The organism is Brachybacterium sp. AOP3-A1-3 (genome assembly GCF_052378285.1).
In the GTDB taxonomy this organism is placed as follows: domain Bacteria; phylum Actinomycetota; class Actinomycetes; order Actinomycetales; family Dermabacteraceae; genus Brachybacterium.
On sequence record NZ_JBQSXM010000002.1, the window covers coordinates 452,138 to 555,695 of the forward strand.

Annotated in this window: 99 protein-coding genes, 1 tRNA gene, 1 pseudogene and 1 riboswitch (1 of these 102 only partly in view); of the genes and pseudogenes, 58 read left to right on the forward strand and 43 right to left on the reverse strand. The window is 69.9% G+C overall.

The annotated features are described in order from the left end of the window. From ACT3T5_RS04825 to ACT3T5_RS04840, 4 genes are all read left to right on the forward strand, one after another. Positions 1 to 586, forward strand: partial view of an FKBP-type peptidyl-prolyl cis-trans isomerase gene (locus tag ACT3T5_RS04825; RefSeq protein ID WP_444576875.1) — the 3' portion only. 365 nt of this gene lie to the left of the window's left edge; the window shows 586 of its 951 coding nt (coding positions 366-951); its start codon lies beyond the left edge, outside the window; its stop codon occupies positions 584 to 586. A gap of 47 nt (positions 587 to 633) precedes the next feature. Beyond that, positions 634 to 1,014 carry an FKBP-type peptidyl-prolyl cis-trans isomerase gene (locus ACT3T5_RS04830; protein WP_343922779.1) on the forward strand — a complete coding sequence of 127 codons (381 nt, stop codon included), beginning with the start codon at positions 634 to 636 and terminating at the stop codon, positions 1,012 to 1,014. Positions 1,015 to 1,148: 134 nt separating this feature from the next. Beyond that, positions 1,149 to 3,206: a primosomal protein N' gene (locus ACT3T5_RS04835; RefSeq protein ID WP_444593788.1), complete on the forward strand. Its 2,058-nt coding sequence runs from the start codon at positions 1,149 to 1,151 to the stop codon at positions 3,204 to 3,206. Between the two features lie 115 nt (positions 3,207 to 3,321). Beyond that, positions 3,322 to 4,953, forward strand: a complete 1,632-nt coding sequence (locus tag ACT3T5_RS04840; RefSeq protein WP_444593731.1) for an SLC13 family permease — start codon at positions 3,322 to 3,324, stop codon at positions 4,951 to 4,953. Here the strand turns inward: ACT3T5_RS04840 and ACT3T5_RS04845 are convergent. Further along, positions 4,947 to 6,173 carry an MFS transporter gene (locus tag ACT3T5_RS04845; protein WP_444576873.1) on the reverse strand — a complete coding sequence of 409 codons (1,227 nt, stop codon included), beginning with the start codon at positions 6,171 to 6,173 and terminating at the stop codon, positions 4,947 to 4,949. The genes ACT3T5_RS04840 and ACT3T5_RS04845 overlap by 7 nt on opposite strands. Before the next feature lie 74 nt (positions 6,174 to 6,247). Here ACT3T5_RS04845 and fmt point away from each other — a divergent pair, with 74 nt between their 5' ends. The 7 genes from fmt (at position 6,248) to ACT3T5_RS04880 (ending at position 12,355) form a co-directional block, all read left to right on the forward strand. Next, positions 6,248 to 7,219 carry a methionyl-tRNA formyltransferase gene (fmt, locus tag ACT3T5_RS04850; RefSeq protein ID WP_444576872.1) on the forward strand — a complete coding sequence of 324 codons (972 nt, stop codon included), beginning with the start codon at positions 6,248 to 6,250 and terminating at the stop codon, positions 7,217 to 7,219. Beyond that, complete coding sequence (locus tag ACT3T5_RS04855) at positions 7,216 to 8,874, forward strand: RsmB/NOP family class I SAM-dependent RNA methyltransferase (protein WP_444593732.1); 1,659 nt, start codon at positions 7,216 to 7,218, stop codon at positions 8,872 to 8,874. Before fmt ends, ACT3T5_RS04855 begins: the two co-directional genes overlap by 4 nt. Then, entirely contained in the window at positions 8,871 to 9,557 is a 687-nt protein-coding gene (rpe, locus tag ACT3T5_RS04860) for a ribulose-phosphate 3-epimerase (protein ID WP_444593733.1), read from the forward strand. Before ACT3T5_RS04855 ends, rpe begins: the two co-directional genes overlap by 4 nt. Before the next feature lie 46 nt (positions 9,558 to 9,603). Next, a riboswitch (FMN riboswitch) is annotated at positions 9,604 to 9,721 on the forward strand. A 92-nt stretch (positions 9,722 to 9,813) separates the two neighbouring features. Beyond that, positions 9,814 to 10,518: a nicotinamide riboside transporter PnuC gene (gene pnuC / locus ACT3T5_RS04865; RefSeq protein WP_444576869.1), complete on the forward strand. Its 705-nt coding sequence runs from the start codon at positions 9,814 to 9,816 to the stop codon at positions 10,516 to 10,518. A gap of 128 nt (positions 10,519 to 10,646) precedes the next feature. Further along, positions 10,647 to 10,910, forward strand: coding sequence for a phosphoribosyl-ATP diphosphatase (locus tag ACT3T5_RS04870; protein ID WP_441448836.1), 264 nt, complete (start codon positions 10,647 to 10,649; stop codon positions 10,908 to 10,910). A gap of 117 nt (positions 10,911 to 11,027) precedes the next feature. After that, a complete protein-coding gene (gene hisG / locus ACT3T5_RS04875; protein WP_444593734.1) occupies positions 11,028 to 11,885 on the forward strand; it encodes an ATP phosphoribosyltransferase in 858 nt (285 codons plus the stop codon). Positions 11,886 to 11,893: 8 nt separating this feature from the next. Next, positions 11,894 to 12,355: a PH domain-containing protein gene (locus ACT3T5_RS04880; protein WP_444576867.1), complete on the forward strand. Its 462-nt coding sequence runs from the start codon at positions 11,894 to 11,896 to the stop codon at positions 12,353 to 12,355. A gap of 19 nt (positions 12,356 to 12,374) precedes the next feature. Here ACT3T5_RS04880 and ACT3T5_RS04885 read toward each other — a convergent pair whose 3' ends face one another. Then, the gene (locus tag ACT3T5_RS04885; RefSeq protein ID WP_444576866.1) at positions 12,375 to 13,508 is read right to left on the reverse strand and encodes a DUF3866 family protein; all 1,134 of its coding nucleotides are present in this window, start codon (positions 13,506 to 13,508) and stop codon (positions 12,375 to 12,377) included. A gap of 48 nt (positions 13,509 to 13,556) precedes the next feature. Between ACT3T5_RS04885 and ACT3T5_RS04890 the strand changes: the two genes are divergently transcribed. The 9 genes from ACT3T5_RS04890 (at position 13,557) to ACT3T5_RS04930 (ending at position 24,651) form a co-directional block, all read left to right on the forward strand. Next, positions 13,557 to 15,620 carry a WYL domain-containing protein gene (locus tag ACT3T5_RS04890; RefSeq protein WP_444593735.1) on the forward strand — a complete coding sequence of 688 codons (2,064 nt, stop codon included), beginning with the start codon at positions 13,557 to 13,559 and terminating at the stop codon, positions 15,618 to 15,620. 95 nt (positions 15,621 to 15,715) lie between these two features. Then, entirely contained in the window at positions 15,716 to 16,096 is a 381-nt protein-coding gene (gene tatA / locus ACT3T5_RS04895; protein ID WP_444576864.1) for a Sec-independent protein translocase subunit TatA, read from the forward strand. Between the two features lie 78 nt (positions 16,097 to 16,174). After that, complete coding sequence (gene tatC, locus ACT3T5_RS04900) at positions 16,175 to 17,047, forward strand: twin-arginine translocase subunit TatC (RefSeq protein ID WP_444576863.1); 873 nt, start codon at positions 16,175 to 16,177, stop codon at positions 17,045 to 17,047. Beyond that, positions 17,044 to 17,985, forward strand: coding sequence for a diacylglycerol/lipid kinase family protein (locus tag ACT3T5_RS04905; protein ID WP_444576862.1), 942 nt, complete (start codon positions 17,044 to 17,046; stop codon positions 17,983 to 17,985). Before tatC ends, ACT3T5_RS04905 begins: the two co-directional genes overlap by 4 nt. Beyond that, positions 17,982 to 20,882, forward strand: a complete 2,901-nt coding sequence (locus tag ACT3T5_RS04910; protein WP_444576861.1) for a DEAD/DEAH box helicase — start codon at positions 17,982 to 17,984, stop codon at positions 20,880 to 20,882. The genes ACT3T5_RS04905 and ACT3T5_RS04910 overlap by 4 nt, the downstream gene beginning before the upstream one ends. Further along, complete coding sequence (locus ACT3T5_RS04915; protein ID WP_444576860.1) at positions 20,879 to 21,688, forward strand: hypothetical protein; 810 nt, start codon at positions 20,879 to 20,881, stop codon at positions 21,686 to 21,688. The genes ACT3T5_RS04910 and ACT3T5_RS04915 overlap by 4 nt, the downstream gene beginning before the upstream one ends. Continuing rightward, entirely contained in the window at positions 21,685 to 23,292 is a 1,608-nt protein-coding gene (lnt, locus tag ACT3T5_RS04920) for an apolipoprotein N-acyltransferase (RefSeq protein ID WP_444593736.1), read from the forward strand. The genes ACT3T5_RS04915 and lnt overlap by 4 nt, the downstream gene beginning before the upstream one ends. A gap of 2 nt (positions 23,293 to 23,294) precedes the next feature. Then, on the forward strand, positions 23,295 to 24,050 hold the full coding sequence (locus ACT3T5_RS04925; RefSeq protein WP_444576858.1) for a polyprenol monophosphomannose synthase: 756 nt from the start codon (positions 23,295 to 23,297) through the stop codon (positions 24,048 to 24,050). A 37-nt stretch (positions 24,051 to 24,087) separates the two neighbouring features. Beyond that, complete coding sequence (locus ACT3T5_RS04930; protein ID WP_444576857.1) at positions 24,088 to 24,651, forward strand: FxsA family protein; 564 nt, start codon at positions 24,088 to 24,090, stop codon at positions 24,649 to 24,651. Between the two features lie 113 nt (positions 24,652 to 24,764). Here ACT3T5_RS04930 and ACT3T5_RS04935 read toward each other — a convergent pair whose 3' ends face one another. From ACT3T5_RS04935 to ACT3T5_RS04955, 5 genes are all read right to left on the reverse strand, one after another. Further along, the gene (locus ACT3T5_RS04935) at positions 24,765 to 25,115 is read right to left on the reverse strand and encodes an RNA polymerase-binding protein RbpA (RefSeq protein ID WP_444576856.1); all 351 of its coding nucleotides are present in this window, start codon (positions 25,113 to 25,115) and stop codon (positions 24,765 to 24,767) included. A 112-nt stretch (positions 25,116 to 25,227) separates the two neighbouring features. After that, positions 25,228 to 26,040, reverse strand: coding sequence for a glycerophosphodiester phosphodiesterase family protein (locus tag ACT3T5_RS04940; protein ID WP_444576855.1), 813 nt, complete (start codon positions 26,038 to 26,040; stop codon positions 25,228 to 25,230). Further along, positions 26,012 to 26,950, reverse strand: a complete 939-nt coding sequence (locus ACT3T5_RS04945; protein WP_444576854.1) for an SURF1 family cytochrome oxidase biogenesis protein — start codon at positions 26,948 to 26,950, stop codon at positions 26,012 to 26,014. The genes ACT3T5_RS04940 and ACT3T5_RS04945 overlap by 29 nt, the downstream gene beginning before the upstream one ends. Next, positions 26,947 to 27,474, reverse strand: coding sequence for a hypothetical protein (locus ACT3T5_RS04950; RefSeq protein WP_444576853.1), 528 nt, complete (start codon positions 27,472 to 27,474; stop codon positions 26,947 to 26,949). The genes ACT3T5_RS04945 and ACT3T5_RS04950 overlap by 4 nt, the downstream gene beginning before the upstream one ends. Further along, complete coding sequence (locus tag ACT3T5_RS04955) at positions 27,471 to 28,772, reverse strand: hypothetical protein (protein ID WP_444593737.1); 1,302 nt, start codon at positions 28,770 to 28,772, stop codon at positions 27,471 to 27,473. The genes ACT3T5_RS04950 and ACT3T5_RS04955 overlap by 4 nt, the downstream gene beginning before the upstream one ends. 167 nt (positions 28,773 to 28,939) lie before the next feature. On the opposite strand from ACT3T5_RS04955, the gene fabG reads away from it, so the two are divergent. Continuing rightward, complete coding sequence (fabG, locus tag ACT3T5_RS04960) at positions 28,940 to 29,665, forward strand: 3-oxoacyl-ACP reductase FabG (protein WP_444576851.1); 726 nt, start codon at positions 28,940 to 28,942, stop codon at positions 29,663 to 29,665. A gap of 66 nt (positions 29,666 to 29,731) precedes the next feature. Next, entirely contained in the window at positions 29,732 to 30,259 is a 528-nt protein-coding gene (gene sixA / locus ACT3T5_RS04965; protein ID WP_444576850.1) for a phosphohistidine phosphatase SixA, read from the forward strand. Between the two features lie 12 nt (positions 30,260 to 30,271). Here the strand turns inward: sixA and serB are convergent, their stop codons facing one another. Beyond that, positions 30,272 to 30,940 carry a phosphoserine phosphatase SerB gene (gene serB / locus ACT3T5_RS04970; protein ID WP_444593738.1) on the reverse strand — a complete coding sequence of 223 codons (669 nt, stop codon included), beginning with the start codon at positions 30,938 to 30,940 and terminating at the stop codon, positions 30,272 to 30,274. Next, a complete protein-coding gene (gene glgC / locus ACT3T5_RS04975; protein WP_444576848.1) occupies positions 30,937 to 32,178 on the reverse strand; it encodes a glucose-1-phosphate adenylyltransferase in 1,242 nt (413 codons plus the stop codon). Before glgC ends, serB begins: the two co-directional genes overlap by 4 nt. 91 nt (positions 32,179 to 32,269) lie before the next feature. Between glgC and glgA the strand changes: the two genes are divergently transcribed. Next, positions 32,270 to 33,463 (forward strand): glycogen synthase, encoded by a 1,194-nt coding sequence (glgA, locus tag ACT3T5_RS04980; RefSeq protein WP_444593739.1) that lies wholly within the window; start codon positions 32,270 to 32,272, stop codon positions 33,461 to 33,463. Here the strand turns inward: glgA and ACT3T5_RS04985 are convergent, their stop codons facing one another. Continuing rightward, entirely contained in the window at positions 33,464 to 34,237 is a 774-nt protein-coding gene (locus tag ACT3T5_RS04985; RefSeq protein WP_444593740.1) for a hypothetical protein, read from the reverse strand. Beyond that, positions 34,234 to 35,733, reverse strand: a complete 1,500-nt coding sequence (locus ACT3T5_RS04990) for an RNB domain-containing ribonuclease (protein ID WP_444593741.1) — start codon at positions 35,731 to 35,733, stop codon at positions 34,234 to 34,236. Before ACT3T5_RS04990 ends, ACT3T5_RS04985 begins: the two co-directional genes overlap by 4 nt. Positions 35,734 to 35,944: 211 nt before the next feature. On the opposite strand from ACT3T5_RS04990, the gene ACT3T5_RS04995 reads away from it, so the two are divergent. The 3 genes from ACT3T5_RS04995 to ACT3T5_RS05005 are packed head-to-tail and all read left to right on the forward strand — an operon-like array spanning position 35,945 to position 39,791. After that, positions 35,945 to 38,128 (forward strand): DUF6351 family protein, encoded by a 2,184-nt coding sequence (locus ACT3T5_RS04995; protein ID WP_444593742.1) that lies wholly within the window; start codon positions 35,945 to 35,947, stop codon positions 38,126 to 38,128. 15 nt (positions 38,129 to 38,143) lie between these two features. Beyond that, the gene (locus tag ACT3T5_RS05000; protein ID WP_444576843.1) at positions 38,144 to 38,938 is read left to right on the forward strand and encodes an ABC transporter ATP-binding protein; all 795 of its coding nucleotides are present in this window, start codon (positions 38,144 to 38,146) and stop codon (positions 38,936 to 38,938) included. Positions 38,939 to 38,945: 7 nt separating this feature from the next. Then, positions 38,946 to 39,791 (forward strand): TrmH family RNA methyltransferase, encoded by an 846-nt coding sequence (locus tag ACT3T5_RS05005; protein WP_444593743.1) that lies wholly within the window; start codon positions 38,946 to 38,948, stop codon positions 39,789 to 39,791. Here ACT3T5_RS05005 and ACT3T5_RS05010 read toward each other — a convergent pair. The 5 genes from ACT3T5_RS05010 to ACT3T5_RS05030 form a co-directional block, all read right to left on the reverse strand. Continuing rightward, positions 39,763 to 40,509, reverse strand: coding sequence for a class I SAM-dependent methyltransferase (locus tag ACT3T5_RS05010; protein WP_444593744.1), 747 nt, complete (start codon positions 40,507 to 40,509; stop codon positions 39,763 to 39,765). The two genes, ACT3T5_RS05005 and ACT3T5_RS05010, sit on opposite strands and share 29 nt — an antisense overlap. 75 nt (positions 40,510 to 40,584) lie before the next feature. After that, the gene (locus ACT3T5_RS05015; protein WP_444593745.1) at positions 40,585 to 40,929 is read right to left on the reverse strand and encodes a hypothetical protein; all 345 of its coding nucleotides are present in this window, start codon (positions 40,927 to 40,929) and stop codon (positions 40,585 to 40,587) included. 10 nt (positions 40,930 to 40,939) lie between these two features. Beyond that, positions 40,940 to 41,488, reverse strand: a complete 549-nt coding sequence (locus tag ACT3T5_RS05020; protein WP_444576839.1) for a histidine phosphatase family protein — start codon at positions 41,486 to 41,488, stop codon at positions 40,940 to 40,942. 2 nt (positions 41,489 to 41,490) lie between these two features. Next, positions 41,491 to 42,522: an NAD(P)-dependent alcohol dehydrogenase gene (locus tag ACT3T5_RS05025; protein WP_444576838.1), complete on the reverse strand. Its 1,032-nt coding sequence runs from the start codon at positions 42,520 to 42,522 to the stop codon at positions 41,491 to 41,493. A gap of 170 nt (positions 42,523 to 42,692) precedes the next feature. Continuing rightward, on the reverse strand, positions 42,693 to 44,597 hold the full coding sequence (locus ACT3T5_RS05030) for an HNH endonuclease (protein ID WP_444593746.1): 1,905 nt from the start codon (positions 44,595 to 44,597) through the stop codon (positions 42,693 to 42,695). A gap of 710 nt (positions 44,598 to 45,307) precedes the next feature. Between ACT3T5_RS05030 and ACT3T5_RS05035 the strand changes: the two genes are divergently transcribed. From ACT3T5_RS05035 to ACT3T5_RS05045, 3 genes are read left to right on the forward strand one after another with little or no spacing between them, the layout of a single operon-like run. After that, positions 45,308 to 46,171 (forward strand): hypothetical protein, encoded by an 864-nt coding sequence (locus ACT3T5_RS05035; RefSeq protein ID WP_444576980.1) that lies wholly within the window; start codon positions 45,308 to 45,310, stop codon positions 46,169 to 46,171. Further along, the gene (locus ACT3T5_RS05040; protein ID WP_444576836.1) at positions 46,171 to 47,922 is read left to right on the forward strand and encodes a DNA polymerase Y family protein; all 1,752 of its coding nucleotides are present in this window, start codon (positions 46,171 to 46,173) and stop codon (positions 47,920 to 47,922) included. Before ACT3T5_RS05035 ends, ACT3T5_RS05040 begins: the two co-directional genes overlap by 1 nt. Positions 47,923 to 47,949: 27 nt before the next feature. Further along, positions 47,950 to 51,375 (forward strand): error-prone DNA polymerase, encoded by a 3,426-nt coding sequence (locus ACT3T5_RS05045; RefSeq protein ID WP_444576835.1) that lies wholly within the window; start codon positions 47,950 to 47,952, stop codon positions 51,373 to 51,375. A 35-nt stretch (positions 51,376 to 51,410) separates the two neighbouring features. Here the strand turns inward: ACT3T5_RS05045 and ACT3T5_RS05050 are convergent, their stop codons facing one another. Beyond that, positions 51,411 to 54,209 (reverse strand): YhgE/Pip family protein, encoded by a 2,799-nt coding sequence (locus ACT3T5_RS05050; protein WP_444593747.1) that lies wholly within the window; start codon positions 54,207 to 54,209, stop codon positions 51,411 to 51,413. Further along, a complete protein-coding gene (locus ACT3T5_RS05055; RefSeq protein ID WP_444593748.1) occupies positions 54,206 to 56,980 on the reverse strand; it encodes an MMPL family transporter in 2,775 nt (924 codons plus the stop codon). Before ACT3T5_RS05055 ends, ACT3T5_RS05050 begins: the two co-directional genes overlap by 4 nt. Before the next feature lie 220 nt (positions 56,981 to 57,200). On the opposite strand from ACT3T5_RS05055, the gene ACT3T5_RS05060 reads away from it, so the two are divergent. The 5 genes from ACT3T5_RS05060 to ACT3T5_RS05080 all read left to right on the forward strand — a co-directional run bounded on the left by ACT3T5_RS05060 (position 57,201) and on the right by ACT3T5_RS05080 (position 62,191). Further along, a complete protein-coding gene (locus ACT3T5_RS05060) occupies positions 57,201 to 57,872 on the forward strand; it encodes a TetR/AcrR family transcriptional regulator (RefSeq protein WP_444593749.1) in 672 nt (223 codons plus the stop codon). Positions 57,873 to 58,016: 144 nt separating this feature from the next. After that, on the forward strand, positions 58,017 to 58,829 hold the full coding sequence (locus tag ACT3T5_RS05065; protein WP_444593750.1) for a GH25 family lysozyme: 813 nt from the start codon (positions 58,017 to 58,019) through the stop codon (positions 58,827 to 58,829). 99 nt (positions 58,830 to 58,928) lie between these two features. After that, complete coding sequence (locus ACT3T5_RS05070; protein WP_444593751.1) at positions 58,929 to 59,693, forward strand: queuosine precursor transporter; 765 nt, start codon at positions 58,929 to 58,931, stop codon at positions 59,691 to 59,693. A gap of 135 nt (positions 59,694 to 59,828) precedes the next feature. Further along, positions 59,829 to 61,262: a multidrug effflux MFS transporter gene (locus tag ACT3T5_RS05075; RefSeq protein ID WP_444593752.1), complete on the forward strand. Its 1,434-nt coding sequence runs from the start codon at positions 59,829 to 59,831 to the stop codon at positions 61,260 to 61,262. A 200-nt stretch (positions 61,263 to 61,462) separates the two neighbouring features. Then, on the forward strand, positions 61,463 to 62,191 hold the full coding sequence (locus tag ACT3T5_RS05080; RefSeq protein WP_444576828.1) for a GNAT family N-acetyltransferase: 729 nt from the start codon (positions 61,463 to 61,465) through the stop codon (positions 62,189 to 62,191). A 138-nt stretch (positions 62,192 to 62,329) separates the two neighbouring features. Here ACT3T5_RS05080 and ACT3T5_RS05085 read toward each other — a convergent pair whose 3' ends face one another. The 3 genes from ACT3T5_RS05085 to ACT3T5_RS05095 are packed head-to-tail and all read right to left on the reverse strand — an operon-like array spanning position 62,330 to position 64,510. After that, entirely contained in the window at positions 62,330 to 62,899 is a 570-nt protein-coding gene (locus ACT3T5_RS05085) for a maltokinase N-terminal cap-like domain-containing protein (protein WP_444576827.1), read from the reverse strand. A 44-nt stretch (positions 62,900 to 62,943) separates the two neighbouring features. Continuing rightward, the gene (locus ACT3T5_RS05090) at positions 62,944 to 63,858 is read right to left on the reverse strand and encodes a hypothetical protein (RefSeq protein WP_444593753.1); all 915 of its coding nucleotides are present in this window, start codon (positions 63,856 to 63,858) and stop codon (positions 62,944 to 62,946) included. Between the two features lie 31 nt (positions 63,859 to 63,889). Then, a complete protein-coding gene (locus ACT3T5_RS05095; RefSeq protein WP_444576825.1) occupies positions 63,890 to 64,510 on the reverse strand; it encodes an HAD-IA family hydrolase in 621 nt (206 codons plus the stop codon). A 66-nt stretch (positions 64,511 to 64,576) separates the two neighbouring features. On the opposite strand from ACT3T5_RS05095, the gene ACT3T5_RS05100 reads away from it, so the two are divergent. Beyond that, entirely contained in the window at positions 64,577 to 65,380 is an 804-nt protein-coding gene (locus ACT3T5_RS05100) for a TSUP family transporter (protein WP_444593754.1), read from the forward strand. Between the two features lie 100 nt (positions 65,381 to 65,480). Next, positions 65,481 to 66,443: a PAC2 family protein gene (locus tag ACT3T5_RS05105; protein ID WP_444576823.1), complete on the forward strand. Its 963-nt coding sequence runs from the start codon at positions 65,481 to 65,483 to the stop codon at positions 66,441 to 66,443. Positions 66,444 to 66,475: 32 nt separating this feature from the next. Here the strand turns inward: ACT3T5_RS05105 and ACT3T5_RS05110 are convergent, their stop codons facing one another. Next, complete coding sequence (locus tag ACT3T5_RS05110; protein WP_444576822.1) at positions 66,476 to 67,273, reverse strand: transglutaminase-like domain-containing protein; 798 nt, start codon at positions 67,271 to 67,273, stop codon at positions 66,476 to 66,478. 233 nt (positions 67,274 to 67,506) lie between these two features. Here ACT3T5_RS05110 and ACT3T5_RS05115 point away from each other — a divergent pair, with 233 nt between their 5' ends. From ACT3T5_RS05115 to ACT3T5_RS05130, 4 genes are all read left to right on the forward strand, one after another. After that, positions 67,507 to 68,616, forward strand: a complete 1,110-nt coding sequence (locus ACT3T5_RS05115; protein WP_444576821.1) for a Gfo/Idh/MocA family protein — start codon at positions 67,507 to 67,509, stop codon at positions 68,614 to 68,616. Positions 68,617 to 68,712: 96 nt separating this feature from the next. Further along, on the forward strand, positions 68,713 to 69,858 hold the full coding sequence (locus ACT3T5_RS05120) for a Gfo/Idh/MocA family protein (RefSeq protein ID WP_444576979.1): 1,146 nt from the start codon (positions 68,713 to 68,715) through the stop codon (positions 69,856 to 69,858). Between the two features lie 87 nt (positions 69,859 to 69,945). After that, positions 69,946 to 70,947, forward strand: coding sequence for a sugar phosphate isomerase/epimerase family protein (locus ACT3T5_RS05125; RefSeq protein WP_444576820.1), 1,002 nt, complete (start codon positions 69,946 to 69,948; stop codon positions 70,945 to 70,947). 4 nt (positions 70,948 to 70,951) lie between these two features. Next, on the forward strand, positions 70,952 to 71,581 hold the full coding sequence (locus tag ACT3T5_RS05130; protein WP_444576819.1) for a TIGR03085 family metal-binding protein: 630 nt from the start codon (positions 70,952 to 70,954) through the stop codon (positions 71,579 to 71,581). A gap of 54 nt (positions 71,582 to 71,635) precedes the next feature. Here ACT3T5_RS05130 and ACT3T5_RS05135 read toward each other — a convergent pair whose 3' ends face one another. Further along, positions 71,636 to 72,655, reverse strand: coding sequence for a methyltransferase (locus tag ACT3T5_RS05135; RefSeq protein ID WP_444593755.1), 1,020 nt, complete (start codon positions 72,653 to 72,655; stop codon positions 71,636 to 71,638). A gap of 95 nt (positions 72,656 to 72,750) precedes the next feature. Here ACT3T5_RS05135 and ACT3T5_RS05140 point away from each other — a divergent pair, with 95 nt between their 5' ends. Further along, entirely contained in the window at positions 72,751 to 73,542 is a 792-nt protein-coding gene (locus tag ACT3T5_RS05140) for a ParA family protein (protein ID WP_444576817.1), read from the forward strand. A gap of 148 nt (positions 73,543 to 73,690) precedes the next feature. On the opposite strand, the gene ACT3T5_RS05145 is transcribed toward ACT3T5_RS05140, so the two are convergent. The 7 genes from ACT3T5_RS05145 to ACT3T5_RS05175 form a co-directional block, all read right to left on the reverse strand. Continuing rightward, positions 73,691 to 74,275, reverse strand: coding sequence for a MerR family transcriptional regulator (locus ACT3T5_RS05145; protein ID WP_444576816.1), 585 nt, complete (start codon positions 74,273 to 74,275; stop codon positions 73,691 to 73,693). Positions 74,276 to 74,423: 148 nt separating this feature from the next. After that, the gene (gene ftsR / locus ACT3T5_RS05150) at positions 74,424 to 75,116 is read right to left on the reverse strand and encodes a transcriptional regulator FtsR (RefSeq protein ID WP_444576815.1); all 693 of its coding nucleotides are present in this window, start codon (positions 75,114 to 75,116) and stop codon (positions 74,424 to 74,426) included. Positions 75,117 to 75,120: 4 nt separating this feature from the next. Beyond that, positions 75,121 to 75,564 carry an FHA domain-containing protein gene (locus tag ACT3T5_RS05155; protein WP_444576814.1) on the reverse strand — a complete coding sequence of 148 codons (444 nt, stop codon included), beginning with the start codon at positions 75,562 to 75,564 and terminating at the stop codon, positions 75,121 to 75,123. Positions 75,565 to 75,688: 124 nt separating this feature from the next. Further along, positions 75,689 to 76,441 carry a DUF881 domain-containing protein gene (locus ACT3T5_RS05160; protein WP_444576813.1) on the reverse strand — a complete coding sequence of 251 codons (753 nt, stop codon included), beginning with the start codon at positions 76,439 to 76,441 and terminating at the stop codon, positions 75,689 to 75,691. Next, positions 76,438 to 76,770, reverse strand: coding sequence for a small basic family protein (locus tag ACT3T5_RS05165; protein WP_444576812.1), 333 nt, complete (start codon positions 76,768 to 76,770; stop codon positions 76,438 to 76,440). Before ACT3T5_RS05165 ends, ACT3T5_RS05160 begins: the two co-directional genes overlap by 4 nt. 10 nt (positions 76,771 to 76,780) lie before the next feature. Beyond that, a complete protein-coding gene (locus ACT3T5_RS05170) occupies positions 76,781 to 77,692 on the reverse strand; it encodes a DUF881 domain-containing protein (RefSeq protein ID WP_444593756.1) in 912 nt (303 codons plus the stop codon). A 35-nt stretch (positions 77,693 to 77,727) separates the two neighbouring features. Beyond that, positions 77,728 to 78,528, reverse strand: a complete 801-nt coding sequence (locus ACT3T5_RS05175) for a class I SAM-dependent methyltransferase (protein WP_444593757.1) — start codon at positions 78,526 to 78,528, stop codon at positions 77,728 to 77,730. A 224-nt stretch (positions 78,529 to 78,752) separates the two neighbouring features. Between ACT3T5_RS05175 and ACT3T5_RS05180 the strand changes: the two genes are divergently transcribed. The 3 genes from ACT3T5_RS05180 to ACT3T5_RS05190 all read left to right on the forward strand — a co-directional run bounded on the left by ACT3T5_RS05180 (position 78,753) and on the right by ACT3T5_RS05190 (position 80,704). After that, positions 78,753 to 78,826: transfer RNA gene (locus ACT3T5_RS05180), tRNA-Pro, on the forward strand. Positions 78,827 to 79,624: 798 nt separating this feature from the next. Beyond that, positions 79,625 to 80,188, forward strand: a complete 564-nt coding sequence (locus tag ACT3T5_RS05185) for a hypothetical protein (protein ID WP_444593758.1) — start codon at positions 79,625 to 79,627, stop codon at positions 80,186 to 80,188. An 81-nt stretch (positions 80,189 to 80,269) separates the two neighbouring features. Next, positions 80,270 to 80,704, forward strand: a complete 435-nt coding sequence (locus tag ACT3T5_RS05190; protein WP_444593759.1) for a hypothetical protein — start codon at positions 80,270 to 80,272, stop codon at positions 80,702 to 80,704. A gap of 72 nt (positions 80,705 to 80,776) precedes the next feature. On the opposite strand, the gene ACT3T5_RS05195 is transcribed toward ACT3T5_RS05190, so the two are convergent. The 3 genes from ACT3T5_RS05195 to ACT3T5_RS05205 are packed head-to-tail and all read right to left on the reverse strand — an operon-like array spanning position 80,777 to position 81,819. Beyond that, positions 80,777 to 81,118, reverse strand: a complete 342-nt coding sequence (locus tag ACT3T5_RS05195; RefSeq protein WP_444593760.1) for a DUF6036 family nucleotidyltransferase — start codon at positions 81,116 to 81,118, stop codon at positions 80,777 to 80,779. Positions 81,119 to 81,136: 18 nt separating this feature from the next. Next, positions 81,137 to 81,319 (reverse strand): hypothetical protein, encoded by a 183-nt coding sequence (locus tag ACT3T5_RS05200; RefSeq protein WP_444593761.1) that lies wholly within the window; start codon positions 81,317 to 81,319, stop codon positions 81,137 to 81,139. Next, positions 81,316 to 81,819, reverse strand: a complete 504-nt coding sequence (locus ACT3T5_RS05205; RefSeq protein WP_444593762.1) for a helix-turn-helix domain-containing protein — start codon at positions 81,817 to 81,819, stop codon at positions 81,316 to 81,318. The genes ACT3T5_RS05200 and ACT3T5_RS05205 overlap by 4 nt, the downstream gene beginning before the upstream one ends. Before the next feature lie 174 nt (positions 81,820 to 81,993). Here ACT3T5_RS05205 and ACT3T5_RS05210 point away from each other — a divergent pair, with 174 nt between their 5' ends. Together ACT3T5_RS05210 and ACT3T5_RS05215 are read left to right on the forward strand one after the other, a co-directional pair. Continuing rightward, the gene (locus ACT3T5_RS05210; protein ID WP_444593763.1) at positions 81,994 to 83,274 is read left to right on the forward strand and encodes a J domain-containing protein; all 1,281 of its coding nucleotides are present in this window, start codon (positions 81,994 to 81,996) and stop codon (positions 83,272 to 83,274) included. Positions 83,275 to 83,366: 92 nt separating this feature from the next. After that, on the forward strand, positions 83,367 to 83,924 hold the full coding sequence (locus ACT3T5_RS05215; RefSeq protein ID WP_444593764.1) for an AAA family ATPase: 558 nt from the start codon (positions 83,367 to 83,369) through the stop codon (positions 83,922 to 83,924). Between the two features lie 65 nt (positions 83,925 to 83,989). Here the strand turns inward: ACT3T5_RS05215 and ACT3T5_RS05220 are convergent, their stop codons facing one another. Beyond that, the gene (locus tag ACT3T5_RS05220) at positions 83,990 to 84,973 is read right to left on the reverse strand and encodes a hypothetical protein (RefSeq protein ID WP_444593765.1); all 984 of its coding nucleotides are present in this window, start codon (positions 84,971 to 84,973) and stop codon (positions 83,990 to 83,992) included. Positions 84,974 to 85,419: 446 nt separating this feature from the next. Here ACT3T5_RS05220 and ACT3T5_RS05225 point away from each other — a divergent pair, with 446 nt between their 5' ends. The 3 genes from ACT3T5_RS05225 to ACT3T5_RS05235 are packed head-to-tail and all read left to right on the forward strand — an operon-like array spanning position 85,420 to position 87,292. Then, positions 85,420 to 85,890, forward strand: a complete 471-nt coding sequence (locus ACT3T5_RS05225) for a hypothetical protein (RefSeq protein WP_444593766.1) — start codon at positions 85,420 to 85,422, stop codon at positions 85,888 to 85,890. Further along, positions 85,883 to 86,794 (forward strand): alpha/beta hydrolase fold domain-containing protein, encoded by a 912-nt coding sequence (locus ACT3T5_RS05230; protein WP_444593767.1) that lies wholly within the window; start codon positions 85,883 to 85,885, stop codon positions 86,792 to 86,794. The genes ACT3T5_RS05225 and ACT3T5_RS05230 overlap by 8 nt, the downstream gene beginning before the upstream one ends. 12 nt (positions 86,795 to 86,806) lie before the next feature. After that, complete coding sequence (locus ACT3T5_RS05235) at positions 86,807 to 87,292, forward strand: hypothetical protein (protein ID WP_444593768.1); 486 nt, start codon at positions 86,807 to 86,809, stop codon at positions 87,290 to 87,292. A gap of 1,080 nt (positions 87,293 to 88,372) precedes the next feature. Here the strand turns inward: ACT3T5_RS05235 and ACT3T5_RS05240 are convergent. From ACT3T5_RS05240 to ACT3T5_RS05265, 6 genes are all read right to left on the reverse strand, one after another. Beyond that, a complete protein-coding gene (locus tag ACT3T5_RS05240; RefSeq protein ID WP_443344107.1) occupies positions 88,373 to 88,564 on the reverse strand; it encodes a hypothetical protein in 192 nt (63 codons plus the stop codon). 28 nt (positions 88,565 to 88,592) lie between these two features. Then, positions 88,593 to 88,880, reverse strand: coding sequence for a DUF7455 domain-containing protein (locus ACT3T5_RS05245; RefSeq protein WP_444593769.1), 288 nt, complete (start codon positions 88,878 to 88,880; stop codon positions 88,593 to 88,595). Between the two features lie 38 nt (positions 88,881 to 88,918). Continuing rightward, entirely contained in the window at positions 88,919 to 90,313 is a 1,395-nt protein-coding gene (locus ACT3T5_RS05250) for a DapH/DapD/GlmU-related protein (protein ID WP_444593770.1), read from the reverse strand. A gap of 55 nt (positions 90,314 to 90,368) precedes the next feature. Beyond that, complete coding sequence (locus ACT3T5_RS05255) at positions 90,369 to 90,575, reverse strand: hypothetical protein (RefSeq protein WP_443344102.1); 207 nt, start codon at positions 90,573 to 90,575, stop codon at positions 90,369 to 90,371. Positions 90,576 to 90,618: 43 nt separating this feature from the next. Beyond that, positions 90,619 to 91,815: a hypothetical protein gene (locus tag ACT3T5_RS05260; protein ID WP_444593771.1), complete on the reverse strand. Its 1,197-nt coding sequence runs from the start codon at positions 91,813 to 91,815 to the stop codon at positions 90,619 to 90,621. Positions 91,816 to 91,886: 71 nt separating this feature from the next. Next, positions 91,887 to 92,462: a hypothetical protein gene (locus ACT3T5_RS05265; RefSeq protein ID WP_444593772.1), complete on the reverse strand. Its 576-nt coding sequence runs from the start codon at positions 92,460 to 92,462 to the stop codon at positions 91,887 to 91,889. Between the two features lie 179 nt (positions 92,463 to 92,641). Between ACT3T5_RS05265 and ACT3T5_RS05270 the strand changes: the two genes are divergently transcribed. The 8 genes and pseudogenes from ACT3T5_RS05270 (at position 92,642) to ACT3T5_RS05305 (ending at position 99,768) form a co-directional block, all read left to right on the forward strand. After that, positions 92,642 to 93,262 (forward strand): hypothetical protein, encoded by a 621-nt coding sequence (locus ACT3T5_RS05270; RefSeq protein ID WP_444593773.1) that lies wholly within the window; start codon positions 92,642 to 92,644, stop codon positions 93,260 to 93,262. A 162-nt stretch (positions 93,263 to 93,424) separates the two neighbouring features. Further along, positions 93,425 to 93,805, forward strand: coding sequence for a Cd(II)/Pb(II)-sensing metalloregulatory transcriptional regulator CmtR (gene cmtR, locus ACT3T5_RS05275; RefSeq protein ID WP_444593774.1), 381 nt, complete (start codon positions 93,425 to 93,427; stop codon positions 93,803 to 93,805). 323 nt (positions 93,806 to 94,128) lie between these two features. Beyond that, entirely contained in the window at positions 94,129 to 95,835 is a 1,707-nt protein-coding gene (locus ACT3T5_RS05280) for a heavy metal translocating P-type ATPase (RefSeq protein ID WP_444593775.1), read from the forward strand. Further along, entirely contained in the window at positions 95,832 to 96,479 is a 648-nt protein-coding gene (locus tag ACT3T5_RS05285; protein WP_444593776.1) for a DsbA family protein, read from the forward strand. Before ACT3T5_RS05280 ends, ACT3T5_RS05285 begins: the two co-directional genes overlap by 4 nt. After that, positions 96,460 to 97,095, forward strand: coding sequence for a vitamin K epoxide reductase family protein (locus ACT3T5_RS05290; RefSeq protein WP_444593777.1), 636 nt, complete (start codon positions 96,460 to 96,462; stop codon positions 97,093 to 97,095). Before ACT3T5_RS05285 ends, ACT3T5_RS05290 begins: the two co-directional genes overlap by 20 nt. A gap of 65 nt (positions 97,096 to 97,160) precedes the next feature. Then, on the forward strand, positions 97,161 to 97,760 hold the full coding sequence (locus tag ACT3T5_RS05295) for a TlpA family protein disulfide reductase (RefSeq protein ID WP_444593778.1): 600 nt from the start codon (positions 97,161 to 97,163) through the stop codon (positions 97,758 to 97,760). Then, positions 97,757 to 98,598, forward strand: a pseudogene (locus tag ACT3T5_RS05300) (cytochrome c biogenesis CcdA family protein). Before ACT3T5_RS05295 ends, ACT3T5_RS05300 begins: the two are co-directional and overlap by 4 nt. Before the next feature lie 342 nt (positions 98,599 to 98,940). Further along, complete coding sequence (locus ACT3T5_RS05305) at positions 98,941 to 99,768, forward strand: C40 family peptidase (protein WP_444593779.1); 828 nt, start codon at positions 98,941 to 98,943, stop codon at positions 99,766 to 99,768. A 94-nt stretch (positions 99,769 to 99,862) separates the two neighbouring features. On the opposite strand, the gene ACT3T5_RS05310 is transcribed toward ACT3T5_RS05305, so the two are convergent. Then, the gene (locus ACT3T5_RS05310) at positions 99,863 to 100,795 is read right to left on the reverse strand and encodes a cation diffusion facilitator family transporter (protein ID WP_444593780.1); all 933 of its coding nucleotides are present in this window, start codon (positions 100,793 to 100,795) and stop codon (positions 99,863 to 99,865) included. Then, positions 100,795 to 101,169 (reverse strand): ArsR/SmtB family transcription factor, encoded by a 375-nt coding sequence (locus tag ACT3T5_RS05315; protein WP_443401178.1) that lies wholly within the window; start codon positions 101,167 to 101,169, stop codon positions 100,795 to 100,797. Before ACT3T5_RS05315 ends, ACT3T5_RS05310 begins: the two co-directional genes overlap by 1 nt. A gap of 166 nt (positions 101,170 to 101,335) precedes the next feature. On the opposite strand from ACT3T5_RS05315, the gene ACT3T5_RS05320 reads away from it, so the two are divergent. Next, positions 101,336 to 102,007: a copper resistance CopC family protein gene (locus tag ACT3T5_RS05320; protein ID WP_444593781.1), complete on the forward strand. Its 672-nt coding sequence runs from the start codon at positions 101,336 to 101,338 to the stop codon at positions 102,005 to 102,007. 60 nt (positions 102,008 to 102,067) lie between these two features. Here ACT3T5_RS05320 and ACT3T5_RS05325 read toward each other — a convergent pair. Next, the coding region (locus ACT3T5_RS05325) for a cytochrome c oxidase assembly protein (RefSeq protein WP_444593782.1) at positions 102,068 to 103,558 on the reverse strand (1,491 nt) is incomplete at its 5' end.

The window sequence follows — 103,558 nt, forward strand, 5'->3', positions numbered from 1 at the left end:
CACCGAGGAGATCGCGGGCAAGGCGGCCTTCGAGGTCTTCACCTCGATGACCGTCGGCTCCCGCTTCGCGATGGCCGGCTGGCAGCAGGACCAGTCCGGACAGGCGCGCTCCCTGATCCAGGTGGCGGACGTCGACCGGGTCGTGGCCCCGCTGCGCGCCGAGGGCACGGCGGGCAAGCCCTCGGGGACGTTCCCGAAGGTCACCCTGGGCGACGACGGCGCTCCGGCGCTCGACGGTGCACCGTCCGGCGATGCCCCCACGAAGACCACCCGCGAGGAGCTGATCGTCGGCACCGGCGACACGACCGCCGCCGGCGACTACCTGACGATGCACTACACGGGCTGGAAGTGGTCCGACGGCTCGCAGTTCGACTCCTCGTGGGACCGCAGCGCGCCGTTCTCCTTCGTCCAGGGGCAGGGCCAGGTCATCCCCGGCTGGGACGAGAACCTGCTGGACCTCGCCGTGGGCAGCCAGGTCATGCTGGTCGTCCCAACCGACGACGCGTACAAGGACCAGGGCGAGCTCGCCGGGGAGACCCTCGTCTTCGTCATCGACGTGCTGGACGCCGCCCACCTGACAGACTGATTTGGCACACTGGCCCCTGACCCTCTTCACCTCCCGAAGGAGCACCCATGGATCGCAGCAAGCCCGAGATCGAGCACCCCGAGGGCCCCGCGCCCACCGAGCTGGTCAGCACCGACGAGATCGTCGGTGACGGCGACGAGGCGGGCCGCGGCGATGTCGTCGACGTGCACTACCTCGGCGTCTCGCACTCCACCGGGGAGCAGTTCGATGCCTCGTGGGACCGTGGCGAGCCGCTGCGCTTCCAGCTCGGCGTCGGCCAGGTCATCTCCGGCTGGGACCAGGGCGTGCAGGGGATGAAGGTCGGCGGCCGCCGCCGGCTCGAGATCCCCGCCTCCCTCGCCTACGGCGACATGGGCGCCCCGCCGGTCATCGCGCCCGGTGAGTCCCTGATCTTCGTGTGCGACCTGGTGGCGGTGCACAAGCGCTGACCACGTCCCGCACAGCAGCGGCGGCGGGGGAGCCGGAGGAGGAGCAGGCGAGCCTCTTCGCGGCCCCCGCCGTTCCTGTTCCCGAACCTGCCCCGAGCGGCCCGGGCCGCGACACCGCGGCCCGGGCCTCCGGTCTGCGCACGACCGCCGGGTTCGCGGTCGTCGACGAGCTGCCGGTGGCGAGCGTGCGCCTGGTGGGCGTGCTCCCGCACCTCGATCGCCCCTTCGAGTACGCGGTCACCCCCGACACCGCCGCCGCGGCGGCCGGCATGCGGGTGCGCGTGCGCTTCTCCGGCCGGGACACCGAGGGCATCGTGCTGGGCCGCCACGAGCGCGCCTCCACCGACAGGGCGCTCGCTCCGCTGCATCGGCTCGTCTCCGAGGACGTCGTGGTGCCGCCGCCCATGATGCGCGTGGTCGAGGAGGTCGCGGCGCGGTGCGCCGGCACCGTCGGCGACGTGCTGCGCCTCGCCCTCCCTCCCCGCCACGCCCGCGCCGAGAAGTCCGACCGCGCCGCGGCCGAGAAGGACGCCGCGCAGGAGGTCGAGGGGCAGGGGATCGAGGAGCAGGAGGTCGAGGAGCAGGACGGCGCCCCCGAGGACACGGTCGACGAGGCCGCAGAACCCGGGCCCTCGCCGCGCCCGGGTGACCGCTATCCGGGCCTGGGCGCGCTGCTCGCCCGGGCCGGGAGCCCCACCGGGCCGGTGCCACGGGCCACCATCACCCTGGACTCCGCGGACCCCTGGACCACGGTCACCGCCGACGCCCTCGGCGATCTCGACCCCGGGCAGGGCGCCCTGGTCATCGCGCCGGACCGCCGCGATGTCGATCGCCTCAGCCGGATCCTCACCGAACGCGGCATCGGGCACGAGATCCTCGCCGGCGCCGAGGGTCCGGAGAAGCGCTATCGGACCTTCCGTCGGATCCTCCGCGGCGCCACCCGGATCGTGCTGGGCAACCGCTCCGCCGCCTTCGCCCCCGTGCAGGGACTGGCCCTCGTGATCTGCTGGGACGAGGGCGACGATCTGCTCGAAGAGCCGCGGGCCCCGTACCCGCACGTACGCACCGTGCTCCAGTGCCGGTCCCACGAGGAGCGCTGCGCGCTGCTGTTCCTCTCCGCGAGCGACTCAGTGCCGCTGCGGGCCCTCACCGACGCCGGCTATCTCGCCCGCCTCGATCCGATCCCGGCCCCGGTGCGCTCGGTACGACCCCACATCGTCGCCATGGACCAGTACCTGCGCGACCGGGAGGGCGCGTCCGGTCGCTCGCGCCTACCGCAGGAGGCGATGCGCGTGATCCGCCGCGGCCTGGAGCGTGGGCCGGTGCTCGTCCAGGTGCCGCGCTCGGGCTACGTCCCGGCGATCGCCTGCACGTTCTGCGGCACCCGCGCCCAGTGCCCGCATTGCGCCGCCCAGCTCTCGATCACGGGTCGTGGCGGGCACCTGCACTGCCGGGTCTGCGGCCGGCGCGAGGACGGCTACCGCTGCCCGGAATGCGATCGCACGCAGGTGCGAGCCATGGTCATCGGCTCCACCCGCACCGCGGAGGAGCTCCACCGCGCCTTCCCGGATTCGCCTCTGCGGGTCGCGGGCGGCGCCCATGACACCCTCGCCGACACCGAGGTGCCCTCCGACGCGATCGTGGTCGCCACACCCGGCGCGGAGCCCGCGCCGCCGGTGCGCTTCGCCGCGGCGCTGCTGCTGGATGCCGACGCCATGCTGGGCCGGGCGGCCTTCGACGCGGACGTCGAGGCGATCCGCCGCTGGCGCAATGCGATCGCCCTGGTGCGCACCGCCGAGGACGGCGGGGAGGTGCTGATCGTGGGCACCGCGACCCTGCCCGCGATCCGGGACCTGGTCGCCCACCGCTCGAGTGCCTTCTTCGACCGCGTGCTCGCGGACCGCCAGGATCTCGATCTGCCGCCCTTCAGCCGGGTCGCGGAGATCGTGGGCGACAAGGACGCCTGCCGGCTCTTCCTGGAGACCACCGAGCTGCCCGACGGGACCGACGTGTTCGGCCCGGTCGACCTCGAAGGCCCGGAAGCGGACGGTCGCGCGAGAGCCGTCGTACGGCTGGACCCCCGGCGGTCCCGCGAGCTCGCCGACGCCCTCCGCGCCGGGGTCTCTGCGCGGTCCGCGCGCAAGGCCCGGGGATCGCTGCGTGTACGCCTCGACCCGCCCGACGTCTTCTGATCCGGCCGACGTCTTCTGGTCCGGACCGGAAGTCCACGGATCGTGCCCGATCCTCCCGTAGTGTGAGCTCTCGCACCTGCACTCCACCGCGATGACGCGATGAAGGGACCACGCGATGCCTGCCGACTCCTCGACGACCTCGACTCCACGGGATCCATCGGAGACCTCGATCGATGACCGCCCTGATCTCTCCGAGGGCGAGCGTGCTCCCGCCGAGGGAGGCCGCACGATCCTCGTACGACGGCTCGGCCTGGCAGGCGGACTGGCTGCCGCCCTGCTCCTCTACGCGATCATGCCGGCCGACGTCCCGCACGGGGCGAAGCTCACGGCGGCGACCGCAGTGCTGATGGCCGTGTGGTGGATGACCGAGGCGCTGCCGATCCCGGCCACCGCCCTGGTCCCGCTGGTGGTGTTCCCGGTGCTGAACGCCGACGTCGGCTTCGACGACGTCGGCGCGTCCTACGGCAACAACATCATCTTCCTGTTCATGGGCGGCTTCATGCTGGCCCTCGCGATGCAGCGCTGGAACCTCCACAAGCGCATCGCCCTGGCGATCGTCGGCATGATCGGCACGAGCCCGTCCCTGCTGGTCCTCGGCTTCATGGTTGCCACCGGGTTCGTCTCCATGTGGGTCTCGAACACGGCGACCGCCGTGATGATGCTGCCGATCGGGGTGTCGGTGCTGCTGCTCGTGAACAAGCTGCGCCTCGAGGACGCCGCGGCGAAGGGCGAGGAGCCGGGGGAGGGCGTCGACCCGGATCCGACCTCCGACGGGCCCTCGAAGGCGGTGCGCTCGAACTTCGGGGTCTCGCTCATGCTCGGCATCGCCTATGCCGCCTCGATCGGCTCGCTCGCGACGATCATCGGCACCCCGCCCAACGCCCTGCTCGCCGCCCATATGAGCCAGGACTTCGGGATCACCCTGGGATTCGGCCGCTGGATGATGGTGGGCGCCCCGCTCGCCATCGTGTTCATGGTCATCGCCTGGCTCCTGCTCACCAAGGTGCTGTTCAAGCCCGAGATCACAGAGATCCCCGGGGGCGCGGAGCTCATCCGCTCCGAGCGCAGGGCCCTGGGGAGGATCGGCTCCGGCGAGGTCCGTGTGCTCGTGATCTTCGTGCTCGCCGCGCTCAGCTGGGTGTTCGTCCCGCTGCTGTGGGACCTGGTGCTCGGCGCGGAGCCGCCGATCAGCGATGCCGGCATCGCCATGGTCGTCGCCCTGCTGCTGTTCCTGCTGCCGGCCGGCGCCGCCCGCGGGGTGCGCCTGCTGGACTGGGACGCCGCGGTCAAGCTCCCCTGGGGCGTGCTGCTGCTGTTCGGCGGCGGTCTCGCGCTGAGCGCACAGTTCAGCTCCTCAGGTCTGACGGAATGGATCGGCCAGGTCACCGAGCTGATCGGTGGCCTGCCGGTGGTGCTCGTGGTGATGATCGCCGCGGCCGGGGTGCTGTTCCTCACCGAGCTGACCTCGAACACCGCGACGGCGGCGACCTTCCTGCCGGTGGCGACCGCCGTGGCGGTCGGGATCGGGATCGACCCGATGCTGCTGGCGATCCCGGTGGCGATCGCGGCGACCTGTGCGTTCATGCTCCCGGTCGCGACCCCGCCGAACGCGATCGCCTACGGCTCGGGGTATGTGCAGATCCCGCAGATGGCGAAGGCCGGCCTGTGGCTGAACCTGATCGGCATCGTGCTGATCACGGCGACCACGATGACCCTCGCGGTGTGGGTGTTCGGCCTCGTCTATTGACCCTGCTGGTGTCTCTGCGGGGGCGCGCCGCGGAGCGTGGTGACCGCCGCCCCCGCCGCGAGCACCACGGCGATCGCGACCACGGCCACCGTTCCCGGCCAGCCGGCGCTCTCGTAGACGTGCCCGATGGCCCAGCCCAGCACGCTGGAGCCCGCGTAGTAGGCGAGGTTGTACAGCCCGGTGGCCTGGGACCGCGCCCCGTCGGCGCGGGCCCCGGCCCAGCCGCTGGCGATCGAATGCGCGGCGAAGAACCCCGCGGTCATCAGGACCAGGCCGAGCAGCACGAGCGGCAGCGGTCCGGCCAGCGTGATCCCGAGGCCCAACAGCATCGTCGCCATCGCGCCGAGCAGCACCGGCAGCCGCCCCCGACGGAAGGCCGCCCTGCCCGCGAGCGGGGAGGACACGGTGCCGCCCAGGTAGGCCAGGAACACCAGTCCGATCAGTCCGGCCGGCACCAGGTAGGGCGGGGCGCTGAGGTGGAAGGCCAGGTAGTTGTACACCGCGACGAACCCGCCCATCAGCAGGAAGGCACAGGCGAACAGGCCCAGCTGTCCGGGATCACGGAGGGTGCGCCACAGGCGAGAGGGACGGGGTCCGGCCCCGGCGCGGCCGACGGTGGGCAGGAAGCGCCGCTCCCGGGGAGCGATGAGCACGAACGTCGTGGCGGCGAGTGCGGCCAACAGGGCGACCGCGGTCATCCCCGCCCGCCAGGAGAGCGCATCCGCGATCGGCGTGGCCACGACTCGGCCCAGCAGACCGCCCACGGTGGTCCCGGCGACGAACCAGCCTGCGGCGATGGCTCGGGCGTGCTCATCGACCTCCTCGGAGAGGTACGCCATCGCGAGGGCGGGCACACCACCCAGGGCGACACCTTCGAGGACGCGCAGCGCGAGCACGAGCTCGAAGGTCGGCGCCCAGGCCGCGACGAGCGCGAGCACCGTCGCCGCGGACACCGCGAACACCATCGCCCGCAGCCTGCCGAGCCGATCACCGACGAACGACCAGGGGACCACCGAGAGCGCGAGGCCTCCGGTCGCGGCCGAGACCGTCAGCGCGGCCTGCTCCGCCCCGATCGAGAGGTCGGCGGAGATCAGCTGCAGGATGCCCTGGGGCGAATACAGCTGGGCGAAGGTCGCCACCCCGGCGCACAGCAGCGCGACGAGCATGCGTCGGTACCCGGGCGAGCCGAGAGCATGGCCGGGTGTGACCTGTGCCCCCATCAGGAGAGGGAGGTGGGTCGGCAGCGCATGCCACCACTGTAGGCACCCAGATGGCCCCGTAGACTCAGGCCATCATGCGTCTGCTCTTCGCCGGTACCCCTGAGGCCGCCCTCCCGTCCCTGCGCACCCTGCTCGACTCGCACCACGAGGTCGTCGGGGTGCTCACCCGCGCCGATGCCCCCTCGGGCCGCGGTCGAAAGCTCACCCCGAGCCCGGTGACATCGCTCGCGCTCGAGGCCGGGATCCCGGTGCTGACCCCGACGACTCTGCGGGACGACGCCGTGCGCCAGCAGATCCGGGACCTCGCCCCCGATGCGGCCCCGGTGGTGGCCTACGGCAACCTGGTGCCCCAGGCCGCCCTGGACATCCCCGTCCACGGCTGGGTGAACCTGCATTTCTCGCTGCTCCCGCAGTGGCGCGGCGCCGCCCCGGCCCAGCGCGCCGTGCTCGCCGGACAGCGCGAGACCGGGCTGAGCGTGTTCCGCCTCGAGAAGGGTCTGGACACTGGGGACCTGATCACGACGGCTCCGACCACGATCGGCGAGTTCGAGACCTCCGGCGAACTGCTGGAGCGGATGGCCGAGGACGGTGCCCCCGTTCTGCTCCAGGCGCTGGATGCCCTCGAAGCCGGCACCGCGACCTTCACCCCGCAGGACGACACGCAGGCCACGCACGCTGCGAAGCTCTCCACCGCCGAGGCGCGCATCGACTGGACCCGACCTGCCGAGGAGGTCAGTGCCCATGTCCGGGGCATGAGCCCCCATCCCGGCGCGTGGACGACGCTGAGCGGCTCGCGCACCAAGGTCCTCGGTGTCGAGGCGGCACCGGAGCACGACCCGCTCGCCCCCGGGACCATCGCCGCCACCAAGCGCCAGATGCTCGTGGGCACCGGCACGCACCCCATCGCCCTGTCCCAGCTCGCCCCGGCCGGCAGGAGACCGATGCGGGCCGCCGACTGGGCTCGCGGTGCCGCGCTCCCCGCCGACGCCGCGTTCGCACGAGGGGACCAGGACGAGGATCAGCAGCAGGACGGAGCACAGGCATGAGCGACGCACGACAGGGACGTGGCCGGGACGACCGGTCCGACGATCGACGGGATGACCGGCGCGGGGGTCGACAGGACGATCGGCACGGCGGCCGCCCCCACGCAGGTCGTGACGACAAGGGTCGGGAACGGTCCGGATCGCGCGGGCAGGGCGGCCCGCGCCGCAGCTGGTCCGACTCCCGGCCCTCCGAGCGCAGCCGTCAGTCGACGCCATCGCGCCAGGTGGCCCTCGAAGGACTGCGCCTGGTGCGCGAGGACGACTCGTACGCGAACCTCGTGCTGCCGCGACTGCTGCGCTCCGCCCGGGTCTCCGGCCGCGACGCCGCCTTCACGACCGAGCTGTTCTACGGCTCGTTGCGCGCGCAGGGGCGCCTCGACGCGATCCTCGCGGCCTGCGTCGACCGGCCCCTGGTCGACGTCGACCCGGCGCTCGTGGACGTGCTGCGGCTGGGCGCCTACCAGCTCCTGGACATGACCGTCGCGCCCCACGCCGCGACCTCCGAGACGGTGGCGCTGGCCCGCGCGCAGGTGGGCGCCGGCGCTGCGAGCTTCGCCAATGCGGTGCTGCGCCGGGTCGGGGCGAAGAGCCTTCAGGAGTGGATCGACGAGGTCGCTCCGAACCGCGAGAAGGACCCCACCGGGCACCGCGCCGTCGTCCATTCCCACCCGCGCTGGGTGGTGCGCGCCCTGACCGATGCCCTCGCCGGGCACGGCCGTTCACGCGACGAGATCGACGAGCTGCTGGCCGCCCAGAACGCGGCGCCCGCGGTCTCGCTCGTGATGCGGCCCGGCCTCACCGACCTCGATGAGCTCATCGACAACGGAGCGAGCGCCGGCCGCCTCAGCGTCTTCGCCGCGTCCTGGCCGTCGGGGGATCCCGGCGGCATGGATCCGGTCAAGGAGGGACGGGTCGCCGTGCAGGACGAGGGCAGCCAGCTCGCAGCCCTCGCCCTCGCCCTCGGGGCCGATGACCTGGTCCGTGGTGACGACGCCCACTGGCTCGATCTGTGCGCGGGCCCCGGCGGCAAGGCGGCCCTGCTGGGCGGGCTCACCGTGGGGCACGACGCCGATCTGCTGGCCGTCGAGCTCCAGCCCCACCGCACCGAGCTCGTCGACCGGTCCGTGGCCACTCTGCGTGAGGCCGGCTGCGAGATCACGACGCTCACCGCCGACGGCACCACGATCGGCGCCGAGATGCCCGGCCGGTTCTCCCGGGTCCTGGCCGACGTCCCGTGCTCCGGGCTCGGCGCCCTGCGTCGTCGCCCCGAGTCGCGCTGGCGTCGCACCCCCGCCGACATCGGCCAGCTCAGCACTCTGCAGCGCAAGCTGCTGGGATCCGCCCTGGACGCCGCGGCCGACGGGGGAGTGGTCGCCTACGTGACGTGCTCCCCGCACCTCGCCGAGACCCGCCTGGTGGTCGCCGACGTCCTCAAGGGCCGCGACGACGTCGAGGAGCTCGACGCCCGTGATGCCGTGCGCGCCGGGGTGCTCCCCGCCGCGCAGCCCACGCTCGACCTCGGCGAGGGACCTGCCGTGCAGCTGTGGCCGCACGTGCACGGCACCGACGCCATGTACATCTGCCTGCTGCGCAAGAACTCCGCCGACAGCTCCTCCGACAGCTCCGCCCCCGATGTGGAAGGGACTCCGTCCTCATGAATGCCGCGTACTCGACCGATGGCCAGTACATCCATCCCAGCATCCTCAACGCCGACTTCATGGACATCGGCACCGAGCTGGACAAGATCTCCACCGCCGACAGCGTCCACGTCGACATCATGGACAACCACTTCGTCCCGAACCTCACCTTCGGCACGAGCATGGTCGAGCAGATCGTGCGTCGCAGCGCGATCCCCGTGGACGCGCACCTGATGATCGAGGACGCGGACCGCGAGGCCCCGGCCTACGCCGAGGCCGGTGCCTCCTCGGTGACCTTCCACCTCGAGGCCGCGACCGCCCCGATCAAGCTCGCCCGGGATCTGCGCCGCAAGAACGTCGAGGTCGGAGTCGCCCTGCGCCCCGCGACGCCGATCGAACCCCTGCTGGACGTCATCGGCGAGTTCGACGTGCTGCTGCTCATGACCGTCGAGCCCGGATTCGGGGGGCAGAGCTTCCTGGAGACCATGCTCCCCAAGATCCGTCGGGCGCGACGCGCGATCAGCGACGCCAACCTCGAGGTGTCGATCCAGGTCGATGGCGGGGTCAGCCGGGAGACCATCGAGCGCTGCGCGGAAGCCGGCGCCAACGTGTTCGTGGCCGGTTCGGCGATCTACCGCGCCCAGGATGCGGCCGACGAGATCTCCGCCCTGCGTGAACTCGCGAGAACTCACACGGCGCACTGAGTCCGGACGCCTCGAGCGGGGCTATCCTGGTCCCGTCACGACCAGTGACGTGCTCCGGGGTCGGTGAAATTCCGAGCCGGCGGTGATAGTCCGCGACCCGCTTCGGCGGTGGAGCCGGTGGAACTCCGGCACCGACAGTACAGCCTGGATGAGAGGCGCACGTCCTGCATGCCCCAGGGCGCTCTTCGCGCGCTCCGGAGCCATGCCGGAACCCTTTTCCCCCGGAGCCACTGCATCCGACGGCGAAAGGACCGACATGGATCTTCTGCAGTGGCTCTTCAACGCGCGAATCGATTTCGCGGGCGGCCAGTTCATACTTCTCCGCGAGGTGCTCGGCAACGTCTTCGGACTGCTCAGCGCGCTCGGCGGCATGCGACGCAAGGTCTGGGCCTGGCCCATCGGCATCGCCGGCAACCTGCTGCTGTTCACCGTGTTCATGGGGACGCTCTTCGGCAACCCCGAGGCGGTGGACCTGCTCGGCCAGGCCGGACGCCAGATCATGTTCATCCTCACCAGCATCTACGGCTGGGTTCGGTGGCGGCAGGCGCAGCACGACGGCGGAACCGCCGTCGAGCCCCGGTGGGCGTCGTGGCGCACCCGACTCCTGCTCGTGGTCGCCCTCGTCGGCGGCACGGCCGCGCTCACCCCGATCTTCCGGGCGCTGGGCTCCTACGAGCCCGTGTGGGCCGACGCCTGGATCTTCATGGGCAGCCTGCTCGCCACCTTCGGCATGGCCAAGGGCTGGGTCGAGTTCTGGCTGATCTGGGTGGCCGTCGACCTCGTGGGCGTCCCGCTGCTCCTGAGCGCGGGCTACTACGCGAGCGCCTTCATGTACGTCTTCTACGGGGCCTTCACCCTGATCGGCTTCTTCGTCTGGTGGCGCGTGCGCAACCGGCAGGACCATCGGGAGCGCGTGTCCGTGGAGACGGCGCACCTGGACCCGACCGTGCGCCGGAACTGACCCTGCTCCCGGTCTGACCCTTCTCGCGGACTGACCCTTCTCCCGAACTGCTCGTGCCCCCGCACTGCCCGAGGACCGGTGGGTGGTCGCCTTCGTCGACCGCCCGCCGGGGCGAGTACCCTGGTGGTGTGAAGGATTTCGAAGCATTGTTCGCCGAGCTGACCGAGAAGGCACGCACCCGCCCCGAGGGCTCCGGCACCGTCCGCGAGCTCGATGCCGGTGTGCATCAGATCGGCAAGAAGATCGTGGAGGAAGCCGCCGAGGTGTGGATGGCCTGCGAGCACGAGACGCAGGAGGATGCCGCGATGGAGATCAGCCAGCTCCTCTACCACCTGCAGGTCATGATGGTCGCCAAGGGCATCAGCCTCGAGGACGTCTACCGGCAGCTCTGAGCCGCCGCACGGCGCTCTGCGCACCCGCCACCCGGCACCGATCACCCGCTCGCCCCGCCCGGCGTCCGCCGACGCCTCACCATCATCACGGGCCGCCGCCGCGGCCGAGGAGGAACCGTGCTGCGCATCGCAGTCCCCAACAAGGGCGCCCTGTCCGAACCTGCCGCCGATCTGCTCGCGGAGGCCGGCTACCGCCGTCGCGGCACGGCCAAGGAGCTCGTGGTCGTCGACCAGGAGAACGACGTCGAGTTCTTTTACCTGCGTCCGCGTGACATCGCGGTCTACGTCGGCTCCGGCACCGTGGACGTCGGGATCACCGGTCAGGACATGCTCCTGGACTCGCGCACGCCCGCCCAGGAGATCCTCCCGCTCGGCTTCGCGCGCTCCACGTTCCGCTTCGCCGCAGCCGCCGGGCTCCACGAGGACGTCACCAGCCTCGCGGGCGCCCGGATCGCCACCAGCTACGAGAACCTCGTCGAGGACTATCTCGCCGAGCGCGGCCTCAGCGCCTCCGTGGTCCACCTCGACGGAGCGGTCGAGTCCTCGATCCGCCTCGGCGTGGCCGACGTGATCGCCGATGTGGTCGAGACCGGCACCACGCTGCGCCAGGCGGGCCTGGAGCCCTTCGGCGAGGCGATCATGACCAGCCAGGCCGTGCTGTTCTCCCGCCCCGGGATGGAGCTGGACGAGGCCGGTGCTCACTCCCTGGAGGTCCTCGAGCGTCGCGTCCGCGGCGTGCTGGTGGCCCGCGAGTACGTGATGCTCGACTACGACATCCCCACCTCCCTGCTGGAGACGGCGGTCGAGATCACGCCGGGCCTGCAGTCGCCGACGGTCTCCCCGTTGCACGGCGGCGAGTGGTCCGCCGTGCGCGCCATGGTGGACCGCCGCTCGGCCCACCGCATGATGGACGACCTCTACGACGCCGGCGCCCGCGCGATCCTGGTCACCGCCATCCAGGCCTGCCGCATCTGAGTCCCGAGATGTCCACCACCGAGCCGGCGCCGAGCGCGGGGGAGGTGCGGCCCACCCTCGTGATGCGGCCGCGGATGGTGCGCGTCTTCGCGTACCTCACCGGGGTGATCGTGCTGGGCGGCCTGATCGTCGGGGCCGTGATCATGCCCGGCTTCCTGATCGGCGGCCGGCTGGGCCTGGTGGCCGTGGGCGTGATGATCTTCTTCTTCTGCCATCTCGAGGCCTCCGTGCGCCTGGTCGCGCGGCCCCACGTGCTCGAGGTGCGCAATGTGTTCCGTGCCCGCACGCTCGACTGGGCGGAGATCGTGGACATCAGCTTCCCGATGGGGGACCCCTGGGCGCACCTGGACCTGGCGGACGGGACGACCCTCGCGCTCAACGCCATCCAGCGCTACGACGGGAAGCGCGCCATCCGTACGGCGCATCGACTGCGCGGCCTCGTCCAGGAGCGCGGAGAGGCCCATCTCTAGTTCGTAGCCCGTCCCTCGGTCAGCGAGGGGGGATCAGTCCCGCCGCGCAGCGCCCGGCGAGGGCCGCGTAGCGGAAGGCCTCCGGGTCCTCGCCGAGGCTGCGGCCCATGGTCGACAGCCGCACCGGCATCTCCTCGAGGGCATCGCGCAACCCCTTCGCATCGATCTCGGAAAGTACGTGCTCGGTGCCGCGAGCCCGCGCAGGTTTGACGATCGAGGTTTTCACCTGTTCGCGCACTGACGCATGAAAAGAGTTGTAGCGGTGGTCCGAGCGGGCGAGGATCGGCAGGTGCACCGGGGTGAGCGTCGCCCGGCCGTAGGTCGTCGCCGAATGATGGGACAGGCCCCGGTGGCGGTCCCGAGGATCGGCGTTGGAGACCCTCAGCGTCGCCACCGGCGCGCCGCCCAGCACGGCTGCGGCATGGAGATGCTCGGCGGCCTGCATGCCCGAGAAGCCCCAGCCGGTGCCCGTGCCGAGGTTCCCCGGGCCCTGGATGACCACGGCGACATCGGCACCCACCACGTGCTTGGCCCCCAGGAGCGCCGACTGCACCGTGACCGCCTCGAGGTCGCCGCCGAAGGACTGGCCGGCGCTGATCACGGAGGTGAGCAGGCCCGCCTCCCGCAGGCGAGCGGTGCTGCGCGAGTACGCGGCCGGCAGCGAGGCGCCGTCGGTGTGCACATAGACGATCTTCGCGCTGTGGCGCTCGGCGCGGATCCCGGCCACGAGAGCGGGCAGCGAGGAGTGGAGGTCGGCGACGAGCACCGGCATCCCTTCGAGGTCCTCCGCGTCCTGCATCGTCGCGTAGTGCTCGCCCTCCGGGTCGTCGATCGCCTCGACCATGGTCTGCATCGGCGTGTAGCGGGCCTTGACCATGTGTCCGGAGATCTGCTCCGGCGCGGGGAGCACATCGAGCCGGGCCACCACCATGGCGTCCCCGCCGGTGCCGAGCCCGCGGCGCAGGGCGTTGGTGTTCAGCAGCACTCTCTCGCCCAGGGCCGGGGTGCCGGTCAGCTCCGGATAGGCGATCGCCGACACCGTCTCCGCCTCCGCGTCCGTCTTCGCGTCTGTCTCGATCTCGACCTGCAGGCGATCCACCCCGTGCCACGATGCCCTCGTGCCGGTGACCGTTCCGCGTTCCCAGTGCAGCATGGGTCCAGCCTAGAGCCCTCAGCGCGCTCCGGCCGCTACGCTGGGCCGGTGGCCTCCAAGAGTGTGGAAAGACTTCTCAACGTCATCATGACGATCGGCTCGCGCCGCCGGATCGACCGCGCGAAGCTCTTCGCCGTGATCCCCGACTATGCACGGGCGACCTCCGAGCAGGCCGCCGAGCGGATGTTCGAGCGCGACAAGGCGGCGATCCTCGAGCTCGGGCTCCCGCTGGTGACCGACCGGGACGTGCTCGACGAGAACACCGTGTACTACCGCATCGATGCGGCGGAGTCCGGCGCCGTCCTCGACCTCAGCACGCAGGAGTACACCGTGCTGCTGGCCGCGAGCCGCGCCTGGGACGATGCCGCCGCCGGGGGAGCGGCGCGCCGGGTGCGCTCGAAGCTGCTCAGCCTCGGGCACGACGCCGATCCAGATCTGCTGCGGCGTACCCCTCGTGGCGCGGTCGAGTCGCTGCCCGTGCTCTCGCCGCTGCTGGAGGCCGTCACCTCCGCCCGCTCCGTGCGCTTCCTGTACCGCGGGACCCAGGGCGCCCCGGCCGAGCGGTTCGTCGAACCCTGGGTGGTCGGAGTCCACGATGGGCACTGGTACGTCCACGGCTGGGATCGCGACCGCTCCGCGCCGCGTCTGTTCCGCGCCTCCCGTATCGAGTCGTTCCCGGTCGAGGGCCCGCCGGCCGTCGAACCGCGCCCCGAGCAGACGGACCTCAGCGCCGTGCTCGATGCCCTGCAGGACAGCGACGACCGGGCCCGCGCCGTGGTCGAGGCGGCCCCGTTCAAGGCTCTGGCCCTGCGCGACCGGGCCGGTGCCCCGCTCGAGGCGCCACGGTTCACGCTCCCCGACCTGCCCCGGCCCGCAGCCCGCCGGCTGCTGCTCGCCAACATCCGCTGGCTCGAGCTCGTGGAACCGGCCGCCTGGCGCGTCGAGGTCGCCGAGGTGCTCGCGAACATCGCCGCGGCCCACGAGGGTGACGGTGACACCTCCGGGGTCGAGGGCGGCGCCGTGCGCACCGCCCCGCGGATCCGCACCACCCCGACCGGCAACGACACCCTGTCGCGGTTGATCTCCGAGGCGTCCTACGTGATGAGCCGAGGAGAGGTCGACCTCGCCGAGCTGTCCTCCGCGCTCGGCATCTCCGAGAAGCAGCTGATCACGGATCTCCAGGTGCTCTTCGTCTGCGGGGACATGGGCACCGGCTGGGAGGACTTCATCGAGGCGGAGTGGGAGCACGGGATGGTGCGCGTGCGCAACGCCGAACCCCTGCGCCGCGCGCTCCGGCTGAGCGCCGTCGAGATCACCGCGCTGCTGGCCGGCCTCGCCGCCCTCGAGCCCTCGGCCGGGGACACCGAGGGCATTGTGGCCAGCGCCCGGCAGAAGCTGCTCGCGGGTATGACCGAGCAGGCGGGATCCGACGACCCCGTCGAGCCGCCCACCCGCGCCGAGCTCGCGGAAGCAGCCTCGGTCGACGAGATGGCGTCGCGCACCGCAGATCGCGCCGAGGCGATCCTGACCGCGGTCCAGCAGGCGATGCAGGCCGACGACGACTCCGATGCCTCCGAAACGTCCGAGACATCCGAGACGTCCGAGACGTCCGCGGCCTCCGCGGACCCTGAGGGTTCCCGGCTCACGATCCGCTATTCCTCCGTCGATCGACCGGGCACCAGCGTGCGCCGGATCCGGCCGTTGCGGATCGAGACCGACGGGGCTCGTTCCTACCTGCTCGCCGACTGCGAGCTCGCCGAGGCGCAGCGGAAGTTCCGCCTGGACCGGATCGTCGAGATCCTGCCCGCCGCCACCCCGCAGTCCCGGCCGGATGCCGGTGACGGGCCCGACCTCGGCGGCCGCCTGGACGGCGATGTCTGGCTGCGCCTGGACCCGCCGGGACAGTGGGTCGCCGAGTCCTTCGGCGCTGCCGAGATGCGCGATGGGGACGGCGGCATCCTCTATGCGCGGCTGGACCGTCCGGTCCGCGTGGCGCTCGTGGACGCGGTGCTGGAATCCTCCGGTGCGGTCGAGGTGCTGTCCCCGCAGGAACTGAGAAACACGATCGTGACCGTGACGCAGGCCGCGGGCGCACGTCACACCCAGCAATAGCCGTTACTCTGGGACGACCCGCCGAGCGGCGGGCCGGATCGCTCACCGAGCGGTCCGTCACGCGCCCCATCCACTGTGGGATGATGTGTGCGCCCGTGCAGATCGCGGCGCAGTTGAAAGGGAATTTCATGGGTATGTTCAGAAGCCCCTGGGCGATCGTCGTCGTCGTTCTGGTCGTCGTGCTGCTTTTCGGCGCCAACAAGCTTCCCGGTCTCGCGCGCAACATGGGCAAGTCCATGCGCATCTTCAAGACCGAGGTCGAGGAGATGCGCGGGGACGACAAGAAGGACGAGGTCGACGACATCGACGAGCCTCGTCGCTCTTCCCGCGAGGATCGCCCGCGTGATGACCGTCCCCGCGACGATCGTCCGCGTGACGACCGTCCGCGTGATGATCGTCAGTACGATCCCCGCGACGAGGCCGAGCGCGAGCCCGTGCGCCCGCGCGAGGACGGCGACTCCTACCGTCGCGACTGAGCATCTCGTCGCGCAATGACGTCATCGGGTCCGGGCGAGGAATCGCCCGGACCCTGAATGCTGGGAGGAATCAGACCCGTGGCGAGTGATACGCAGGGACGTGAGCAGGGCGCCAAGCGCCGTTCACGCCGGGACCCCGAAGGCCGCATGGCCCTCGGGGAGCATCTCGTCGAACTCCGCAACCGCCTGGTGATCTGCGCGATCACCGTGCTGCTGCTGTCGATCGTCGGCTGGCTCGTCTACGCACAGGTCTTCGAAGCCCTCAAGCGACCCTTCACGATCGCCGCCGATCAGGGCTTGCCCGCATCCCTCAATTTTCGAGGTGTCGGCACTGGTCTCAATGTCCGCCTGCAGATGTCCGCCTATGTCGGGCTGATCCTGTCCTCCCCGATGATCATGCTCCAGATCTGGCTGTTCGTGATGCCGGGTCTGCACAAGAGCGAACGCAAGTACGCGATCGGCTTCTTCGGTGCGGCGATCCCGCTGTTCTTCATCGGGTGCGCAGCCGGCTACTGGGCTGTCAACCAGCTGGTCCCGGTCCTTCTGAGCTTCACTCCTCAGACTGACCAGGTCGATCAGCTGATCGGCTATGACGAATACCTGAACCTTCTGGTGAAGACCATGCTCGCGTTCGGAATCGCGTTCGTCATCCCGGTCGTCATGGTCCTGCTGAACTTCCTCGGCATCGTCCGCGGCAAGACGATGCTCAAGGGCTGGCGCTGGATCATCTTCCTCAGCGTCCTGTTCACCGCGATCATGGTCCCGACTCCCGAGCCGATCACCCTGCTGGTGATGTCCGGAGCGATGGCGAGCCTCTTTTTCGGCGCCATCGTCATCGCGCTCATCCACGACCGCCGCAAGGGCGTGGACGAGGAGGACGAGCTCGACGACGACCAGGCGAGCAGCCTCGACGACGGCCCCTCCTCCCTCGACGAGGACGACGGCCGGTGAGCAGGCTCCGGGTCGGGCTGCTCTCCAACCCGACTGCGGCTCAGGGGACAGCACGACGGGTCGGTCGACAGGTCGGTGACCTGCTCCGACTCGCAGGGATCTCGGTGGTCGACCTCTCCGGCCCCTCCGCGCACGTGGCACGGGCCCGGGCGGAGGAGGTGCGGGACACCCTCACCGCCCTCGTGGTGGTCGGCGGCGACGGCACCGTCGCCCTCGGGGCGGATATCGTCGCCGGCAGTCCCGTCCGCCTGGGGATCGTCCCGGCCGGCAGCGGCAACGACCTCGCCCGGGCGCTCGGCCTGCCCCTGAACGACCCCGAGGCATCCACCCGGATCCTCCTGCATGCCCTCTCGCGCCCCGTGGTCACAGTCGACGCCATCGAGGTGGTCTCCACCGGGGAGCACGCCCTGCCTCACCGCTCCATCGCGCTGGGCAATGTGAACCTCGGCTTCGACGCGCTGGTCAACGCCCGTGCCAACAGCTCCCAGCACTCCCATACCGTGCGCTACAAGACCGCCGTCCTGCGGGAGCTGCCCGCCTTCAAGCCCTTCCCCTACTGGATCGAGGTCGACGGCGGCCCGCGCCAGGACCTCGACGCGTCGATCGTCACCATCAGCAACTCCGGGATCTTCGGCGGCGGGATGCGCATCGCGCCACAGGCCCGCCTCGACGACAGCTCGCTCGAGCTGATCACGCTCGAGAGGATCGGCCGCGCCGAGCTGCTGAGGTTCTTCCCGCGCGTCTTCCGCGGCACCCACACCTCCGTCCCCGGCTTCTCGATCAAACCGGTCCGCGAGGTGACGATCGGGCTGCGTCATGGACGCGCGCTGCGGGCCTATTCCGATGGGGAGGCCCGCACCCTGCTTCCGCTCACGGCCCGGATCCTGCCCGGCGCCGTGCGACTCCTCGCCGATCTCGCCCCGGAGGACGCTCCGTGACTTCACCCTCTGAGATGTACGCCCGCTGGGCCGCCGAGAAGGAGCTCGCCGCCTCCGAGCTCGGCGCCTTCACCGACCGCTACGAGTTCGCGCTCGACGACTTCCAGCTCTCCGGGTGCCGGGTGCTGGAGGGCGGCAGCTCCGTGCTCGTCGCCGCCCCGACCGGTGCCGGCAAGACCGTGGTCGGGGAGTTCGCCGTGCACCTGGCGATCGCCCGCGGGCGCAAGGTCTTCTACACCGCTCCCATCAAGGCGCTGTCGAACCAGAAGTTCGGCGAATTGGTGGACTGGCTCGGCCACGACCGGGTCGGCCTGCTGACCGGTGACACCTCGATCCGGCCCGATGCCGACGTCGTGGTCATGACCACCGAGGTCCTGCGCAACATGCTGTATGCCGGATCGTCCCTGCTCGAGGGTCTCGGGTTCGTGGTGATGGACGAGGTGCACTACCTGGCCGATCGCCTGCGCGGGCCTGTGTGGGAGGAGGTCATCATCCACCTCGACCGCTCCGTGCAGCTGGTGGCGCTCTCCGCGACGGTCTCCAACGCCGAGGAGTTCGGTGCCTGGCTGCAGGAGGTGCGCGGCGCCACCGAGATCGTCGTCTCCGAGACGAGGCCGGTGCCGCTGTGGCAGCACGTCGTCATCGGTGATGAGCTGATGGACCTCTTCGTCGACGCCGACGGGGAGGCCGTGGTCTCCCACGGTCCCGGCGTGCGCGGCGAGCGGCTGGTCAACCCGGAGATCGAGCGGATCACCACGTTCTCGCTCCCCGTCGACGAACGCTCCGGCGGCCCCCGGGGCCGGGCCCCCAGCGGCCGCAAGGGCACCCGGGGTCGGCACCGCCCGCGCGGCTCCGGCCAGCACAAGCCGCCGCACCTGCGCAAGGGCGGCGGGCGCGACGGGCACATGGGCGGCGGGCCGGGAACCGCTCGCGGGAGCGATCGCCAGAGCACGGTCCCGCGGCCGGCCCGTCGGCCCGAGGTGATCGAGATGCTCGACGACGCCGACCTGCTGCCGGCGATCATGTTCATCTTCTCCCGCGCCGGGTGCGAGGGAGCGGTGCAGCAGTGCACCCGCGCCCGGCTGCGGCTGACCGACGAGGCCGAGCGCCGCGAGATCCGCCGCGTGCTCGACGAGCGGCTGGAGAGCATCGATGTCGAGGACGAGGACGTCCTGGGGATCCCCGCCTTCCGCAGGGCCGTGCTCGACGGCTACGCCGCCCACCACGCCGGGATCCTGCCGCTGCTCAAGACGGTGGTCGAGGAGCTGTTCGCCCGCGGCCTGCTCAAGGCCGTCTTCGCGACGGAGACCCTCGCCCTGGGGATCAACATGCCGGCGCGCTCCGTGGTGCTCGAGAAGCTCGTGAAGTTCAACGGGGTCGACCACGCGGACCTCACACCGGGGGAGTTCACTCAGCTCACCGGGCGTGCGGGTCGCCGCGGCATCGATACCGAAGGACACGCGATCGTGGTCGCGGGCGGCCGCTTCGACGCCCACGCCGTCGGCGCCCTCGCATCCCGCCGCACCTACCCGCTGCGCTCCGCCTTCCGGCCCACGCCGAACATGGCGGTCAACCTCCTGGACCGCTTCGACCTGTCGCGGGCCCGCGAGACCCTCGAGACCAGCTTCGCCCAGTTCCAGACGGACCGCTCCGTCGTGGGCCTGGCCCGTCGAGCCCGGGAGCTCGAGGACACGGCAGAGTCCTATCGCGAGGCCGTCACCTGCGACCGCGGCGACCTGACCGAGTACGCGGAGCTCCAGGAGCGGATCACCGCGAGGGAGAAGACGCTCTCGCGGGCCCGTGCCGCCGCGGACGGCGACCGCACCCGTTCCGTGCTCGGATCACTGCGCCGCGGCGACGTGATCGCGCTGCCCGGGGGCAAGCGCCGCGGCTACGCCGCCGTGCTGGGTGTGGACCGCCACGTGCTCGGCGGGCCCCAGGTCGATCTGCTCGACACCGAGGGCCGGCGGCGCAGCTTGCGGCCCGGCGATGTCCCGTCCCCGCCCGCGGTCATCGACTCCCTCCGCCTGCCCAGCCAGGACTCGCTCGGCAGCGGCAAGGTGCGCAAGGACACCGCCGCCGCCCTGCGACGGGCCCTGTCCGGGCGCGACGATCCTCGGCGCGAGGTCCGCGCCCGCGTCGAGCGCACCCCGTCCACCGCTGCGGGCGACGACGAGCTGCAGCGGCTCCGGGCCGAGCTCGCAGCGCACCCGTGCGCGGACTGCCCGGAGCTCTCCTCCCACCTGCGCTGGGTGGGGCGCTGGCGCAAGGCCCGCCTCGATCTCGACGGCGTGCAGCGCCGCATCGAGGGCCGCACCAGCTCGCTGGCCCGTCAGTTCGACCGGCTCACCGACCTGCTGCGGGAGCTCGGCTACCTGGAGCGCGAGGGCGAGGAGCTCGTCCCCACCGCGAGCGGTCTGCGGCTGCGGCACCTGTTCAGCGATCGTGATCTGCTGATCGCGGAGTGCATCGAGCACGGGGCCTGGCAGGGGCTGGACCCCGCCGGCCTGGCCGCGATGGTCTCCGCCGCGGTCCATGAGGCCCGTCGCGACGATCGCGCCCCGGAGGTCATCCCGGACCCGGCGGTCGACGCCGCTCTGGCCGCGTCCGCCCGGATCGCCGCGGAGCTGCAGGTCGCCCAGACCCGCCATGGGATCGACGCCACCCCGCCCCCGGATCCGACGATCGCGGCGATCGTGCACCGTTGGGCCCGTGGGGACCACTTCGCCGCCGCCCTGAACGGGAGCGACCTGCCTCCCGGTGACTTCGTGCGCCATTGCCGGCAGGTCATCGATCTGCTCTCCCAGCTCACCGGTGACGAGCAGCTCGGTGCCGCGGCCCGGGCGGCGATCGCTGCCGTGCGCCGCGGACTGGTCGCCCAGGAGATCGATCGATGAGCTTTCTCCCAGGCAGGCACGACATCCTGGGGGACGTGACCGAGATCGACAGCGCCGCTCCGCCCCTCCAGCCAGCCCAGTCCGTGCTCTACACCGGCATCGTCCTCTACAGCAACCAGGACCCCGAGGCCTCGGCGATGCTCGTCTCCGGCGGCCTGATCGCCTGGACGGGCCCGGAGGACACCGCCCGGGTGATCCATGACGACGCGCAGATCGTCGATGCCACCGGCTGCCTGATCACCCCCGGATTCGTCGATGCGGCCGCCACCGCCGACGGCTCCGCGCCGGAACCCGGGACGGAGGCGGACGCCGCCGTCCACGGGATCGTGCTGCGCCTGCCCGGTCCGACGGGGGAGCGGGAGGGTGTGCGGATCATCGCCCCCGTGACCGAGGAGGCCGACTACCTCGACCTGGCCTCGGCAGGGATCCCGGTCGCGTTCGGCTCGGCCGGCGATCCCGACGCGGCCGATCCCTGGGACTGGGTGCGCGGCGCCACCCGACGGCCGCCCGTGGAGCACCGGATCAGCGATCGTGCCGCCTTCCTCGCGGCCTCCCGCGGAGGGCAGCGGGTCGCCGGTGCCCGCCATCCGGGCAGCCTGCAGACGGGCATCGAGGCGACCTTCGTGGTCTGGGAGCCCTGGGACCTCACCGTCCAGTCCCGCGCCGAACGCGTCGACTCCTGGTCCACGGACCCCCGCTCCCGCACCCCGCTGCTGCCGGATCTGGATCAGGGCACTCCGCGAGCACTGCGCACCGTGGTCGGGGGGCGGATCGTCCACGACCGGCTCGGGCAGGGGAGCGCATGACGCCACCGCCCCGGGACGAGTTCGATCCGACGCCCTGGCCCGTGGCGCTGATCGGCGGGGCCGCGGGCGGTCTCGCCGCGCTGGCCGCCTTCCCGCCGTACGGGATGTGGATGCTCCTGCCCGTGTCGCTCGCGCTCCTCTCGGCCTCCGTGCTCACGCGATCCGTGTGGGTCGCGGCGCTGGCCTCGCTCGCCTGGGGCGCCGCCTTCTTCATCCCGCTGACGGCCTGGGCGAACACCTATGCCGGCACGGCGCCCTGGATCGCCCTGGGCGTCTTCGAGGCGCTGTTCATCGTCCTCTTCGGCCTGCTGGCCCGCGTCGTGCTGATCCGTCGGGGGCTGTGCCCCACCTCGGCGCTCGTGGTCTCCGCGCTCTGGGTCGGGGTCGAGACGCTGCGCAGCCACGCCCCGTGGGGCGGGCTGCCCTGGGGCGCCTCCGCCTTCGCGCTCGGGGACTCCCCGCTGCTGAACCTCGGACCGTGGATCGGGATGGCCGGTCTCTCGTTCCTCGTCGCCTTCCTGGGACAGATGATCCTCCACGGCGCGCTGTCGCTGCTGGGACGACGCCACCGCGGCCTGACCGGGTTCGCCGGGGTCTGGCCCTTCGCCCTGACCGTCGGCGCGATCCTGGCCACGGTCGTGGTCCCGCACCCTGTCAACCGCGCCCCGCTCGACCGGCCCACGATGACCGTCGCCGGTATCCAGGGCTCGATGGAGAGGATCGACCCGGCCACCATGGTCATGCCGGACGACGTGTTCGAGAACCATCTCGCCGTCACCCGCTCCACGATCGACTCGGCCTCCCTCGAGGGCCGGCAGCTGGACCTCATCGTCTGGCCCGAGGATTCCACCGGGTATGACCCCCGGCAGGACCCGTGGATGGCGGACCAGCTGACCGCCGCCTCGGCCGACGCCGGGGCACCCGTCCTCATCGGCACGCAGGCTGCGGTCGGGGAGTCGGAACGGCTGAACCAGTCGGTGCTCTACACCCCCGACGGCTCCACGCCGTATGCCTACTCCAAGCGCCATCCGGTGCCCTTCGGCGAGTACATCCCGTACCGCGACTTCTTCCGGACGCTGTCCGACAAGGTCGATCTCGTCTCCCGGGACATGATCCCCGGCCAGGAGGTCGGAGTGATGGACATGGGTGAGCTCGGAGTGGGCGAGGACTCCGTCGGCGTGCTGATCTGCTTCGAGATCGCCTACGACAACCTGGTCACCGATGCCGTCGACTCCGGCGCCGAGGTGATCGTGGTCCAGTCCAACAACGCCCTGTTCGGCGATTCCCACGAGGCGATCCAGCAGCTCGCCGAGGCGAAGGTGATGGCGGTGGTCTCCGGCCGCAGCGTCGTCCACGTCTCCACCGTCGGCCAGTCCGCGATCTTCACCCCCGAGGGCCGGCAGCTGGACTTCGTGGATCACTGGGAGCAGGGTGCGGTCCTCGCCGACGTCCCGCTGCGCACGGGCATCACCCCGGCCGTCGCCGGTGGACCCTGGATCGCCGTGGGGATCTCGGCCCTCGGGCTCGTCGGCCTGCTGGCAGCCCTCTCCGGCCGACGGCGCGCCCTCGCCCCGACCCCCACCCGACGCCGCCCGAGGAGCTGACCGTGCGACCATCCACCGCCCCGCTGCCACCGACCCTCGTCGTGATCCCGACCTATGACGAGCGCGAGGCGCTGCCCGGCACGCTCGCCCGGCTCCGCACCGCCGTGCCGGCCGCCCATGTGCTCGTCGTCGACGACTCCTCACCCGACGGCACGGGGGACTGGGCCGACGACGTCGCCGCCCGGGACGAGAACGTCCACGTCCTGCACCGCGCGGGCAAGGAGGGCCTCGGGCCCGCCTACCTGGCCGGATTCGCCTGGGGTCTCGAGCGGGGCTACGAACAGCTCGTCGAGATGGACGCGGACGCCTCCCATCGTCCGGAGCAGCTGCCCTCCCTGCTCGAGGCCGTGCGGCGCGGGGCGGATCTGGCGATCGGGTCGCGCTGGATGCCCGGCGGCCACGTGCACGACTGGCCGCTGAGCCGACTGCTGCTCTCGCGCGGAGCGAACGTCTACGTGCGCGCAGCGCTCGGGCTCGGGGTCCGCGACGCGACCGCGGGCTTCCGGGTGTTCCGCGCCGAGCTGCTGCAGGGGCTCGTGCAGGGCGATGTCGCGTCCCAGGGGTACTGCTTCCAGGTCGACATGACGCGCCGGGCCCGGGCCGCGGGCGCCGTGATCAGCGAGGTGCCCATCGACTTCGACGAGCGCACCGAGGGCGCCAGCAAGATGTCCCCGCGCATCGTGCGCGAGGCGCTCGTGCTGGTCACGCTCTGGGGACTCTCACACCGTGTCCAGCAGGCTCTGACGCTCCTGCGTTAGTCTGGCTGGCCCCGAGAGCCACAGGAAGGGATCTCGTATGAGCACCGCACCGGGCACCGCCCCGCGCCCCACCGCAGGGACCTCCGGGTCCCCCCGCAGCAGCTCGCGCTGGGGCAGGCTCCTCCCTGTCGCGATCGTCGTGCTGGGCCTGCTCGAGCTCACGATCCTCGTGCTGATCGGCATCAACACCAGTCTGTGGTGGTCCGTGCTGATCATCGTCGTCGGGTGGGTGATCGGCGTGGCCCTGGTGGTCGCCGCCGGGCAGCAGTCCTTCGTGCGGCTCCGTTCCCTGGTCCGGGCCGTGCGTGGCCGCGGTGACATCCAGGACCACCTCTCGCGCCCCGCCTTCACGATGCTGTCGGCGCTGTGCTTCTTCTTCCCCGGGATCCTCACCGACCTCATCGGACTGATCCTGCTGGTGACTCCGGTGCAGCGGAAGTCGGTCGCGGCGATGGGTCTGGGCGGCGGTTCCGCTGGTGCGCGCAAGGTGCTCTACCGTCGCTCCGGGGAGGGCGTCATCGACGGGGAGATCATCCTGAACGCGCAGAAGCCGCCGCGCAGCGGGGATGACAGCACCCCGCCGACCATCTCGCAGGGCTGAGGGCCGCTCCCACCCGGCCTCGACGCACAGCCGGCGCAGACAGCACAGCGCCCCCGCTCCGCCATCACGGCAGGAACGGGGGCGCTGTGCTCTCGCCAGGGGCGAGGACCGTCTCAGAGGTTGCGGCGCTGGTGCAGCTTGCCGGCCCGCAGGAGCGCGAGACGCTGGTCGAGGAGCACCTGCAGGTCCTCCTCGCTGCGACGCTCGAGCAGCATGTCCCAGTGGGTGCGGACGGGCTTGCCGGGCTTCAGCTCGGGCCGCTCATGGTCACGCAGCAGCGCGGAGGCGCCGCAGCGGCACTCCCAGACGGCCGGGACATCCGCCTCGACCGAGAAGGGGAGGACGATGGTGTGGCCGTTGGGGCAGTCGTAGACCGACTCCTGACGGGGTGCGGCGAGGACGCCTTCGTCGGTCTCCATGGAGAGGGAGCCCAGTCGGGTGCCTCGGAGGCTGCGGCTGTTCATGCGGTTCTCGCTTCCTGCCGGGGGATGGTGGGCGGGCGGGATCCCGCCCGATGAGGTCTATGGGGTGACAACGCCCGAGGGCCCGGAAATGTTCCGCGGCGTCGAGAAGCGCTCACTGGCCGTCGATCAGCTCGGAGAGCAGATCGACACGATTGGTGATAATACCATCCACCCCGTTGACCAGGAGATTCCGCATGGTCACGGGGTCGTCGACGGTCCACACATGCACCTCGCAGCCCGCCCGATGAGCGGCGGCGACGTTGGCCGCGGTGACGATGGGGAGTCCCTGGTAGCTCTCGGGCACCTGGAGCGCCGCATAGGGGGCCAGGATCCGTCGGATGAGCGCATCCGGGGCCTCGGCGGCCCGCGCGGCCAGGAAGGACGCGATGACGGGGCGCGCCGGACTGCGCACCGGCAGGATCCCGGTGGCCGCCTGCACGGTCCGCACGGTGCGGCGCACGACGGCGTGGTCGAAGCCGGCGATGCAGACGCGGTCGGCGCTGCGCGTGCGGGCGATCGCCGCGACGGCCGGTCCGATCGCCGAGGCCGCCTTGACATCGATGTTGACCGGCACGTCCGGGAAGGTGCCGAGCACGTCCTCGAGCATCGCGAGTGGTTCGTCCCCGGTCAGCCGGATCGCCCCCGCCTGGGCCGCGGTGAGCTCGTCGATCCGTCGCGGGTCCCCGGCGAGACGTACCAGGTCCTCGTCGTGCACGGCCAGGGCCAGTCCGTCGGAGGTGGCGTGGGTATCGGTCTCGAGCATGTCCGCGCCCGCGCCCAGGGCGGCCTCGAAGGCGCGCAGGGTGTTCTCGGCGACGTCGAGCGCGAGACCGCGATGGGCGATGCGACGCGGGCGGGGGCCGGGCAGGAACCGGGACCCGGGGACCGACCCGTGCTCACGGCTCCCAGTGGTCGATGAGCGCATCTTCTTCCTCCTCGTCCTGACCGCGCTGTCGGGCACGCACGGCCCGGCGCGGTCGATGATCAGTGGTCGTGCTGGGTGTCGTGGTGGGATCCTCGGCGCGTCCGTCGGCAGGTCCATCGGCGGGTCCGTCGTCGGCCGGTTCCTCGTCCATCTCCTCGAGGTCCAGGATCGTGCGACGGGTGCGATAGATTAGCGCCGCCGGGAAGAACAGGGCGAAGATCCACCACTGGAACGCATAGGAGAGGTGCGGGCCGAGCCCGGTCTCGGGATCCGGCAGCGCCGCAGGCCGCGGGCCGGCGGGGGCTTCCGCGTCGAGGTCCCCGTACGCCCCGTGGAACATGGTCCCGTCATGCTCCGGCAGCAGCGAGTCGATCTGCGGCGGGTTCACGGAGTGGACCTGGCCCGGAGGGATCCTGCGGTCCAGCGTCGGCTCCGCAGGCCTCAGGCGCACGACGATGTCCAGGTCGCCCTCGGGGACCGGCGGCGCGGCGACCGGCTCGGAGACATCGCCCTGGGAGCTCACCCAGCCGCGTACGACGAGCAGGGTCGAGCCGTCGTCGGTCCGGAAGGGCACCAGCTGCCAGAAGCCGACCTGGCCGTCGAGCTGGCGGTTGCGCACGTACAGCACGCACTGCGCATCGGTGCAGTAGCTGCCGTGGAGGGACACCGGGGTCCAGTCGTCCTCGGGGGCGAGCGTCGACCCGGGGGTGGGGAGGACGCTCTGCAGGGTCACCGGCTCCGCGTCGAAGTTCGCGTGGATGACGGCGGCGACATCGCGTTTGTGCTCGAAGCGTCCGAACTGCCAGAGCCCGAGGCCGACGCAGAGCGCGGAGGCGAGCAGGACGCCGAGCAGCGCGAGCAGGGTCTCACGGCTGAGGAGAACGCGCCGGAGGGTGGAGCTGCGGGTCATCGACGGACCGGCTCGCCCGTCGCGCTCCCGGCGGCAGAGATCGACACGTCGTGGGATCCGGGGTCCATGAACCCGGCGGATCCGGCGATCCTGCCCGGGAGGTCCTCGATCGCGAAGTCGACCAGCAGCACGAACATCACCGCGGTCAGGGCGGCCAGCACGAAGCCGAGGGCGGTCACGGCGATCGTGACGCCCAGGCGGAGCTGCGGGCGGTCCTTGATCGGCTTCGCCGGTGGGAACCCGTAGTCCTCGTCCTGGAGATGGTTATCGGACCACATGCCGGGGTTGATCACGGAGACGGGGTAGGTCTCCACCCGTTCCCGGGGTCGGGCGCCGCTGGCCGGGACATCCTCGGAGTCCAGCAGCGGCGACGCGTCCGTCCCGTCGGCGGCCTCCGGCACCCAGAGACGCCACCCGGCCGGGATCGGACCCCAGGTGTACTGGGGTCGGAAGTCCGCCGGCGGGTTCCATCCGTCGTGCGGCGGTTCCGGCCAGTTCGGCGGCGGGTTGAAACGCTGGGTCACGCAGGGACGTCCCAGGTGTACACATCGACGTAGTTGTCGTACTGGAGCGTGTTGCCGCCGGCACGCACGAAGTCGTAGAGGAGCACGATGGTGTAGCTCTCGCCCTCCGTGAACTCGTAGTTCGTGTCGTAGTCGCGCCCCGAAGCCTCGAGCCCGTAGCCCTCCGAGGAATCATCCACGGCGCCGCCGTACGGGGTCATCACCTGGAAGAAGTAGGACGGGAACGCCATCTGGCCCTCGGTGACGGTCATCTCGGCGGTCACGACGAGGTACTCGCCGTTCTTCGCCGGCTCGACGGTGCCGCCGTAGCTGCTGGGGAGGTCCTCGGCCTTCTTCCACTCCATCTGGACGGCGAGGCTCCCGGAGCCGTTCTCGCCGACGATGTCCTTCGCCTCGGCGTCATCACCGATCACGGGCAGGTCGGTCGTCGGATCCGGGGAGGCCGGCTCCTCGGAGTCGGACGTGGCCTCCTCCTCGGGAGTCGTCTCCTCCTGGGTGGTGGTCTTCCCGCCACCGCCGGCGGTCTCGGGGCCGTCACGGAACAGGTAGATGCCGCCGGCGATCGCGACGATCAGGGCGACGACCAGGAACAGCACGATGCAGCCGACCCACCAGAACCGGGCGATCGCCCCCTTCTTGGGCGCCTCCCCGGTGGCGGTGGCGGCGGTCCACTCCGAGCCGGAGCTCGGGCTTCCCGCCATCGAGTTCGCGGACTCCTGGCCGAAGGCGGGGGACGCCGGGTAGTCGGATCCCGCGGGGGTGCCGTAGCCCTGATGCTGCTGGTCGTAGCCCGCAGCAGGTGCCGCCGGCGCGGAGGTCGGAGACCCCTGCTGCGGGGCAGCCGCCTCGTACGGTTCGGCAGTCCCGTACGGCTCTGCTCCCTCCGCCGGCTCCGCCGTCTCGTACGGGGCCTGCTGGGCCAGATCGGCCTCGAGGTCCGGTCCCGGGTACTCATCGGTCGCCGGAGCCGCGGCGTCCTGCGGGGAGGGGTCCGGCCCCGGTGCGTCCGCCGAAGCTTCTGCCTCCTCGGACGGCGACGTCACAGCCTGCTCGTCCGCCGGAGCGGAGGACACCACGGTCCCGGCCTCGGAGTCATCGGCGTTCGCAGAATTCTCGGGGTTCTCGGGGTTCGCGGCGTCCTGGGACGGGAGGTCGGCGTCGGCCACCTCGTCCTGGATCCAGAAGTTCCAGCCCTCCGGTGCGGGACCCCACGACGGGTCCGGCTGCCAGCCCGGGGGCGGGCTCCACGCAGCGTCGTCGATCGGCCAGTTCGGCGGAGGATTGAAGCGGTAAGCCATCTGGATAGCACCTTCCGAGGCTGAAGTTCGTGACCGGGCTTCCCCCCAAGGATCCCGACGTGGTCTCGCCCCGTATCGTAGAGCACTCAGGCCTTCCGAGACTGCATGACGCACCTCGTGGGCCGACCCCAGCCGAACAGTTCTCAGCAATCCCGCAAGGAGCCCAGATGTCCGACGCCATCACCGAGCCGCGCAGTGTCCTGATCACGGGAGGCAGCCGGGGAATCGGCTACGCCATCGCCGAGGAGTTCCTGCGCCGGGGCGACAAGGTCGCCGTGACCAGCCGCTCCGGGCAGGGCGGGCCCGAGGGAGCGCTCACCGTCGCGGCGGAGGTCACCTCCGGCGAGAGCCTCGACGCCGCCGTCAAGGCCGCCGAGGAGGCTCACGGGCCGATCGAGGTGCTCGTCGCCAATGCCGGGGTCACCGACGACCAGCTGCTGCTGCGGATGAGCGACGAGTCCTTCGAGACCGTCCTGGACACGAACCTCACGGGGTCCTTCCGCACGGTCAAGCGGGTCATCAAGTCCATGATGCGCCGGAAGAAGGGGCGCATCGTGCTGATCGGTTCGGTCGTCGGCCTCTACGGGTCGCCCGGTCAGGTCAACTACGCGGCCTCGAAGGCCGGACTGCTCGGCATCGCGCGGGCGATCACTCGGGAGCTGGGGTCGCGCGGTATCACCGCGAACGTCGTCGCGCCCGGCTACATCGACACGGAGATGACGGCAGCGCTGGCAGAGGACGTGCAGGCCTCCTACAAGAAGTCGATCCCGGCCGGCCGCTTCGCCGACCCCTCGGAGGTGGCCCGGGTGGTGGCCTTCATCGCGAGCGACGACGCGTCCTACATCTCCGGCGCCGTGATCCCCGTCGACGGCGGCCTCGGCATGGGACACTGATCCGGATCCTCGGTCCGAGGACCGCACCCCACCGACATCCCACACCGAAGGCGTGAACGTACCCCCATGTCATCTTCCGACCCCGCCAGTCGTCTCCTGCTGCTGATGCGTCACGGCAAGGCGGACGCCGGCTCCGGTCAGCCGGACCACGAGCGTCCCCTCGCCGAGCGCGGGCTCACCCAGGCACGGCTGGTGGGGGAGTACCTCGCCTCCCAGAACGTGCACCTGGCACGGGTCCTCGTCTCCGACGCGGTGCGGACCACGCAGACCTGGCAGGCCGTCCTCTCGCAGATGCCGGGCTTCGACGGCACCGTGTCCTTCGAGGACGAGATCTACCTCGGCGGGGTCGGCGAGGTCGTGAACCTCCTGCACGAGGTCGACGACGAGCACGGCGCCGTGATGGTCATCGGCCACGAGCCGACGATGGCTTCGCTCATGGCGCTGCTCGGGGACGACGACTCCGACCCCGGATCCGTCGCCCAGGCGCGGCTGGGCATGCCCACCGGCGGCATGGGAGTGCTCTCGGGACGCCTCGAGCACTGGTCGGACCTCACAGAGGACTCCCTCACGCTGCACACCATCGTGCGCCCCTGAACTGAACTGAGCTCAGCGGGCCGTCGCGAGCAGGTGCGGCCAGGCGTCCAGCAGGGACTCCCCGTCGAGGACCACGTCGGCCACCTCGCGCAGGGCCGGCTTCGCCCGGAAGGCGATCCCGGTCCCCGCGGCCCGCAGCATCTCGCGATCGTTGGCCCCGTCGCCCATGGCGACGATCCGCGTGGCGGGGACGTCATAGACGGTCGCCAGGTGCTCGAGCATGCGCCGCTTGGCGACGCCGTCGATGATCGGACCCGACACCTTCCCGGTGAACCGTCCGTCCACGATCTCGAAGCGGTTCGCGAGCACATGATCGATGCCGCTGCTCGCGGCCAGCTCGTCGATCACCTCGTGGAACCCTCCGGAGACGAGGGCCGTCATCCAGCCGTCGGCCTTCGCACGGCGCACCAGCTCGAACACGCCCGGCGTCGGCACGAGCACCTGGCGCACCTGCTCCAGCACCGACTCGTCGAGCCCTTCGAGCAGCGCGACCCGGGCGCGCAGCGACTGCGCGAAATCGAGCTCCCCGCGCATCGCGGCCGTGGTGATCGCCTCGACCTGATCACGCACCCCGGCATGCTCGGCGACGAGCTCGATGACCTCCTGGGTCAGGAAGGTCGAATCGACGTCGGAGATCAGCAGCCCGGTGACGGCCGGGCTGTCGGATGCTACGGCGGTCACGGCTCGAGGACCGTGCCCTTGCCGATCACGGTGATCCCGGAGTCCGTGACCACGAAGCCCCGGGCCCGGTCCTTCGCGGCGTCCAGGCCGATCTGGGTGCGCGGCGGCACCACGACGCCCTTGTCGATGATCGCGCGGTGGATCTGGCAGTGACGGCCGATGGACACGCCGTCCATGATCACCGAGTCCGAGATGCTGGACCAGGAGTTCATCCGCACCCCGGGGGAGACCACCGAGTTCGACACCTGGGCCCCGGAGATGACCACTCCGGGCGAGATCAGGGAATCCACTGCTGTGCCCACACGGCCCGGGCCGGCGTGCACGAACTTCGCGGGCGGCTCGTTGCGGTGGCCGGTGTAGGTGGGCCAGTCGTAGTTGTAGAGGTTGAACACGGGGTGGATCGAGATCAGATCCATGTGCGCCTCGTAGAACGCGTCCAGCGTGCCGACGTCGCGCCAGTAGTCGCGGTCGCGGTCGGTGGAGCCGGGCACGACGTTGTGGATGAAGTCGTAGACGCCGGCGGAGTCCTGCTCGACGAAGTAGGGGACGATGTCGCCGCCCATGTCGTGCTTGCTCTCGTCGTCCTCGGCGTCACGCGTGACGGCCTCCATGAGGGCGTCGGCGGTGAAGACGTAGTTGCCCATCGACGCGAGGATGGAGCCGGGATCGTCCGCGAGCCCCTCGGTCGTCGTCGGCTTCTCGACGAAGGCCTTGATCGTGGTGGGGTCCGACGGATCCGTCTCGATCACGCCGAACTGGTCGGACTGCTCGATCGGCTGGCGGATCGCGGCGACCGTGCAGGCCTTGCCGGATTCGATGTGCGCATCGACCATCTGGGAGAAGTCCATGCGGTAGACATTGTCGGCGCCGACGACGACCACGTACTCCGGCTTCTCGTCATGGATGAGGTTCATCGACTGGTAGATCGCGTCCGCAGAGCCGCGGAACCAGTGCTTGCCCATGCGCTGCTGGGCGGGCACCGGGGCGACGTAGTTGCCCAGGAGCGAGCTCATGCGCCAGGTCTGCGCGATGTGCTTGTCCAGCGAGTGCGACTTGTACTGGGTCAGGACGACCATCCGGAGATAGCCGGAGTTCGCGATGTTCGACAGCGCGAAGTCGATGAGGCGGTAGATCCCCCCGAACGGCACAGCGGGCTTGGCCCGGTCGAGGGTCAGCGGCATCAGCCGCTTCCCCTCACCGCCGGCGAGGACGATGGCGAGGACCTTTTTGGACGACATAATGCGAGGATAGACCAGACGTGGCACTGGTCACGCCCCCTCGGGGATTTTCGGACGCTCGCTGGAAGCCTGAAGCACGAAGGAGTCGGACATGCGCGTGGATCTGCTGACGAAGGAGTACCCGCCCGAGGTCTACGGAGGGGCCGGGGTGCACGTCGCCGAGCTGACCCGGGTGCTGCGTCCGTCCATCGACGTGCGGGTCCGTGCGTTCGGTGCGGAGCGCGACGAGGAGGGCACCTCCTCCTACAGCCCGCCGGCCGAGCTCGAGGGCACCAACGCCGCCCTCTCGACGCTGGGCACCGACCTGCTCATGGCGGCCGACTGCGCCGGGGCGGACCTCGTCCACTCCCACACCTGGTACGCGAACTTCGCCGGGCACATGGCCTCGCTGCTGCACGGAATGCCTCACGTGCTCTCCGCGCATTCGCTCGAGCCGCTGCGCCCCTGGAAGGCCGAGCAGCTCGGCGGCGGCTACCGCGTGAGCTCCTTCGCCGAGCGCACCGCCTATGAAGGGGCGGCCGGCGTCATCGCCGTCTCCGGCGGCATGCGCGAGGACATCCTGCGCGCCTATCCCTCGGTCGACCCCGACAAGGTCCACGTGGTCCACAACGGGATCGACATCGAGGAGTGGTCCCCGAACCCCGAGACCTCCGCCCTGACCTCGCGAGGCATCGACCCGGACGCCCCCACGATCGTCTTCGTCGGCCGCATCACCCGCCAGAAGGGCCTGCCGTACTTCCTGCGCGCCGTGCGCGACCTGCCCGCCGACTACCAGGTGGTGCTGTGCGCCGGCGCCCCGGACACCCCGGAGATCGCCGCGGAGGTCGACGGCCTGGTCCGCGAGCTCCACGCCGAGCGCGGCAACGTGCATCTGATCACCGAGATGCTGCCCCGGCACGAGCTCACCCAGATCCTCACCCACGCCACCACCTTCGTGTGCCCCAGCGTGTACGAGCCGCTGGGCATCGTGAACCTCGAGGCGATGGCGTGCGGCACCCCGGTGGTCGCCTCCGCCACCGGCGGCATCCCCGAGGTCGTGGCCGACGGGGAGACCGGCTACCTCGTGCAGCTCGAGCAGGTCACCGACGGCACCGGCACGCCCGTGGACCCGGACCGCTTCGTCGCGGACCTCACCACGGCGCTCGTGAGGATGGTCTCGGACCCGGAGCGGGCCCGCGAGATGGGCGAGGCCTCCCGGCGTCGCGCCGCCGAGCACTTCTCGTGGACCTCGATCGCCGAGCGCACGCTCGAGGTCTACAGGACGGTCATCGCGCAGGGCGTCTGATCAGGAGGCGATCCGCTCGACGGCCTCGATGAGCGCCCCGCGGGCGACATCGTGCAGCTCGTCGAGCAGCCCGCGCCGGGCGAGCGCCTCGGCCAGGTGCACGGTGTGCCCGTGCCCGTCGTCGATCTCGGACCGGGTCAGCAGCAGCGTGCGCGCGGCGAGCACCAGCAGATGCGCGTCTCCTGCGTCGACATGGCGGGGGAGGGCCGTCGAGATCCAGGTGGCCGGGATCCTGGCCGGCTCCACCGGCTCGTCCGGCACCAGATCCAGCTCGATGCTGCCGTCGGCCGCCCGGCGCAGCGCGCGCAGCAGCTCCTCGCGGGCGTGACCGGAGCTGGCCGCCGGTGGGACATGCGCGCCCACGGGGGCGTCGTACCGGACCCAGCTCACGGCGGTCTTGCTCCTGCCGTCCTGCTCGGTCGGCAGGGAGAGCGGGATCAGCGTGTGGTCCGCGATCCCGGCGGCGGTCACCACGATCGCCGATTCCGCCTCGATCGCGGCAGGTAGCGCCGCCGGCGGGCCGACGAGGCCGGCGATGCGACCGGGCGCGGGGAGCACCAGGCGCAGCTGGGCGAGGGGGAGCCGGCGCAGGCCCGTCATCCAGTCGAAGAGGTCCACCCCCTCGTCGCCGGGTCCGCTGCGGCCCACGCCGTAGCTCATGTCGGCGGCGTCGTCGGGCCCGAGATCACCGTGCAGATAGGTCGAGGCCCACAGGGCCAGCACTGCGGCCCGGGGCAGGGCGACGAGGTCCCTGCCGGCGGCCGCCTCGCTCACGCGGCCCCGTCCGCCGCCGCGACGAACACGGCCTCGCGCTCTGCGGTGTCGACGGAGTCGAGGCGCACCCGCACCACCTCGCCCAGCGCCGCATCCATCGGCACCCAGGCGGTGACCGGGGGATCGGAGAGCTGGACCTCGACGCGGGTGGGCGTGCCGTCGTTCCCGTCCTTCGCCGGGCTCGCCTCGCGCCGCTCGATCACGGTCGCCTCGAAGGTCTCGCCCGTCCAGGCGGCGAGCGCCGCAGCCTCCACCAGGTCGATGGCCTTGCGCTCGAGATCGCCGGACCGTGCCCCGGTGACCCGCATCGCCTCGGGGATCTCGGCGAGCGCGGCGAGCAGCTCGGCCGAGGGCTCCATGCCCTGCACATGGGCGTGGCACACGAGCAGCACGAAACGATCCACGAGCCGCCGCAGGGGCGCCGTCGTATGCGCATAGGGAGCGGCGATCGCGGCCTGCTCCGGATCCTCCGGGATCTCCTCGGGGCTCGTGAACGCCGCGTACGAGGCGCCGCGGAAGAGCGCGGTGGCATGGTTGAGGAGTGCGAGATGCGCCGGCTCGTGCCAGTCCAGCGACCGCAGGAAGTCCCCGTAGGCCTGGTCGGTCGCCCACGGGATGCCGAGCACCTCGGCCTGACGGCGGAAGCGGTCCACGGCGCTGTCCTCGGCGGGCGGCATGGTGCGCAGGATTCCGGAGCCGTGCTCGAGCATCAGCTGCGCCGCGGCCATCCCGGTCATCAGCGAGATCTGGGCGTTGGAGTCCTCGATCGGTCGGGGGCGGCGCCAGGTCAGGCGCACGTGGTCGCCGTCGGCGACGACCTCCTGCTCGGGGACGTTCAGGCTCGCCCCGCCGCGTGCGGACTCCAGCTGCGCGCGTAGTGCTCCGATCTCCTGCAGCAGGACCATCATCGGGTGGCCGTTCCCGTGCTCGAGATCCTCCTGCACCTGGTCATAGGCGAGCTTCTCGACCGATCGCACCTGCGAGCGCTCGAGGTCGATCCTCCGCACCTCGCCGGCGGCGTCCAGGTCCAGGACCCAGACGAAAGCGGGCGAGGGCTGGTCAGGGAGCAGGGAGGCGACCCCTTCGGAGAGCACCTCCGGGTGCAGGGGGATGCGCCGGTCCGGGAGGTACAGGGTCTCGCCCCGACGACGGGCCTCCCGATCCAGGGCGCTGTCGAGACCGACGAACCAGGGCACGTCCGCGATCGCGTAGAGCACACGGAAGCCGTCATCGGTGCGTTCGAGGTGCATCGCCTGGTCGAGGTCGGTCGAGCTCGCGGGATCCAGGGTCACGAAGGGCACGTCGGTGCGGTCCGAGCGCCCGTCCCCGTCGATCTCCTGGGCGGCGACCTGCTCCGCCTCGGCGAGCACATCGGCGGGGAACTCGAGCGGGATCTCGTCCGCGGCGGCGGCCAGGAGTGCGTCGATGCCCTCGCTGATCACGTCGGCCGCGACCGATCCTCGTGGGGCGCTCAGGGACACGGGACGATGCGGCACAGCGACCTCCTGGAGGGTGGTTCGGGCCCTGCCAGCTTACGGGGAGCGAGGGGGAGAACGGGGGGCGTCCGACAGGTCACGGGATGGCGAAAGCAGAGAATTCTCCTCGGGCACCTGGGCATTCCCGGGACGTGAGCTCCACGGTCCGATAGCGTTCCGGAAGCGCCAGCGAGCGCTCTCCCGACTCCTCGAACCTGCTGAAGGACACTTCGTGCCGCTCCTCCCCGGCCCACGCATCCGCCTCCTCACCGCCGCGATCGCCGCCCTCGGGGTCCTCGTCGCCGGACCAGCACTGGCCGAGGTCCCCGCGGCGGAGGACGGCTCCGGGCTGCACCTGGACACCGCCTCCAGCGCGCCGGATCTGGTGACCGGCGGCGACGCCCTGGTCGAGATCTCCTCCGAGCACAACGTCCCTCACGATCGCGTGGAGGTCACCCTGAACGGGAAGGACGTGACCTCGGCCTTCACCTGGGACGGGAGCCGCGAGGTGCTGGTCGGCCGCGTCGACGGCATGGTCCAGGGCGAGAACCTGCTGCGCGCCGCGCTCCCGGGGCAGGCCCGGGGTGCGGACGAGCTCACGGTGATCAACCATCCGGACGAGGGGCCGCTGTTCAGCGGGCCGCACGAGCAGCCCTTCGCCTGTGAGACCCAGGACTTCGAGGTCCCCGGGACCGACGAGACGCTCGGCGAGCCGCTCGACGAGAACTGCTCGATCGAGGACCGCGTCGATCACGTCTACTACACGACGTCCGGAACCTGGGAGGCGTTCCCCGAGGACGCCACCTCCTACCCCGACGACCTCGCACGCACCACCACCGACGAGGGGATCGAGGTGCCGTTCATCGTGCGCCTCGCCCACGGCACCGCCAACCGCGGCATCTTCCAGCACGCCGCGCTGCACGATCCGCTCACCGAGGACCCGGTGACCCCCGCGGCCCGCCCCGCGGGCTGGAACGGCGAAGTGGTCTACACCCTCGGCGGCGGATGCGTGGACGGCTGGTACCGCCAGGGGCCGACGACCGGAGGGGTGCTCGACCCGCGGGTGCTGTCGAAGGGCTACGCCATGGTCTCGTCGTCCCTGAACGTGTTCGGCAACAACTGCAACGATCTGCTCACCTCGGAGACCGCCCAGATGACGAAGGAGGAGTTCATCGAGACCTACGGCCGCGACGACTTCACCATCGGCCTCGGCGCCTCAGGAGGCTCCTACCAGGGCCACCAGGCCGCGGACAACTACCCCGGGATCTTCGACGGCATCGTCGTCGGCGCCTCCTTCCCGGAGGTCGGTTTCGCCACGATCGATTCCATCACCGACGCCCGACTGCTGCAGAACTACTTCGCGGGCGGCGCCGACGTCGACTGGACGCAGGAGCAGAAGCGGCAGGTCACCGGGTTCCAGACCCTCGCCACCATGGACAACGTCTCCGGCGGCGCGCTGCGCATCGATCCGCGCGAGTTCTGCCCGCCGACCCTGCCCCAGGAGCAGCGCTACGACCCCGAGACCACTCCGACCGGGGTGCGCTGCGACGTCTACGACCACACCGCGACCATCTACGGCACCGACCCGGAGACGGGCTTCGCACTGCGTCCGCTGGACAACGTCGGCATCCAGTACGGGCTCGCCGCCCTGGCCGACGGGACCATCGACGCCGACCAGTTCCTCGACCTCAACGACGCCATCGGGGGCTACGACCAGGACGCGAACTTCCGCCCTGAACGCTCCGTCGCCGACCTCCCCGCCGTCGAGGCCGCCTATCGCACGGGGCGCCTGACCGACGGCGGCCAGGGACTCGCGAGCACCCCGGTCATCGACTACCGCGCCTACGCCGACGAGAAGCCGGCGGGGGACATCCACATCAGGTATCACACCAGCTCGATGCGGGAGCGCCTGCGCGACGCGAACGGCTCGATCGAGAACCACGTCAGCCTGCTCGAGGACGACCGGTACGGCCTGTTCTCGACCAAGAGCCCGCTGCTGATGCACGCGCTGACCGAGATGGACGCCTGGCTCACGGAGCTCGAGCCGACGGACGACCTCCAGGACCGGCCCACGCTCACGGAGATCGGAGCGGCCCGGCCGGACTCCCTCGTGGAAGGCTGCATGGATCAGGGCGCCGAACCCGAGTTCCACGCGATGACCCTGGACCGCGATCCCGCCTCCGAGTGCGAGCAGCTCTACCCCTCGGCGAGCTTCCCCCGTGAGGTGGCCGGCGAATCGGTGAAGGCCGACGTCATCGCCTGCACCACGACAGAGCCCGTACGGGACGAGTACCCGGTCGAGTTCACCGACGAGCAGTGGGAGCAGCTCCTGGCCGCGTTCCCCGACGGCGTGTGCGACTACACGCTCCCGGGGCGCGGCGAGGTCGAGCATGCGGGGACCTGGCAGCGGTTCTGACGATAGGCTCGGAGCATGTCCGTCGCAGCAGCCTCCCTGACCGATGTCGTCGTGCGCCGCAGCGGGCGCAACATCCTCGATTCCGTGACCCTCGAGATCGCCGAGGGCGAGCGCTGGGCGGTGCTCGGCCCCAACGGCGCCGGCAAATCGACGCTGGTGCGCCTGCTCTCCGCCCGGATGCACCCCACCTCCGGCACCGTCGAGATCATCGGCGAGCAGCTCGGCAAGGTCGACATCTTCGAGCTCCGTCCCATGATCGGTCTGGCCAGCCAGGAGCTCGCCGACACCATCCCGGTCGAGGAGACCGCGGAGAACGTGGTGGTGACCGCCGGCTACGGCGTGGTGGGCCGCTGGCGCGAGCAGTACGACGAGATGGATCTCGAGCGGGCCCGCACCCTGCTCGCAGCCTTCGGCGTCGGCGATCTCGCCACGCGCATGTTCGGCACCCTGTCCACCGGTGAGCGCAAGCGGGTGCTCGCCGCCCGCGCCCTCATGACCGACCCCGAGGTGCTGCTGCTGGACGAACCCGCCGCAGGCCTGGATCTCGGCGGCCGCGAGTCCCTCGTGCGCACCCTGGGGCGCCTCGCGAAGGACCCTGCGACGCCGGTGACCGTGCTGGTCACCCACCACGTCGAGGAGATCCCTCCGGGCTACACGCATGTGGCGCTGCTGCGCGAGGGCGGCCTCGTCGCCGCCGGCCCGATCGAGGAGACCCTCACCTCGCAGAACCTCACCCGCACCTTCGGCCTGCCGCTGATCGTCGAGCAGCGCGGCGAGCGCTACACCGCCCGCTCCCTCTCGCTGGACTGACCCGGCGGTGGAGCACGCACAGCTGCAGCGGATCACCGACCTCGGCGATCCGGCCCTGGACGACTACCTGCGCATGACCGACGTGCGGCTGCGCTCGCGCGTCGAGGTCGAGCGGGGCCTGTTCATGGCCGAGAGCTACGAGGTCATCTCCCGCGCGGTCGACGCCGGGATGGAGCCCCGCTCCTTCCTCATGTCCGAGAAGTGGAAGGACAAGTTCGCACCGCTGTACGAGCAGTTCCCCGACGTGCCCGTGTATGTGGGCGAGGGGGACCTGATCGAGCAGTTCACCGGCTTCCACCTGCACCGCGGCGCACTGGCCTCCATGCAGCGCCCGGTGCTTCCCGAGGTCGCGGAGGTGCTGCGCACCGCCCGCACCGTCGCGGTGATCGAGGACATCGTCGACCACACCAACGTCGGGGCCCTGTTCCGCTCCGCCGCGGCGCTCGGGGTCGACGCGGTGCTGGTCACCCCGCAGTGCGCGGACCCGCTCTACCGCCGCTCCATCCGGGTGTCGATGGGCACGGTGTTCCAGGTGCCGTGGACGCGCCTGGAGGCCTGGCCGCGCGAGGGTGTGGACCTGCTCCACGACGCCGGCTTCGACGTGCTCGCCCTCGCCCTCACCGACGGCGCCGTCGCGCTCGAGCACCTGGACCTGGGACCGGATCGCAAGGTCGCCTTCGTGCTCGGCGCGGAGGGCCACGGGCTGAAGCCCGCCACCCTGGCCGCCGTCGACCAGCACGTCGTGATCCCGATGGCCGGGGGAGTGGACTCCCTGAACGTCGCCGCCGCCAGTGCCGTCGTGTTCTGGCAGCGGCGCGCCGCTCTCATCGCCTCCGGCGCGCCAGCAGGCTGACCGCGTTCGGCAGGCGGCCGTCCCAGGCCGCCGCCGCGCTCTCGTCGTCCGGCATCCAGAACGGATCCGGATGCTCCGCCAGGTGCAGGAGCTCGAACCCCGCGCCGAGCACCGTCATCACGAGCTGCGCGAGGGTGCGCTGGTGCTCCGTCGCCCCGCGGGCCGGGAAGGTGTCGTTGACGTGGCTCGCGGCGAAGTAGCTGCGGTCCTCCCGCACCCTCGCCTCGTCGTGGTCCCAGGCCCACAGCGGCACCAGCGGATGCCCCTCATGGACGAACAGATGCCCACCCGGCCTCAGCAGCCGGTGCATCTCCGCCGCCCACGCGTCGAGATCGGCCATCCAGATCAGGGCGCCCTTGCCGGTGTAGACCAGATCCGCACTCTGCGCGGGCCGTCCGGTGTCAGGCAGCTCGGCGAGCTCGTATCGACACGGCGCGCCCAGCTCGTCGGCCCGCTGCTGGGCGGCCGCGACCGCCGTCGGGCTGTAGTCGAGCCCGAGCACGGAGTGCGCCCCGAGCCGGATCAGGGCATGGTCGTCGAGTCCGTGCCCGCTCTGCGGATGCAGCACCTCAGCGTCCTCGATCAGAGGCCGGAGCTGCTTCTCCTCGGTCGGCAGCAGCCGCGCCGTGCGGGCCTGCTCGAGATGCTCCGCGTACTCCCTCACATGCTTCGAGGAGGCCTCGTCCCAGGCTCGTCGGGTGTCGTCATAGGTGCTCATCACCCGAGGCTAGAGCGCCACGGAGCGTCGAGCGAGGGAATTCGTCCCGGATCTGTCGACGCCCGTGGCCGACGGTCAGATGGGGGAGGACGAGCAGGCGGCGGCGACCTGCGCAGTGAGCACCCGGACCGGCTCGGGATCGTCGAGCTGCACGAACAGGACCCGATCATCGAACCAGGACGTACGCCTCCCCACACGCTGAAACGACTGTTGCATCGCGAACAGCCCCTCGAGGCGATAAAGATCCTCCTCCTGGAGATCACCGAGGAGGACGAAGGGGTGGAGCACTGTCACGTGCGCGGGGATCCCGTCGGCCGCAGCACTGTCGAGCCGCCCCCGATGCCTCCCGACAGCGCTCTCGGCACCCGGGACCCTCAGCAGCAAGGCTGTCGCGTCGGTGCTCTCCGTCGTCGCCGTCATATCCTCGTCCTCAGTTCGCGATCTCGACCGTGATGAGCTGCGGGAAGGTCAGCGTCGACCAGTACGACTCCGCCGCCTGGCCTGCTTCTAGGTAACCGATCTGCACGAGCCACGCGACCAGGACCATGCCGTGCGTCGCGATGACGAGGTCGCTCCCTGGGTGAGCTCCGACCGCCAGGGCGAATCGTCGCCGCGCCTGGTCCGGAGTCTCCCAGTCGCGATGCCGGGCGTCGAGCTCCCCGCGGATCCACGCTCCACGCCTCTCGGAGGAGAACTCGTCGAAGGGTTCGCCCGGCCTGTGCACCTCGCAGAATCCGATGTCTGCTGCCGGCTCCCTTCCGGCCACCAGCCGAGCAGTCTCGATCGCCTTCTGCTCCGTGCTGCTGAGGAGGATGGAGCCCGCGGGCAGCTTGTGACGCATCGAGAGGGCGGCGGCCCGGCCCTCAGAGCTCAACGTCCAGTGCGACGGCGGGAGGTGAGGGTCCGGGATCGGCATGGCGTGACGCAGCAGGTGCACCTGCCGTGTCTGCCCGGGCTCCCGCTCGCTGCCGCACGCCATGTTCAGAGCGTGATCTGCAGCTTTACGTCCGTCGGGCGTCCTTCGAGGAAGCGCTCGAAGGCCTGCACGGAGTTGTCGAAGGTGAAGGTCTCCGAGACGAAGCGGGAGAGGTCCACGGAGTCGCTCGCGGCGAGATCGATCGCCTTCTGGTAGACGTTCGCATACCGGAACACCGTCTCCAGGGAGATGCCGCGGCTCTGGGCGGTGGCGATGTCGAAGGGCACAGGGTCCACGGGCATCCCGACCAGGACGATGCGGCCGCCGGGGGCGGGCAGCGACCAGAGATTCTTGTACGCGGGAGCGGCACCGGTGGCCTCGAAGACCACCTGCGGCCCCCAGCCGCCGGTCTCCGCACGGACCCGTTCGCCGAGGTCCTCCTTCGTGGCGTCGACCGGGACGATTCCCTCGAGCCCGTCGAGCAGGGCGAGCTTCTCGGGGAGGACGTCACTGATGTAGACCGTGCTGGCGCCGCCGGCGCGGGCGGCGATTGCAGTCATGATGCCGATGGTGCCGGAGCCGATGACGGCTGCGACGTCACCGGGCTTGATGCCGGCCTTTGTAGCGGCGAACATGCCCACGGAGAACGGCTCGATGAGGGCGCCCTCGGCGAAGCTGAGGCTGTCGGGGAGCTTGTAGGTGTAGGCGGCGGAGTGGATGACCTCGTCGGTCAGGCAGCCGTCGACCGGCGGGGTGGCCCAGAACTGCACGGCGGGATCGACGTTGTAGTTGCCTTCCTTCACCGCGCGGGAGGAGGGGTCCGGCACGCCGGGCTCCATGGCCACGCGATCCCCGGGGGAGAGGTTGGTGACGCCCTCGCCGACCTCGACGACGGTGCCGGCACCCTCGTGGCCGAGGATCATCGGCTCTTCGACGACGAAGGGGCCGATCTTGCCGTCAGTCCAGTAGTGCACGTCGGAGGCACAGATCCCGACGGTGTGCATCGCGATGCGGACCTGACCCGGACCAGGGGAGCCGACGGGCTCGACCTCTTCGATGGACATCCGGTTCTTCTCCTGCAGCACGAGCGCGCGCATGGAACTCCCTTTCGACGTGATGTGTCCGAGGCCTCATGATCGCAGAGTCCTGTGACGTCATGACGGGAGGCTCGAGGTGTGAGCAGGCGCGGACCTGTGGGAGAACGCGGCGCAGGAAGCGTCGCCGATTCTGCCGGGGCACTCGGATGGTCGACTGCTCAGTCGCCGAGTCAGGAGGGGCTGTCGTCGGGTTCGTCGAGCTCGTCGGGTGAGGGTCGGGGTCTCAGGGGTGGCAGGGGATTCCTCTCGAGGAACTTCTGGAGTGCTTCGTCGCTGTCCGCGCCGTGTGCTCGGTGTCCGGTGCGGCGCTGGTTCTCGAGATGGCGTTGTTCGATGATCCGGTCGCGGGCGGGGCGGGCGGCTTCGATCTCGGCGATCCGGGTCGCGTCGGCGTGGGCGCGCAGGTGCGTGTCCCAGGCCTGGTCCAGCGCGGCGGCGAGGACAGGGGTGAGCAGGTCGTGCTCTTCATAGGTCGCGGTGCGCAGCTCGCCATCGATCGTCCACTGCGTCCGGGTGGGTTCGATGATCGGCCGACGTGGGACCGGGCGGGGAGGCAATGTGGCAGGTGGGAACCGGGGTGGATCTTCGGGAGTATTCCGGAGCGGTTCAAGCCTGGAACCGGACTCTGGATTGTGACCTGAGTCTGAATCGGTGTCGGTGTCGGTGTCGGTGTCGCGTTCGGGGTCGATGAGACCCGCAGTTTTGATCGTGTGGTGCAGCCAGCAGAGTCGGTGGAGGTTCGCCAGCGACGTCGGGCCGCCGGCGGTGGGGTCGGTGTGGTCGTATTCCTCGATGTGGTCGTCCTCCGACGCCAGCACCGTCGCCCGCGTGCAGCCGGGGGCGGCACACACGGGGTGGCGGAGGCGGAGTTGGAGTCGCATCTGCGCGGTCGGGGTGTACGTGTCGGCGGTGACGGGGAGGTAGGCGCCGGTGGTGGGATCAGTGAGGATCCGCTGCCACGTGGCCTGACCCGCGGCCAGAGCGCGGGCCTGCTCGGCGGGGACCGGGATCAGCCCGTCGATCACCCCGGGCGCGTCACTCTCACCCAGCAACGTCATCGCCGGCACGGTGACCAGCAGCTTGTACGGGGAGGCGGGCTCGGGGACCGGGTCGGTGTCGAGCATCGACTGCGTCAGCACCGCATACCGCAACGCCGCCAGCGACATCGCTCGGCCGCGTTGACGCAGCACCTCATCAAGATCGAACGGGATCGGGGTGTCGCTGTCCTGGTCGTTCAGGGCGTGGCGCTGGGCTTTCTGAATCGCCAGCGCGGCGACATCGAGGCGGTGGGCGAGGGCCTTGATCTCCAGCGTCGGCCCCGTCACCGACAACGTCGCGATACCCCGGGTCGGGTCGGTGATCTCAAGATCCACACGCCGCTCCGATTCCGGAGCCACGGGGATCGTGCCAGCGGTGACCAGGGTGACCAACGAGTTCAGGTGGCGGGCGAACTGATCCCGGGAGATCGACGCCAGGTCCCACCCCGCCACGTGCTCATCGACGACCCGGACCTGGTCATCGGGCAGCGCCCGTACTTTGCGCAGCAACAACCGGTGGAAATCCTCAGGCAGATCCCCGGTGGAGAGGACCTCGAACGTGCCGGGCATCAGGGACACGGAGCGGTGGGCGTCCCGGATCAGGCACTCCGCCCGATGCAGGGACGCCCGTAGACCGGTCGCGACCTTCAACGCGGAGATGTCTGCTGAGTCGATGCACCCATCGGACTCTGGATCCCGGGTCAGGAACGCCGTGAGCAGCTCCTGCTCCCGGGCATAGAGCATCGTGCGGTCGCGCATGTTGTCGTGGATCGCCAGTGCTCGCGCCGCCTGTTCGCTCTCGGGCTCGGCCTCGCAGGCTTCGATGACCCGCTGCGCGGTCAGCGCCCGCCGCGCACGCACCGTCCACACCGGCACCGCAGGAACTGCACCCGAGACGGAGGCAGGATCGGAGGCGGCACCAGAAGGACCACTGGAATGATCGCCGGAAGGACCGCCGGAGCGGTCGCCCGGAACGTTGCTCGCAGGCCCATCCTGCCCGCCACCGGACAGCGAATCCTGCTCGAACTCCTCACCCACGACAACCCCTCCTTCCCACCCCTGGAAAACACCGGCCTCACTGCCGACGACGTCACCCCAGTTTATCCCCTAGAAAGCCTTTTCGATAGACCCGAACGGCAATGTGGATCAAATTGTGGATAACCATCCACTGTGGAGGAAGGAATCGTTTCGGAAGGCACTCCGAGGGAACGCCTTGAGGGAGATGCGGGGTGGATGCAGTGCGGGGGCACACCGAAGATCCCACTCGCCGGCTCCCCGAATGGCGCGGCCGAACGATGCGGCTGGGCCCGATTGTCGGACCTACCCTTCAGGCACCGCGGAGGAATGCTGTTCGGCATCACAAGAATGCTGGATCTCGGGCAAATCACTACACCTCTTGACGCTCCGAACTGCACATTGTGGATAACCGCTATCTGTGGAGGAAAGAAGTGCATCGACCACGCAGACCCCTCCGTTCCCATCGGCCTACCCAGCCTCAAGTCGCCCCGGGAGGAGGGGCCACGAGGAGCCTGCGAGGGCGCCCGTGGGGTGGTCTGCGGGGAGGTGCTGCCGCCTGGTGCGCCGACTGTCCCACCCCTCCCGCACACTCCGTACGTACGTTCGAAGTCACGACCTGCAGGGCTTGACTCGCCCTTCACGGCCAGGCGTAGAGTTCGAACAGATGTTCGATTAGAAGCAATGCGCAGTTCCCGGCCGGGACAGAGCGGGATGGAGGTGGATCAGTGAGCATGCGTCTGCAGGCGGCTTCTCGCGAGGCCGAGCCCGCGAACCGCGAGGATCGCCTCGCGCTGGCCCGCGCCACCCTGGGTGCCGCTGAGCGCAGCGCCTCCCGGTGGGGAGGGCGGATCGACCGCACAGCCCTGCGCACCGCGACGACACCGGCAACACAGACAGCACAGACAGCAACGACGGAACAGGCAGAGCAGGGCCTCGCCGACGACGGGATGGGCACCCGGGTGCCGGTGCCCGGGCCGCTTGCCGGGCTGTTCCCCCGGGGCAGCCTGCGGGCGGGAAGCTCCGTTGCGATCACGGGCGCCGCCAGCACGTCGCTGCTGCTGTCCCTCGCGGTCGCGGCGGCGGGGGAGGACTCCTGGTGCGCGATCGCGGGCATGCCCGATCTGGGGCTGCGCTCCGCGGTCGATGCCGGTCTGGATCCCTGCCGTCTCGCCCATGTGCCCGCGCACGGCGAGCAGCGCCCCCAGGTGCTCTCCGCCCTGGCAGACGGCGTCGACGTGCTCGTGCTCGGTCCTGATCTCGATCTCGCCCCCGCGCTGTGGCGCAGCCTGCTGGGTCGCGCCCGCACCGCCGACACCCTGGTCCTCGCCGCCGTCCCGCCCGGACGCGCCGATCTCACCCTGCGCTCCACGACGCTGCGCTGGACCGGTCTCGGCGCAGGCTCGGGACGGCTGCGCACCCGGCGTCTCGAGGTCGTCGCGAGCGGCCGGGGGATCGCCGGGCAACGGGAGGTCGAGGTGCTGCTGCCACAGGTCGGCGGCATGATCGCGGCAGCGCCGCAGCAGCGCAGCCGGTCCGAGGGCCAGGCTGTCCCGACCCCGGTGCGCCTGCTCGAACCGGTGCGGAGGGCCGGGTGATGACCCTCGACACTCGCACCGACGCCAGTACCAGCACCGCAAGCACCGCCAGCACAGCAACCCGCACGATCGCCGTCACCGTCCCGGACTGGCCGCTGCTGGCCGCGCTGGACCGGCATCAGCGTCGGCTGGTCGAGGAGAGCCCCGAGGGCGGACCCGCCGTGATCGATCCGGTCGTCGTCCCCGTGATCCTGCTCGACCAGCATCGCGTCACGCACACGAGCGCCGCCGCGCGGGAGGCCGGCGCGCTGCCCGGCATGAAGCGCCGTGCCGCGCGCGCAGCCTGCCCCGAGGCGCTCGTGCTGGAGGCGGACAGGGAGAACGAATCGGCCCTGTTCGAGCTGGTCGCGGCCGCGGTGGACACGATCGCCGCCGGGGTCGACGTGCTGCGCCCCGGAGTGCTGCTGATGTCGGCCCGCGGACCGGCCCGCCACCAGGGCGGGGAGGAGAAGCTGGCCGAGCGGATCCTGGACGCGGTCGCCGAGCTCACCGGCTGGGACTGCTCCGTGGGGATCGCCGACGGGCCCTTCGCCGCGCTGCTCGCCTCCCCGCCGGGACGGATCGTGCGGGAGGGGCGCAGCGCCGACTACCTCTCCCCGCATCCGATCACGACGCTGCGCAGCGCCCCCGTCGGCCCCGGCTGGGGGCATCGCGGGCAGCCGTCGGCGCAGCGCCCCGAACGCCGACTGGACCTCGCCGAGACCGTCGACCTGCTGCAGCGCCTGGGGATCACCACCCTGGGGGATCTGGCCGCGCTCCCGTCGGCCGCGGTCGCGGACCGCTTCGGTCCCGATGTCTCCACCTTGCACCTGCTGGCCCGCGGCGACGAGCCCGCCCCGCCCGCCACGCACCATCCCACCCAGCCGATCCTGGCCGAGACCACGCTGGAGACCCCGCTGGTGCGCACCGACCAGGCGGCCTTCATCGCGCGCCCGCTGGCCGAGGAGCTGCACACGATGCTCGTCGCGAACGGCCTGGTGTGCACCCGGCTGCGGATCGTGGCCCGCACCGAGGGCGGCGAGGAGATGGAGCGCACCTGGCGGCACGACGGCGCGCTCACGGTGGCCGATGTCGTGGACCGGATCCGCTGGCAGTGCGACGGCTGGATCACCCGTTCGCGGCTCGGCGGTCCCTCGACCGGAGCGATCACCCGGATCGGCCTGCACCCGCTGCAGCTCGCCCCGGCGGGCGAGAGCGCCCCGGCCCTGTGGGGCAGCGCCGGAGAGGCCGCCGTGCGGGCCTCGCGCGCCTTCGCCCGGGCGCAGGGCCTGGCGGGGGAGGACGCCGTCCAGGTCCCCGTCCACGTCGGCGGGCGACTGCTGGCCGACGAGATGGTGCTCGTGCCGTGGCGCAGCGAGAAACCGGCCTCCCACCCCGGGCCCTGGCCCGGCTCCCTGCCGCGGCCGGTGCCCACCACCGTGTTCCGGGACCCGCCGCCGGTGACCCTCGAGGACGCCGACGGGAGGCCCGTGGTGGTCACCGCCCGGGGTCTGCTGAGCGCCGCGCCGGCGCGGCTGCTGGTCCTCGCGCCCGGGGCCCCGGTCCTGCAGCGTCTCGGCCTGCGCGCCGGCTCCTCGCATCCGGTGCTCGCCCATGGCGCGCCCACCGTGATCGACGAGCGGTGGTGGACGCCGCAGGGCGCCCGCTCCGCCCGGCTGCAGCTGGTGGTGCGCGGCGCGAGCGATGAGGAAACCGCGGTCCTGGCGCTGTCCCGGACCGGGAGCTGGACGCTGGAGGGGCTCTATGACTAGGGGAGACATGACGAAGAGGAGACGCTGATGGCCGGCTGGTTCCTGGGCCCACCCGCGTGGAAGGACATCGAGGCGATCCTCTCGGACCGTCCCGCCGAGCTGGTCGCCCCGCCGATCATCGTCGAGCACACCGGGAAGGTCGCCGACGACGCCTACCGGCCGGCGCGCACCGTCGACTACGCCGAGCTGCACGCCCACTCGCACTTCAGCTTCCTCGACGGCGCCTCGAGCCCCGAGGACATGGTGGAGCAGGCCGCCCGCCTGGGACTGGGTGCGATCACCCTGGTGGACCACGACGGCCTGCCCGGGGCGGTGCGCTTCGCCCGCGCGGCGGGGGAGGCGGGCATCGACACCGTGTTCGGGGCCGAGCTCACCCTCGGGCTCGAACCGGGGGCCGATGCCGCGAGCGCCACCCCGGTCATCTCCGCGCCCCGCACCGGCATCCCCGATCCCGAGGGCGAGCACCTGCTGGTGCTGGTGCGCGATACGGACGGGTACCGGCAGCTCTCCGCCGCGATCGCCCGCGCCCACCTCGACAGCGGGGAGAAGGCGGTGCCGCGCTACCGGCTCGCGGAGCTCTCCCGCCTCGCCCGCGAGGGTCGCTGGCAGATCCTCACCGGCTGCCGCAAAGGGTCCGTGACCCGGGCGGCGGCCGCGCATCTGGCCGACGGGGACCTCGAGGCCGCCGCCCAGGCCGCGGCGGGCGCCATCGCCCGCCTGCTGGACCTGTTCGGGGTCGGGAACGTCGCGGTCGAGCTGGTCGCCGGCGGCGGGGGAGAGGCCGACGAGCTCCACGACGCCCTCGCCCAGGGCGCCCGCCTGGTGCGCGAGGACCACGGCCTGGACGAGATCTCCCTGCCGCTCGTGGCGACGACGAATGCGCACTACGCGCGACCGGCCGACAAGCGCCTGGCCGACACCCATGCCGCCCTGCGCGCCGGGGTGCCCCTGGTCGATGCCGACCCGTATCTGTCCTCCCGGCCCGCGCACCTGCGCAGCGGGGAGGAGATGGCCCAGCTGCTGCCGCGCTATCCCGGCGCGATCGCCGCGGCCGCGAGGCTGGGCCGGGACTGCGCGCTGGACCTGCGCCTGCTGGCCCCGGACCTGCCGCCCTTCCCGGTGCCCACCGGGCACGACGAGGCGAGCTGGCTGGTAGAGCTGGTGGAGATCGAGGGCCGTGAGCGCTACGGGCCGCGGCCCGCCCCGGGACGGCCCGAGCAGATCCCCGGGGCCTGGGCGCAGATCGACCATGAGCTGAAGGTCATCATCGACCTGCACTTCCCCGGCTACTTCCTCATCGTCCACGAGATCGTCGACTTCTGCGCCGGGGAGGGGATCCTCGCCCAGGGGCGCGGCTCGGCCGCGAACAGCGCCGTCTGCTACGCGCTGGGGATCACGGCGGTCGAGCCCGTCGGCCACGATCTGCTGTTCGAACGCTTCCTCGCCCCGGAGCGCGACGGCCCGCCGGACATCGACATCGACATCGCCTCGGACCGGCGCGAGGAGGTGATCCAGCACGTCTACGCCCGCTACGGGCGGGAGAACGCCGCGCAGGTCGCCAACGTCATCACCTACCGGGCCAAGCTCGCGGTGCGCGACGCCGCCCGGGCGCTCGGCTACGACCCCGGCGCGCAGGACGCCTTCTCCAAGCGGATGGAACGGTCCTTCTCCTCGCTCGCCGACGCGGACGTCCCCGCCGACGTGGTCGACCTCGCGAAGCAGCTGCGGGACGCCCCGCGGCACCTGGGCATCCACTCCGGCGGCATGGTGCTGTGCGACCGTCCGGTGATCGAGGTGTGCCCGGTGCAGTGGGCGGCGATGGCGGACCGCAGCGTGCTGCAGTGGGACAAGGAGGACTGCGCCGACGCCGGCCTGGTGAAGTTCGACCTGCTGGGGCTGGGGATGCTCACCGCCCTGGACCATGCATTGACGATCGTCGCCGAGCATCACGGGCAGCACTTCGAGCTGCGCACCCTGCCGCAGGAGGATCCGGCCGTCTACGACATGCTGTGCGAGGGGGACAGCGTGGGCGTGTTCCAGGTGGAGTCCCGCGCGCAGATCTCCACCCTGCCCCGGCTGCGGCCGCGCGTGTTCTACGACCTGGTGGTGGAGGTCGCGCTGATCCGGCCCGGGCCCATCCAGGGCGGATCCGTGCACCCCTACATCCGCCGCCGGAACAAGGAGGAGGCGGTCACCTTCCTCCACCCGCTGCTGGAGAAGTCCCTGGGCCGCACCCTGGGGATCCCGCTGTTCCAGGAGCAGCTGATGCAGATGGTGGTCGACGTCGCCGACTTCAGCCCCGCCCAGGCGGACCAGCTGCGTCGGGCGATGGGCTCCAAGCGCTCCACCCAGAAGATGCTCGAGCTCTCCGACGCGCTGTTCACCGGGATGGCGAACCACGGCATCACGGGGGAGGACGCCGACGCGGTCCACCGCAAGCTGCTCGCCTTCGCGAACTACGGCTTCCCCGAGTCCCACGCCTACTCCTTCGCCTACCTGGTCTACGCGAGCTCGTACCTGAAGTGCCACTACCCGGCGGCGTTCACCGCGGCGCTGCTGCGCGCCCAGCCGATGGGCTTCTACTCACCGCAGTCGCTCGTCGCGGATGCACGGCGGCATGGGGTGCTCACCCGCGGTCCGGACGTGCTGAGGAGCCGCGCCTGCACCGATCTGGAGACCGACGAGGAGCACACCGGCTACCGCGTGGATCCGCCGCGCGAGCAGGTCCAGGGGGAGGCGGCCGCGCGGGGTCCGGCGATCCGGCTGGGTCTGGACCAGGTGCGCGGGATCAGCACGGAGACGGCCGACGGGATCATCGCCGAGCGCGAGCGGGGCGGTCCCTTCGTCTCGGTCCCGGATCTCGCCCGACGGGTGCGGCTGAGCGCCCGCCAGCTCGAGGCGCTGGCGACGGCCGGGGCGCTGGATGCGCTCGCGTCCTCGCGGCGGCAGGCGCTGTGGGCCGCGGGGGCCGCGGCCCAGGAGTCCCCGGACACGCTGCCGCACCTCGCCGTGGGCGCGCAGGCCCCGACGCTGCCGGGGATGAGCGATGCGGAGCTCGCGACCGCCGACGCCTGGGCCACCGGGATCACCCTGGACGATCACCCCATGGCGCTGCTGCGCGAGGAGCTGGCGGCCGCGGGGGTCCTCTCGATCCAGGGCACCCGGGAGGCGGAGGACTCCAGCCGGATCCGGGTGGGCGGGGTGATCACCCACCGGCAGCGGCCGGCGACGGCCGGGAACGTCACCTTCCTCAGCCTCGAGGACGAGACCGGGATCCTCAACGTGGTGTGCTCGCAGGGGTTCTGGGTGCGCCACCGGCCCCTGCTGCGCACTGCCCGGGCGATCGTGCTGCGAGGGATCGTGGAGAACCGCAGCGGGGCGGTGAACCTCGTGGCCGACGACGTCGTGTCCCTGGACCTGGCCGCAGCGGGACGGTCCAGGGACTTCCAGTGAGCAGAGGTTTCCAGTGAGCAGAGGTTTCCAGCAGGTCAGGCGGCCGAGGGCACCGTGCCCGTCGCCATCCGCTCGGGCGAGAGGTCCGCGCGGCGGGCCGAGCGGGAGGCCACCAGGGTCACCACCAGCGAGATCGCGCCCCACGCGAGGATCGCCAGCAGCGTGCTCGAGGTCGACACGAGCGAGCCGCCGAGGGCCGCGTGCACGAGCCCCTGGGTGACGATCGGCAGCGGCAGCAGGGCGCTGACGGACTGCAGCAGCGGGGGAGCGGTCGCGAGCGGCAGGATGCCCACCAGGGTCACCACCTGCAGCACCATCAGCACGATCGAGATGATGCGGCCGATGCGTACGCCCAGCACGGTGATCAGCGCCTGGTGCAGGGCGGCGAACATCGCGGCGCCCGCGAGGGCGACCACGCCCACCGTCAGCGGGGACACCGGGGAGATGCCCACGACGGCGAGCACCGCGAGCACCGCGATGGTCTGCACCACCGCGATGAGCAGCGCGGGCGCCAGGGAGCGCAGCACGACCCGGCCCATCGGGACGGCCCGGTCCAGCAGGCGCCGGGACAGGGCCGGCAGCAGCAGGAAGCTCGCGAACGCGCCCAGCCACAGCGCGAGCGCCGCGACGAAGGGGAAGGTCGCGGTGGACGCACCGTTGGCCTCGTTCTGCCGCGTCGCCTCGGTCTGAACCGGATTCGACGCCATCTCGGCCATGCGGGTCCGCTCGGACTCGGTGTAGGTGGGGACCCCGTCGGCGCCGTCGCGCAGGCCGGTCGCGAGGTCATCGGTGCCGTCGGCCAGCTCGGTGGTCCCGGAGGCGAGCTCCTCGCTGCCGTCGGCGAGGTCGCTCGTGCCCGTGGCGAGGTCGTCGCTGCCGGAGGCGAGCTGGTCCGCACCGGTGCCCAGCTCGGTGGCGCCGTCGGCGAGCTGGTCGTTGCCGTCGGCGAGATCTCCGGCGCCGTCGGCCGAGGTGCGGGTGCCGGCGGCCAGGTCGTCGAGCCCGGTCGCGAGGTCCCCGGCGCCGTCGGCGCTGGCCCGTGCGCCGGTGGCGAGGTCGTCGGCCCCATCGGCGAGCTGGTCGACGCCGCCGGCGTACTGCTCGAGGCCGTCGCGCAGACCGGTCACCCCGGTCACCAGAGAGCCGGCGCCGTCGGCGCTGGTTCGGGCGCCGGTGGCGAGCTGGTCCGCGCCGGCGACCAGGCCGGGGTTCTCGGCGCTGCCGTCCCCGGTGAACGCCGCCTCCACACCTTCGGCGTAGGCGACCACGCCCTGCGTGCCCTGAACCAGGCCCGGCTGGTCCGGTGTGCCCTGGAGGCCGTCGGCGATCTGCTGGACCCCGTCGGCGGCGGCGCCCGCGCCCTCCCCGACGCCCTGGGCGGTGGGGACCAGGCCCGGGTTCTCGGCGGTGCCGTCACCCTCGAGCGTGGTCCCGACCCCGTCGACGTAGCCCTGCATCCCGGCGACCTGCTGCTTCATGGCGAGCGCGGTGGGATCCTCGGGATCCTCCGCGAGCAGGGCGTCGGCGGTGGCATCCATCTGGGTGGCGAGCTCGCGCATCCCGGGGTTCTCGGCGCTGCCGTCCCCGTCGAGGATGCCCTGGAGCCCGTCCGCGTACTGCACGACGCCGTCGGCGCCCTGGACGAGACCGGGCTGCTCCGCGGAGCCGTCGAGGCCGTCCGCGGCCTGCTGGGCGCCGTCGCCGAGCTCGACCGCGCCGTCGGCCACGCTCTGCGCGGTCGGGACCAGCCCGGGGCTCTGCTCGGTGCCGTCGCCCGAGACGGCGGCACCGGCCTGGGAGACGCCGTCGGCGAAGTCCTCGACGCCGGTGGCGAGCTGGTCGGAGCCGGCGACCAGACCGGGGTTCTCGGCCGTGCCGTCCCCCTCGACGCCCGCGGCCAGCTGCTGCACGCCGTCGAGGATCCCGGGTTCGGCATCGGTGCCGTTCATGCCGGTCTGCAGGCCGGCCACACCGGTGGAGAGATCCTCCGCGCCGGTGGCGAGCTGGTCGAGGCCGGTCGCGAGGTCGTCGCCGCCCACCGCCGCGTCATCGGTGCCGGTGGCGAGCTGGTCGAGGCCGTCGGCGAGCTGCCGGGAGCCGTCGGCCGACTGCCGGGTGCCGTCGGCGAGGCTCCAGACACCGCCGGAGAACTCCCGGCTGCCGTCGGCGGCCAGGGTGGCGCCGTCGGCCAGCTCCCGGGTGCCGTCGGCGAGGCCCTGCGTGCCGTCCTCGAGCTCCGTGGTGCCCTCGGCGAGCTGGTCGGCGCCGTCGGCGGCGTCGGAGAAGCCGTCGTGGAGGTCGTTGAAGCCCAGGTAGAGGCCGTCGAGGTACTGCTTCGCCATCTGCCCGCCGGTGGTCGCGGCGGCGGCATCGGCGACCGCGGTGCCGACCAGCGCGTTGATCTGTCCGCTCGCGTCGTTGGTGGTGACCTGGAGGATCGCCGGGGCGGCCTCCGTGGTCCCGATGGTGGTGAGCTCCGCGGAGAAGTCCTCCGGGATCACGACCACGGCGGAGTAGGAGCCGTCCGCGAGTCCCTGCTCCGCGTCGTCGGCGGAGGTCAGCTGCCAGTCGAAGCCGGTCGTCTCCGGGGCATCGGCGTCCTCGACGGTGCCGGGCTGGGTGAGGGCCCCGGCGAGCAGCCGCCCGAGGGGCACCGTCTGGGTCTTCCCGTCGGCGTCGGTGATCTCGGCGCCGTCGTCGAGGTTGACCACGGCGGCCGGCACGGTGTCGAGCCGGTCCACACGATCGCTGAGCGCCCACAGTCCGGCACCGACCACCAGCAGGGGCAGCAGGAGCACCACGATCAGGGTGCGGGGATGGGTCAGGCGGGTCATGCGAGGGCTCCTTCGGGAACGGAGGCGGTGGAGCGCTGGACGGCGAGGGCCAGGAGGCGGCGAGGGTCGCGCAGCGAGTCCTGGAGCAGACGTTCGGCGTCGGAGACGTCAGGTCGACGAGAGCCCACGACGAGCGTGGCACCCTTCTCCAGCAGAGCGTCGAGCCGCTCGACGAGGGTGTCGTCGATGCTCGTGGCACTGTGGGCGAGGTCCTCGAGCCGTTCGACGACGATCACGGCGGTGGACAGGCGGCGACCGGGGATCTCGCGCAGCCGGGCGGCGACGTCGGATCCGGCGGAGATCCAGTGCGCGCGGCCCTGGATGGCTCCGAGGTCGTCCGGGGCGAGGCGGTCGTGGACGGCCAGGAGGCCGGACTCGGGCTCGAGGCGACCGGCGGCGAGGGCGAGGAAGGCTGCCCGGGCGGCGTCGTCGGCGCAGCGCACCACGAGCAGCGAGCCCGGGGCGACGGCTCCGGTGAGCGGGCCGATGGTGCCCTTCTCCCCGACCAGCGGAGCGACGGCGTCCTGGAGGCGCAGCGCGTGGGCGCCGTGCTCCTGGGTCCAGTGCCGGTGCTCGAGGACCGCGTGGAGGCCCTCACCCTCGACGTCGACCTTGGGCAGGGCGCGGTCCAGCCAGCCGGGCAGCCACCAGGCATGCGAACCCAGCAGTGCGAGGACCGCCGGGACCAGCGTCATGCGCACCACGAAGGCGTCCACGAGCACGCCGACGGCCAGGCCCACGGCGATCGGCTGCAGCATGAACCAGCCGGAGGTCACGAAGCCGGCGAAGACGGAGACCATGATCAGCGCGGCGGCGACCACCACGGGGGCGCTCGCGGTGAATCCCTTCTCTATGGACGCCCGGGCGTCCCCGGTGCGGGTGAACTCCTCGCGCATCCGAGAGACGAGGAAGACCTCGTAATCCATCGCGAGGCCGAAGAGCACACCCATGACCATGATCGGCATGAAGGCGACGACGGGCCCGTTGACGCTCACGGACAGCGGGGCGTTGAACCAGCCGTACTCGAACACCATCGCGGTGACGCCGAAGGCGGCCGCCACCGAGAGCAGGTAGCCCAGCGACGCCTTGAGCGGCACCCACACGGAGCGGAACACCATCGCAAGCAGGATGAGGGAGAGTCCGACCACGAAGATCCCGAAGGGGAGGAGGGCCTTGGACAGCTTGTCGGTGACGTCGATGCCGACGGCGGTCGCGCCGGTGACGGTGACGTCGGAGATCGAGTACTCGTCCTCCCAGGTCGCCGCGCTGTCGCGCAGCTCGTGCACGAGGTCCTTGGTGGCCTGGTCGGTGGGTCCGCCGTCGGGGATCACGACCACGACGGCCAGGTCGGCGCCCCGGTTGGGGGTCGCCATCTGGATCTCCTTGACGTGGTCCAGGCCCTTCACGTCGGCCTTCAGATCCTCGACCACGCCGAGCGGGTCGGTGGTGTTGATGATGTCGGCGGTCAGAAGCAGGGGACCGTTGTATCCGGGCCCGAACTCCTCGGCGACCAGATCGTAGGTGTCGCGCGCGGGCGTCCCCGGCTGCTCCGTGCCCAGGTCGGGCAGCGCGAGCTCGAGGTCCTTGATCGGGATCGCGAGAGCGCCGACGCCGAGCACGACGAGCAGGATCGTGAGCGCCGGGACCTTCGTGACCAGCCGCACCCAGAAGGTGCCGAACGAGCGCCGACGGGGCTGCTCGGGATCCGGCTCGGGCAGCACCCCGTCGTTCTGCGCCATCAGGGCGCGGATCTTCCGGGGCCGCAGCCGCTCGCCGAGCACGCCCATGATGGCGGGCAGCATCGTCAGCGCCACGACCACCGAGAGAGCGACCGTCGCGGCGGCCGCGACGCCCATGATGGTCAGGAACGGGATGCCGGTGACGAACAGGCCCACCAGAGCCACGATCACCGTGAGGCCGGCGAAGATGACGGCGCTGCCAGAGGTGGCCAGCGCCCGTCCGATGGATTCGCGCACGTCCTCCCCGGCGCTCAGCTGGTCGCGATGGCGGGACAGGATGAACAGGGCGTAGTCGATGCCGACGGCGAGGCCGAGCATCGCGCCCAGAGCGGTCGTGACCGACGGGATCTCGACCCCGGCGGCGAGCGCCATCACGGCGAGCATCGAGATGCCGACGCCGACGATGGCGGTGACGATCGGGATGACGGCGGGGACGAACGAGCGGAAGACGATCGCGAGGATCAGCAGAGCGATGAGGAGGCCGACGACCTCGCCGACGCCGAAGGGCACCTCGGAGCTCTGCAGCACCTGGCCGCCGATGTTCGCGCTGAGATCCGCGCCGTCGGCAGAGTCGGCGGCGTCGACGAGCTCCTCGATCTTCTCGAGAGAGCCCGCGGGGAAGGCTCCGACCTGACCGTCCATCTGGAACTGGGCGATGATCGCCGAGTCGTCGTCGCTGCGGGTGCCGGGGGAGACGTCGTCGAAGGGGGAGGGGGCCGCTGCCACGCCGTCCACCTCGGCGATCCGTCCCATGAGGTCATCGATCTCGTCGCGGTGCGCGTCGATGTCGGCGCCGTCCTCGGAGAGCAGGACGACCTGACCGGAGGCGCCGCCCATCTCGGGGAACCGGTTGGCGAGGTTGTCGATGCCGCGCTGCCCCTCGGTGCCGGGGATCTCGATGTCCGAGGAGAACGTGCCGCCGAGGCCCACGGCGAGACCGCCGAGGGCGACCAGCAGGATCACCCAGACCGCGATGATCTTCCAGCGCAGGGAGGCCATGAGCAGGCCGAGTCGGTACAGGGACGAGGACACGCGACCTCCAGGGCGGGCACAGCGGATGAGCGACGAATGGTCGGGCCCACGGACCATGAGAGACGATGCACTCGCGTATCCACGACGATCCCGTATTCGATACAACAGTGTATCGATGGCATACTGGGGAGTCACGCGAGGGCAGGGCACGATGACGGGGAACCGTGAGATCTTGACCACCCCACCGCCCCGACCGACGCGCCTGAGCCACCGAGGAGCCATGACCGATCTGTTCGAACCGCTGCCCGAGTCCGCGAGCACCCGGCGCAAGGAGAACACCCGCACCAAGCTGGTACGGGCCTCCCTCGACGTCTTCGTCGAGAAGGGCATCGACGGCGCAACGGTCGACGACCTCGTGCGGGCCGCCGGGTTCACCCGCGGCGCCTTCTACTCGAACTTCTCCACCAAGGAGGAGGTCTTCTCGGCACTGTTCGCCTCGGTCACCGAGGAGATGCTCGAGATCGCGAACACGTCCGTGGCCTCCGCGCTCACCGCCGCCCACGCCGGCGGGAGCGCCGCTGGGAGCCTCTCCCAGATCGACGACGCCACGATCATGGTCGCGGTGTTCGAGGGGATCCGACCCTTCGGCCGCCAGTGGTACCTGCTCTACTCCGACGCCATCGCGCGCTCTCTGCGCGACGAGACGATGCGGGCGGAGCTGGCCGTGCAGCGCGAACGCCTGCGCGACGAGATCGGCAAGCTGCTCAGTGCGCACATGGAGGAGAACGGCGATCGCCCCCTCCTGCCTCCCGAGGACCTCGCCCAGCTGCTGGTGGGAGTCTTCGTCGATCTCATGGTGCGGGAGCAGATGGACGGCCGCGACGTCACCGAGCTCGCTGCGACCACGATCCTTGGCACGCTGCGTGCCTTCGTGGAGCCCCGCGCGCACTGATCACGCCGATCGTCCGCCGTGCCCGTTTCGTCGCGACACGCCGCAATGGACAGGTGTCGCCCCCCAGAGAAAGGCGTCTCTGCGTACGGTGGGCGTGGTGTGGCGTCCGTCGCACTGTGCTTCCCTCTTCCCCAGGAGACACGTATGCGTCCCTACCGTGCACGCCATCTCGACCCTCCTCCCGGCCCCGACACCGCACCCGACTCCGCCCCCGGCGCCTCACGACGCTCCGTCCTGCGAGGGGGTGTCCTGGGCGCTGCGGCGCTGAGCACGGGCACCGCCGCCGTGATGGCCCCGGCCGCGAACGCCGCCGGCCTCTACGGCCAGGACGTCTCCGGCTGGCAGGGAGAGGTCGACTGGGCCGCGCAGGTCGAGCTCGGCTCCCGCTTCGCCTATGTCAAGGCCACCGAAGGCCGTTCGTACCGCAGCCCGGCCTTCAACCAGCAGTACAGCGGAGCCGGCGCTGCGGGCATGGTCCGCGGCGGCTACCACTTCGCCCGGCCCGATTCCGGCGGCCCCGAGGAGCAGGTCGACTTCTTCCTCAACAACGGCGGGGGATGGTCCGATGACGGCATCACCTTGCCGGGCATGCTCGACCTCGAGTCCTACTCGGGCCTGCCCCGGGACTACGGGTTGAGCCAGCAGGAGATGCGGGACTGGATCATGGCGTTCTCGAACCGCTACCGCGACAGCGTCGGACGCCGTCCGGTCCTCTACACGAGCCTGCACTGGTGGAACGACGTGGTGGGGGACTGGACCCCGGTCAACTCCCCGCTGTTCCTCGCGTCGTACAGCAGCAGCGCACCGACCACCCTCCCAGGCCGCTGGTGGGCCCACGAGATCTGGCAGTACTCCGATTCGGGCCCCTTCGCCGGGGACTCGAACCTCTGGCACGGCTCCGAGTCCCAGTTCGAGAGCTTCGTCGCCGATGCGGACTACCACGCGATCGGCATCTGAGCCGACCGCGCGCCGCGCGATCCGCGAGGGGCCGGGTCCTCGTCACGCCGACGGGGGCCCGGCCCTCGGCATGCCCGGCACACTGTGTAACCTGCCCCGGTGAACACACCCAGAACACCCACCCCGCGCACCGCTCCGACCTCTGGAGGCCCGGCCGGCGCCGTCTACGCCGACCGGGGAACCTCTCACTTCGACATCCTCCTCGCCGCCATGGTCACCGTGGTCGTGCTGTCCGGGATCGGCGCAGCGAAGGGCGTCAGCTTCGGGACGGTTCCCGGCACCGGCTTCGAGATCCTCACCGACGGCGGATTCTTCCTCTTCCCCCTCGCCTACGTGCTCGGAGACATCGTCACCGAGCTGTACGGCCCGCGCGCCGCCCGCCGCGCGATCCTCACCTCCTTCGCCGTGAGCATCCTGGCCTCGATCTGCTATCAGGTGATCATCGCCCTGCCGCCGTTCCCGGACGACTACGGCCTGGCCAAGCAGGAGGCCCTTGAGCTCGCCCTGGGGCCCGTCTGGATCGTGGTGCTCGCCGGCCTGGCCGGCTTCCTCGCCGGGCAGACCCTGAACTCCCTGGTGGTCAGCCGCATGAAGCGGCGCACGGGGGAGCGGGGCCTCGTCGCCCGCCTGTTCACCTCGAGCGGCCTGGGCGAACTGGTGGACACGATCATCTTCTGCTCCATCGCCGCGACCGCGATCGGCATCACCACCCTCGAGCAGTGGGCCGAGTACACGATCCTCGGCTTCGTCTACAAGGTCGCGGTGCAGTACGCGATGATCCCGGTGACCTCCGCCGTGATCCGGTGGCTCAAGCGCACCGATCCGACCTATCAGGCACGACTGGCCGACGCGGCCACCGCCTGAGCCCGGACGTCCCCGTCCCAATCCGGGACCACCCCTTCCGTGAACGCTCACGACGTCCCTAGGATGGTCCGATCGAGCCGGGCGCGATCCGCGTGATCCGCCCGGCTCGATCCATGACCGCCTGAAAGGACCCCCGTGGCTCCCGCCGCACCTGATCCCCGACGCGATGACCACCGCGACGAACCCCTGACCTCCACCGGCTCCGTCCCCACGCAGACCGGCTCCCTCCCGACCTACACCGGGTCGATCCCCACCCAGACCGGTTCGATCCCCACCATCACCGGCGCCATCCCCGTGATGGAGGACCCCGCCGACCACGACCTCGCCCATCTCCCCACGGAGGAGGAGCTGCGTCGCACGCGCAGCAAGGTCACCGTGCTGGTGATCGTCGTGCTGACCACGCTCAGCGCGATCGGTCCGCTGGCGACCGACATGTACATCCCCGCCTTCCCGGAGGTGGCGGACGACCTCGGCACCACCGCGTCCCGGATGCAGCTCACCATCACCGCGTTCTTCCTCGGCACCGCGAGCGGCCAGATCGTCGCCGGCCCGCTCTCGGACCGGATGGGCCGGCGCGCCCCGCTGCTGATCGGCATCATCCTGTGCCTGCTGGCCTCGATCGGCTGCGCCCTGGCGCCGTCGGCCGAGATCCTGCTGGTGCTGCGCGTGATCCAGGGGATCGGCGGCGGCTTCGGCATGGTCCTGGGCCGCGCCGTGCTCATCGATCTGACCGACGGCCCCGAGCTGTTCCGGATCATGAACATCATGCAGGGCGTGGGCGGGGTGGCCCCGATCGTCGCGCCGCTGCTGGGCGGCATCATCCTGGTCTTCGGCCAGTGGCGCGAGATCTTCCTGGTCATCGCCGCGATGTCCCTGATCTCGCTGATCGGGGTGATCTTCCTGATCCCGGAGTCGTTGCCGGTCTCCAGGCGCCATGCCGGAGGATTCCGCACCTTCCTGCGCAACGTCCGCACCCTGCTGCACCGGCGCACCTTCGTCGCGTACATGCTGGTCAACGCCTTCTCGGCGTTCGCCCTGATGGCGTACGTGTCGGCGTCGTCCTTCGTGGTCCAGGAGATGCTGGGCTTCACCTCGACGGAATACTCGGTGAGCTTCGCGATCAACTCGATGGGGATGATGTCGATGTCCCTGCTCTCGGCGCGGCTGACCCGCTCCATCCATCCGCGAAAGCTCATCCGGGTGGGACTGATCGTCGTGACGCTCGCGAGCTTCTCGCTGCTGATCGGGAGCCTGTTCCTGGATACCCCGGCCTGGATCGTGCTGCCGGCGTTCTTCTTCACCGTCGCGCCGCAGGGCATGATCTTCGGCAACGGCGGCGCGCTGGCCTCGGACCAGGCCCGCGAGTTCGCCGGGACCGGCTCGGCGATGCTGGGCCTGGGCTTCTCCTTCTCGGCCTCGATCGCCGCCCCGCTGGTGGGTATCGCCGGCACCCACTCGTCGCTGCCCATGGCGATCACGATGGTCGTCGGCTGCCTGATCTCCGGGACGTTCTTCATCCTGGCCGGGCGGGGGAGCGGCACCCCGAACCCGCACACCGGCGCGGTCTGAGCTCCTGGTCGAGCCGGCCGATCCGTGCAGGTCGATAGTCGGTGGCATGCAGACCCTTCCGAACACCCCGCGCGCCGACGAGCTCACGAAGGTCGTGAGCACGCTCGCCACCTGGCAGAGGGAGGGCGCACCCCTGCAGCTGCACCCGGGGGGACATCGGCTGGCACCTGCGGCTGGGAGCCGACGCCACCGCAGCGGCGGTGCGCACCTGGAGCCGGAACGGCGAGCTCCTGGCGATCGGGATGCTCGACGGACCGGAGCTGCTGCGCCTGGCGATCGATCCGACCGTGCAGCAGGACGATGAGCTCGCACTTGTACTGGTACAAGGTCTTGCTGACCAGGGGAGAGGCGTGCTGAGAGCCAGCCCCTCGAGCCTCGAGGTTCCGAACGGAGTACGGCTGCGAGAGGCGCTGACAGCCGCCGGATGGACGACCGGCGAGGTCTGGACGCCGCTGGAGATGGACCTGGCCGAGCCTGTCGAGGATCCGGGCCTGCGCATCGAGGTCGTCGGCCCTGAGCTCGCGGGCATGCGCGCCACGGTGCACCGGGAGTCGTTCGACGGGTCACGGTTCACCGAGGAGCACTGGCGCACCCTGCGGACCGCGACGGGCGCTGGGAAATCACGCTGTCTGCTGGCGCTGGACGTCGACGGCGCGGCCGTCGCGGCGACGACGGTCTGGACGGCAGGCATGGGACGGGCCGGGCTGATCGAGCCGCTGGGCGTGGGTCGTGAGCAGCGCGGCCACGGATACGGCGCGGCGATCACGCGCGCCGGTGTCGCGATGCTGCGCGAGTTCGGTGCGTCGCGGGCACTGGTCGCCACTCCCAGCGCGAACACCGCGGCGGTCGCGACCTACGAGTCGGCGGGATTCACGGCGATGCCGCAGCGGTCGGACCTTCAGCGCCCAGAGCCGTCGCAGTCGCCCTGAGCAGGGCCGGAAGGGGTCAGCAATCCCTCCTGCGGCAACGCCGATAATGTACGTTATGTAAAGTCAGGGAAGGACGGCTCAGCACAGTCCCTCTTCCAGGCTCCCCTGTCGAGGTCCCGACTGACAGGCGGAACGCACTCAGTACGCCGCGATGACGCCGTTCCCGTCGGCCCAGGTGGCGACGAGGCGCACGGTGCCGTCGAGCCCGCCGACGGTGCGAGCGATCGTGAAGGGTTCGCCGTCCAGCAGCTCGTCGGCGCTCGGCGGCTCCTCGCCCTCGTCGACCTCGAGGCGGAGCGTCACACTCTGGGGCCTGGTCTCGACGTGCTCTCCGTCGGGCGCATGGATCTCGAGCTCCGCCTGCTCCTGCTCGCCGCAGATCGCACGCCGGAAGCAGTCCAGGACCACGTCATCGGCCAGCCCGTCGTAGACGTAGCGCTCCCCCAGCACCGAATGCTGGAGGGTGCCGACGAGGCTCGCCTCCGCGCCCTCGACGGGCTCGGCACGATAGGCCAACGGCAGGTGATAGATCGTGTCGCCGGCGCGCACCAGATGGCACTCGATGCCGACCTCGCCCGCGGGGTCGTCGAAGCGGTAGGCACCGAGCACCTCGAGCTCACCCGCCTCGCCCCAGGAGCGAGATTCGAGGAAACGATGCAGGATCTCGGGCTTGGACGGGGTGAGCTCGGCCTGATAGATGATCGCCATGGGTCCAGGCTAGCGCGGGAGGCCCCGCACCTCAGGACGGCGCCTCAGGAGCGCAGCGCGACCGTGACCGGACCGTCGCCGACCGGCGAGAACTGCAGCACAGCGGTGCCGGGGTGCAGCCGCGGGTCGCGCAGGTACTGCTCATAGAGGCCGCGCTCCGCCGCCATGTCCCCCGCATCGGCCGCGATCAGGTGCTCGGCGACCTCGTCGAGCACCGTGAGCAGCTCCTCGCCCATGGTCTCGTCGGGCGCCGGAATCGCGCCCCACCCGTCCCAGAGCAGCATCTCGTCGCCGTAGCGATGGGCCACTTCCCAGAACACCTCGGACAGCACGAAGGACTCGCCGCTGAGAGGGTGTCCGGGGGCCACACCGTACGAGGCGGCATCGAGCGTCCCCGCGCGCAGCGCACGGAACGCCTCCGCCGCGGTGAGGAACGGGGCACCGGGGCCCGTCTCCAGATCCAGCGGGTCCGACAGCAGCCCCAACCCCTGCTCGACCTCCGTGTCGACGCGTCGCCAGCGGTTCCCGTCGTGCATCTCCAGCACCACGTGGTCGCTGTGCCAGTCGGTCAGGAAGTAGTCGGCGAAGCCGACCCGGCTGCGCGTCGGCACCCTGTGATGGCGCAGGATCGAGACGGCCAGCAGCGTATGGTCCCGGCAGCAGCCCTGGAGCCGTTCGCCGATCTCCCGGGGTGCGGAGAGGGCCAGCCCGGGGTGGCGCTGCTGATCCACGGCGAGCATCTCCTCCACCCAGCGCAGGTCCACGTCGTGACGGCTGGTGGCGGGAAGATCCTCCGCCTGAGCGCGGTAATGGGCGAGCAGGTTGCGCACCACCGGCCCGATCGCCGCAGGGTCCGGGTCGACGCCGTCCAGCAGCGTCGCGAACCTCCCCGGGTCGCTCGTGGGGCCGTGACGTGCCCAGTCGGCAGGGACGGGCGGGTCCGAGAGCATCATCGCCATGGCGTCAGTATGGCCCGCGGATGGCCGTCCGTCACCGGTCCGGCAGCGTGAGCAGCTCAGGGAGATGATCGATGTGCCCCGCGTTCCCGGCATCGAGCGCGACACCGGAAGTCCGCAGGAGAACCCCGCGCACACCCGCGGCCCGCGCCGCCGCGACATCCGCCGGGCGATCGCCGACGGCGAGGCACTCCCCCGGCGCGAGATCGTGCCGCTCGAGCAACGCATGCACCATGGCCGGATCCGGCTTCCGGGCGAATCCGTCGGGCGCGCAGACCAGGTCGTCCACGGCCAGTCCGAGGGAGGCCAGGAGAGCCTCGGCGCTGTCGCGATCGCGATGCGTCGCCACCAGGTTCAGCCCGCCGGCGGCGCGCACGGCGGCCAGCACCTCCCGCGCTCCGTCCATGACCGGCGGCGGGTGGTCGACCCAGCGGGCCTTGGTGCCGTCATAGGCCGTTCGGAGATCGTGCTCGGGCAGGTCGTAGCGACGTGCGAGGGTGCTGATCGCCTCGCCGCTCGAGCGCCGTGTCAGCTGCGCGACCTCCTGGAGGAGGCTCTCCCCCGGCTCCGCGCTGATCACCGCAGCCAGTGCCCGGTCCACATCGGGATAGGTGTTCAGGAGGGTGCCTCCCAGGTCCCAGATCACTGCCTCCATGTCCGCCATTCTGACAGTGGGGCGCCGGATTCGTCGACGGGAGCGGCATCGGTGTTCACTGGTCCGGTGCCGCTGACCGACCAGATCCTCGAACTCTCCGTGCTGACCCTCGTGCTGCTCGTCGGCGCGGCCTTCGTCGCGGGCTGGGTGGACGCCGTCGTCGGCGGCGGCGGGCTGATCCAGCTGCCGGCGCTGCTCACCGCGCTCCCGGCCGACACCTCGACGTCGACCGTGCTGGGCACGAACAAGCTCGCCTCTGCCGCCGGCACGGCGGTGTCCTCCTGGACCTACGTCCGACGGATCATGCCGATCGCGGCGACCGCGATCCCCCTCGTGCTCTGCGCCCTCGCGGGCAGCGCGCTCGGGGCGGGGCTGGCGACGTTCGTCCCCAAGCCGTGGCTCTCCCCCATCGTGCTCGTCGCCCTGATCGCCGTGGGGCTCTACACCCTGCTGCGCCCGGCGATGGGACTCGTGCACGAGCCGCGCCACCATGGGCGCGGCCACGTGCTGCGCTCCGGCGGGATCGGCGCCGTGATCGGCGTGTACGACGGGATGCTCGGTCCCGGCACCGGCAGCTTCTTCATCATCGCGATGGTGGCGCTGCTCGGGTACGGGTTCCTCGAGGCCAGCGTGCACGCGAAGCTCGCGAACCTCACCACGAACATCGGGGCGCTGCTGGTGTTCGGGCTGCAGGGCGAGGTGTGGTGGGTGCTCGGCGGGGTCATGGCCGTGGCCAACGTGCTCGGCGGCTTCCTCGGGGCCCGCCTCGCGCTCCGACTCGGCTCGCGGTTCGTGCGGATCGTGTTCCTCCTCGTCACCGGAGCTCTCGCCGTGCGTCTTGCGGCGGATTCTGTGGCGCTGCTCACCTGACCCCTCTGCTCGAGCCGGGGAATAGTCCTCCACCGCAGGTCGTTGAAGAATGCGTCACCCTCGCCGCTCCTGCCTGCGGCCCGTCTGCCTGGAGGTCACCATGGATCCGACGACCCTGTTCAGCTACGAGCGCCACGTCGACTCGCGCTCGCTGCACGGACGCACCCTCGTGGTGAGCCTCGGAGCGTTCACCGATGCCGGGAACGCCCAGGACCTCATCGACGACCATCTGCTCAACACCCTCCCCAGCCGCATCGTCGGGCGCCTGGACATGGACCAGGTGTACGACTACGCGGGCCACCGCCCCGAGGTCACCCTCGAGCTCGATCACTTCGACGGCTACGAGAAGCCCGAGATCCTGCTGCACGAGGTCACCGACCCCGAGGGCGAACCGTTCTTCCTGCTCACCGGACCGGAGCCGTCCTTCCAGTGGGAGCGGGTCGCGACGTCCCTGCGGATCATCGTCGAGCAGCTGGGCATCGAGCGGACCCTGCTCGTGCAGGGCTTCCCCGCACCGGTCCCCCATACCCGCGAGCTGCCGGTGACGCGCTTCGCGGGCGATCCGGACTCCATCGAGGTCCGTCGCACGATGCCGGGCACCTTCCGCCTCCGCGCCCCGTTCACGGCGCTCCTGACGCTGCGGCTGGCCGACGCCGGCCACGACGTCGTCGGGCTCGTGGTCCACGTGCCGCAGTACCTCCACGAGATGTCCTATCCCGACGCCGCGATCGCGCTGCTCGCCGCGATCGGCCAGGAGAAGGGTCCGATGATCCCCGTCGAGGGGCTCGAAGCGCTGGCCGCGCCGGTGCGCGAGGCCGTCGCCGCCCAGATCGCCTCGCAGGAGCAGCTGCAGGAGATGGTCTCCGGTCTCGAGCAGCGCTACGACCGGATGATCACCTCGGGGGCCACCGCCGAGGTCCCGACCGCCGATGACATCGCGGCCGAGGTCGAGCGCTACCTGGCGGGGATCGCCGAGGACGGGACGATCGAGGACACGCCCGAGGACGGACCGGCCGGTCCGGACGAGACACCGGACGAGCAGGAGCCGCCCGCACAGGGCTGAGCCACCACTGATCCGTCGACCCCGTCGACAGGTCAGCGCAGAGCGACTGCCGCGCCGATGACCTCGACAGGAAGGTCCGGGTCGGCCACGGCAGTGACCTGGATGCCGGTGAGCACGACGTTCCCGGCCAGGGTGGTCATGAACGCCGTGTCCGCGGCGTCCTGCCCGGTCGCGATGCGCACCATCGAGCTCCGCGGGGCGAGATGGGTGGAGTCCACGACCGTCCAGGCCTCGTCGACCATCGCCTCGACCACCAGATGGAAGTCCATCGGACTGAGCCCGGGCGCATAGACGGAGGAGCAGCGGGCGGGTATCCCGCCCGCACGCAGGAGCGTGGCCGTGAGATGGGCGTAGTCCCGGCACACGCCCTGGCGCGAGACGTAGGTGCTCCTCGCGGAGTCCGTGATCGTGCTGGATCCGGGCACGTAGTCGAGATGCTCGTGCACCCACTGCACGACCGCGTCGACCGCCGCGTTCCCGGTGCGCCCGTCGAGGACCTCCTCCGCGATCTTCGTGAACTCGTCGACCTCGCAGTAGCGCGAGGGCCGCAGATGCAGCACCGCGTCGGCCTCGCTCGCGCTGGGAGTCCGGGCGGCCGTGACGTCGTGGGCCTCGTAGGTGATCTCGACCCGCCCCTCCGGCAGACCGGTGACCAGGTGCATCCTGCTGCCGAAACGGTCGCGGGTCTCCGTGCTCGGGTGCTCGCGGCCACCGGCGACCACGGTCAGGGACTCCTGCCGGGCAGGGGCATCGGAGACCGCGATCAGCAGGGCCACGTCGGTGCCCTCGGCGACGTCGGCCGTCATCCATGCGCGTACGTGTCTCTTCACCTCCTCAGTGTGGCATCCGCCGGCTGGCCGAGGCCCGGACGCCTTTGCCGCCGGGTGATCCGCGACATAGGCTTGTGACCCAGTCGTCATCGTCGGCATCGTCATCGTCGGCACGGTCCCTCCGGACCTGCTCGACCCCCGTGGCGCACTGCGCCGTTTCCCCGGTTCCCCGGCGCGGCACGACGGACGTCGACCTCGTACCCCCTCATACCCAGCACTCCAGGAGAACCTTCATGACCCGATCCACAGGACCCGTCGGCGTCGGCATCATCGGGGCCGGCGTGATCTCCACGCAGTACCTCGATCAGCTCACCACCTACCCGGACATCGAGCTGCGCGCCATCGGTGACCTGCGGCCCGAGGCCGCCGCCACCCGCGCGGAGGAGTACGGCATCCCGGCGCACGGACCGGCCGAGGTCGTGCTGGAGGACCCTGAGATCGAGATCGTCGTCAACCTGACGATCCCGGCGGCGCACTACGAGGTCTCCCTCAGCATCCTGGAGGCCGGCAAGCACGTCTGGACCGAGAAGCCGCTGGTCACCACGCGTGAGGACGCCCGTTCCCTGCTCGCTGCCGCACGGGAGAAGGGGCTTCGCGTCGGCGGCGCCCCGGACACGGTGCTCGGCGCGGGGGTGCAGACGGGCCTGCGGGCGCTGCGCGACGGTGAGATCGGCGAGCCGCGCTCCGCGCTCGCGCAGTTCCGCTCCCCCGGTCCGGAGTCCTGGCACCCCAATCCCGACTTCCTGTTCCAGATCGGCGCGGGCCCGCTCTTCGACATGGGCCCCTACTACCTGACCAGCCTCGTGCTCGCCCTCGGTCCCGTCACCTCGGTCTCCGCGGTCGGTTCGCAGTCCGTGCCTGCCCGCACCATCGGCTCCGGCCCGCGCGCCGGAGAAACCTTCGAGGTGGAGGTGCCCACCCGGGTGCAGGGCCTCCTGCGATTCGCGAGCGGCGCCGTCGCCGCCGTCGAGTTCTCCTTCGACGACGCCACGGGACAGCCCCATGTGCTCGAGCTCGCAGGCTCCACCGGATCCCTGTCCCTGCCCGACCCCAACGGCTTCGTCGGCGAGACCGGCAGGGCCGAGCGCGGCGACGAGGACTGGACCGAGCGGGAAGCCGTCGGCGCCGTCGGCGGCCGGGGACTCGGCACCCTCGAGATGGCCCGGGCCCTGCGCGCGGGTCGCCCCCACCGCCTCACCGGCGACCTGGCCGGGCACGTGCTGGACATCATGATCGGTCTGGACGAGGCCTCCCGTGGCGACGGCTCCGCGGCGATCGACTCGAGCGTCGAGGTCCCGGAGCTGCTGCCCGAGGACTTCGACCCTCTCGCCGCGACCCTGTGAGGCGCTGACCCTGACACCGGGCACGCTGACCGCTCGACCGCCTGACTTTCTGACCGTCTGACCGCTCCCCGACCCCAGGAGACCGATGTGGCCACTGTGCCCCGCCTGCCCGCAGACCGCCCGCTCGGCGTCGCCCTGATCGGCTACGCCTTCATGGGGCGAGCCCACTCCCAGGCCTGGCGCACCGTCGGCGCTGCCTTCGAGGTGCCCGAGATCGCCCGACGCGTGATCGTGGGCCGCGACGAGGACGCGGTCGCCGCCGCGGCCCGACGCCTGGACTGGGAGGAGCACGCCACCGACTGGCGTGAGGTCATCACCCGCGACGACATCGACATCGTCGACATCTGCACCCCCGGCTTCCTCCACGCCGAGATCGCGATCGCGGCCCTCGACGCGGGCAAGCACGTGCTGTGCGAGAAGCCGCTGGCCAATGACACCGCCGAGGCGGAGGCCATGGTCGCCGCGGCCGAGGCGGCCACTGCGCGGGGCCAGATCGCCGCTCTCGGCTTCACCTACCGCCGGGTCCCGGCGCTCGCCCTGGCCCAGCAGCTCGTGGCCGCCGGCAAGCTGGGCACGATCCGTCAGGCCAAGGCCGCCTACCTGCAGGACTGGCTGGTGGACGACGAGGCCGGCATGTCGTGGCGGCTGCGCCGGGAGACCGCCGGTTCCGGCGCGCTCGGCGACATCGCCTCCCATGCGATCGACCAGATCCAGTTCCTCACCGGCCAGCGGGCCACCGCCGTGCGGGGGCGCCTGGCGACCATGGTCCCCCAGCGCCCGGGCGAGGACGGGCTCGAGGATGTCACCGTGGACGACGCCGCCTGGGCGACCCTCGAGCTGGATGGCGGGGGGATCGGTTCCGTCGAGGTCTCCCGCATGGCGACCGGGGCGAAGAACCGGCTGACCGTCGATCTCTTCGGGACCCGGGGCGCGCTGCGCTTCGACCTCGAGAGCCCCAACGAGCTCTGGTACCTCGACGCCACCGTGCCGGTCGCCGAGCAGGGCTTCACCCGGGTGCTGGTCACGGAGCCCGAGCATCCGTATCTCGAGGCCTGGTGGCCGCAGGGGCACGTGCTGGGCTGGGAGAACGCCTTCACCAACCAGGCCCGCGATCTGCTGCTCGCGATCCGCGACGAGGACGCCGCCTACTCGCCCGGCTTCGCCGAGGGGCTCGCTCTGCAGCGCGTGCTCGACGCGATCATCGCGTCCGACGCCGCGGACGGCGCCGGCGTCGCCCTCTGACCTGCGGCCACGACACCGCACCCTCTGACCCTTTCTGATCCCCTCGACCCGCACCAACGCTCACCGCTGAGAAGGAGCATCTCCACCATGTCCCACCCGCACACCCTGTTCACCGGGCAGTGGCTCGACCTCACCCTCGACGAGGTCGCCGCCCATGCCGCGTCCATCGGCTACGACGGACTCGAGATCTGCGTGGGCGGCGAGCACCTCGACGCCTCCCGTTGGGACGACGAGTCCTACATCGCCGAGCGTCTGGGCATCCTCGACAAGCACGGCCTGAAGTGCTGGGCGATCTCGAACCACTTCAAGGGCCAGGCGATCTGCGACGACCCGATCGACTTCCGTCACCAGGCGATCGTCGGCTCCGCGATCTGGGGCGACGGAGATCCCGAGGGCGTGCGCGGGCGTGCGACGGAGGACATGAAGAACACCGCCCGCCTCGCGCAGAAGCTCGGGGTGGACACCGTCATCGGCTTCACCGGCTCGAAGATCTGGAAGTACGTGGCGATGTTCCCGCCGGTGTCCCAGGAGGTCATCGACGAGGGCTACCAGGACTTCGCCGACCGGTGGAACCCGATCCTCGACGTCTTCGACGAGTGCGGCGTGCGTTTCGCGCATGAGGTGCACCCGTCCGAGATCGCCTACGACTACTGGACCACCCAGCGCACCCTCGAGGCGATCGGCCACCGCCCTGCCTTCGGCCTGAACTGGGATCCCTCCCACTTCATGTGGCAGGACATCGACCCCGTCTCCTTCATCACCGATTTCGCCGACCGCATCTACCACGTGGACTGCAAGGACATCCGGGTGCGCATCACCGGGCGCAACACGCGCCTGGGCTCGCATCTGGCCTGGGGCGACCCTCGGCGCGGCTGGGACTTCGTCTCCTTCGGGCGCGGGGACGTCCCGTGGGATGCCGCATTCCGCGCGCTGCGGCACATCGGCTACGAGGGCCCGATCTCCATCGAGTGGGAGGATGCGGGCATGGACCGTCTCCACGGGGCGAAGGAAGCCCTGGCCACACTCGAGGGACTCGACTATCCCGTCGCCCAGGGCTCCTTCGACGACGCCTTCAGCAACCAGGAGTGATCGCATGAGCGCAGCAGGTGCCCAGGAACGTGCAGAGTTCGCCGCGAGCTTCCTCGAGCTCGGTCAGGACGCGCCGACAATCCTGCCGGGATGGGACGCTCCGGACCTCCTGGAGCACCTGCTGATGCGGGAGAGCCTCCCCCACCTCATGGTCGGTTCGGCGCTGCCCGGACCCCTCGGTCGGCGCGCCGTCCGGGCCCGGGAGGATCTGCGGGCCACGCCGTGGGAGCAGCTCGTGGAGCGGTTCCGCGCCGGGCCCGGGCGTCTCTCCCCCGCCGGGACCATGGATTCCCTCAGCGGTGACGGCGAGCTGCTGATCCATCATGAGGATCTGCGCCGTGCCCAGGACGGCTGGGAGCCCCGGCGACTCTCCGCCGCGCAGGAGGCGTCGGCGTGGAAGGCGCTCGGGCTGCTGTCCCGGGTCGTCCTCCGCGTCCCGGTCGACGTCACGCTGGTCTCGTCGCGCGGTGGACTGCTGCGGCGGGCACGGCGCTCCGCCGGGAGCGTGCGGGTGCACGGCGAGCCGCTCGAGCTGCTGCTGTGGGCCTCCGGGCGCGATGACGTGGCCCGGGTGAGGATCCACGGCGACCAGGCCGGGCAGCAGGCCCTGCGCGAGGGCCGACGGGGACTCTGACCTCCTGACGACCGTGCGCGGGACGTGCCTGGCGTCGTCTCCGCCGCGCTTGAGTCAGCCGCGCTCGAGCAGGAACAGGCGCGGATGGTGCCCCTTCTGGAAGAACCGGTGCTCCTCGATCGGGCGCCAGCCGCTGGAAGATTCCTCGAGCACGCGCTGCATCCGCGTGATCTCGTGCGTGAGCACACCCATCCGCGCCTGCGGCGCGGCCAGCTGTGCGGCCCGGGCGAGGAGATCCGCGAGCAGCTGCTCGTTGCTCTCGTGCTCCCCATGGAGGGTTCCCCAGGGCGGGTTGGTGAGGATCCGGGTGAAGCCGGGATCGATCTCGGCGGTCAGGACGTCCCCGGCGATCCAGTCGATCCTCCCCTTGCGGCGGGCGGCGCGCTGGTGCTGCTGCGCGGCCTCGATGGCGGACGGGTCCAGATCCACGCCGAGCGCACGAGCGGGAACCACGTCATGGAGCTGCTCGATGAGGAACGTCCCGGACCCGCAGGTCATGTCGAGCACGCTGTCCTCGCTCCCCACCTCGAGCAGGTCCAGGACGGTCGCGGCGATCGTGCCGTTGACCGCGCCCGGGTAGTTGACCGTGCGCCACGGCCTGGTCGACAGAGGGCGCGGGGTGGTCCGCAGCAGGATCTGCCAGGTGTGCTCGGGGACGCCGCGGCGCACCCGCACGACCAGGTCCCCGTCCTCGGAGACCTCCACCCCGGCCAGCTCCGCAATCGCCTCCGCGATGCGACGCATGTCCGGGGTCTGCGACCCCGCCGCCTCGAGCCGGAGGCCGTGGAAGCGCTGGCGGGGACGCTGCCGGCCGATGTCCGCCAGGAGCTCCGCGAGCTGCTGCTGCACGGAGGTCTCGAGCAGCTCCCGCGGCCGCCGGGCAGGGACGGTGAGCCCCGAGGAGGCGGCCACCACCCGGCGCAGACCCCGCACGCCGTCGAGGTCGTCCGTGACGAGGGACAGCTCCGTGGGAGTGACCTGACGGGCCGGGCCCAGCCGGCCGGCCTCCTCCAGGGCGCTGTCTCCGCAGCCGTCGAGCACCTCCAGCACGAGCTCATGCGTGATCTGCGACATCGTCTCCTCCTCCTCGGCGGGTTCTGCACACGATTCACGCAGGTTACCGCCCGTGGCGTGCTCGATGATCAGGCTCGGGTCGGTAGACTCGTCCTGTGTTCATCGTGAGTGTGTGTTCCCTGAAGGGCGGCGTCGGCAAGACGTCCGTGACCCTGGGCCTGGCTTCTGCCGCCCTGCATCAGGAGGTGAACACTCTCGTCATCGACCTGGACCCTCAAGGCGATACGACGCTGGGGTTGCTGGGCGAGCCCGCCTCCACCGTCGACATCGCCGAGGTGCTCTCCTCGCCGCGCACCGAGACCATCGACAGGTCGATCCTGCCCACGCCGTGGTCCACCGGTGCGGCCTCCCATCTGGACATGATCCCCGGCTCGAGCCGCTCCTCGGTGATGGACTCCCCCGCACCGAGCGCGAAGGACGCGCGTCGTCTGCATGAGGCGCTGGACAAGCGCACCCACCAGTACGACCTGGTGCTGATCGACTGCCCGCCGTCGCTGAACGGGCTCACCCAGATGGCGCTCGCCGCCTCGGATCGGGCCCTCGTCGTCGCCGAGCCCGGATTCTTCGCGGTCACCGCCGCCGATCGTGCCCTCAAGCTCGCCACCGAGATGCACGAGGCAGGCACCGCTCCGCGGCTGCAGCCCCTCGGGCTCGTGGTCAACCGCTACCGGCCCCGCTCGGTCGAGCACCAGTACCGCCTGGCCGAACTGCGGGACCTCTTCGGGGACGCCGTGCTCGAGCCGGTCATCGAGGAGCGTGTGGGTCTGCAGCAGGCGCAGGGCGGCGCAGTCCCGCTCCACCGGTACGAAGGCGCATCCGGCAAGAGGCTGACCGAGGACTTCGACGCACTGCTGAAGACCGTGCTCGAGTCGCGCCAGCACTCCTGAGCTCCCCCGCACTCGTGAACGCTCGAGGGCGGCGGCGATCTCCGTCCGCGCACTCTCGTCGCTGCACCGGGTTCAGAGCCACTGGGAGACACAGAAACGGCGAGTCCCTTCCCGGGGCTCGCCGTCGTGCTGTGAGGAAGGCTGCTGCTCAGCCGGCCTGGCGGGAGCGGCGGCGGGCCGCCAGCTCGTCCTGCAGGGCGAGTGCCGCGTCGTCGGCGGGGTTCACGCCGGGCAGCACGGCCAGGTCGTTCTCGACCTCGCGCCAGACACGGCCCACGGCGATGCCGAACACGCCCTGCCCGCCCTGGACCAGGTCGAAGACGTCCTCGGCGGACGTGCATTCATACACCGAGGCTCCGTCGCTCATGAGCGTGATCCCGGCGAGGTCGTCGCTGCCGCGCTCACGCAGAGCATTCACGGCCACACGGATCTGCTGGAGGGAGACGCCGGTGTCGAGGAGGCGCTTGACCACCTTCAGCACGAGGATGTCGCGGAAGCCGTAGAGGCGCTGGCTGCCGGAGCCGGATGCCGCCCGCACTCCGGGCTCCACCAGGCCGGTCCGGGCCCAGTAGTCCAGCTGGCGGTAGGTGATGCCGGCGGCCTTGCAGGCAGCAGGACCGCGGTAGCCGAGCTCGCCGGGGGTGTCCACGACATCGTCGAAGAGAACACCCTGCACGGGTTCAGCGGGCACGGTCGATTGTCCAGTGCGATCCTCACCAGGTGAGACGTTCACAGCTACCTCCGGGTTCCGGCTCTCCGAGGGGGAAGGTGAGAGCACTCCCCCCACAGTAGCGTGTCCCTGCCGCCGGTCGGCAGCAACGCGCCGCCCGGAGGTCACGGATAGATTGCGCCCCACCGGCGGGGCCTGCTGCTGTTCCTGGTCAGGAATCCCGGAGCTTCGTGCGCAGAACGGCGCTGTGCAGGGAGATCATCGACTCGCCGAGATCCCGCGCGAAGTCCTCGGCCTCCCCTCGAGCGGCAGAATCTCCTGCCCGCGTTCGCGGCTTGGCCACCGAGCCGATCATGTGCGCCTCACGCTCCGCCGAGGTCCGCAGCATCACGAGGTGGCGCGGATGGAGGCCCTCCTCCGCGAGGTCGCGCGCCGAGGTGACGATCTCGAGCTCCGTGGAACCGTAGAACAGCAGACCTTCCGCGAGGAGCCCGTACTGCTCGAGCTCCTCGAGGAAACCTTCCTCCACAGCGGCCCGGCGTGCGAGCCCCCGTCGATCGAGCCGCACGGCCTGGATCGCCGAGGTCGGTCCCGGCCGGGAGGCGATCGAGGTGACCTCGGAATCGACGCCGTGCTCGAGCAGATGCTCCTTGATGACCTTGAGCGGCCAGAAGCGGTCGCGCTGGGCGCGGAGCACGAACATCAGCCGATCGACATCGTCTCGGGTGTACTTGCGATACCCCGCCGGGGTGCGCTCCGGGGTGATCAGCCCCTCGGACTCGAGGTAATGCAGTTTGGAGTGCGCGAGGTCCGGGAACTCGTCCTGCAGGGAGGCGAGCACCTGACCGATGCTCAGCCGTGCGATCCCGGACGAGTTCGGCCTGCGCTCTGCGGAGGCCGCCATCTGGTCAGGCCGTCCCGTGGAAGGGGTGGTAGGTGAGGCGGTACTTGCCGATCTGCACGTCCTGGCCGGGCTGGAGGAGCACCTCGTCGACCCGATCCTTGCCCACGTAGGTGCCGTTGAGGGATCCCAGATCCCGCACGAGGAAGCCCTCGCCCTCGCGGACGAACGCCGCATGCTTGCGGGAGACGGTGACGTCGTCGAGGAAGATCTCGCTGTTGGGGTGCCGCCCGGCGAGGGTGGTCTCGGAGTCCAGCAGGAAGCGGGCCCCGAGGTTGGGGCCCTTCCGCACGATGAGCAGAGCGCTGCGCGGGGGCAGATTCTCGATCGCCCGACGATCCTGTGAGGAGAGTCCGGGCTCGCGGTCCTCCACCGGATCACTGGGCGAGATCGCACTCAGCTTCGATGTGTGGTCGAGATTCTCGTCGTTCCACGCGGTGTTACCGGACACTCCGCACCCCTTCCTGGCCAGCGGTGGACCCAGGTCTCTGACGATCAGGATCCAGCCCGCCCATCCTCGCATGCTCGACACGTCCGAAACGCGTATCCACACCGCACAGGCGAGGATTTGACGATCACTTGACCACCTCCGAGTGTTCCGGCTCCTTCAGCTCGGCCGTCGCCGTGACCTCCACGTCCTGCTCGGTGGCGATCGCCAGGGTGCCGCCGTCGGCCGCGACGGAGTCGGCGGCGCCCCCGGGGATCCGCAGTGCCGGTTCCATGACCTCCGGATCGCCGATCACGCGCACGGTGTACGGAGCGGCGATGACGGTGCCGTCGACCAGGAGACGCCCGGTGGGGTCCGTCGTGATCGAGGTCGACGCCACCACCCGCACCGAGCCCAGCTGGATCACCTCCGCCCCGGCGTTGCGGAGCTCCTGGATCACTCCCAGGAGCGTGGACGCGCGCACCCCGCTGCCCGGGTCCGCGATCGACACGACGATGCCGCGCCCGTGCGCCGGGGAGGTGCCCGCGATGATCTCGAGATTGGCCAGGCGCTCCTCGGCGGCGGCCCGCGCCGCGGCGTCGTCGCCCTGGCCCGAGCGCAGCGATTCCAAGGTGCGGTCCAGCTCGGCGTTCTCCACCTCGAGGCCCGCCGCATGCCGTCCCGACTCGTCCAGGAGCCGCACCAGCTCCTGCTGGGACGCACCCTCGAGCGAGTCGTCCGTCTGCCGCAGCTGGGCGGCGATCGCGAGCCCGAGCAGCACGCACAGCAGACCCACGATCAGCTGGGACCAGGTCGCCTGCGGGCGCAGGGTGTCCCGCAGGCGGTGCCAGACGGCCTTCTGCTGCTCCGGGCTCTCCGGGATGCGGGTGCCGTCGCTCATGAGCGGAACAGCAGCCGACGGATCGCGGCCGCGTTGGAGAAGATTCGGATCCCGAGCACCACGATCACCGCGGTGGACAGCTGTGCTCCGACACCCAGCTGATCGCCGAGGAAGACGAGGAATGCCGCGATCGCGACGTTGAACAGGAACGAGGTGATGAAGACGTGCGCGTCGAAGGCTCCGTCGAGGCTCGCCCGCAGGCCCCCGGCGAGGGTGTCCAGCGCGGCGACCACCGCGATCGGGAGATAGGGCTGCAGCACGACCGGGACGTCGGGCTGGACGACGATGCCCAGGACGACGCCCACGACGAGGCCGATGATGGCGATCATTCGTAGTCCTTCATTCGGAGTCCTTCCGGGCGCCGTCCTGCGAGGCCGTGCCGTCTGCTGGGTCGATGGGATCGAGCGGGGAGGCCTCGCGCAGCGTGCCCAGCGCGCGGGCGGGGACGCTGAGCTCCGCACCGGGAGCCCACGAGGTGCGGATGCCGAAGCGGGTGGAGAGCTCGGAGAGGTAGTCCCCGCTCTCCGCCGCCTCGACACCGGACTGCAGGGCCTCGGGGTCCCCGAGCGCGGTGATCTCGTAGGGCGGGGACAGGGGCCGGAAGTCGACGAGCACCGCGGAGCCGGCGGTACGGATCGCACTGGTGGCGCTCAGCCGCTGACCGTTGATGGACACCGCCTCGGCGCCCGCGGCCCACAGCCCGTTCACGGCGATCTGCAGATCCCCGTCGGTCACATGATTGATCGTCCCCTCCTTCACCCCGGGGCTCGCGGGCAGCGGGGCGGAGTCGTCGAGGGAGAGCACCACCCCGGTGCCGCTGAGCGCGGTCCCGGCCGCGGCCACCTCGTGCGCCCGCAGCCGCTGCGCGGCCTCGGAGTCGGTGCCGTCCAGGACGGTCTCCTGGGCTGCGGCGATGTCACTCTCGAGACTTCCCTGCCGTGCTTCCAGCGTGTCGATGTCCCCACGGCTGTCGAGCACCTCCTGCTTGAGGAGCGCACGCGGATTGTCGTCCGCGGCGGCGTCCCGCCGCAGTTCCGTGACGGCCACGGCGACCGCGAAGCCGAGCAGGAGGGCGAGCAGAACCGTGATGGTGCGGGTGATCCGGTTGTCCGGCGGCGCCTCTTCCGCCCAGGACGGGTCCTCGTCGCGCAGGGTGTCCACGTCGTAGGGGTTCGCGGTCAGGGCGCGCAGGAGCGAGGTCGGCGAGTAGGGGGTCTCGCCGTGGGGTGTCGACCGCCGCGGAGCACGCATATCAGCAGGGTAGTGCCGGAAGTCCCGGGCCGCGCTCAGACCCGCGGGATCTCGGGCATCAGGTCGGCTCGTCGCAGGAGGTCGGCGAAATCGGTGCGGCCGACGTCGGGAGCGCTCGGGGCCCGGGCGAGGACGAGGAATCTGCTGATGCTCAGGGAGAGCGGCGCGGCAGGCAGCTCCTGGGCGAGCGCCTCGAGCTCGCGTCGACGATGGTCCGGATCGAGCCCGTCGGAGCCGTCGGGCTCCTGCCACGCGACGCGACGGAGGTAGCCGAGCAGGCTCTCCACGTCGTCGAACCGGACGGTGCCGTGGAAGGCATCGGAGCGCTCCACGGTCAGGCCGGCCCGCGTGAGGTCGTGCACCGCGCGCTCCAAGGTGGCCCCGGGGTACGGCGGCTCGGCGACGAAGGCGCCGTCGAGCTCGCACAGATCATCCCCGCCGACCTGCTGGGTGAGGAAGGTGCCGCCGGGGGCGAGCACCCGGGCCACCTCCCGGGGGTCGTAGGACTCCTGTCGGCACAGCACCAGATCGACGCTGTCCGAGGGGAACGGGAGGCGGGAGCCGTGACGGTCGAAGCCGTGGTCGTGGACCTCGATCCCCAGCGTAGCCAGGCGATCCCGAGCAACGGGGAGGTGAGACCGACGGCCCACCGTGGCGACGGTGCCCTCGGGCAGCACATCGGCCAGCGTCGCGAGGGTCTCCCCATCCCCGGTCCCGAGGTCGAGGACCCGGTCCGACATCGGGGCGAGGTTCCCCACCAGCGTGATCCAGCTCCACGGGAGCTCCTGCTCGCCGGGAACCTCGCGGTCGCACTGCCGCGTCGGATCCTCGGACATCGGTCCCCTCCTGCGATTCGGGAAACTCGGCCACGGTGCCGGCACGGAAACGATGTGGTGCCGGTCACCGCCCCACTCTGCCACGCGCTCCCCGGCCCAGGCTCGCGACAGCATGGGATTCCGAGCCGGTTCGGCGGAGTGCCGCAGGTCACGCCCGTCTCAATTGGCTCCCAGGGCATGGGGCGGGGTAGGGTTATCCACGGTCCTCCGGTGACGGAGGGTTTCGGGCTGTGGCGCAGTTTGGTAGCGCACCTGACTGGGGGTCAGGGGGTCGCAGGTTCAAATCCTGTCAGCCCGACAAATGCCCTGGTGAGAACAAGTTTCTCACCAGGGCATTGTCTTTTTTAGCCGCGATGTGACCGCTAGAGTGACCGCTAGAGTCGCGCCGGCTGGAGACCGCACGAGCACGGGGTCACCATCACGTTGGCGATCGACCTTCGAGTGCCGCACCTGGACCAAGGGCGCGCGGGGCGAGCACAGAACGGGGCCGGCTGGTGGCCAGGGCCAGAGTCTCCCCCATGTTCTCTCGCCGCGACTCAAGACCAGGCAGGCCGTCTCGCCCGTCGCAAGTCTGCCCTTCCCGTCGGAGCTCCCACGTGGGGAAGAACTGCGGCGGTGTCGGCACGGCCACTCTCGGCTGCCCAGGCATCGATAGCGCTGCGCCCTCACGGGTCATCCACTGGGTCACCTCCCACGTGCGGCTCGAAGTGCCCCTGCACCGCGGCTACCAGTCAGGGCGAGCTGGACCAACGCCGCGGTGGGAAACCATCCCGCTGCACCGAAACGCATATTTAGCCGTGCGGGCACCATCTGCGGAGTGCTCGAGTTCTATGCGTCAGGCTCCTCCAGCTGATTGCTGAAGAGGTGTCCGGCCCTCTGTTAATGGATTTCGTATGACACGTGAACTCAACGTCCGATAATGGGTGTTACCGGACATTGAATGATCCTGAAGAGTCTGCCGGCGTGGATTCCACACTTTCTGACCTCCACCATACGTGGTGCGACGGTCACATTCTGCGGCACACTCACTTCGAAGCCATCACGCAGAAAGTGTCTGCTGCTCGAATTGGCGATTCGGGTATGGAATGCTTTGTTGATGCCCATAGTCCGCAGCACCAAGCCGAATCCCGACGAGCAGATCCCGGTCGCTCTCGCCGCGCGCATCGTCGGCATCGATCGCTCCTCCCTGGCGCACCTGGTTGATCACGGGCTCGTGCCCCGCCTCGACGTCGACGCCGTACGAGCGTTGGCCACCAGTGGCGAGGTCGTGGCGAAGAGCTCCGAGTCGCCGAGCCCTCTCGTCATCCGCCTGGATGTCAACCCCGCCGTGCAGCGGATCGTGGACATGAGCGAGGACGAGCTCTCCCAGAGCGCCCAAGGACCCTATCGTCTCCCCGGGTCCTCGCTCGGCCGCGACGTGCTGCTGTGCGTGCGCTCATTCGTCATCGCCACGGGGACCCTCGAGGAACTGGGAGATCCGATCCCGCTGGTCACCGATCGACGAGGTCGCGACATCACCGGACGCACAGTCTCCGTCCGCATCACTCACCGACTGGGCGTTCTCACCTCTCGGCCTACGAAGGCGGTCGAGGATGCTCGGTGGCTCGGCCGGCGCGCCCGTGTCGGCACCGGTGGCGCAGTGCTGCCCCTGAAGTCCTAACGCCTCCTGTCCTGCCAGCTCGTCCTCGCGCCCACTGCACGAGTATCCGGACGAGCCGGGCCACGAGGAGCAGGAGCCGCCATGACCACCATCGCCCAGCACGCCGAGCCCCAGCGTCTCGGGTACCCGCGGACCGTGCAGTCGCGCCTGCGCACCGCCGAGTTCAGCGACGACGTGGAAGCCCTCGATCAGCTCGCCCGCTCCGAGGTTCCCGGCGAGGTGCTGCGGAAGATCGCGCACAACCCGGCGACGTCCGAGGCCACGCTCGAGCATCTGATCGACCTCGACCAGCGGTGGCTCACCTTCCCCGTCACGCGCCGCTGCGACCTCTCCCCCGCGTTCATCGACCGGATCGCCCGCCGGCTCACAGACCGCAACGCGATCTTCCACGCCTCCAGCGCCCCGAACGCCTCCCCGGAGACCCTGCACTACCTGGCGGGGCACCCGTCCGCTCCCCCGGCCACCACAGAGACCGTCACTCAGCGTCTCGGCGCGGGCGATACTTCCGTTTCGTGACCATGCAGGGCTGGGGAACAGGGAAGAGACGGTAGACCGCGCTCGGCTGCTCGAACCGTCCGCTGACTCGTCTTAGGTCTCGTAGCTGCTCAAGAAGCCGCGAATCCGGTTCTTCACGAGCGCATGCTGATCGGGCAACAAATCGCATCGCGCCTGGAGTATTGGGAGTCCCAGCATGTCTGCTTGGAGGAGTGCGTCGACGAAGGCCAGATCTTTCGGGCGGTGCGCTCCGAGCTTGGCGATCGTGAGATCGTGCGGCTCCAAGAAGTGAGGATCGGCTGGGTCAGATGATCGCAGCGGCCAGCTGATCAGCCGGTCGCGCCAGCCTGATGGCAGATAAGTTGCAGTGTCGACGTGCACGCCTTCCGCGTAGACGCCATTGGCCTGGTGGAACTGGGACATCTCGCCGATCACGGCTTCGACGTCATCTGCCTAGGCGCGGTCAGGATCGTCGAGGAACCCGATGTCGGCCTCGATGGACGCGGTGGCTGCGGCCGGAAGCTCGTCCTCGTCGTAGGTACCCAGGATGGACTGGGAGCCGATGACTAGGACGTCGCGATCGCCAGCCACGTCGCACGCGGCGCGCAGGAGGTGGGCGAGATCGGTGCGTCTCACGCGGCTGCGTGCTCGCAATCCCAGTGCTCACGGAAGGACCGCAGCACCAGGCGTCGTTCGATATCGGAGAGCACACCCGCAAAGGGACTGTTCTGACGAAGTTCGCTGGAGACCTCATCGGTGCCGACGAGCACCGGAACGACAGAGTCCACGCCGCCTTCGATGACCTGCTCCCACCGCTTGAGGTAGCTAGTCGCCATCCCGTCCTCACGGTGGATGGACTTCCAGCTGCTCAGGTTCGACCTCGCCGTGTCGAGCACGGACGCGGGCTCGATCATGAGGTGGCCGAGCAGCGCGCGGTGCAGCCACAGGCTCTTCTCCTGCTCGCGCGTGAGCAAAGGCGTGATCATGCGCTCGACGTCGGAACGTCGGATCCGTCGGTGGGTACCGGCGCGGGTGCAGGGCAGCTCCCCGCGATCGCACAGGTCGACAACATGCTGACGCGAGACGCCGAGCATGGTCGCCGTCTCGCCGGTGGTCAGCCAGTCATTGGTGGTCATGTCGCCATTCTACCGCTAAACACCATAAACACAACGGCGCCCCGTTCGGCTCGCACACCATCGCGACAGTGAAGCAAGGGTGCGGCGACTGTCCGCGATAGCGTGATCGTCCCGCCAGAGCACGACTTCGCCCACTGGCGCGAAGCACAGGGGTGGACGGACGGAGGTGGCGACGTGGCGCTGACGCACTACGAGACCCTCGGCGTACCCAGGGACGCTTCAAGAGCCGACATCACTGCTGCGTTCCGGTCACAGATGCGGGCCTTACATGGTGATGCCGGCGGGGACGACGAGCTCGCCAAGCACGTCAGCTCCGCATACAACGTCCTGGCCAATGCGTCCCGGCGGGCCACCTACGACCGCACGCTCGCACCCGATGCCCCTGTTTCCGTACCCGAGCCTGCGCCAGCCTCGACGACCGCGCGGCGGCGCGTGGTCCACTCCGACGCCGGGACCGCGGCCGCGTCGATCCTGGATGTCGATCCCTCCCAGTGGGACTGGCACGACCCCGCCGAGGAGGCTGCAGCTCGACCGGGCAAGAAATCGCCGCCCCGCCGGCATGGACGCAGGATCTTGCTCGTGATCGCCTTCCTGGCCTGGACCCTGGCCGGTACGGCTGCCGCGACGACTCTCGGTTTGCCACTGGCTCGCATCGGGCTGGTCTCGACATTGGTGGCGCTCCTGTGCGGCGCGGGTGCGCATCTGCTCTGGTCGCTGCTCGTAATCACGCGAAGCCTGCTCCACCGGTGGGGAATCTTCGCGGCTCTACTCGTCGCAGCAGCAGGTGCCGTGTTCATCTACCTCGACGCCGGCACTCCCCTCCCCATGCTCGGCAGCGTCCTGTGCCTCGTCGCGACTTCGCTGACGACCTATGCGTCGTTCGGCGTCGTGCTGGCCCGCGGCTCCCGGGACGAGAGCATCATCGACTCCTCGTTCATCACCCAGGTCGGCGCCACTTCGCTTGGTCCGCGGAACGCTGACGTCGAGCGACTGCTCGGCGCCCTGACCGGTGCATTCGGTCACCGTGACGGGGTGCGCGTCATCCTGCTGCCCGATCGCGTAACGCCGAAGGGCGGCGTATCCATGGTGCGGTCGCAGGTCGCCGTTGTCGTCGGCCGGTCCATGCACCTGATCGCGATCCCGCCACTCGGCGCCGAAGGCCTGGAGATCTCCGGGTCCGAAGTGATCAGCGACGGCCAGGTGCATCGCAACGTCGTCCGCGACGAAGTGCAGGCCCTCCGCGCGCGATACGGCCGAGGCGCCGACGTCCACGGCTACGTCATACCGACGCAGCTCTCGACCATTCCGCCGGCGGTTCAGGCGGTCGATGGGATCTCGTTCGGTTCACTCACCCAGGTGATCGATGCTGTTGGCACCGATACCGCCTCGAGCCTCGATCGGCCTAACGCGCTGTTTCGTCACCGGGCGCTGGAGTCCATGTCCCTGTTGGTCTGAGGGAATGGGGCGCGGTCGATGGCCCGCTCGTGGCCGTTAATGGCTGCCCTATTCAAGGCGACGGAAGGCTGAGTCAGCGGTAGGTTGCAGAAATGACTCTGACGCTGATGTGCGGACTCTCCTTCTCCGGCAAGAGCACCCTGGCGGCCCGCTTAGCGGAGGGTCTACCCGCAAGCGTGATCAGCCTCGATCTCATCAACGAGGAGCGCGGCCTATACGGGGGCCAGGGCATTCCAGTGGAAGAGTGGTCTCGGACGAACCAGTTGGCACACGAACGTGGCCAAGCTCTTCTCGAGGCAGGGCACCACGTCGTCGTGAATGACACCGGCTCGCCTCGTTTCATCCGGGACGACTGGCGGGATGTCGCGGAGAGAGCCGGCGCCCCCTTCGCAGTCGTCTGGGTGCAGATCGATGTCGACCTGCAAAACCAACGCATTCGCGCGAACAGACAGTCCGACGAGCGCCCCGACGTCAAGGATGCTGTCCTGCAAGAGCATCGCTTAAGCTTCGAGCCGCCGACCGACGAAGATGCACTAATCATGAACGCCGCGAGCACAGCCGACAACGCGTTAGTTGCGGCGCTGGTGAGTCAGCTCGGCGCCCTCCGCCTCCCCGTGACCACCCAGGACGGCCCCAAGGGTCGCTCATAGTCATGAACCGCAGTCAGCTCAAGGCGGCGCCTCCCACGAGCGCGGCAGCGACTCGCTGAGGCGCGTCACGTGGTGCGCTGATAGTCGTCGAAGAAGTCGCGGGCCACAGACAGCGCTTCCTGTAGGCGTGCGGTGAGCTCGCGCCGCGCGGCGGGCTCCGAAATCTCGAGGCGCTCAAGGAGCTCGCGCCGGGTGGGGAACTCTCCGATCGCGTGGTGAGCGAAGTACGCGCGCGCAACGTCGGCTGACCTGACCGGTTCGCGCTTCAGTCGCCGAGTTCGCGACTGTTCCCGCGCCCGGTCTAGTTGCTCGCACCGGAAGATCACGGCTCTGATCCGATCCGACCAGTTCAACGGCCCCGCGTCCGCTGGCGCCCTCGTCGCCATTCGTACATCGGTCTCCACGGTGGCATCGTCAAGCGGCACGGCCTGCGCCGCGCGCAGGTCACTCCGCCAGATCAGCACCCCCTGACGTGCTGCGTCCTTGCGAGTGGAGCGCATGCGATCGTTGTGGAAGACCACGAGTTCCTCGTCAGACGGTGGACAGCCGTGCTCGACCTCAAACAGCTGACGGGACTTGCCGACTTGGGCCGACTTGCGGTCCTGCGCACTGCCGCCGGGAACGCCTGCAGTGCCGTCGAGCAATCCCTGGCGCCGGTCGTCACGGATGCAGGATCTCGTCTCGGACTCCAGGATCATCGGGAGGTTGGCGGTGTAGTTGAACACTGGGCTCGTTCCGGGGCCATCTTTAGCCCGCCAGCGCTGGTTCACCATCCGCAACAGGGCTTCGCCGAAGTACGACAGAGCCAGGTCGTCGTCATCCCACTGCAGGCGCGCAATCCGTTTGACTCGCCCGAGGATGCGGCGGACATCTTGTATCTGGTCCTCGAGAAACTCCTCCAGGCGCAGCAGCATCTCCGGGTCGCTGGCCGCATGCAACACCGTGCACAGCTCTGCCTTCCAGGGCGTGTCGAGCGTGTCCCGATCGCACTCGCACCAGGCATGATGCTGCGCGAGGCGCATGGTCGCTGTAGCTCGGGCCTGGACCATCGTCAGCAAGATCTTCTGATCGAGGATGGGTGTCGGTAGCCAAAGTGCCAATGCGCCAGGTAGTACCGGTAGGCGCCAACCCTCGAGAATCGCTTTTGGTCTACAGCATCTGTGGGGCCATTGGACTGAGGCGTCATTGTTGGTTCCTGACCTGGCTGACAAGCTGAAGGCAGTCGTTTACATCGAGCGAGACTGCCCGACCCGCTCGGACTCGGCCCCACCGCTGACCGAAGACAACCATCGAAGTTCAGTCGACGCTGGAGCGAATCTGTAGATGCGCCCAGGTTCACACACGCATCCATGGATGACAACCTTCAGATGCGGGAAGGCGACACGAGCGCATCTATGGATTGCCCGACTGATTCACGTGCGGTACGGTCGGCGCGAGGCGGGAAGCAGGAGCCGCTCGCCCGCCATGTCCACCGGAACGGGGAGCTGAGGCCGCAATGCCCAACGAGCCGCAGTCCAAAGAGCCAGCTGGCGACGATGTTCCAGGCCTGGCCGAACGACTTGACCTGCTGTTCCGAACGGTTCCCCGAGACCACGGAAGCTCCCAGCTTCACACCTCTGCCTCCGTTGCCGAGGAGCTCGAGCAGAAAAACATCTCCGTGACGCCGAACCACATCCGAGCCCTACGTACCGGACGTCGACGAAACCCTTCGTTTCGGCTCCTCGCGGGTCTCGCCGATATCTTCCAGGTGCCCCTCGACTACTTCGTCAACGACTCCGTCTCGGCCGAGATCCAGGAGTCATTGAAAACGGTGGTCGCCATGCGGGATACCGGTGTACAACAGCTCATGATGAGAGCTCATGGCGTCTCCGCTGAAAGCCTAGGACCGGTTCTCGCGCTACTCGATCAGATCCGCCGCATTGAAGGGCTGGACGCCAGCAACGACCGGCCAGGTGAAAATGACTGACTCCCCGACGAAGCTGAGCCTCATGGGTCGCCTGATGCCAAGCATCATGCGTCTACGGCGATCCAATCGGAACCACCTGACACGAGACCATGTGCGCAGACACCTGGCGGAGCTGACAGAGCAGCCGCAGTCGTACGACCCGCCTAAGCGGTTGCGCCGCGGAGTTCGAGTCGACACTCAAGATCACCACGGCTGGACGATCCACACCATCACACCCACCGATATCGAACCCCAGGGAGTCGTCGTCTACCTCCACGGCGGCGGGTGGATCGATGAGGCCGCACAGCAACACTGGTGGCTAGCCCAACAGATCGCCGCCGAAGCTGGCACCACCGTGCTGATGCCGGTCTATCCGTTGGTCCACACCGGAGGTACCGCCGAGTCCGTCGTGCCCATCGTTGCGGAGCTCAGCACGAACGAACAGGGCCCATTGGTGCTGATGGGCGACTCAGCTGGTGGCACCATCGCATTGTCCACCAGCCTCCTACTGAAGGAACGCGGGCGCCCGGCCGATCTCACGCTCCTGATCTCCCCCGCGCTCGACATGCGGATGGAGAACCCCGAGATCGATGAAGTTCAACCCCGAGACCCCTGGCTCGTGAAGAAGGGTCAGCTGATGTTGACCGAAATGTGGATCGGTGAGCACGGAGAAGACCCCATCCTCAACCCGTTCTTGGGCGACGTCCGCGGAGCTGGCCGACTCGTCATCTTCAGCGGGACTCGAGACCTTTTGAACCCCGACACTCGCCTCTTCGTCGCTCGCAGCTCAGAGGCGGGAGCAGAGGTCGAGTATCACGAACAACCTGGACACATTCATGTGTACCCGCTGCTCCCGACGCCCGAAGGGAAACGCGCCAGGCAGGCAATCGTCAACGCCGTCCGTGAGACTGTCACGACGCTGTAGGAGTGTTTAAGCATGGGCCGCAGATTTTCGATGCAGGTGCGGGATGCGATTCGCATGGCGGACTCCATGATGCCGCGAAGCGGCGATGTCGAAGACCTCCTCACAAACATGTCCCAGACTCGCGATCGTCGAATCTCCATCCTGATTGCGTCCCTGGCATCGCCTCTGTCGGGCCTGCTGATTTCCACCGGCAAGGCTGACTATGTCGTGGTCGGCGACGAGGCATCTCCGGAGCGCCAGGTCGCGATCGTCTGTCACGAAGTGGCGCACCTACTGTTGGGACATGACGACAACCGGTCGTTGTCGTCTGGTCTCATCGAATCAGGCCTACTTCAGGGGCTCAACCCGGATCTGGTTCGCTCGGTCGTCGCAGGTCGACATGCCTACGCTCACACCACGGAACTCGATGCAGAGACGGTAGCTACGCACATTTCAATCCAGCTCCGACGGAGGGTCATGCGCGGCGGGCACACATACTATGACGAGCTCTGGTGGTGACCCCACAGGATGAACTGGGCGTTCGCTGTACTCGGTCTTTGCGCAGGCATCCTTGGGATGGAGCGCTCGTGGCGCCTGCGAGGCGAGCCAATTTCGCTCACTCAAAGGGCAATCATCGTCGCGCTCTTCGCCATCGGTGTCGGTGCACTCGCGTACGGTACGGCTGACAGAACGGAACATTTTTACAACATTGGGCGCCTCGCGTGGCATTGCTCAGCTGTGATCATACTGGGCGCACTCGAGGTGCTTATCGCCACCCTTCGATCGGAAATCGTTTCGTCTAGGGCGACTCGGCGGATAGTTGCCCGTTCAAGCTTCGTTGTCACTCTCATCTTAGTTGCTTGGCCTCTAGGAACAGCGCACGAAGCCTCGATAGGTGTATCCAAATTCTCGCAACATGACTTTACCTCCGCGGTCACCCTTCTAGTTTTCCCTGCGTATACCATTTGGGCTTTGTCTCAGGTAATCGCCTTAAGTATCTATAGATTTCCCCGAGACATCAAACGTCGGCCGATCAATACGATTGCGCTGTTCCTGATCGCGCTCGGTTGCGGTGGTTTCATCTGGACCAACGCCACCTCAGCGATCTACATGAACACTGGTCGGGCATCGGAAAGCGAAGGGGCCCTTGCCCTTTCGCCACTGAGCTTGGGTATCTGCGTTGCCGGTGCCACGATGTTAGGTGTCGGAGAAAGGTTGTACGACGAGCTGATGTCCCGATACCAGCTCACACGCCTCGGTCCCCTCTGGCGCCGCATGATTGAGCTGTCGGACCAAGATTTCCACCTACCGGTGCAGAGTTTCTCCGCGCCGGCAAGGCTTCAACGGGCCTACGTCGAGATCGCCGACGCCATCTGCACAGTCCGCGTGGTCGTCGACGGAAACTACGACCCGGATTCGATCGTCTCGGCGCTACGACGAGGTGACGTCACCACTGATTCGTCGTATCCGACTCTTTCACGCACTCTCCCTCCGCGACGGAGTCGCCGAGAGGACCTCCAGCTGATTACCGTTTTGGCGGCCACGTACCGCCGTAGTGCCAGGGCTACGAGGCGTCTCCCCGCGGCGCAGCATTAATCCTCACCTGCCAAGAGTGCTACTCAGCGCTCCCGCAACGGCGTCGTCGCTTCGGGCGAGGTAGGCATCGATCATCTCTTCGATCTGCTCATGGGACAGCTCGGCTCGCACGCGTTCCATCGGCCAGCCGGCGGCATCGAGCAGCTCGATGTCCTCGTGCAGCTGCTCGAACGGAGCAAGAGTCGGCGTCATCATGGCGGGTTCTCCTTCGTCCTGGGTTCGGTCAGTGGGGTGACATGGGCAGGTAGTACGAGCCGTTCGGGATGTCTGCGCGGATGCGGAGCGCGGTGCGTTCGAGCACGCGCCAGGATTGGCGGGCGTGGTGCCCGCACAGGTAGATCTGGCCGGTCACGTAGATCGCCTTCACCTTGGCCACCGCGGACGGGCAGCGGTCGCACGAGGTCCCCTCGGAGGTGACCGTCGGTGTCTGTCCGAACAGGGTGTCCGCGCGCCGGGGCGGGACCGACAGTGGAGTCGCCTTGAGCGTGCGGTGCGGCGTCGTGGTGGTCATGCCCGCCCAGTGGGCGCTCCCCTGCCGTCACGGGACGATCAGCGAGGAGTCTCCGTCACGACCGCCCCGCGGGGGACGTAACCATCGTCTTCGACGTGGGCATACGGCTCGATGACTACGTTGTCCTCGATGACCGACCGTCCCCCCAGCTCCGCGCCGTAGCCCGTCTGGGCACCGTGCCCGACCGTCGCACCTTCACCGACCATCGATCCGTCGATGACGGAGAAGTCGCTGATTCGCACCCGATCGCAGATGTCCGTGCCCGCTCCGGTGACCACAGCCTGGCCGATTTCTGCCGCCGAGCCGACCAGGGTGCGCTCACCGAGCCTCACGCCCGAGCGGATGATGGCGCGGTCCAGGACCTCGCAATCCCGGTCGATCTGGGTGACCACCTCATCGCGGTGGGCGCCGCTGGGTCCGTGGATCTGGACGGACTCTCCGATCTCCGTCCCGTCCTGGAGCGCGATCGCTCCGTCGAGCGTCGAGCCGGCGCCGATCGCGATGGTGCCGTACAGCTCACCGGCTCCGCTCCCACCTTTAATCGTGACTCCCTCCCCGGTGGACAGCTCTCCGGTGACGACGGCCGCAGTGAGGAGGGTCTTGTCGCCGAGCTGCGCGTCGTCCGCGAACCGTGAGCTGGCACCGGTCTCTACCTTCACACCATCACCGACCTGGACGTTGTCACCCCAGGTGCTGCCACCGAGCAGCCTCGATCGGGAGCCCACCTCGAGTTCATCGCCGAACGTACCCTCGAGTCGACTGCGGCTGCCGATCCGCGCCCCGCTACCCACAATCGAACCGGCATGGATCTCCGCGCTCTTCCCGACTGTGACCGAGTCACCGACTCGGCTCGAATGTCGGATGGACGAGCGATCCTCGAGCACGCTGTCCTCCCCGACCACAGCACCCTCATCGATCATCACCTGAGCACCGATGCGCGTGGACTGCTCGACCTGCACATCCCGACCGAGCCGCGCCCCCTCACCCACCGAGACCTCCTCATCCAGCACACCCCCGTCGCCGAGCACGGAGCTGGCCTGCAAGACCACGCCCTGACGAATCGTGGCCCTCTCCCCAACGCTGGCGCCCTCTCCGATCGAGGCATCATCCTCGATGCTCGTGCCGGCCCCGATCTGAGCCCCAGCGTGGATCACGACTCCCTCCCCGATGCTCGCGCCGGCGCCGATCGTGACGTCTTCCCCGATGCGGGCACCGCCGCCTATGCGCGCGCCCTCTCCGAACTTGGCGCTGGCCGCGATCTGGGAATCTTCCCCGATGATCGGGCGGGCCTCGGCGTGTGGTGCCGGGATCGGGATGTCCGCCTCGCCGCGGGACATGGCAGCGAACTCACCCCAGTTTCCCTGCTCGCCGGTATCTCGCTTCCGCACCTTCGAGCTGAAACTGCTTGCCGTCCGGGCCTTCGTAGCCATCATGGGGTTCCTCCTCGCCGTCAACCCGTAACCCGGGCAGAGTTCTGCGTGCCGGGGTTCAGGGACTGTCGGACTCGAGCCCCGTACCGGGCAGATCAGCCTCGCCACGGCTGGCAAACGGGATCGCGGCCCGAAGCTCGTCAAATATCTGTCCGAGCTCGGTGCGGTGGTGGTACCCGTACAGCGCAACGAGGCTGATCGCGAGCAGGCCGACTAATACTGTGCGGGCGCGCGAGAAGCGGGACTGAGGGTTCCTGCTGCTCATGTCCGCCCCAGTGGGCGACAGCTGCGCCTCGTGGGACGCGCCCTCACTTGTTCAGGTAGTCCTCATCCGCATCGGCCTCGAAATACTCGGCGAGCTCGGGGTGCTTCTCTTCGTATGAGGTCCTGGTCATTTCGTCGAGGCGGTGCTTTTCCTCGAGCGCTGTGGTGCCGTGCTTCTCGGCGAGGGTCCTGGCGATCACGGGACGCATCCTGGCCCGCCAGTCTGCCCGCGCTTCTTGGTCCCGGCGGTACTCGGCGAACTCGGGCAATGTTTTCCCTGTCGTCCTCCTGAGGTTGATGGCGTCGCCCATGCCACGGGCCCAGGCGGTCTCCGCGTCCCGTTCGGTGGAGATCACCTCCCGCACCTTCCCGGCATCGCCCAGGTCCTCCTCGAACCGCAGCGGCTTCCCATCCTTCGACGCGGCGGCCGCGAGCTTCTCCGCCCGCTTTCGTGCCCGCTTCTCCGCTGGGGTCAGCGTCGCCCACGCCTCCCGCCGCTCCCGATCCCGCTGAGCCGCGAGCTCATCCGGCGTGTACATCTTCGTCGGCAGCGACGTCGCGTCACCCACGGGCGCCGAGGGGTAGCAGGTGGTGCAGGCGCGGTGGCCAGCAGCCGTGACGATCGCATCCTCATCGGCGCCGGAATAGTCAGTCAGCCACGCGTACTGAGTCGTGGGCCGGCACGTCGAACAGCCCATGCTCGAATGCACGTGACCGTTGCCGTTCGCGACAAGGAATGCGCGGTTCCAGCCGCCACGGATCCGGAACGCCTCCTCGAGCCCGTCGACCTTCTCCCGGGTCCGATCCACCTCCGCCTGGGCAGCCTCAACATCACGCAGGGGCCCGCGGATCTGCAACCCGGTCGCCTCAGATGCGGCACCGCCATCGGCGAGGATCACCCAGTCGCGGGCCGCCGTGAGCACCTGCTCATCAGTCCTAGCCCAGCCTTCACCTGGGCTGCGCCGATCCCCGACGGCCCGGTGCAGCTCGTCGAAACGACTGCGAAGGCGAGACCGGGTAGTTGCGAGAGCCTGGTCGACCTCCGCGGCATGCTCATCGAACTCGACTGGATCAGCAGAGCGCACATCGAACCCGAACCGCTCCACCAGAGCCACGTCATCGGAGCTGTGCTCACCGAGGCGTGGACTCACTTCGACGTCCACTTCCTGGCGCGCCACGGAGCCGAACTCCCCTGCATTGCCCGCCTCACCGGTGTCCCTCTTACGCGTGATGCCGCCCATCGCCTGCCTCCTCGAGACGCTCCTGTACCCGAGGAAGTGGGCGCCCCGTAGCCGTCGCGGGACGAGCGGAATCAGTCAACCGTGCGCACGTCGAAGACCACCTTGCTGAAGTCCGCGCCGGGGAACTCTGTTTCGAGCAGGTCCCGCACCATCGCCGGAGCGCCATCGATGTTCTCGACCTGCGTCACGAGGTCTTCGTTGCCGAGGGCGTACAGCTCCCAGCCCCCACTCCATCGCCGAGCATCAACGCGGACCGTCAGTCCAAGCAGCAATTTCGCCAGACGTTCAGCCCTTTCCACCTCAACAGCTTCCGCGCTCACCCCATCGAAGTCTTCGCCTGACTCCCGCTCGATCGCCATCACATAACGCTGCAGCGCAGAAGCCGCGAGTGGTCGCAAGTACGGCTCGATCGACTCGGGAAACCGTGACTCTCCCGGTGCAAGCCGCGACCCTACGCTCATGAGCTCGCGCCCCAGGGTCTCGGTGTACGGCCACTCCGCCACGGAGCCCTTGGCGATGTTTTCCACCGCATGAATGTACTCAGGCGCCAATCCGTCGGACGGAGTGGACGTCAGGTCGTCGGCGCAAGAGCTCAGGGCGAGGCGGATGGTCTCGACCTCGGCATCGTCCAGTGCGGGGGCGTTCATCGGGGGTCCCTTCGTCGATTTCGACCAGCATGCCGGACGGGCCCGACAGCCCACCCCGGTGAGGACATGTCGCCCCTCGGAGTCAGTCCCGGATGCAAGCATTCACGACGTGGCACCGGACCCACGCGACCGCCGTATTCTCGTCTCGACACCCACCAGCGAAGGCGGGAGGCAGCAGGATGAAGTTCACCGACGAGCAGCGCGCTGCCGTCGCCGCTGACGCGGCCACTCGGTACCGGGCTGGCGAGACGTGGGCCATGATCGCTGAGAGCTACGGACTGACATCCACCTACGTTCGTCGGTTAACGGTCGCCCGCCATGACATCCGCTTCCGCCGCTGGGGTCAGCAACCGCTCGCGGACGTCGACGAGGTAGCCAGGCGAAGGGACGACGGGCAGACCCTCGATCAGATCGCCGAAGATCTCGGTTGCTCCCGCCAGGCAATCCGCACCGCCCGCGAGACCGCGCAGTCCGCCCCAGTGACCCGCTACCCGCGTCTGTCTCAGCGTCGAGATCACACCGCGGACGAGATCGCTGAACTGCGCGGACTCTACGAGGCGTGCCCACAGGCACCGCGCAACCGCGAAGGATCGCGAGCAGTCCGCGGCGCCGAAGGGCGAGCCCTGGCAGAGGCGTGCCGAACTGTCGTCGACGATGGCGTGCCGATGGAGACGCTCTCGGTCGCGCTCGGTCGCGGGGCAACGTGGCTGCACTGGCTCCTCGGATGCCACGACCTGCGACCCGAGACTCGGCCGGTGCAGACCACCTCTCGGCGCACGAGACGTGCGGCGGTCGAGTAGCCGCTCCCGGGATGGGCACTTCCTCCCTCGGAACAACACTCAGGGTTCGCTTCACGGTTCGAACCGGGGAACGATGCTCGCTCTTCCAAAGTGGCACGAGCTTTCGCCCGTCGGGCGACTGCTGGTTCCGCAACTGGTCATCGTGTGCTGTATGGTCAGTGCATGCTGACTAAAGCTTCGCGCCTTGAGGTCATGAACCGTCTCGGCCGCGCCATGGCCGACCCCACCCGGTCCCGCATCCTGCTATCGCTCCTCGACCATCCCGGCTATCCAGCCGTCCTGGCGGAGGACCTGTCGCTGACCCGTACCAACGTGTCCAATCACCTCTCCTGCCTGCGCGGCTGCGGCATCGTGGTCGCGTCCCCCGAGGGTCGACGCACACGCTACGAGATCGCCGACGCGCACCTGACCAAGGCGCTCTCGGTCCTGGTCGATACAGTGCTGGCGGTTGATGACGGCCTTCCGTGCACGGACGAGGACTGTGATGTCCCGCTGTGCTGCGACGCCTCCGTTGAGGTGCGCTCCGAGGCGGGTACGCGATGAGCGACGAGTGCTGCGGCCCCGAGAGGCCCGCAATCCCCGTGGTGGAGGATGCATGCTGCGGAAGCAGCGGTCCGACAGATCCGTCGGAGAAGCTCGAGCTAGAAGAGCTGACACCGTGGTGGCGCGATCGCGCACTGCTACTGCCGGTCGCATCCGGTGCCTTGTGGGCAGTGGGGCTCTTGATCGGTTGGGCGGGGCTCGACGCAATCGGTCTCGCGGCCCACGTTCTCGCCCTGCTGGCTGGGGCCTGGACCTTCGTCCCCGGTACTTTGCGTCGCCTTGTGCAGGGCCGTGGACGTGGTCGGCTTGGCGTCGGTCTGTTGATGACCATTGCCGCGCTCGGTGCGGTGCTGCTGGGACATATCGGTGAAGCCGCCGCCTTGGCGTTCCTGTTCTCCCTCGCAGAGGCGCTCGAGGACCGGTCGATGGATCGTGCGAAGCAGGGCCTGCGGGCACTGCTCGCCCTCATCCCCGAGACTGCCCGCGTCTCACGCCCGGAAGGGACTCAGACCATCGCGGCTGCGGATGTCCGCACCGACGATGTGCTCCTGCTCGGCGCGGGAGACAAGGTCGCCACGGACGGGGTCATCGTCTCTGGACGCTCCTGGATGGATACCTCCGCGATCACGGGCGAGTCGATACCGGTCGAGGTCGGTCCTGGGGATGAGGTGCATGCAGGTTCGGTCAACGGCTCGGGCTCGCTATCGCTGCGTGCTACTGCTGACGGTCGAGACAACTCGCTGACCCAGATCGTGCGCCTGGTCGAGCAGGCTCACGCCGCCAAGGGCGAACGCGCACGCCTCGCTGATCGCATCGCCCGTCCCCTCGTCCCCGTGGTGCTGATCGTCGCCGCACTGGTCGCACTGATCGGCGTCCTCACCGGAGAACCGGCGATCTGGATCGAGCGCGCCCTGGTGGTGCTCGTCGCCGCGTCGCCCTGCGCGATGGCCATCGCTGTGCCGGTGACCGTGATCTCCTCGATCGGCTCCGCGAGCAAGCTCGGCGTCGTCATCAAGTCCGGCGCCGCCTTCGAGCAGCTAGGAACTATCCGCACTGTCGCTCTGGACAAGACCGGGACACTCACGCGCAACGAACCCCGCGTCGTGGACGTCGCCACAAGCGAAGGCCGCAGCCGTGAGGACGTCCTCGCAGCGGCCGCTGCTCTCGAATCCGCCAGCACCCACCCCCTCGCCGCCGCCATCCTCGCCGCGACACAGACCACGGTGGACGCCGACGAGGTCCAGGAAACCCCTGGACACGGCATCACCGGCACCATCGATGGCCGGCTGATGCGCGTAGGAAGTCCCCGCTGGATCTCCCCCGGCCAGCTCGAGAACCGTACCCACGAGATGGCGTCACGGGGAATGAGCGTCGTCATGATCGAAGAGGACGGCCGGGTGATCGGCGCTGTCGGCATCCGCGACGAGCTCCGCCCGGAGGCTGCCGCGACGGTAGCAGCGCTGCACGCCCAGGGCATCCGCACGGTCATGCTCACCGGTGACAACGCCCTGACCGCTCGTGCGATCGCGGCAGAGGCCGGTATCGAGGAGGTCCATGCCGAGCAGCTGCCCGCCGACAAGGCCGTCCACGTCCGTCGCCTCTCGGAGCAGGCCCCGACCGCGATGATCGGAGACGGCATCAACGATGCGCCGGCCCTCGCGTCAGCGACCGTGGGCATCGCGATGGGAGCGACCGGCACGGCAGCCGCTGTGGAGTCGGCCGACGTCGCCTTCACCGGCACCGATCTGCGACAGATTCCTGCCGCTCTGGCACATGCTCGCCGGGGCCGCCGCATCATGACCGGAAACATCGCCCTCGCGCTGGCGATCATCGTGGTGCTGTTCCCGCTGGCGCTGTTCGGGGTGCTGGGCCTGGCCGCGGTGGTGCTCGTGCACGAGGTCGCCGAGGTTGTGGTGATCGCCAACGGCATGCGGGCCGCACGCACTCAAGCGGTGGGCGCGCAGGAGCCGTCCAGGCCGATCCGGCAGGATCTGCGTGAAACATCAAGCGTAGGAGGACCCGCCGCATGAGCAGGAGCATGAAATTCACCCTGGGGCTGATCGCAGCAGCTGCGCTGGTCCTCGCCGGGTTCGTCATCTTCCTCGACCCCAAGGAGAAGCAGACGGAACCGGCTGAGGCGTCGGGTTCCACCTCAGCCCAGCTCGTGCGCGAAGACAGTCCTCGGTTGTCCGACGGCGGCGACGTCGTCTTCGTGGAGTACCTCGACTTCGAATGCGAGGCCTGCCTGGCGTTGTACCCCTCGATCGAGGAGATCCGCGCCGAGTATGGCGACCAGGTGACCTTCGTGGTCCGCTACCTGCCTTTGCACGGAAACTCCGTCGAAGCCGCCAAGGCGGCAGAGGCCGCCGGCGCGCAGGGCGAGTTCGAAGCCATGTACAAGGCGCTGTTCGACAACGCGGACCAGTGGAGTCATCAGGAGACCTCCCAGCGAGAGGCATTCTTCGGGTACGCCGAAGAGCTCGGACTCGACATGGAACGCTTCGAGCAGGTCTACGACGATCCGGTCACCCTCGAGCGCATCGAGCAGAGCGCTGCGGACGCCGAGGCGCTCGGTGTGACGAGCACTCCTACTTTCTTCGTCGACGGGGAGCGCCTGGAGCCCACCCGCGTCGAGGACCTCACGGACCCTCTCGATGCCGCACTTGAAGGCTGACGGCCCGGCCGCCGGGACGCCTCGGGAGTCGAGGAAGCCGCGCGGTCTGGGGATGCTCTTCACCGTCACCGGCACAATCGGCCTGGTCATGGCTGTTGTGCTGCTGGTCGAGAAGATCGCTCTGATCGAGGATCCCAGCTACGTCCCCTCGTGCAGCCTCAATCCAGTGCTTTCCTGCGGCTCCGTGATGAACACCCCGCAGGCTTCAGCTTTCGGCATCCCGAATCCGATTCTCGGCATCGCCGGCTTCGCGGCCGTTCTCGCGCTCGGAGTCACGTTCCTCGCCGGGGCCCGTGTGGCGCGCTGGATGAGTGTGCTCATCCAGGCGGGCGTGACCTTCGCGGTGCTCTTCGTGCAGTTGCTGATCGGGCAGAGCCTGTACGAGATCGGGGCACTGTGCCCCTACTGCATGGTCGTGTGGGCAGTGACCATCCCGCTGTTCTTGTTCACCACCCTGCACCATCTCCGCGCCGTAGCAGACAGCTCCACCCCGGCCGTGCGGCGAGCAACCGATCTCGCGATCGAGTTCCGCGTCCCAGTGCTTGTGGCCTGGTATCTCGTGATCCTGACCCTCATCGCCGTGAGGTTCTGGGACTACTGGTCCACGCTGATCTAGGCCCGGACGAGCTCACCTCCGGCCCCTCCCCTGTCCCCCCTCGAACATCTTGAAGGAGCGAGCACATGCGCGCCCACTCCCGGCGACGGATTCTGTACGCCACCGGTTTCTTGGCCGCTACCGGTCTGTTCACTGCCTGCGGCAGCGCTGACACCGGGGATCGCTACGACTCCGAGGACGCCGGATACGTCTCCGGCAACGGCGTGACCACAGAGATCGCTCCCGCCGATCGCACAGAACCCGTCGAGTTCACCGGGACCAGCTACGACGGCGAACCCTTCGACTCCACAGACCACTGGGGAGCGATGCTGGTGGTCAACGTCTGGTACGCCTCCTGCCCGCCCTGCCGGGTGGAGGCCCCGGATCTGCAAGCGATCCACGAGGAGTACGCCGACCAGGGCGTCTCGTTCATCGGGATCAACGTCCGTGACCCGGCAGGACCCGCCGCGGCCTTCGAGGAGTCCTACGGCATCACCTACCCGTCGCTGCCGGACTCGGACGCAGAGATCATGTACCAGCTGCGCGGTCAAGTCGCACCCAACGCGGTACCCACCACGCTCGTCCTCGACCAGGACGGCCGAGTCGCAGGCCGGATCTCCGGAGCGATCGACCCCTCCATCCTCAGATCGATGCTCGACGCCGTTCTCGCCGAAGGAGCCGCGTGAGCATCACCGGCCTCGCAGAGACCTTCCAGTCGATCGCCCTGTCCGGGTCCCTTCTGCTGGCCATCACCGTCGCCGCGATCGCAGGCCTGATCGCGTTCCTCTCACCATGCGTGCTGCCCATCGTGCCGGGCTACCTCGGTTACGTCTCTGGGCTCGCAGGACAAGGGCTGAAGACCACCAAGTCAACCGGGCAAGCGCCTGGGAGCACTGGGAAGGCGCGACGGTCGGCGACCCTATTCCGTGAGGGAACTGGGAGAATGATGGGGGAAGCTTGCTGTTCGTCGCGGGCTTCGCGGTGGTATTCATGGCGCTGGGCGGATTTGCTGGCGCGATGGGATATCTCCTCCAGGCGCACGCAGTATGGATCAATCGAGTCGCGGGCCTCATCGTCGTGTTCATGGGACTCATTTTCATGGGCGTGTTCCCTCGATTGACAGGAAATATCCAGGTGTCCAGGAAACGCCCTGACGCTGGCCTTCTCGGAGCTCCATTGATGGGCTTCGTCTTCGGGCTGAGCTGGACCCCCTGCATCGGACCCACCTACGCCGCGATCATCGCGCTGTCCCTCGACGCCGGCGCCGACGGAGGATCTGCGCCCCGGGGCGCGATCCTGGCACTGGCGTACTCGCTCGGATTGGGCATCCCTTTCGTCCTCAGCGCCCTGCTGCTCGACAGAGCGATGGGAATGAGCAGGGCACTCGCGCGACATCGCCGACTCATCGGAGTCCTATCCGGGGCATTGCTCATCGCGATCGGCGTGCTGCTGCTCACGGGAATGTGGGCCTCATGGATGGATCAGCTGCAAGGATCCATCGCCACGTTCCAACCCGTCGTGTGAACCTCACGCAAGAGCCCTCCCCTGCCGACTCGCTCCCATGCGACCGACGAGGCACCGCCGGCTCCACCGGGATACGTGACCTCGGCCCCATTGCGACATCGGAGTTTGGTAAAGAGAGGGTCTGACCCCGGGGCCCGTGGGGGGAGAGTGTTCAAGAGAAGGAGAAATCGTCGGTCGGGGTCGCTCATGACGCTATGGCGAGGCCGTTTCGGTCGGTACGTTGGTTCCACCGGTGACGAGGTGCAAGATTCCCTCCCGACGTTAACTCTGCTGTCGACGTTGCCGCGACCAAATGCCAGACGACCCCGTGGATACACGCGGGGATATTCACGGAGAACATTCATGGCCACGAGCAATTCCCATCGCGCGGCCGGCCGCGCAATCACCCCCCTTCGCCACAGTGGACGCGCCCTGCGCGGCACCGGAGGCGCCGCCGTCCTCGGCACCGTCCTCCTCGGATCCGCCTTCGCCGGTGGTGCAGCACAGGCAGCACCCGCCGCCCCGGCAACCGCACCGTCCACGGCCACGCAGGCCGCTGCACCTGCTGCTCCGGCGCCGGCGCAGGCTCTGTCCTCCTCCGAGAAGCTTCGCTGGGGATCCCAGGGAGCCTCGGTCGAGCAGCTCCAGTCCGCACTGAATGATGAGGGTTCCTCACTGACCGTCGACGGAAAGTTCGGCCCGCGCACCCATGGCGCGGTGAAGGACTACCAGCAGGCCAAGGGCCTGCAGGTCGATGGCGTCGTGGGCCCTGAGACACGCGGCTCCCTGAACGGTTCGGCTGCAGGCGGTGGCGGTGGCGGTGCGTCAGCTCCTGCGCCCGCATCCTCCACGAGCAGCTCGGGGCAGGCGATCGTCGACGCCGCGCGCAGCCAGGTTGGCGTCACGTACTCGTGGGGCACCTCCAAGCCGGGCGTTAGCTTCGACTGCTCCGGTCTGAGCTCGTACGCGTACGCACAGGCCGGTATCGACCTGCCCCGTACCTCGTCGCAGCAGGAGGCGGCCGGCACCACGATCTCGAAGTCGCAGGCCCAGCCCGGCGACCTCGTGGTGTGGCCCGGCCACCTCGGCATCTACGCGGGTGGCGACACGGTCATCGACGCCGGCAACAGCGCTGGCTCCGTCAAGGAACGGACCATCTGGGGCAACCCCACCTTCGTCTCCTTCCGCTGAGTCCAGCGACGACCCGCGGCGCGCACTCCACCATCGAGTGGGGTGCGCGCCGTTTCGTCACCTCGCGGCCAGGAGACGTGCGGATCCGTGGGTGCTAGGTGTGCAAGAGACGTTCGGATTCCCCTCGATGCACGGACGGGCTCTCCAGCTGGATCGTGGCGTGCTCGAACGCTATCGGGAAGTGCGTCCTGACGCAGACATGGACCTCTTCGAGGATCCGCAGGGCGTGGGCCGATTCGAAGCACTCCTCCCCGACGACGACGTGCGCCGAGATGATCGGCAGATTGCTCCCGATCGCTGAGGCGTGCAGGTCGTGGACGTCCTGGACGTGGTCGAGCGCGAGGATGTGCTCGCGCACCTGATCGAGATCCACTCCCTTCGGGGTGTACTCCATGAGGATCCGCAGCGTCTCGGCCAAGATCCGGAACGCCCGAGGCACGATCAGCGCGGCAATGAATAGACCGGCCAGTGCATCGGCCTGCTGAAATCCGGTCAGCTGGATGACGATCGCGGCCGTGATCACGCCGAGCGAACCGAGAGCGTCATTGAGCACCTCGAGGAACGCGGCACGCATGTTGAGGCTCGAGTTCTTGCCTCCGGCCAGGATGAGGATCGCGGTGACGTTCGCGACCAGCCCGATCACACCGAAGATGAGCAGCTCTCCCGAGGGGACGTCCGGGGGGTCTGTCAGTCGCGAGATGCCCTCGACGGCGGTGTAGGTGCCGACCACGATCAGGAGCGTGGCCTGGGCCAAGGCTGCCAGTACCTCGACGCGAGCGAATCCCCAGGTTCGGCTGCTGTTGGCTGGGCGCAGCATCATGGTCGCCGCGATCAGCGCGACCAGCAGCCCGGAGGCGTCGACAAGGGCATGCGCCGTGTCCGTGAGCAGAGCAAGACTGCCGGTGACGACGCTCCCGATCGCTTGCGCGAGCACGATGACGGTGGTGATGGCGAACGCGATGGCCAGTCGCGTCCGGGCGGTGCTCCGTCCGCTGCCACCGTGCGAATGGTCGTGTCCTGAGTTCATCAGAGGTCCCCGTCCTCGAGGTTCTCGTGATCGCGGTGGTTCTTCAGGGACAGGGTGGTCCCGGAGATGTCGAGCAGGTCGTCCGCCGCCTCGAGCAGGTCGCTCAGTCGGCGCAGATCGGTGAGGGCGAACCAGGAGGCGCGGCCTTCGGTGCGTGCGGTGACCAGGCCGCAGTCGCGCAGGCACGCGAGATGCTTGCTGACGGTCGACTGGGCAAGGTGCATGTGTTCGACAAGCTCGCGGACTCGGTGCTCACCGGTCGAGAGATGCTGGAGAAGAGCCAAGCGTGTGGGTTCGGCGAGAGCGTGGAAGAGCGCGGCATGACTGTCTGCCACCTCGAACTGGGGCTCGGCCGGGATCGCATCAATCGTCATGTGGCGATGATATCGCCGTATGGGGTTCTGTAAAGGGGGTGTGGCGGGGCGAGTCGATCCTGGGAGAAGAGCGAAGAGTTTGCTCGTGGCACGCCGCTACACTCGATGCGCCCCAGTCACGGAGACACACCCGCCCGCACGAGGGCCACCCGAGGAGGAGAAGTTCATGACGGCGGACACGACGGCTGCTCGCGCAACCACCGGGGCTGCGGTGCGGATCATCTTGACCAGCCTGGCCGGGCTGCTCACCGCCGTGCTGATGCCGCTGGCGATCCCAGCACTGTTGCCCGCAGCGTCAGCACACGACACCTTGACCTCTTCGAACCCGGCAGCAGGCGAAAGCCTCAAGCAGGCGCCCGAGGCGCTTGAGCTTACCTACAGCGACGAGGTCCTCAACCTCTCCCCGGCCGTGCGACTGACCACCTCCGCCGGCGAGGAGATCTTCACCGAGACGCCCACCGTGTCCGGCAACACGGCCACGATCGACCTGCCGCCGCTGCCCGCCGATGACTATCAGGTCCTATGGCGTGTCGTCTCCTCCGACGGCCACCCGATCGAGGGCACAGTCGACTTCACCGTCACAGTCGGTGCCGAGACCACGGCCTCGGCCGCAGCAGACTCCGGAGCGGAGGAGCCGACGGAGAGCGAGGAGCCGACCGCCGGGACGGACGAACCGAGCACGGAAGCCACCGCTGCCGAACAGGCAGATGCCCCGCAGAGCGAGGGCGGCTTACCCCTCGGCATGCTCCTCGGCGGCGTCGCCCTGCTCCTGCTGCTCGCCGCCATCGGCGCGATCATCGTTCGTATGCGCCGCAGTTCCGGGAACAACACCGACTGACCATCACGAACCCGATCACGACGGCACGTGACGCACGCCGGGGCGAGCAACAGAACCGGCTCAGTGCCGCGCTGAGGCGGAACGACGTACGGTGAGTCCTTCGCTGCTCCGCCGCGACCGCGAGATGACCGCGCCGTGCAGGACTGCCAGCACCAGGACCAGCGCAAGCAGGACCCAGCCACCTAGTCTTTGATCCCCGAGCGCATCGGCGCCCCAGGTCCGCCCCATGACCGCGAACCAGTCGGGCTCCACGACCGGGAGCGCCAGCGCGAACAGCAGCGCCACGCCAGCAAGAACCCCGGTCCCCACAGCCAGGGCCACCCAGCGCTCCGCCCGAGCAACCGTGCCACCACCCAGCGCCCTGCCCTGGATCGGCAGCGCCACAGCAGCACCGGCCACCACAGCGGCAGCAAGTACGATCAGTCGGCCCGGCGCGGTCTGCAGGCCCGCACCGAGAGCCGGGGTCAGGTAGATCGCCGCAAATCCCACCGCGCCGAGCAGCGCCAACACCACCGGATGCACGATCCACTGACCCGCACGGGAGCGAGGCTTCCAGTCGACGAGCTCGCGCAGCCCCGCAGAACCATCCGACCGAGGAGCGATCCGCTCCCGCACAAGGTCACCGAAACGACCGGCGACCAGCAGAGGCACTGCCACCAGAGCAAGCAGCGCGTGCTGGCCCAGGTGCACGGAGAACTGCACCGGCGCATACACCCCCGGTGCTCCGCTCGTCACCCAGACGATGACCGCGCACCCCGCGACCCACGCCGATGTCCTGCCCACGGGCCAGCGTCGCCCGCCCCTGCCCGTCACCGGGCGAAGCACCCTCACCCAGAGGTAGATGACCGCGAGACCGAGGGCGAGCGCCATCCCCGCGACGTCCACACGCCAGGTCGTCAGCAGCGTCGTCAGCTCAGGCGGAGCAGGCAGGGGGTAGTCGGTCAGCGCCTCAGCCGTCGAGGCGACCGGTTCGGGCTCGTCCGGCACCGGAGGCGCCGTGTTCGACAGCGCGGCAGCGATCCCGGTCGCCGCCGCGATCAGGAAGACTTCCCCCGCGGCGAGCCACAGAAAGTCTCTCCGGCGATCCGACGTGCGCAACCGGACCAGCACCCGTCGGCGCTGGCACCAGCCCGCACCACCCAGAAGCACCAGCAGCACCATCTTCAGCACGAGCATCCACCCGTACGCCGTGGTCACAAGATCCAGAGGCGCGGAGAGCCGAACCAAGGCAGAGGCGATACCGCTGGCGGCCAACGCCCCATAACAAGCAAGCGCCAGGACGCTGAACCGTTCGGCGGCATCCCCCAGACGTGCCCCGAGCCGGCCCGCAACCAGCACGAGCAGCGCCAGCCCACCCAGCCACACTCCGGCAGCCACAAGGTGCACGATCATCGCGCTCGTGGCCGCCTCATGAGAGGTCTGACCCGAGGCGTGCCCCGTCATCGACTTCGTCACCAACGCCGCGAACACCAGACTCAGCGCGACCAGGAGCCCCGTTCGGGACCTCACGACGATCAGCATCGTCGAGGCGGCAGCGACGAACACCGCCCC

Bases quoted from the DNA above. Each gene is read 5' to 3' on its own strand.
- ACT3T5_RS05320 (WP_444593781.1), top strand. From the start codon at position 101,336: ATGACGGCGGACACGACGGCTGCTCGCGCAACCACCGGGGCTGCGGTG.
- glgA (WP_444593739.1), top strand. From the start codon at position 32,270: ATGCGCGTGGATCTGCTGACGAAGGAGTACCCGCCCGAGGTCTACGGA.
- glgC (WP_444576848.1), bottom strand. From the start codon at position 32,178: ATGTCGTCCAAAAAGGTCCTCGCCATCGTCCTCGCCGGCGGTGAGGGG.
- ACT3T5_RS05130 (WP_444576819.1), top strand. From the start codon at position 70,952: ATGAGCGCAGCAGGTGCCCAGGAACGTGCAGAGTTCGCCGCGAGCTTC.
- ACT3T5_RS05250 (WP_444593770.1), bottom strand. From the start codon at position 90,313: ATGATGGCTACGAAGGCCCGGACGGCAAGCAGTTTCAGCTCGAAGGTG.
- ACT3T5_RS05190 (WP_444593759.1), top strand. From the start codon at position 80,270: ATGACCACCATCGCCCAGCACGCCGAGCCCCAGCGTCTCGGGTACCCG.
- ACT3T5_RS05255 (WP_443344102.1), bottom strand. From the start codon at position 90,575: ATGAGCAGCAGGAACCCTCAGTCCCGCTTCTCGCGCGCCCGCACAGTA.
- ACT3T5_RS05280 (WP_444593775.1), top strand. From the start codon at position 94,129: ATGACCATTGCCGCGCTCGGTGCGGTGCTGCTGGGACATATCGGTGAA.
- ACT3T5_RS05095 (WP_444576825.1), bottom strand. From the start codon at position 64,510: ATGGAGGCAGTGATCTGGGACCTGGGAGGCACCCTCCTGAACACCTAT.
- ACT3T5_RS04840 (WP_444593731.1), top strand. From the start codon at position 3,322: ATGCCTGCCGACTCCTCGACGACCTCGACTCCACGGGATCCATCGGAG.
- ACT3T5_RS05090 (WP_444593753.1), bottom strand. From the start codon at position 63,858: ATGGCGATGATGCTCTCGGACCCGCCCGTCCCTGCCGACTGGGCACGT.
- ACT3T5_RS05235 (WP_444593768.1), top strand. From the start codon at position 86,807: ATGGGCCGCAGATTTTCGATGCAGGTGCGGGATGCGATTCGCATGGCG.
- ACT3T5_RS05060 (WP_444593749.1), top strand. From the start codon at position 57,201: ATGACCGATCTGTTCGAACCGCTGCCCGAGTCCGCGAGCACCCGGCGC.
- ACT3T5_RS05315 (WP_443401178.1), bottom strand. From the start codon at position 101,169: ATGACGATTGATGCGATCCCGGCCGAGCCCCAGTTCGAGGTGGCAGAC.
- ACT3T5_RS05025 (WP_444576838.1), bottom strand. From the start codon at position 42,522: ATGCGCGCGCTCGTGCTGCAGGAGAAGAACCGGATGTCCATCGAAGAG.
- ACT3T5_RS05020 (WP_444576839.1), bottom strand. From the start codon at position 41,488: ATGGCGTGCGGCAGCGAGCGGGAGCCCGGGCAGACACGGCAGGTGCAC.
- ACT3T5_RS05230 (WP_444593767.1), top strand. From the start codon at position 85,883: ATGACTGACTCCCCGACGAAGCTGAGCCTCATGGGTCGCCTGATGCCA.
- ACT3T5_RS05040 (WP_444576836.1), top strand. From the start codon at position 46,171: ATGACCCTCGACACTCGCACCGACGCCAGTACCAGCACCGCAAGCACC.
- ftsR (WP_444576815.1), bottom strand. From the start codon at position 75,116: ATGGCGGCCTCCGCAGAGCGCAGGCCGAACTCGTCCGGGATCGCACGG.
- ACT3T5_RS05220 (WP_444593765.1), bottom strand. From the start codon at position 84,973: ATGGTCCAGGCCCGAGCTACAGCGACCATGCGCCTCGCGCAGCATCAT.
- ACT3T5_RS05285 (WP_444593776.1), top strand. From the start codon at position 95,832: ATGAGCAGGAGCATGAAATTCACCCTGGGGCTGATCGCAGCAGCTGCG.
- ACT3T5_RS04935 (WP_444576856.1), bottom strand. From the start codon at position 25,115: ATGAACAGCCGCAGCCTCCGAGGCACCCGACTGGGCTCCCTCTCCATG.
- ACT3T5_RS05105 (WP_444576823.1), top strand. From the start codon at position 65,481: ATGGATCCGACGACCCTGTTCAGCTACGAGCGCCACGTCGACTCGCGC.
- ACT3T5_RS04945 (WP_444576854.1), bottom strand. From the start codon at position 26,950: ATGACCCGCAGCTCCACCCTCCGGCGCGTTCTCCTCAGCCGTGAGACC.
- ACT3T5_RS05135 (WP_444593755.1), bottom strand. From the start codon at position 72,655: ATGTCGCAGATCACGCATGAGCTCGTGCTGGAGGTGCTCGACGGCTGC.
- ACT3T5_RS05265 (WP_444593772.1), bottom strand. From the start codon at position 92,462: ATGAACGCCCCCGCACTGGACGATGCCGAGGTCGAGACCATCCGCCTC.
- ACT3T5_RS05085 (WP_444576827.1), bottom strand. From the start codon at position 62,899: ATGGCGATCATCTATCAGGCCGAGCTCACCCCGTCCAAGCCCGAGATC.
- ACT3T5_RS05045 (WP_444576835.1), top strand. From the start codon at position 47,950: ATGGCCGGCTGGTTCCTGGGCCCACCCGCGTGGAAGGACATCGAGGCG.
- ACT3T5_RS05305 (WP_444593779.1), top strand. From the start codon at position 98,941: ATGGCCACGAGCAATTCCCATCGCGCGGCCGGCCGCGCAATCACCCCC.
- pnuC (WP_444576869.1), top strand. From the start codon at position 9,814: ATGGATCTTCTGCAGTGGCTCTTCAACGCGCGAATCGATTTCGCGGGC.
- ACT3T5_RS04940 (WP_444576855.1), bottom strand. From the start codon at position 26,040: ATGCGCTCATCGACCACTGGGAGCCGTGAGCACGGGTCGGTCCCCGGG.
- rpe (WP_444593733.1), top strand. From the start codon at position 8,871: ATGAATGCCGCGTACTCGACCGATGGCCAGTACATCCATCCCAGCATC.
- ACT3T5_RS05185 (WP_444593758.1), top strand. From the start codon at position 79,625: ATGCCCATAGTCCGCAGCACCAAGCCGAATCCCGACGAGCAGATCCCG.
- ACT3T5_RS05125 (WP_444576820.1), top strand. From the start codon at position 69,946: ATGTCCCACCCGCACACCCTGTTCACCGGGCAGTGGCTCGACCTCACC.
- ACT3T5_RS05010 (WP_444593744.1), bottom strand. From the start codon at position 40,509: ATGAGCACCTATGACGACACCCGACGAGCCTGGGACGAGGCCTCCTCG.
- cmtR (WP_444593774.1), top strand. From the start codon at position 93,425: ATGCTGACTAAAGCTTCGCGCCTTGAGGTCATGAACCGTCTCGGCCGC.
- ACT3T5_RS04845 (WP_444576873.1), bottom strand. From the start codon at position 6,173: ATGGGGGCACAGGTCACACCCGGCCATGCTCTCGGCTCGCCCGGGTAC.
- ACT3T5_RS05115 (WP_444576821.1), top strand. From the start codon at position 67,507: ATGACCCGATCCACAGGACCCGTCGGCGTCGGCATCATCGGGGCCGGC.
- fabG (WP_444576851.1), top strand. From the start codon at position 28,940: ATGTCCGACGCCATCACCGAGCCGCGCAGTGTCCTGATCACGGGAGGC.
- ACT3T5_RS04955 (WP_444593737.1), bottom strand. From the start codon at position 28,772: ATGGCTTACCGCTTCAATCCTCCGCCGAACTGGCCGATCGACGACGCT.
- ACT3T5_RS05175 (WP_444593757.1), bottom strand. From the start codon at position 78,528: ATGTCCGAGGATCCGACGCGGCAGTGCGACCGCGAGGTTCCCGGCGAG.
- sixA (WP_444576850.1), top strand. From the start codon at position 29,732: ATGTCATCTTCCGACCCCGCCAGTCGTCTCCTGCTGCTGATGCGTCAC.
- ACT3T5_RS04930 (WP_444576857.1), top strand. From the start codon at position 24,088: ATGAGCACCGCACCGGGCACCGCCCCGCGCCCCACCGCAGGGACCTCC.
- ACT3T5_RS04915 (WP_444576860.1), top strand. From the start codon at position 20,879: ATGAGCTTTCTCCCAGGCAGGCACGACATCCTGGGGGACGTGACCGAG.
- ACT3T5_RS05050 (WP_444593747.1), bottom strand. From the start codon at position 54,209: ATGACCCGCCTGACCCATCCCCGCACCCTGATCGTGGTGCTCCTGCTG.
- ACT3T5_RS04830 (WP_343922779.1), top strand. From the start codon at position 634: ATGGATCGCAGCAAGCCCGAGATCGAGCACCCCGAGGGCCCCGCGCCC.
- ACT3T5_RS05065 (WP_444593750.1), top strand. From the start codon at position 58,017: ATGCGTCCCTACCGTGCACGCCATCTCGACCCTCCTCCCGGCCCCGAC.
- ACT3T5_RS05240 (WP_443344107.1), bottom strand. From the start codon at position 88,564: ATGATGACGCCGACTCTTGCTCCGTTCGAGCAGCTGCACGAGGACATC.
- ACT3T5_RS05015 (WP_444593745.1), bottom strand. From the start codon at position 40,929: ATGACGGCGACGACGGAGAGCACCGACGCGACAGCCTTGCTGCTGAGG.
- ACT3T5_RS04880 (WP_444576867.1), top strand. From the start codon at position 11,894: ATGTCCACCACCGAGCCGGCGCCGAGCGCGGGGGAGGTGCGGCCCACC.
- ACT3T5_RS05225 (WP_444593766.1), top strand. From the start codon at position 85,420: ATGCCCAACGAGCCGCAGTCCAAAGAGCCAGCTGGCGACGATGTTCCA.
- ACT3T5_RS05295 (WP_444593778.1), top strand. From the start codon at position 97,161: ATGCGCGCCCACTCCCGGCGACGGATTCTGTACGCCACCGGTTTCTTG.
- ACT3T5_RS04855 (WP_444593732.1), top strand. From the start codon at position 7,216: ATGAGCGACGCACGACAGGGACGTGGCCGGGACGACCGGTCCGACGAT.
- ACT3T5_RS05000 (WP_444576843.1), top strand. From the start codon at position 38,144: ATGTCCGTCGCAGCAGCCTCCCTGACCGATGTCGTCGTGCGCCGCAGC.
- fmt (WP_444576872.1), top strand. From the start codon at position 6,248: ATGCGTCTGCTCTTCGCCGGTACCCCTGAGGCCGCCCTCCCGTCCCTG.
- ACT3T5_RS05290 (WP_444593777.1), top strand. From the start codon at position 96,460: ATGCCGCACTTGAAGGCTGACGGCCCGGCCGCCGGGACGCCTCGGGAG.
- ACT3T5_RS05205 (WP_444593762.1), bottom strand. From the start codon at position 81,819: ATGACCACCAATGACTGGCTGACCACCGGCGAGACGGCGACCATGCTC.
- ACT3T5_RS05160 (WP_444576813.1), bottom strand. From the start codon at position 76,441: ATGAGCGACGGCACCCGCATCCCGGAGAGCCCGGAGCAGCAGAAGGCC.
- ACT3T5_RS05310 (WP_444593780.1), bottom strand. From the start codon at position 100,795: ATGAACTCAGGACACGACCATTCGCACGGTGGCAGCGGACGGAGCACC.
- ACT3T5_RS05215 (WP_444593764.1), top strand. From the start codon at position 83,367: ATGACTCTGACGCTGATGTGCGGACTCTCCTTCTCCGGCAAGAGCACC.
- ACT3T5_RS04885 (WP_444576866.1), bottom strand. From the start codon at position 13,508: ATGCTGCACTGGGAACGCGGAACGGTCACCGGCACGAGGGCATCGTGG.
- ACT3T5_RS05165 (WP_444576812.1), bottom strand. From the start codon at position 76,770: ATGATCGCCATCATCGGCCTCGTCGTGGGCGTCGTCCTGGGCATCGTC.
- lnt (WP_444593736.1), top strand. From the start codon at position 21,685: ATGACGCCACCGCCCCGGGACGAGTTCGATCCGACGCCCTGGCCCGTG.
- ACT3T5_RS05170 (WP_444593756.1), bottom strand. From the start codon at position 77,692: ATGCGTGCTCCGCGGCGGTCGACACCCCACGGCGAGACCCCCTACTCG.
- ACT3T5_RS05035 (WP_444576980.1), top strand. From the start codon at position 45,308: ATGCGTCTGCAGGCGGCTTCTCGCGAGGCCGAGCCCGCGAACCGCGAG.
- ACT3T5_RS05260 (WP_444593771.1), bottom strand. From the start codon at position 91,815: ATGGGCGGCATCACGCGTAAGAGGGACACCGGTGAGGCGGGCAATGCA.
- ACT3T5_RS05245 (WP_444593769.1), bottom strand. From the start codon at position 88,880: ATGACCACCACGACGCCGCACCGCACGCTCAAGGCGACTCCACTGTCG.
- ACT3T5_RS05270 (WP_444593773.1), top strand. From the start codon at position 92,642: ATGAAGTTCACCGACGAGCAGCGCGCTGCCGTCGCCGCTGACGCGGCC.